This window comes from Pseudomonas sp. NFPP12, assembly GCF_900103205.1.
GTDB classification, from domain to species: domain Bacteria; phylum Pseudomonadota; class Gammaproteobacteria; order Pseudomonadales; family Pseudomonadaceae; genus Aquipseudomonas; species Aquipseudomonas protegens.
Genome location: NZ_FMWW01000006.1, coordinates 289,513 through 404,855 on the forward strand (window position 1 = coordinate 289,513; position 115,343 = coordinate 404,855).

At 64.3% G+C, this 115,343-nt stretch carries 98 protein-coding genes and 2 pseudogenes (1 of these 100 running past the window's edge); 55 read left to right on the top strand and 45 right to left on the bottom strand.

All coding sequences use genetic code 11. The features are described 5' to 3' along the window. The 8 genes and pseudogenes from BLS75_RS32655 to trxC form a co-directional block, all read left to right on the top strand. Nucleotides 1-297: pseudogene (locus BLS75_RS32655) on the top strand (methyl-accepting chemotaxis protein); the annotation flags it as partial. Nucleotides 298-473: 176 nt separating this feature from the next. Further along, complete coding sequence (locus BLS75_RS26140) at nucleotides 474-2,216, top strand: potassium/proton antiporter (RefSeq protein ID WP_011058861.1); 1,743 nt, start codon at nucleotides 474-476, stop codon at nucleotides 2,214-2,216. 62 nt (nucleotides 2,217-2,278) lie between these two features. Next, nucleotides 2,279-5,632 carry a mechanosensitive channel MscK gene (gene mscK, locus BLS75_RS26145; RefSeq protein WP_011058860.1) on the top strand — a complete coding sequence of 1,118 codons (3,354 nt, stop codon included), beginning with the start codon at nucleotides 2,279-2,281 and terminating at the stop codon, nucleotides 5,630-5,632. A 49-nt stretch (nucleotides 5,633-5,681) separates the two neighbouring features. Continuing rightward, nucleotides 5,682-7,145, top strand: coding sequence for a protein adenylyltransferase SelO (locus BLS75_RS26150; protein ID WP_072452066.1), 1,464 nt, complete (start codon nucleotides 5,682-5,684; stop codon nucleotides 7,143-7,145). A gap of 174 nt (nucleotides 7,146-7,319) precedes the next feature. Then, nucleotides 7,320-7,760, top strand: coding sequence for an IgaA/UmoB family intracellular growth attenuator (locus BLS75_RS26155; protein WP_072452067.1), 441 nt, complete (start codon nucleotides 7,320-7,322; stop codon nucleotides 7,758-7,760). A gap of 82 nt (nucleotides 7,761-7,842) precedes the next feature. Beyond that, nucleotides 7,843-8,787 carry a hypothetical protein gene (locus tag BLS75_RS26160; protein ID WP_072452068.1) on the top strand — a complete coding sequence of 315 codons (945 nt, stop codon included), beginning with the start codon at nucleotides 7,843-7,845 and terminating at the stop codon, nucleotides 8,785-8,787. Nucleotides 8,788-8,813: 26 nt separating this feature from the next. Continuing rightward, a complete protein-coding gene (locus tag BLS75_RS26165; RefSeq protein ID WP_239690691.1) occupies nucleotides 8,814-9,764 on the top strand; it encodes a hypothetical protein in 951 nt (316 codons plus the stop codon). A gap of 99 nt (nucleotides 9,765-9,863) precedes the next feature. Beyond that, complete coding sequence (gene trxC, locus BLS75_RS26170) at nucleotides 9,864-10,298, top strand: thioredoxin TrxC (protein WP_072452070.1); 435 nt, start codon at nucleotides 9,864-9,866, stop codon at nucleotides 10,296-10,298. A gap of 51 nt (nucleotides 10,299-10,349) precedes the next feature. On the opposite strand, the gene BLS75_RS26175 is transcribed toward trxC, so the two are convergent. Then, a complete protein-coding gene (locus BLS75_RS26175) occupies nucleotides 10,350-11,120 on the bottom strand; it encodes a ParA family protein (RefSeq protein ID WP_072452071.1) in 771 nt (256 codons plus the stop codon). Between the two features lie 345 nt (nucleotides 11,121-11,465). On the opposite strand from BLS75_RS26175, the gene BLS75_RS26180 reads away from it, so the two are divergent. The 23 genes from BLS75_RS26180 to BLS75_RS26290 all read left to right on the top strand — a co-directional run bounded on the left by BLS75_RS26180 (nucleotide 11,466) and on the right by BLS75_RS26290 (nucleotide 31,335). Continuing rightward, nucleotides 11,466-12,185 carry a beta-ketoacyl synthase chain length factor gene (locus BLS75_RS26180; protein WP_011058853.1) on the top strand — a complete coding sequence of 240 codons (720 nt, stop codon included), beginning with the start codon at nucleotides 11,466-11,468 and terminating at the stop codon, nucleotides 12,183-12,185. After that, a complete protein-coding gene (locus BLS75_RS26185) occupies nucleotides 12,161-12,982 on the top strand; it encodes a lysophospholipid acyltransferase family protein (RefSeq protein WP_011058852.1) in 822 nt (273 codons plus the stop codon). The genes BLS75_RS26180 and BLS75_RS26185 overlap by 25 nt, the downstream gene beginning before the upstream one ends. Continuing rightward, entirely contained in the window at nucleotides 12,951-13,223 is a 273-nt protein-coding gene (locus BLS75_RS26190; RefSeq protein ID WP_011058851.1) for a phosphopantetheine-binding protein, read from the top strand. The genes BLS75_RS26185 and BLS75_RS26190 overlap by 32 nt, the downstream gene beginning before the upstream one ends. A 9-nt stretch (nucleotides 13,224-13,232) precedes the next feature. Next, nucleotides 13,233-13,487, top strand: a complete 255-nt coding sequence (locus BLS75_RS26195; protein ID WP_011058850.1) for an acyl carrier protein — start codon at nucleotides 13,233-13,235, stop codon at nucleotides 13,485-13,487. Beyond that, on the top strand, nucleotides 13,484-14,029 hold the full coding sequence (locus tag BLS75_RS26200) for a COG4648 family protein (protein ID WP_011058849.1): 546 nt from the start codon (nucleotides 13,484-13,486) through the stop codon (nucleotides 14,027-14,029). The genes BLS75_RS26195 and BLS75_RS26200 overlap by 4 nt, the downstream gene beginning before the upstream one ends. Next, entirely contained in the window at nucleotides 14,026-15,699 is a 1,674-nt protein-coding gene (locus BLS75_RS26205; RefSeq protein WP_072452072.1) for an ApeI family dehydratase, read from the top strand. The genes BLS75_RS26200 and BLS75_RS26205 overlap by 4 nt, the downstream gene beginning before the upstream one ends. Nucleotides 15,700-15,764: 65 nt before the next feature. Continuing rightward, nucleotides 15,765-16,499, top strand: a complete 735-nt coding sequence (locus BLS75_RS26210) for a glycosyltransferase family 2 protein (RefSeq protein WP_015633886.1) — start codon at nucleotides 15,765-15,767, stop codon at nucleotides 16,497-16,499. Further along, entirely contained in the window at nucleotides 16,496-17,452 is a 957-nt protein-coding gene (locus BLS75_RS26215; RefSeq protein ID WP_072452073.1) for an LpxL/LpxP family acyltransferase, read from the top strand. Before BLS75_RS26210 ends, BLS75_RS26215 begins: the two co-directional genes overlap by 4 nt. Continuing rightward, on the top strand, nucleotides 17,433-18,977 hold the full coding sequence (locus BLS75_RS26220; RefSeq protein ID WP_072452074.1) for an HAL/PAL/TAL family ammonia-lyase: 1,545 nt from the start codon (nucleotides 17,433-17,435) through the stop codon (nucleotides 18,975-18,977). The genes BLS75_RS26215 and BLS75_RS26220 overlap by 20 nt, the downstream gene beginning before the upstream one ends. Then, nucleotides 18,970-19,395, top strand: a complete 426-nt coding sequence (locus BLS75_RS26225) for an acyl-CoA thioesterase (RefSeq protein ID WP_011058845.1) — start codon at nucleotides 18,970-18,972, stop codon at nucleotides 19,393-19,395. Before BLS75_RS26220 ends, BLS75_RS26225 begins: the two co-directional genes overlap by 8 nt. 50 nt (nucleotides 19,396-19,445) lie before the next feature. Continuing rightward, complete coding sequence (locus tag BLS75_RS26230; protein WP_239690692.1) at nucleotides 19,446-20,069, top strand: outer membrane lipoprotein carrier protein LolA; 624 nt, start codon at nucleotides 19,446-19,448, stop codon at nucleotides 20,067-20,069. Beyond that, a complete protein-coding gene (locus tag BLS75_RS26235) occupies nucleotides 20,053-22,395 on the top strand; it encodes an MMPL family transporter (protein WP_072452076.1) in 2,343 nt (780 codons plus the stop codon). The genes BLS75_RS26230 and BLS75_RS26235 overlap by 17 nt, the downstream gene beginning before the upstream one ends. Further along, on the top strand, nucleotides 22,389-23,579 hold the full coding sequence (locus BLS75_RS26240) for a cation:proton antiporter (RefSeq protein WP_072452077.1): 1,191 nt from the start codon (nucleotides 22,389-22,391) through the stop codon (nucleotides 23,577-23,579). The genes BLS75_RS26235 and BLS75_RS26240 overlap by 7 nt, the downstream gene beginning before the upstream one ends. Then, on the top strand, nucleotides 23,566-24,813 hold the full coding sequence (locus BLS75_RS26245) for an NAD(P)/FAD-dependent oxidoreductase (RefSeq protein WP_015633880.1): 1,248 nt from the start codon (nucleotides 23,566-23,568) through the stop codon (nucleotides 24,811-24,813). The genes BLS75_RS26240 and BLS75_RS26245 overlap by 14 nt, the downstream gene beginning before the upstream one ends. Then, the gene (locus BLS75_RS26250) at nucleotides 24,810-25,571 is read left to right on the top strand and encodes a class I SAM-dependent methyltransferase (RefSeq protein ID WP_019095190.1); all 762 of its coding nucleotides are present in this window, start codon (nucleotides 24,810-24,812) and stop codon (nucleotides 25,569-25,571) included. The genes BLS75_RS26245 and BLS75_RS26250 overlap by 4 nt, the downstream gene beginning before the upstream one ends. Beyond that, nucleotides 25,568-26,053: a hypothetical protein gene (locus BLS75_RS26255; protein WP_015633878.1), complete on the top strand. Its 486-nt coding sequence runs from the start codon at nucleotides 25,568-25,570 to the stop codon at nucleotides 26,051-26,053. Before BLS75_RS26250 ends, BLS75_RS26255 begins: the two co-directional genes overlap by 4 nt. Then, nucleotides 26,050-27,246, top strand: coding sequence for a beta-ketoacyl-[acyl-carrier-protein] synthase family protein (locus BLS75_RS26260; protein ID WP_072452078.1), 1,197 nt, complete (start codon nucleotides 26,050-26,052; stop codon nucleotides 27,244-27,246). The genes BLS75_RS26255 and BLS75_RS26260 overlap by 4 nt, the downstream gene beginning before the upstream one ends. Next, on the top strand, nucleotides 27,243-27,716 hold the full coding sequence (locus BLS75_RS26265) for a hotdog family protein (RefSeq protein WP_072452079.1): 474 nt from the start codon (nucleotides 27,243-27,245) through the stop codon (nucleotides 27,714-27,716). The genes BLS75_RS26260 and BLS75_RS26265 overlap by 4 nt, the downstream gene beginning before the upstream one ends. Next, nucleotides 27,713-28,441, top strand: coding sequence for a 3-oxoacyl-ACP reductase FabG (gene fabG, locus BLS75_RS26270; protein WP_011058836.1), 729 nt, complete (start codon nucleotides 27,713-27,715; stop codon nucleotides 28,439-28,441). The genes BLS75_RS26265 and fabG overlap by 4 nt, the downstream gene beginning before the upstream one ends. Next, on the top strand, nucleotides 28,441-29,667 hold the full coding sequence (locus BLS75_RS26275) for a beta-ketoacyl-ACP synthase (protein WP_011058835.1): 1,227 nt from the start codon (nucleotides 28,441-28,443) through the stop codon (nucleotides 29,665-29,667). Before fabG ends, BLS75_RS26275 begins: the two co-directional genes overlap by 1 nt. A gap of 25 nt (nucleotides 29,668-29,692) precedes the next feature. Then, entirely contained in the window at nucleotides 29,693-30,142 is a 450-nt protein-coding gene (locus BLS75_RS26280; protein WP_011058834.1) for a hypothetical protein, read from the top strand. 62 nt (nucleotides 30,143-30,204) lie between these two features. Continuing rightward, the gene (locus BLS75_RS26285) at nucleotides 30,205-30,651 is read left to right on the top strand and encodes a hypothetical protein (protein ID WP_015633874.1); all 447 of its coding nucleotides are present in this window, start codon (nucleotides 30,205-30,207) and stop codon (nucleotides 30,649-30,651) included. 192 nt (nucleotides 30,652-30,843) lie between these two features. After that, nucleotides 30,844-31,335, top strand: a complete 492-nt coding sequence (locus tag BLS75_RS26290) for a hypothetical protein (protein ID WP_053148683.1) — start codon at nucleotides 30,844-30,846, stop codon at nucleotides 31,333-31,335. On the opposite strand, the gene BLS75_RS26295 is transcribed toward BLS75_RS26290, so the two are convergent. After that, nucleotides 31,303-32,202, bottom strand: coding sequence for a LysR family transcriptional regulator (locus tag BLS75_RS26295; RefSeq protein ID WP_011058831.1), 900 nt, complete (start codon nucleotides 32,200-32,202; stop codon nucleotides 31,303-31,305). The two genes, BLS75_RS26290 and BLS75_RS26295, sit on opposite strands and share 33 nt — an antisense overlap. A 177-nt stretch (nucleotides 32,203-32,379) precedes the next feature. On the opposite strand from BLS75_RS26295, the gene BLS75_RS26300 reads away from it, so the two are divergent. Beyond that, the gene (locus BLS75_RS26300; RefSeq protein WP_125063333.1) at nucleotides 32,380-33,591 is read left to right on the top strand and encodes an MFS transporter; all 1,212 of its coding nucleotides are present in this window, start codon (nucleotides 32,380-32,382) and stop codon (nucleotides 33,589-33,591) included. Nucleotides 33,592-33,727: 136 nt separating this feature from the next. On the opposite strand, the gene hemE is transcribed toward BLS75_RS26300, so the two are convergent. From hemE to pilM, 11 genes and pseudogenes are all read right to left on the bottom strand, one after another. Further along, the gene (gene hemE / locus BLS75_RS26305) at nucleotides 33,728-34,795 is read right to left on the bottom strand and encodes a uroporphyrinogen decarboxylase (protein WP_041115348.1); all 1,068 of its coding nucleotides are present in this window, start codon (nucleotides 34,793-34,795) and stop codon (nucleotides 33,728-33,730) included. Nucleotides 34,796-35,046: 251 nt separating this feature from the next. Next, nucleotides 35,047-36,465 carry an FAD-dependent oxidoreductase gene (locus tag BLS75_RS26310; RefSeq protein ID WP_011058828.1) on the bottom strand — a complete coding sequence of 473 codons (1,419 nt, stop codon included), beginning with the start codon at nucleotides 36,463-36,465 and terminating at the stop codon, nucleotides 35,047-35,049. A 33-nt stretch (nucleotides 36,466-36,498) separates the two neighbouring features. Beyond that, nucleotides 36,499-40,947 carry a glutamate synthase large subunit gene (gltB, locus tag BLS75_RS26315; RefSeq protein WP_011058827.1) on the bottom strand — a complete coding sequence of 1,483 codons (4,449 nt, stop codon included), beginning with the start codon at nucleotides 40,945-40,947 and terminating at the stop codon, nucleotides 36,499-36,501. A 348-nt stretch (nucleotides 40,948-41,295) separates the two neighbouring features. After that, on the bottom strand, nucleotides 41,296-42,876 hold the full coding sequence (locus BLS75_RS26325) for an SPOR domain-containing protein (RefSeq protein ID WP_053148670.1): 1,581 nt from the start codon (nucleotides 42,874-42,876) through the stop codon (nucleotides 41,296-41,298). A 10-nt stretch (nucleotides 42,877-42,886) separates the two neighbouring features. After that, nucleotides 42,887-43,987: a 3-dehydroquinate synthase gene (gene aroB / locus BLS75_RS26330; protein ID WP_072452080.1), complete on the bottom strand. Its 1,101-nt coding sequence runs from the start codon at nucleotides 43,985-43,987 to the stop codon at nucleotides 42,887-42,889. A 145-nt stretch (nucleotides 43,988-44,132) separates the two neighbouring features. Continuing rightward, nucleotides 44,133-44,651, bottom strand: coding sequence for a shikimate kinase AroK (aroK, locus tag BLS75_RS26335; RefSeq protein WP_011058824.1), 519 nt, complete (start codon nucleotides 44,649-44,651; stop codon nucleotides 44,133-44,135). 4 nt (nucleotides 44,652-44,655) lie between these two features. Continuing rightward, nucleotides 44,656-46,332: pseudogene (locus BLS75_RS26340) on the bottom strand (type IV pilus secretin PilQ family protein); the annotation flags it as partial. A gap of 89 nt (nucleotides 46,333-46,421) precedes the next feature. Further along, nucleotides 46,422-46,952, bottom strand: a complete 531-nt coding sequence (locus BLS75_RS26345; protein WP_072452082.1) for a pilus assembly protein PilP — start codon at nucleotides 46,950-46,952, stop codon at nucleotides 46,422-46,424. Beyond that, the gene (gene pilO, locus BLS75_RS26350) at nucleotides 46,949-47,572 is read right to left on the bottom strand and encodes a type IV pilus inner membrane component PilO (protein ID WP_072452083.1); all 624 of its coding nucleotides are present in this window, start codon (nucleotides 47,570-47,572) and stop codon (nucleotides 46,949-46,951) included. The genes BLS75_RS26345 and pilO overlap by 4 nt, the downstream gene beginning before the upstream one ends. Continuing rightward, nucleotides 47,569-48,135 (bottom strand): PilN domain-containing protein, encoded by a 567-nt coding sequence (locus tag BLS75_RS26355; protein ID WP_072452084.1) that lies wholly within the window; start codon nucleotides 48,133-48,135, stop codon nucleotides 47,569-47,571. Before BLS75_RS26355 ends, pilO begins: the two co-directional genes overlap by 4 nt. Further along, nucleotides 48,135-49,196, bottom strand: coding sequence for a type IV pilus assembly protein PilM (pilM, locus tag BLS75_RS26360; RefSeq protein ID WP_072452085.1), 1,062 nt, complete (start codon nucleotides 49,194-49,196; stop codon nucleotides 48,135-48,137). The genes BLS75_RS26355 and pilM overlap by 1 nt, the downstream gene beginning before the upstream one ends. A gap of 217 nt (nucleotides 49,197-49,413) precedes the next feature. Here pilM and BLS75_RS26365 point away from each other — a divergent pair, with 217 nt between their 5' ends. Further along, complete coding sequence (locus BLS75_RS26365) at nucleotides 49,414-51,849, top strand: penicillin-binding protein 1A (RefSeq protein WP_072452086.1); 2,436 nt, start codon at nucleotides 49,414-49,416, stop codon at nucleotides 51,847-51,849. Nucleotides 51,850-51,970: 121 nt separating this feature from the next. On the opposite strand, the gene BLS75_RS26370 is transcribed toward BLS75_RS26365, so the two are convergent. From BLS75_RS26370 to rpmE, 3 genes are all read right to left on the bottom strand, one after another. Then, nucleotides 51,971-53,239, bottom strand: coding sequence for a malic enzyme-like NAD(P)-binding protein (locus BLS75_RS26370; protein WP_011058817.1), 1,269 nt, complete (start codon nucleotides 53,237-53,239; stop codon nucleotides 51,971-51,973). A gap of 187 nt (nucleotides 53,240-53,426) precedes the next feature. Next, nucleotides 53,427-54,206 carry a thermonuclease family protein gene (locus BLS75_RS26375; RefSeq protein WP_072452087.1) on the bottom strand — a complete coding sequence of 260 codons (780 nt, stop codon included), beginning with the start codon at nucleotides 54,204-54,206 and terminating at the stop codon, nucleotides 53,427-53,429. A gap of 41 nt (nucleotides 54,207-54,247) precedes the next feature. Then, nucleotides 54,248-54,469 (bottom strand): 50S ribosomal protein L31, encoded by a 222-nt coding sequence (gene rpmE, locus BLS75_RS26380; protein ID WP_011058815.1) that lies wholly within the window; start codon nucleotides 54,467-54,469, stop codon nucleotides 54,248-54,250. Between the two features lie 299 nt (nucleotides 54,470-54,768). On the opposite strand from rpmE, the gene BLS75_RS26385 reads away from it, so the two are divergent. From BLS75_RS26385 to BLS75_RS26430, 10 genes are all read left to right on the top strand, one after another. Then, nucleotides 54,769-56,988: a primosomal protein N' gene (locus tag BLS75_RS26385; RefSeq protein WP_011058814.1), complete on the top strand. Its 2,220-nt coding sequence runs from the start codon at nucleotides 54,769-54,771 to the stop codon at nucleotides 56,986-56,988. Nucleotides 56,989-57,198: 210 nt separating this feature from the next. Further along, nucleotides 57,199-58,935, top strand: a complete 1,737-nt coding sequence (argS, locus tag BLS75_RS26390) for an arginine--tRNA ligase (protein ID WP_072452088.1) — start codon at nucleotides 57,199-57,201, stop codon at nucleotides 58,933-58,935. Nucleotide 58,936: 1 nt separating this feature from the next. Then, a complete protein-coding gene (locus BLS75_RS26395; RefSeq protein WP_011058812.1) occupies nucleotides 58,937-59,644 on the top strand; it encodes an SPOR domain-containing protein in 708 nt (235 codons plus the stop codon). A 199-nt stretch (nucleotides 59,645-59,843) separates the two neighbouring features. Further along, the gene (hslV, locus tag BLS75_RS26400; protein ID WP_003186641.1) at nucleotides 59,844-60,374 is read left to right on the top strand and encodes an ATP-dependent protease subunit HslV; all 531 of its coding nucleotides are present in this window, start codon (nucleotides 59,844-59,846) and stop codon (nucleotides 60,372-60,374) included. A 57-nt stretch (nucleotides 60,375-60,431) separates the two neighbouring features. Beyond that, nucleotides 60,432-61,772 (top strand): ATP-dependent protease ATPase subunit HslU, encoded by a 1,341-nt coding sequence (hslU, locus tag BLS75_RS26405; protein ID WP_011058811.1) that lies wholly within the window; start codon nucleotides 60,432-60,434, stop codon nucleotides 61,770-61,772. A 91-nt stretch (nucleotides 61,773-61,863) separates the two neighbouring features. Then, the gene (locus BLS75_RS26410) at nucleotides 61,864-62,241 is read left to right on the top strand and encodes a gamma-butyrobetaine hydroxylase family protein (protein ID WP_011058810.1); all 378 of its coding nucleotides are present in this window, start codon (nucleotides 61,864-61,866) and stop codon (nucleotides 62,239-62,241) included. A 257-nt stretch (nucleotides 62,242-62,498) separates the two neighbouring features. Next, nucleotides 62,499-64,178 (top strand): class II poly(R)-hydroxyalkanoic acid synthase, encoded by a 1,680-nt coding sequence (gene phaC / locus BLS75_RS26415; RefSeq protein WP_011058809.1) that lies wholly within the window; start codon nucleotides 62,499-62,501, stop codon nucleotides 64,176-64,178. Nucleotides 64,179-64,308: 130 nt separating this feature from the next. Beyond that, a complete protein-coding gene (phaZ, locus tag BLS75_RS26420; RefSeq protein WP_011058808.1) occupies nucleotides 64,309-65,169 on the top strand; it encodes a poly(3-hydroxyalkanoate) depolymerase in 861 nt (286 codons plus the stop codon). 108 nt (nucleotides 65,170-65,277) lie between these two features. Next, nucleotides 65,278-66,960 carry a class II poly(R)-hydroxyalkanoic acid synthase gene (gene phaC, locus BLS75_RS26425; protein WP_011058807.1) on the top strand — a complete coding sequence of 561 codons (1,683 nt, stop codon included), beginning with the start codon at nucleotides 65,278-65,280 and terminating at the stop codon, nucleotides 66,958-66,960. Between the two features lie 65 nt (nucleotides 66,961-67,025). Next, nucleotides 67,026-67,646 (top strand): TetR/AcrR family transcriptional regulator, encoded by a 621-nt coding sequence (locus tag BLS75_RS26430; protein WP_011058806.1) that lies wholly within the window; start codon nucleotides 67,026-67,028, stop codon nucleotides 67,644-67,646. Between the two features lie 61 nt (nucleotides 67,647-67,707). On the opposite strand, the gene BLS75_RS26435 is transcribed toward BLS75_RS26430, so the two are convergent. From BLS75_RS26435 to BLS75_RS26445, 3 genes are all read right to left on the bottom strand, one after another. Next, nucleotides 67,708-68,568, bottom strand: a complete 861-nt coding sequence (locus BLS75_RS26435; RefSeq protein WP_072452089.1) for a phasin family protein — start codon at nucleotides 68,566-68,568, stop codon at nucleotides 67,708-67,710. 10 nt (nucleotides 68,569-68,578) lie between these two features. Continuing rightward, the gene (locus BLS75_RS26440) at nucleotides 68,579-69,001 is read right to left on the bottom strand and encodes a phasin family protein (RefSeq protein WP_011058804.1); all 423 of its coding nucleotides are present in this window, start codon (nucleotides 68,999-69,001) and stop codon (nucleotides 68,579-68,581) included. 123 nt (nucleotides 69,002-69,124) lie between these two features. Then, nucleotides 69,125-69,400 (bottom strand): polyhydroxyalkanoic acid system family protein, encoded by a 276-nt coding sequence (locus tag BLS75_RS26445; protein WP_011058803.1) that lies wholly within the window; start codon nucleotides 69,398-69,400, stop codon nucleotides 69,125-69,127. A 155-nt stretch (nucleotides 69,401-69,555) separates the two neighbouring features. Here BLS75_RS26445 and ubiE point away from each other — a divergent pair, with 155 nt between their 5' ends. The 10 genes from ubiE (at nucleotide 69,556) to BLS75_RS26495 (ending at nucleotide 77,682) form a co-directional block, all read left to right on the top strand. Beyond that, the gene (ubiE, locus tag BLS75_RS26450) at nucleotides 69,556-70,326 is read left to right on the top strand and encodes a bifunctional demethylmenaquinone methyltransferase/2-methoxy-6-polyprenyl-1,4-benzoquinol methylase UbiE (protein ID WP_053148653.1); all 771 of its coding nucleotides are present in this window, start codon (nucleotides 69,556-69,558) and stop codon (nucleotides 70,324-70,326) included. Further along, nucleotides 70,326-70,949 carry a ubiquinone biosynthesis accessory factor UbiJ gene (locus BLS75_RS26455; protein WP_015633857.1) on the top strand — a complete coding sequence of 208 codons (624 nt, stop codon included), beginning with the start codon at nucleotides 70,326-70,328 and terminating at the stop codon, nucleotides 70,947-70,949. The genes ubiE and BLS75_RS26455 overlap by 1 nt, the downstream gene beginning before the upstream one ends. Next, on the top strand, nucleotides 70,946-72,550 hold the full coding sequence (gene ubiB, locus BLS75_RS26460; protein ID WP_041115324.1) for a ubiquinone biosynthesis regulatory protein kinase UbiB: 1,605 nt from the start codon (nucleotides 70,946-70,948) through the stop codon (nucleotides 72,548-72,550). The genes BLS75_RS26455 and ubiB overlap by 4 nt, the downstream gene beginning before the upstream one ends. 80 nt (nucleotides 72,551-72,630) lie before the next feature. Then, nucleotides 72,631-73,023: a phosphoribosyl-AMP cyclohydrolase gene (gene hisI / locus BLS75_RS26465; RefSeq protein WP_011058799.1), complete on the top strand. Its 393-nt coding sequence runs from the start codon at nucleotides 72,631-72,633 to the stop codon at nucleotides 73,021-73,023. Nucleotide 73,024: 1 nt separating this feature from the next. Further along, nucleotides 73,025-73,357, top strand: a complete 333-nt coding sequence (locus BLS75_RS26470) for a phosphoribosyl-ATP diphosphatase (RefSeq protein WP_011058798.1) — start codon at nucleotides 73,025-73,027, stop codon at nucleotides 73,355-73,357. Nucleotides 73,358-73,382: 25 nt separating this feature from the next. After that, entirely contained in the window at nucleotides 73,383-73,664 is a 282-nt protein-coding gene (locus tag BLS75_RS26475) for a twin-arginine translocase TatA/TatE family subunit (RefSeq protein ID WP_011058797.1), read from the top strand. Nucleotides 73,665-73,674: 10 nt separating this feature from the next. Then, a complete protein-coding gene (gene tatB / locus BLS75_RS26480; RefSeq protein ID WP_011058796.1) occupies nucleotides 73,675-74,133 on the top strand; it encodes a Sec-independent protein translocase protein TatB in 459 nt (152 codons plus the stop codon). Further along, entirely contained in the window at nucleotides 74,130-74,924 is a 795-nt protein-coding gene (gene tatC / locus BLS75_RS26485; RefSeq protein WP_065364834.1) for a twin-arginine translocase subunit TatC, read from the top strand. The genes tatB and tatC overlap by 4 nt, the downstream gene beginning before the upstream one ends. After that, the gene (locus tag BLS75_RS26490) at nucleotides 74,921-75,628 is read left to right on the top strand and encodes a 16S rRNA (uracil(1498)-N(3))-methyltransferase (RefSeq protein WP_072452090.1); all 708 of its coding nucleotides are present in this window, start codon (nucleotides 74,921-74,923) and stop codon (nucleotides 75,626-75,628) included. The genes tatC and BLS75_RS26490 overlap by 4 nt, the downstream gene beginning before the upstream one ends. 137 nt (nucleotides 75,629-75,765) lie before the next feature. Continuing rightward, a complete protein-coding gene (locus tag BLS75_RS26495; protein ID WP_072452091.1) occupies nucleotides 75,766-77,682 on the top strand; it encodes a methyl-accepting chemotaxis protein in 1,917 nt (638 codons plus the stop codon). 49 nt (nucleotides 77,683-77,731) lie between these two features. On the opposite strand, the gene BLS75_RS26500 is transcribed toward BLS75_RS26495, so the two are convergent. The 19 genes from BLS75_RS26500 to hutC form a co-directional block, all read right to left on the bottom strand. Continuing rightward, nucleotides 77,732-78,466, bottom strand: a complete 735-nt coding sequence (locus BLS75_RS26500; RefSeq protein WP_011058792.1) for an amino acid ABC transporter ATP-binding protein — start codon at nucleotides 78,464-78,466, stop codon at nucleotides 77,732-77,734. Further along, on the bottom strand, nucleotides 78,459-79,421 hold the full coding sequence (locus BLS75_RS26505) for an amino acid ABC transporter permease (RefSeq protein ID WP_011058791.1): 963 nt from the start codon (nucleotides 79,419-79,421) through the stop codon (nucleotides 78,459-78,461). Before BLS75_RS26505 ends, BLS75_RS26500 begins: the two co-directional genes overlap by 8 nt. A gap of 145 nt (nucleotides 79,422-79,566) precedes the next feature. Continuing rightward, nucleotides 79,567-80,364 (bottom strand): transporter substrate-binding domain-containing protein, encoded by a 798-nt coding sequence (locus BLS75_RS26510; protein WP_019095754.1) that lies wholly within the window; start codon nucleotides 80,362-80,364, stop codon nucleotides 79,567-79,569. Nucleotides 80,365-80,623: 259 nt separating this feature from the next. Beyond that, nucleotides 80,624-83,194, bottom strand: a complete 2,571-nt coding sequence (gene mdoH, locus BLS75_RS26515) for a glucans biosynthesis glucosyltransferase MdoH (RefSeq protein WP_072452092.1) — start codon at nucleotides 83,192-83,194, stop codon at nucleotides 80,624-80,626. Beyond that, nucleotides 83,187-85,019 carry a glucan biosynthesis protein G gene (locus BLS75_RS26520; protein WP_011058788.1) on the bottom strand — a complete coding sequence of 611 codons (1,833 nt, stop codon included), beginning with the start codon at nucleotides 85,017-85,019 and terminating at the stop codon, nucleotides 83,187-83,189. Before BLS75_RS26520 ends, mdoH begins: the two co-directional genes overlap by 8 nt. 276 nt (nucleotides 85,020-85,295) lie before the next feature. Then, the gene (gene dtd / locus BLS75_RS26525; RefSeq protein WP_015633852.1) at nucleotides 85,296-85,733 is read right to left on the bottom strand and encodes a D-aminoacyl-tRNA deacylase; all 438 of its coding nucleotides are present in this window, start codon (nucleotides 85,731-85,733) and stop codon (nucleotides 85,296-85,298) included. Then, nucleotides 85,730-86,701, bottom strand: coding sequence for a prolyl aminopeptidase (gene pip, locus BLS75_RS26530; protein WP_011058786.1), 972 nt, complete (start codon nucleotides 86,699-86,701; stop codon nucleotides 85,730-85,732). The genes dtd and pip overlap by 4 nt, the downstream gene beginning before the upstream one ends. Before the next feature lie 202 nt (nucleotides 86,702-86,903). Further along, entirely contained in the window at nucleotides 86,904-87,704 is an 801-nt protein-coding gene (gene hutG / locus BLS75_RS26535) for an N-formylglutamate deformylase (RefSeq protein WP_072452093.1), read from the bottom strand. Between the two features lie 10 nt (nucleotides 87,705-87,714). Then, entirely contained in the window at nucleotides 87,715-88,920 is a 1,206-nt protein-coding gene (gene hutI, locus BLS75_RS26540; RefSeq protein ID WP_041115309.1) for an imidazolonepropionase, read from the bottom strand. Nucleotides 88,921-88,930: 10 nt separating this feature from the next. Next, nucleotides 88,931-90,343: an amino acid permease gene (locus BLS75_RS26545; protein WP_015633849.1), complete on the bottom strand. Its 1,413-nt coding sequence runs from the start codon at nucleotides 90,341-90,343 to the stop codon at nucleotides 88,931-88,933. 156 nt (nucleotides 90,344-90,499) lie between these two features. Continuing rightward, nucleotides 90,500-92,038 (bottom strand): histidine ammonia-lyase, encoded by a 1,539-nt coding sequence (gene hutH / locus BLS75_RS26550; RefSeq protein WP_019095429.1) that lies wholly within the window; start codon nucleotides 92,036-92,038, stop codon nucleotides 90,500-90,502. Between the two features lie 117 nt (nucleotides 92,039-92,155). Beyond that, the gene (gene hutH / locus BLS75_RS26555; protein ID WP_072452094.1) at nucleotides 92,156-93,679 is read right to left on the bottom strand and encodes an HAL/PAL/TAL family ammonia-lyase; all 1,524 of its coding nucleotides are present in this window, start codon (nucleotides 93,677-93,679) and stop codon (nucleotides 92,156-92,158) included. Nucleotides 93,680-93,759: 80 nt separating this feature from the next. Continuing rightward, a complete protein-coding gene (locus BLS75_RS26560) occupies nucleotides 93,760-94,590 on the bottom strand; it encodes a quaternary amine ABC transporter ATP-binding protein (RefSeq protein WP_011058780.1) in 831 nt (276 codons plus the stop codon). After that, nucleotides 94,587-95,438, bottom strand: a complete 852-nt coding sequence (locus BLS75_RS26565; protein ID WP_011058779.1) for an ABC transporter permease — start codon at nucleotides 95,436-95,438, stop codon at nucleotides 94,587-94,589. The genes BLS75_RS26560 and BLS75_RS26565 overlap by 4 nt, the downstream gene beginning before the upstream one ends. 71 nt (nucleotides 95,439-95,509) lie before the next feature. Beyond that, a complete protein-coding gene (locus BLS75_RS26570; RefSeq protein ID WP_011058778.1) occupies nucleotides 95,510-96,475 on the bottom strand; it encodes an ABC transporter substrate-binding protein in 966 nt (321 codons plus the stop codon). A gap of 75 nt (nucleotides 96,476-96,550) precedes the next feature. Continuing rightward, the gene (locus tag BLS75_RS26575) at nucleotides 96,551-98,020 is read right to left on the bottom strand and encodes a purine-cytosine permease family protein (protein WP_011058777.1); all 1,470 of its coding nucleotides are present in this window, start codon (nucleotides 98,018-98,020) and stop codon (nucleotides 96,551-96,553) included. A 129-nt stretch (nucleotides 98,021-98,149) separates the two neighbouring features. After that, entirely contained in the window at nucleotides 98,150-99,832 is a 1,683-nt protein-coding gene (gene hutU, locus BLS75_RS26580; protein ID WP_011058776.1) for a urocanate hydratase, read from the bottom strand. A gap of 403 nt (nucleotides 99,833-100,235) precedes the next feature. Further along, a complete protein-coding gene (locus BLS75_RS26585; protein WP_011058775.1) occupies nucleotides 100,236-100,808 on the bottom strand; it encodes a HutD/Ves family protein in 573 nt (190 codons plus the stop codon). Next, on the bottom strand, nucleotides 100,805-101,554 hold the full coding sequence (hutC, locus tag BLS75_RS26590) for a histidine utilization repressor (protein ID WP_011058774.1): 750 nt from the start codon (nucleotides 101,552-101,554) through the stop codon (nucleotides 100,805-100,807). Before hutC ends, BLS75_RS26585 begins: the two co-directional genes overlap by 4 nt. 107 nt (nucleotides 101,555-101,661) lie before the next feature. On the opposite strand from hutC, the gene BLS75_RS26595 reads away from it, so the two are divergent. Then, nucleotides 101,662-103,026, top strand: coding sequence for a formimidoylglutamate deiminase (locus BLS75_RS26595; RefSeq protein WP_019093926.1), 1,365 nt, complete (start codon nucleotides 101,662-101,664; stop codon nucleotides 103,024-103,026). 81 nt (nucleotides 103,027-103,107) lie between these two features. Here BLS75_RS26595 and BLS75_RS26600 read toward each other — a convergent pair whose 3' ends face one another. Both BLS75_RS26600 and BLS75_RS26605 read right to left on the bottom strand, forming a co-directional pair. Further along, nucleotides 103,108-103,677, bottom strand: coding sequence for a lipocalin family protein (locus BLS75_RS26600; RefSeq protein WP_072452095.1), 570 nt, complete (start codon nucleotides 103,675-103,677; stop codon nucleotides 103,108-103,110). A 36-nt stretch (nucleotides 103,678-103,713) separates the two neighbouring features. Further along, complete coding sequence (locus BLS75_RS26605; protein WP_011058771.1) at nucleotides 103,714-103,968, bottom strand: hypothetical protein; 255 nt, start codon at nucleotides 103,966-103,968, stop codon at nucleotides 103,714-103,716. A 282-nt stretch (nucleotides 103,969-104,250) separates the two neighbouring features. Between BLS75_RS26605 and BLS75_RS26610 the strand changes: the two genes are divergently transcribed. Then, a complete protein-coding gene (locus tag BLS75_RS26610; RefSeq protein WP_026022877.1) occupies nucleotides 104,251-106,143 on the top strand; it encodes a methyl-accepting chemotaxis protein in 1,893 nt (630 codons plus the stop codon). Nucleotides 106,144-106,178: 35 nt separating this feature from the next. Here the strand turns inward: BLS75_RS26610 and BLS75_RS26615 are convergent, their stop codons facing one another. The 5 genes from BLS75_RS26615 to BLS75_RS26635 form a co-directional block, all read right to left on the bottom strand. Next, nucleotides 106,179-106,781: a DUF924 family protein gene (locus tag BLS75_RS26615; protein ID WP_072452096.1), complete on the bottom strand. Its 603-nt coding sequence runs from the start codon at nucleotides 106,779-106,781 to the stop codon at nucleotides 106,179-106,181. Between the two features lie 3 nt (nucleotides 106,782-106,784). Continuing rightward, a complete protein-coding gene (locus tag BLS75_RS26620; protein ID WP_011058768.1) occupies nucleotides 106,785-107,795 on the bottom strand; it encodes a class 1 fructose-bisphosphatase in 1,011 nt (336 codons plus the stop codon). A 186-nt stretch (nucleotides 107,796-107,981) separates the two neighbouring features. Next, the gene (locus tag BLS75_RS26625; protein WP_072452097.1) at nucleotides 107,982-109,355 is read right to left on the bottom strand and encodes a DUF3999 domain-containing protein; all 1,374 of its coding nucleotides are present in this window, start codon (nucleotides 109,353-109,355) and stop codon (nucleotides 107,982-107,984) included. Next, nucleotides 109,352-112,984, bottom strand: a complete 3,633-nt coding sequence (locus tag BLS75_RS26630) for a DUF2339 domain-containing protein (RefSeq protein WP_072452098.1) — start codon at nucleotides 112,982-112,984, stop codon at nucleotides 109,352-109,354. Before BLS75_RS26630 ends, BLS75_RS26625 begins: the two co-directional genes overlap by 4 nt. A 205-nt stretch (nucleotides 112,985-113,189) precedes the next feature. Next, a protein-coding gene (locus BLS75_RS26635) for a glycogen/starch/alpha-glucan phosphorylase (protein WP_072452099.1) crosses the window boundary here: on the bottom strand, nucleotides 113,190-115,343 show its 3' portion. It continues 297 nt past the right edge of the window; 2,154 of the gene's 2,451 nt are visible here — the last part of the coding sequence; the start codon falls outside the window, past its right edge; it ends in the stop codon at nucleotides 113,190-113,192.

Below are 115,343 nucleotides of genomic sequence, written 5' to 3' on the forward strand. Positions count from 1 at the left end.
TCCATGCGCAACAGCACCGAACGCGCCGAATCGACCCTGAATATCGCCCGAGGTGCCGGCCTGTCCCTGGACACCATCAACAGCGCCATCATCGAGATCAACGAACGCAACCTGGTGATCGCCAGCGCCGCTGAAGAACAGGCCCAGGTGGCCCGGGAAGTGGACCGCAACCTGGTGAACATCCGCGACTTGTCGGTGCAGTCCTCCACCGGTGCCAACCAGACCAGTGCAGCCAGCAACGAGCTGTCGCGCCTGGCCGTGGACCTCAACGGCATGGTTGCCCGCTTCCGCCTCTGAAACACCCCGCCAGCCCTGGATGGCGCCGGTAAAACGGCGCCGGAATTCGCACCTGGGGAATCCGCCACTGTCGCCAAAAGCTTTTTGACAGTGGCGTATTTCAACAGGTTAGAATCGCTGGCACGCAGACTGCATGGTCAGCCTGCGCCCGCCTTTTTCGCCCTGGAGTACTGCCTTTGAATGCGACGACCATCAACAGCCTGTTCTTGATCGGCGCGTTGCTGGTAGGTGCGAGCATTCTGGTGAGTTCACTTTCATCGCGCCTGGGCATCCCGATCCTGGTGATCATCCTGGCCGTGGGCATGACCGCCGGGGTGGACGGCGGCGGCATCATCTTCGACAACTACCCGACCGCCTACCTGGTGGGCAACCTGGCCCTGGCCGTGATCCTGCTGGACGGCGGCCTGCGTACCCGGGTCGCGAGTTTCCGCGTGGCCCTGTGGCCGGCGCTGTCCCTGGCCACGGTGGGGGTGCTGATCACCACTGGCCTGACCGGCATGGCAGCCGCCTGGCTGTTCGACCTCAACCTGATCCAGGGCCTGCTGATCGGCGCCATCGTCGGCTCCACCGACGCCGCCGCGGTGTTCTCGCTGCTGGGGGGCAAGGGCCTCAACGAGCGGGTCACCGCCAGCCTGGAGATCGAATCCGGCAGCAACGACCCAATGGCGGTGTTCCTCACCGTGACCCTGATCGACATGCTCGCCAGCGGCCACACCGGCCTGCACTGGAGCCTGCTGACGGACCTGATCCGCGAGTTCGGCATCGGCGCGGTGATCGGCCTGGGCGGTGGTTGGCTGATGTTGCAACTGGTCAACCGCATCCACCTGGCCACCGGTCTGTACCCGATCCTGGTGGTGGCCGGCGGCCTGGTGGTGTTCGCCCTGACCAACGCCCTGCACGGCAGCGGCTTCCTCGCCGTGTACCTGTGCGGCCTGGTGATCGGCAACCGCCCGGTACGCAGCCGCCACGGCATCCTGCACATGCTCGACGGCATGGCCTGGCTGGCACAGATCGGCATGTTCCTGGTGCTGGGGCTGCTGGTCACCCCCCACGACCTGCTGCCCATCGCCCTGCCGGCCCTGGGCCTGGCACTGTGGATGATCCTGTTCGCCCGACCGCTGTCGGTGCTGGTGGGCCTGGCGCCGTTCAAGGCCTTCCATGGCCGGGAAAAGGCCTTCATTTCCTGGGTCGGGCTGCGCGGTGCGGTACCGATCATTCTCGCGGTGTTCCCGCTGATGGCCGGGCTGCCCAATGCCCAGCTGTACTTCAACCTGGCGTTCTTCATCGTCCTGATCTCGCTGCTGGTGCAGGGCACCAGCCTGCCGTGGGTGGCCAAGTGGCTGAAGGTGACGGTTCCACCGGAGCCGGCACCGATCTCCCGGGCGGCCCTGGAAGTCCACGTCACCAGCGAGTGGGAGCTGTTCGTCTACCGCCTGGGGGCGGAGAAATGGTGCATCGGCGCCGCCCTGCGGGAGCTGAAAATGCCCGAGGGCACGCGCATCGCCGCACTGTTTCGTGGCCAGCAACTGCTCCATCCGTCGGGTAGTACGGTGCTCGAAGCCGACGATCTGCTGTGCGTGATCGGCCATGAACACAACCTCCCGGCCCTGGGCAAACTCTTCAGCCAGGCTCCGGAACGCGGCCTGGACCTGCGCTTCTTCGGTGACTTCGTGCTCGAGGGCGATGCCCAGCTGGGCGCGGTCTCGGCGCTCTACGGGCTCAAGCTCGACGGCCAGGACGCAGACATGCCGCTGGGCGCCTTCATCGCCCAGAAGGTCGGTGGTGCACCGGTGGTCGGCGACCAGGTGGAATGGAACAACACCATCTGGACCGTGGCCGTGATGGACGGGAACAAGATCGGCAAGGTCGGCGTCAGATTCCCCGAAGGAAGTCGCCCCGGCCCCGGACTCTTCCTCTAAACTGCGGAACGCGTCAGCCCCCGGCATGGCGCCCCCTATTCCTACTTGCTTGACCGACCTCTATGCCTATCCTGCGTAAATTTTTCGCTGTTGCCCTGCTGGGCCTGAGCCTCTCTGTCGGCGCGGTACAGGGCGGTGACCCGCCCAGCGCCGAGGCGGTCCAGCAGAGCCTGGACAAGATCGCCGAGCGCAAACTGCCGGAGGCCGACCAGAAGGCCCTGCAGACCCTGCTGCAGAACACCCTGAACCAGCTGGCCAACAAGCAGAACTATGAGCAGCGCCTGAGCGATCTCAAGCAGCAATTGAGCAATGCCCCGCGCCAGACATCGGAAAACCAGCGCGAACTGGCCCGCCTGAAAGCCAGCAAAGTGGTCCCGGTGATCCAGCGCTACGGCTCATTGCCGGTATCGCAGCTCGAACAGCTGCTGACCGAGCGCACCAGCCTGCAGGGCGACCTGCAAAAGGCCCTGGCCGACGCCAATACCCTGGACATTACCGCCCAGACCCGCCCCGAGCGCGCCCAGGCGGAGATCAGCAGCAGCCAGACGCGCATCCTGCAGATCAACGCCGCACTCAAATCCGGCAAGGACGGCGGCAAGCTGCTCAGCGCCGACCAGCGCAACCTGCTCAACGCCGAGCTGGCAGCGATCAACGCGCTGATCCCCCTGCGCCGCCAGGAACTGGCCGGCAACAGCCAATTGCAGGATCTGGGCAGTAGCCAGCATGACCTGCTGATGGAAAAGACCGCGCGCCTGGAGCAGGAAATCCAGGACCTGCAGACCCTGATCAACCAGAAGCGCCTGGCCCAGTCCCAGGAAACCGTGACCCAGCAGTCCATCGAGGCGCAGAAGGCCGGGAGCAGCAGCCTGCTGGCCACCGAGAGCGCCAGCAACCTCAGGCTCTCCGACTACCTGCTCAAAAGCACCGACCGCCTCAACGAACTGACCCAGCAGAACCTGCTGACCAAGCAGCAGCTGGACAGCGTGACCCAGAGCGATGCGGCCCTGGACGAGCAGATCAACGTGCTCAAGGGCAGCCTGCTGCTGTCGAAGATCCTCTATAAACAGAAGCAGGCCCTGCCGCGCCTGAAACTGGACCGCGACCTGGCGGACGAAATCGCCGACATCCGCCTCTATCAGTTCGAAGTCAATCAACAGCGCGAGCTGCTGGGCAGCCCCAGCACCTACGTCGACAACCTGCTCAAGAACCAACCCCCGGAACAGGTCACGCCACAACTGCGCCGGACCCTGATCGATCTCGCCATCACCCGCGCCGACCTGCTGGAGCGCCTGAACCGCGAGCTGAGCGCGCTGCTCAATGAATCCATCACCCTGCAGTTGAACCAGAAGCAACTGCTCAGCACTTCCCAGAGCCTGCGAGCGACCCTCGACGAGCAGATGTTCTGGATCCCCAGCAACAAGCCGCTGGACGCCGAGTGGCTGCAAAGCGTCCCCGTGCGCCTGGAGCGCCAGGTCACTACCCTGCCCTGGGCCTCCAGCCTCAGCGAACTGACTGACGGCCTGGCCCAGCGGCCACTGCTGTTCCTGCCCCTGGCGCTGCTGTTCGGCGCCCTGCTGTGGCGGCGCAAGGCCCTGTATGCGCGCCTGAACAAGGTGCACAAGGACATCGGTCATTTCAAACGCGACAGCCAGTGGCACACACCGCTGGCGATCCTGGTGAACATCCTCCTGGCGATGCCGGTGACCCTGGTCCTGGCCCTGTGCGGCTACGCCCTGCAGATCGACGCCCGTGGGCAGAACGCCAACCTCGGCGCCGCGCTGCTGCAGATCGCCCAGGCCTGGCTGGTGTTCTATACCGCCTATCGGATCCTCGCCCCCGGCGGCGTGGCGGAACTGCATTTCCGCTGGGAAAAACCCCAGGTGGAATTCCTCCAGGGCTGGGTCCGCCGCCTGGGGCTGGTGGTCCTGGCACTTGTGGCCGTGGTGGCGGTGGCCGAGCACCAACCCGCGGCCCTGGCCGAGGACGTGCTGGGCATCGCCGTGGTGCTGACCTGCTATGCGCTGATGGCCTGGCTGCTGAGCCGCCTGCTGCTGAGCAGCCCGACCCACCAGAACACCTCGCTGTTCCGCAAGGCCGTGGGCGTGCTCTTCACCCTGCTGCCGATCGCCCTGTTCATCGCCGTGTGCTTCGGCTACTACTACACCGCCCTGAAACTCAGCGACCGGCTGATCAACACCCTGTACCTGCTGATGTTCTGGCTGGTGATCGAGGCCACCTTCGTCCGCGGCCTGAGCGTGGCGGCCCGGCGCCTGGCCTACCAGCGCGCGCTGAGCAAGCGCCAGGCCGCCAAGGAAGCCGGGGAAAGCGGCGAGGCGGTGGTGGAAGAGCCGACCCTGGATATCGAGAAGGTCAACGAGCAATCCCTGCGCCTGATCCGCCTGGCCCTGCTGGGCGGCTTCATGGCGGCGCTGTACTGGGTATGGGCGGACCTGATCACGGTGTTCTCCTACCTGGACAATGTCACCCTCTACGAATACACCAGCGGCACCGGCGCCAACATGAGCATGGTGCCCATCAGCATCGGCGACGTCATCGGCGCGCTGATCATCGTCGGCATCACCTTCGCCCTGGCGCGCAACCTGCCTGGCCTGCTGGAGGTACTGGTGCTGTCCAAGCTGGACCTGGCCCAGGGCAGCGCCTATGCCACCACCACCCTGCTGTCCTACGCCATCGCCGGGATAGGTTTCGTCGCCACCCTGTCGACCCTGGGGGTCAGCTGGGACAAGCTGCAATGGCTGGTGGCCGCCTTGTCCGTGGGCCTGGGCTTCGGCATGCAGGCGATCTTCGCCAACTTCATCTCCGGCATCATCATCCTGTTCGAGCGCCCGGTACGGATCGGCGACACCATCACCATCGGCAACCTGTCGGGCACCGTGAGCAAGATCCGCATCCGCGCCACCACCATCACCGACTTCGACCGCAAGGACATCATCGTCCCCAACCAGACCTTCATCACCGGGCAGTTGATCAACTGGTCGCTGACCGACACCATCACCCGGGTGACCCTCAAGCTCGGTGTCGACTACGGTTCGGACCTGGACCTGGTCAAGGAACTGCTGCTCAAGGCTGCCCGGGAGAACCCGCGGGTACTCAAGGAACCGGAACCCCATGTGTACTTCCTGAACTTCGGTGAAAGCACCCTGGACCATGAGCTGCGCATGCACGTGCGCGAGCTGGGGGACCGCAACCCGGTGGTCGACGAGGTCAACCGTTTCATCAACCGCGAGTTCAAGAAACAGCACATCAACATCTCGTTCCGGCAGATGGAGGTCTACCTGAAGAACCTCCACGGCCAGGAATACAAGATGGTGCCCATCGAACCCGAGGCCAAGACCATAGTCCCGGTGGCCGAGGGCAAGCCGCTGCAGGAACCGCCGGCCAGCAAACTCGACTAAGGCCTCTTTCCCCAGCAGAATACTCGGACATTCTGCTGGGAGATGGCCGTTGAAAGCCCTCGACGAACTGACCTTCGACAACCGCTTCGCCCGCCTGGGCGACGCCTTCTCGACCCACGTACTGCCCGAACCCCTCGACAACCCGCGGCTGGTGGCCGCCAGCCCTGGCGCCATGGCGCTGCTGGACCTGGACCCGGCCGTGGCCGAAACCCCGGTGTTCGCCGAACTGTTCGGCGGGCACAAGCTGTGGGCCGAGGCCGAGCCCCGGGCGATGGTCTATTCCGGGCATCAGTTCGGCTCCTACAACCCGCAATTGGGGGACGGCCGCGGGCTGCTGCTGGGCGAGGTCTACAACCAGGCGGGAGAACACTGGGACCTGCACCTGAAGGGCGCCGGCCAGACGCCCTATTCGCGCATGGGCGATGGCCGCGCGGTGCTGCGCTCGTCGATCCGCGAATTCCTTGCCTCCGAGGCCCTGCATGCCCTGGGCATTCCCAGCAGCCGCGCACTGTGCGTGATCGGCTCGGACACTCCGGTCTGGCGCGAGAAGCAGGAGCGCGGGGCCATGGTCCTGCGCCTGGCACCGAGCCATATCCGCTTCGGCCATTTCGAGTATTTCTACTACACCAAGAAACCCGAGCAGCAGAAGCAGTTGGGGGAGCATGTGCTGGCCCTGCATTTCCCCGAGTGCCAAGAGCTGCCTGAACCCTACCTGGCGATGTTCCGCGAGATCGTCGAGCGCAATGCCGAGCTGATTGCCAAATGGCAGGCCTACGGTTTCTGCCACGGGGTGATGAACACCGACAACATGTCGATCCTGGGCATCACCTTCGACTTCGGCCCCTTCGCCTTCCTCGACGATTTCGACGCCCACTTCATCTGCAACCACTCGGACGATCAGGGGCGCTACTCCTTCAGCAACCAGGTACCCATCGGCCAGTGGAACCTCAACGCCCTGGCCCAGGCCCTGACGCCGTTCATCAGTGTCGAGGCGCTGCGCGAAAGCCTGGGCCTGTTCCTGCCGCTGTACCAGGCCCACTACCTGGACCTGATGCGCCGGCGCCTGGGCTTCACCCAGGCCGAGGATGACGACCAGAAGCTGGTGGAACGCCTGCTGCAACTGATGCAGAACAGCGGCGTCGACTACAGCCTGTTCTTCCGCCGGCTGGGGGAGCACGCCCCGGAGCAGGCGCTGGCACGGCTGCGGGACGACTTCGTCGACCGCAACGGCTTCGACGCCTGGGCCGAGCTGTACCGGGAACGGGTCGCCCGCGATCCGATCCAGGGCCAGGACCTGCGCCGCGAGCGCATGCACGCGGTCAACCCGCTGTACATCCTGCGCAACTATTTGGCGCAGAAAGCCATCGACGCCGCAGAAGCCGGGGACTACAGCGAAGTGCGCCGCCTGCATCAGGTGCTGAGCCAGCCTTTCGAGGAACAGCCCGGCATGGACAGCTACGCCGAACGCCCGCCGGAGTGGGGCAAGCACCTGGAAATCAGCTGTTCGTCCTGAGTCGGGCGAAGCTGTCCATCGATACCTTCAAGCCCTAGGCCAACCTGCGGACCTGCCGCAGGTTGAACAGGCGCTTGCCGTCCAGCACTGGCTCAACCTGGGATTGCGCATGGACCCGCCACTGACGGGCAGGGATAATGCGCGCCCTGATTTCCAGTACCTGCAAGGATGCACATGAACCTGTTCTTCACCCTGGCCACCCTCGTCCTGGCCGTCTTCAGCCTGGTCTCGGTCGTCATCTACCTGAGCCGCCGCGCCAAGTACCGCATGAACCTGCAGGACCTGCACTTGCACGGTAAGGCGCACCGCAGCATTACCCAGGCCGAACTGGACGAGCTGGCCAAACAGACCGCCAGCCTGCAACGCATCCAGGGCAGCGGCGGCATGTCCTACAAGCCAATCAGCGACAGCGTCTATCTGATTAGCGGCGGCACCGCGAGCGACGGGCTGGAACTGCAGGTCCAGTCGGTGAAACATATGTCGATCGCCGGTATTCCCGTGGAATTTCCCTTCCCGATGGAAAGCTTCCTGGCCGACAACAACCAGGCCGAAGTGGTGATCGCCAAGAAGTTCGCCGTGGTCATCGGCCTCAACGGGCATCGCCTGGCCCCATGACGCACTGGCGGCCTGGCTGCCACCTTCACCGCTCGCCCATGCCCCGAGCCCTGCCACCATCGCTGCCCTGCAAGAGTCCGCCATGAAACGTCGCTACCTGCTGCTGTTGCCCCTGCTGCTGTCGCTGGCCGGGTGCAAGGAAGACTTCGCCACCCTGCACTTCCAGGAGTCGGTGCGCTCCGACCCCAAGGCCGGCCCGCAATACTCCGACCAGTTGGTGCACGAGGCGTACAAACACAGCATTTACACCGCGCTCGGCGCCCAGGGCCTGGACCCGGATGCCATCGCCCTGGAGCGGGACAAGGAGGACGACAAGGTCATTCACCTGCGCCTGGTGGACTACTCCCTGAGCCCGGAACAACGGGGCAGCCTCAAGGCCATCCTCGAACAGGTCGTCAGCGCGCGAAATGCCAGCTCGATGAACCTGCGCCTGGAGCTGGACAACGCCCATGCCAAGGTCACCCCTTCCGGCACCAGCGACCTGCCGGACAACATCGACGCCACCCTGGCGTTCGAGCCGGAGTTCGGCATGCTGCTGGACCGCAGCTACGAAGACAGCATGCAGGCCATCGTCAACGCGAGCGAAATCGAAGGCCCGGTCAGTTGCAAGATCACCGCGCGCCTGGCCATGCCCAGGCCCTTGAAACTGATCGCCTACGAAGCCCTTGAGCAGGACAACAGCGAGCGCGGCCTGATCTCCTTGCTGACCCGCGGCGGCAGCATTGCCAAGGTGCCACTCAAGGTGCATTTCGATGACCCGGACCTGAACCGGCTCCTGCAGCACAAAACCGTCCAGGCCTGGCCATCCAGCTCGAAGATCACCCGGCCCGCCCCGGTGCCCCTTGACGAATTCGCCATCGTCATCGGCTCCATCGGCGTCCAGACCCTGACCTCGGCCCTGGCCTTCGACACCCGCAAGGACGAGCTGCAAGCGCTGTGCGACCAGAAGATGCAGACCCTGGGCCGGCCGTTCACCTTTCACATGGGCCGGACCCTGGATCGCCTGACCAGCGTCGATTACCGCTAACAGCCACTATGCGACGAGGATTTCCATTGAACCGACGTCTCTCCACTGCCGCCCTGTTGCTGATGCTGCTGACCGGCTGCAAGCAGACCTACCTCACCCTGCATTTCCAGGAAGAAGTGGGCAACCCCCAGCAGGCCCGGATAGTGCCGTACTTCGCAGAGGCCATCACTCAGATGGCCGCCGGGATCGGCATCGAACCCGACGCCATCGGCCTGGAAATGGACCGCAAGGACGACAAGACCCTGCATATCAGCCTGGACAGCAGCGTGCCCGAACCCCAGCGCCAGCGCCTGCAAGCGCTGTTCAGCGAAATTGTCGAGGCACGCGCAGCCGGCACCTTCGAAGCCGTTCTGGAGATCGCCCCGCAAACCGGGAGATACACCACCCCCGAGTACCGCAAAAGGGCCATGGCCTTGCCGCGACGCTTCTCCCTGGCGCTGGAGCCGGTGAAATACGCCGACGTGCTGTTTCATTACTCGATGGAGGAGTTGATCAGCGGCAAGCTCGCGGCCACCGGAACGCCCAACGAGGCGTTCTGCCAATACCAGGCCACCCTCCAGGCGCCGGGCATGCCGTTCAGCCAGATGGGCAGCAAGGCCGGTAGCGGCACAGGGGATTACAACCTGTATCTGGAGTGGAAAGACGGCAAGCGCGAACCGGCGCAATACTTGTTCGGCAACATCACTTTCGCCAACCCCACGCTCAACCAGATGCTGTTCGACAACCGCATCCAGCTGTCCGCGATCAAGACCTCCTGGGGCACGCGAGCGGACCGCCGGGCCGACCGCCTCGGCTTCAGCGTCGGCTCCCTGGGCCTGCAGTACCACGAGGACGGGGAGATTTCCCCGTTGCAACACATCGGCTTCATGGGCAGGTGCGAGGGCATGGCCATGGCGCTGGGGCGGCCCTTTACCTTCTACATCGGCCGCTCCATGGACCGCCTGGTCAGCGTCGAACTGGCCCCGCCCAGCGCATGAGCCCTGGAGCCGCAACGGCTCCAAGCCAACCGCTGCGACTTGATATTGCCCCCGGGCGCCGCCATCTAAGGCGCTCTACCCTGTTTGCGGAGCCCGACCATGTCCGACCCACTGCTGATCCCCTGCCCGCACTGCAACGGCCTCAACCGCATTCCCGCCGAGCGCCTGGGGGACCACCCCAAGTGCGGGCGCTGCAAGGCCGAGGTCTTGCTGAGCAAACCCTTTGACTTGAAACAGGGCGACTACGCCAGCCAGATCAAGGGCGACCTGCCGTTGCTGGTGGATGTGTGGGCAGACTGGTGCGGGCCGTGCAAATCCTTTGCACCGACCTTCCAGCAAGCCGCCGCACAGCTCAGTGGCAAGTGCCGCCTGGCCAAGCTGGACAGCGAGGCCAACCCGCAGTTGTCGGCGCAATTGGGCATCCGTTCGATTCCCAGCCTGATCCTGTTCAAGAACGGCCGGGAAGTAGCCCGGCAAAGCGGTGCCTTGCCACTACCGCAATTGTTGAGCTGGCTGCGCAGCCAGGGGATTTGACGCAGCGCCAAGAGCCGCAGGCCAAACCCTGTGCTCATGGCCTCTTGAGGGTCAGGCGTTTTCCAGCAGGCTGTGCAGGTCGACGAATTGCTGGGTCAGCTTGTGTCGTGGGTCCAGGTGGATCAGCGGCATGCTGGCCTGGTGGGATTCACGCATGCGCACCGAGCTGCCCAGGTACACCGGCAGCACTGGCAGGCCCTCGCTGATCAGTTCGTCGAGCATCTGCTGCGGCAGGCTGGCCCGGGCCTGGAACTGGTTGACCACAATGCCTTCGACCTCCAGCCCCTCGTTGTGGTCCTCCTTCAGCTCTTCGATCTCCGCCAGCAGGCCGTACAGGGCCTGGCGAGAAAAACTGTCACAATCGAAGGGGATCAGCACACGATCAGCCGCGATCAGCGCCGATACCGCGTAGAAATTCAGGGCAGGCGGGGTATCGAGGTAGATCCGGTCGTAATCCTCGGCCAGCTCATCCAGCAATTTGCGCAGCTTGTTGATCTTGTGCTTGGCCTCAAGCTTGGGCTGCAGGTCCGCCAGCTCGGCGGTGGCCGTGATCACGTGCAGGTTGTCGAAGGGGGTCTCGTAGATATCCACCTGGTTTTTCTTGGCGAAGGGGCCGGACGACAGGGTCTGCTTGAAAAAATCGGCAATGCCCATGGGAATGTCCTCGCCGGTCAGGCCGGTGAGGTACTGGGTCGAGTTGGCCTGGGCATCCAGGTCCACCAGCAAGGTGCGATAGCCCTCGCTGGCGCTGACCGCCGCCAGATTGCAGGCAATACTGGATTTGCCCACGCCACCTTTCTGATTGAACACCACACGCCGCATGTCTAGACCTCCCTGTATCAAAGATCACCGAGTGTAGTAGGCCACGCGGCCCCTTAGCTACCTTGCTGCCACACAGATTTCCCTTGCCCGCAGCCCTGGCACAAACACTGGGCAATGTCGGCCCCGAGATCGACCTGGGACTGAAAGACTTCAGATAGTGGCAAAAAGACACCTCGCATCGCGTCGGATTTTTCGCTTTTGCGACCAACAGGCCAAGGAGCATTTGCTACAAGCCAGTCGCACCGGGATAATGCGCGCCACTGACGCATTCGCGTCACTCAGGCCAATCGCCGTTCGAAGCGATATGCCGCGTCAAGGAAGCCCGCAGGGGCGGGATGAAATCAAGTGATCAAGTTCAACATCGCTCAATGGCGTGCGTGGGCCCCTGGGCTCGAAAGCGTGGACGCCTGGCAGGCCTGGAGCCGTCAACCGGCCCTGCCTGAAAACAGCGATGCCGCCCCCGATGTATCCTTTCTCCCCGCCATGCAGCGGCGCCGTCTCAGCCGACTGGCGCGCATGGCATTCAGCGTCGGCTGGCCCCTGGCCGAGGGCCTGGAACAACTGCCGCTGGTGTTCATCTCCCGGCATGGCGAAACCCCGCGCACCTTCGAGATTCTCAGCGACCTGGCCGCCGAGCAGCCGTTGTCGCCCACCCAGTTCAGCCTCTCGGTACACAATGCAGTGATCGGCCTGTGGTCGATCATGCGCGGCGAAACCAGCGAAATGACGGCCCTGGCCGCTGCCGGCGATGGCCTTGAGCATGGCCTGCTGGAGGCGGCCACGCTGCTGGCCGACGGCGCCCCCCATGTACTGCTGGTGATCACCGAGGAACAACCGCCCGAGGCCTATGCCAGCTGGATCGACGACGTGCCGTTCCCCTATGCCCTGGGCCTGCTGCTGACCCCCGGCGACGACTGGCAGTTGTCCCTGGGCAGCCATGACGGTCAAACGCCCAGGGCCCAATGGCCCCACGCCCTGAATCTGCTGCGTACCCTGCTGGGCGCGCAGACCTTTTGCCAACATGCCTGGATGAATCGTGTATGGACCTGGCAACGCAACCACTGAGCGCCAAGGGCCGCAATGCCTACTACTGGCGCCTGACGGCCACGGCGCTGAGCTTTGCACTGTTCGGAATAGGTGGTTTGTGCCTGCGCCTGGTGATTTTCCCCCTGCTCGCCTGCCTGCCCGGCGACGCCCAGCGCCAGCGCCAGCGGGCGCGCAAGACCGTCAGCCGGCTGTTCTGGCTGTTTATCCGCTTCATGGCCAGGAGCGGCGTGCTCACCTATGAGGTCCAGGGCGCCGAGCGGCTCGGGCGACCGGGGCAGATGATCATCGCCAACCACCCCTCGCTGATCGACGTGGTGTTCCTCATCGGCCTGGTCCGCGACGCCAACTGCGTGGTGAAGCAGAGCCTGTGGAACAACCCCTTCACCCGCGGCCCGGTGCGCGCCACCCAGTACATCAGCAACGACGGCAGCATGGACATGCTCGACAGTGCCTGCGGGGCGCTGCAGGCAGGCCAGACCCTGATCGTCTTTCCCGAGGGCACCCGCACCCAGCCGGGTGCCGCTCCAGCCTTTCATCGGGGAGCGGCGGCCATTGCCCTGCGCGGTGCGAAGATCATCACCCCGGTGGTGATCCGGGTCAGCCCCAGCACACTGACCAAGGCCGAGCCCTGGTACCGCATCCCGCAACGCCGTGTGCACTTCAGTTTTCACGTCGGTGCCGATATAGACCCACAGACCTTTGCAGCCCAGGGCCCGGCGCCCCAGGCTTCGCGCAAGCTCAATGAGCACTTGCACCATTTTTTCATTAAGGAGCTCGCCAGAGATGAGCGATACACACCCGGACCTGATGCTTGAAATCAAACTGCTGATCATCGACGCACTGGGCCTCGAAGACATCAGTGCCCAGGACATCGGCAACGACCAGACGCTGTTCGGCGAAGGCCTCGGCCTGGACTCGGTGGATGCCCTGGAGCTGGGCCTGGCGATCCAGAAGAAGTACGGCATCAAGATCGACGCCGACGCCAAGGACACCCGCAACCACTTCAGCAACGTGGCGAGCCTTGCGGCGTTCGTCACTGCAAAACAGGCAGCTTGAGAACCGACCATGCAAACCCGTGACGATATCTTCAACACCCTGCGCGATGCCCTGGTCGAGCTCTTCGAACTGGAGCCCGAGCGCGTCAGCCTCGAGTCCAACCTGTACGAAGACCTGGAAATCGACAGCATCGATGCGGTCGACCTGATCGACCACATCAAGCGCCAGACCGGCAAGAAAATCGCCGCCGAGGAATTCAAGTCGGTGCGCACCGTCAACGACGTGGTCGAGGCGGTCTACCGTCTGGTCCAGCCGGCCGCATGAGCCGGCTGATCGGCCTGGGCTTGTTGCTGGCCGGCCTGCTCTACCCCTTCGCGGTGTACTTCGGCATGGAGCATTTCGCTCCGTGGCAGTTCGGCCTGCTGCTGGGCGGCCTGTGGCTGGCCCGGGCGCTGACCGGCGAACGCCGCCCCGGCAGCCTGTGGATGGCCATTGCGGCGATCGCGTTCTGCCTGCTGCTGGCCTGGTTCGACAACCCGGCGCTGCTGCGCTGGTACCCGGTGCTGATCAGCGCCTTCATGCTCGGCCTGTTCGGCCTGAGCCTGAAATACGGCCCCCCGGTGGCAGAGCGCCTGGCCCGCATCAGCGAGCCGCAATTGCCGGAAAAGGCCATACGTTATACGCGCCAGGTGACCGTCGCCTGGAGCGTGTTTTTCCTCTGTAACGGAATGCTCGCCGCGGCCCTGACCCTGTGGGCGCCGCTGAGCTGGTGGACGTTGTACAACGGCCTGATCGCCTACGGGCTGATGGGCCTGCTGTTTGCCATTGAATGGCTGTTACGACAACGGGTAAGAGGCCGTAGATGAACTGGATTCCCCTTGAGCAGCTGTTGCTCAAGCTACATACGCCGCGAGCGGTCAGCGCCGCGCCGGCCATCGACCTGGGGGCCGTGCAGGAACAGGCCCTGAGCCTGGCCGCTGCCCTGCAAGCCCGTGGCGTACGGCGCCTGGCGGTGCACCTGGAAGACGCCGTGGAACTGGCGGTGGCCCTGCTCGGCGCCTGGCGTGCCGGGGCCAGCGTGCTGTTGCCCGCCGACCTGCAAGCCCAGACCCGCCAGCGCTGGTCGAGCGAAGTCGACCTGTGGCTGACCGACCAGGACACGCCCCTGCACCAGTTGCAGGCCAGCCCCCTGGCCCCGGCCGAGCTGGACCTGGACACCTGCCAGTTGAGCCTGTGCACCTCCGGCTCCAGCGGCGAACCCAAGCGCATCGAGAAGAACCTGCGGCAACTGGCCAACGAGGTCGTCGCCCTGGAACACCTGTGGGGCGCCGACCTGGGCCAGGCCTGGATCATCGGCAGCGTCGCCACCCAGCACATCTACGGCCTGCTGTTCCGCGTGCTCTGGCCACTGTGCGTCGGGCGGCCTTTTGTACGCCGCCAGCTGCCATTTCCCGAAGACCTGCAACGGGCCAGCCGCGAGTGCCCGACGTTTGCCTGGGTGGCGAGCCCGGCCCTGCTCAAGCGCATGGGCGACAACCTCGACTGGCCGGCCCTGAGCCAGGTACGGCGGGTATTTTCCTCCGGCGGCGCCTTGCCCGCCGAAGCGGCCAGCGGCCTGCACCAGCGCCTGCAGCAATGGCCGACGGAAATCCTCGGCAGCTCGGAAACCGGCGGCATCGCCTGGCGCCAGGGGCCAGGCCTGTGGCAGCCCTTCGCCGATGTACGGCTGAGCCAGGATTCCGACGGCGCGCTGTTGATCGCCTCGCCCTACCTGCCGGCCGGGCATGTGGAACACACGGCCGACGCCGCGCGGATCGCCGCCGACGGGCGCTTCGAACTGCTGGGGCGCCTGGATCGCATCGTCAAGCTGGAAGAAAAACGCATTTCCCTGCCCATGCTTGAGCAGGCCCTGGCCAGCCACGAATGGGTGGCGGAAGCGCGACTCGGGGTGATCGAAGACAACCGCGCCTACCTCGGCGCCCTGCTGGTGCTCAGCGAGCCCGGCCTGCATGCCCTGCGCAACCAGGGCCGGCGCCACCTGACCCAGGCCCTGCGCCAGCACCTGGCCGGGCATTGCGAAGCCCTGGCCCTGCCCCGGCGCTGGCGCCTGGTGCGGCAACTGCCGCTGAACAGCCAGGGCAAGCTGCCCCAGGCGCAAGTCCAGGCCCTGCTGCTGGCTCCACGCCCGCAAGCCCCGGAAGTGCTGGAGCAACGGCAGCACGAGGAGGAGTGGCAGCTGCAACTGGCCATTCCGCCGGACCTGGCGTACTTCAGCGGGCACTTCCCCCAGACCCCGGTGCTGCCGGGGGTGGTGCAGGTGGACTGGGCCCTGGCCCTGGGCCAGCAACTGCTGGAGCTGCCGGGCCGCTTCGCCGGCATGGAAGTGCTGAAGTTCCAGCAACTGGTACGCCCCGGCGACCGCATCCAGCTGAACCTGCGTTTCGATGCCCAGCGCCAGAAACTGTATTTCGCCTACCTCAATGACGGGGCTCCCTGCTCCAGCGGGCGGATCGTCCTGGAGGCCAGCTGTGGATAAGTTGTACGGCGTCGCGCCCGGGATTCGCTGGCAAGCCAGCGTCTACGCTGAAGGGGCCCGCTGCCATGCATAAGCCTTGCGCGGTGATCCCGGTCTACAACCATGAAACCGCCGTGCCGGCGGTGGTCGAGGCGCTCCTGGCCCGCGGCCTGCCCTGTGTCCTGGTGGACGACGCCAGCAGCCCCCAATGCGCGGCGGTGCTGGAGCAACTGGCCGGCCTCGACCAGGTGTTCCTGATCCGCCTGGCGATCAACCAGGGCAAGGGCGGCGCGGTCATGGCCGGCCTGCGCGAAGCCGCGCAGCTGGGCTTCAGCCATGCCCTGCAAGTCGATGCCGATGGCCAGCACGACCTCACGGATGTGGATAACTTCATCCAGCACTCCCAGGCCCACCCCGAGGCGCTGGTCTGCGGTTATCCACAGTACGACGCCAGCGTGCCCAAGGGGCGCCTGTATGCCCGCTACCTGACCCACGTGTGGGTCTGGATCAACAGCCTGTCACTGCAGATTCCCGATTCCATGTGCGGCTTCCGGGTCTACCCCTTGCCACCGACCCTGGCCCTGCTGGACTCGGTGCAACTGGGCCGGCGCATGGACTTCGATCCGGAGATCCTGGTGCGCCTGGCCTGGCGCAACCAGCCCATGCGCTGGCTGCCGACCCGGGTCCACTATCCCCAGGACGGCCTCTCGCACTTTCGCCTGTTCCATGACAACGCGCTGATCTCGAAGATGCACGCCAAGCTGTTCTTCGGCATGTTGGCGCGCCTGCCGCTGATCCTCTGGCGCCGGTGGCGTCCATGAGCCAGGAGCAACCCAAGGAGCCCGGCAACGAACACTGGGCCGACCATCAGGAGCGCGGCAGCTTCTGGCTGATGAAGCTCACCGCCCTGGGCGTGCGGGTGCTGGGGCGCCGGCTGCTGAGCCCGGTGCTGTACGCCATCGTGTTCTACTTCTTCCTGTTCGGCCGCCGGGCCCGGCGCAGCATCTGGCAGTACCAGCAGCACCTGGCCCAATGGAGCGGGCGCGACGAGTTGCGCCCCAGCCACGGGCGGGTGTTCGGCCAGTTCATGGCTTTTGCCGACGCCCTGCTGGACAAGCTCGACGTGTGGAACGGCAAACTGCGCATCGAACAGATCGAGATCGTCGACCCGGCGCAACTGCGCCACCAACTGCGCGGCGAACGCGGGCAGATGCTGGTGGGCGCGCACCTGGGCAACCTGGAAGTGTGCCGGGCCCTGGCCGAGCTGGGCGAGCAGGTGACCATGAACGTGCTGGTGCACACCAAGCACGCCGAACGCTTCAACCGCCTGCTGGGCGAAGCCGGGGCCAGCAACCTGCGGCTGATCCAGGTCAGCGAGCTGGACCCGGCGATCATGCTGCAACTGAGCCAGCGCCTGGATCGTGGCGAATGGCTGGCGATTGCCGGGGACCGCGTGCCGCTGCACGGCGGGCGCAACGTGCGGGTGGATTTCCTCGGCCACCCGGCCGCCTTCCCCCAGGGCCCCTGGTTGCTGGCCGGGCTGCTCAAGTGCCCGGTCAACCTGCTGCTGTGCCTGAAACAGCAAGGCCGCTACCAGGTGATCCTCGAGCCCTTCGCCGACGCCGTGCAGTGGAAACGCAATGACCGCCAGCAGGTGATCGCCCAGTGGACCGCCCGCTACGCCGAGCGCCTGGGCCAGTACTGCCTGCAAGCCCCGCAACAATGGTTCAACTTTTACCCATTCTGGAAGACCGATGACGACCTCGACCCATGAGCCGGTAACCTTCGGCGAACACCCCCTGCGCATCGAAGACGTGCTGGCCCTGGCCAACCGCCAGGTGCCGACGCGCCTGCAAAGCGACGCCGCCTGGCGCCAGCGGATCGCCAAGGGCGCGCAGTTCCTCGATTCCCTGCTGGACAAGGAAGGGGTGATCTACGGCGTGACCACCGGCTACGGCGACTCTTGCGTGGTGGCGGTGCCGCTGCAGCACGTCGAGGCGCTGCCGCGCCATCTGTACACCTTCCACGGTTGCGGCCTGGGCAAGCTGCTGGACGCCCAGGCAACCCGCGCGGTGCTGGCGGCGCGCTTGCAGTCGCTGTGCCACGGGGTTTCCGGGGTGCGCGTGGAACTGCTGGAGCGCCTGCAGGCCTTCCTCGACCAGGACATCCTGCCGCTGATCCCGGAAGAGGGCTCGGTGGGCGCCAGCGGCGACCTGACGCCGTTGTCCTATGTGGCGGCCACCCTGTCCGGGGAACGCGAGGTGATGTTCCGCGGCGAGCGGCGTGAGTCCGCCGACGTGCATCGCGAGCTGGGCTGGGAACCCCTGGTGCTGCGGCCCAAGGAAGCCCTGGCGCTGATGAACGGCACCGCGGTAATGACCGGGCTGGCCTGCCTGGCCTTTGCCCGGGCCGACTACCTGCTGCGCCTGGCGACCCGTATCACCGCCCTCAACGTGGTGGCCCTGCAGGGCAATCCGGAACATTTCGACGAACGCCTGTTCGCCGCCAAGCCGCACCCGGGGCAGATGCAAGTGGCCGCCTGGCTACGCCAGGACCTGGCCATCGACGCGCCAACCGCGCCCCTGCATCGCCTGCAGGACCGCTACTCGCTGCGCTGCGCCCCCCATGTGCTGGGGGTGCTGGCCGACAGCCTGAACTGGCTGCGCGGTTTCATCGAGACCGAGCTCAACAGCGCCAACGACAACCCCATCATCGACGCCGAGGCCGAGCGCGTGCTGCACGGCGGGCACTTCTATGGCGGGCACATCGCCTTCGCCATGGACAGCCTGAAGAACCTGGTGGCCAACGTCGCCGACCTGCTGGACCGGCAACTGGCCCTGCTGGTGGACGTGCGCTACAACCACGGCCTGCCGAGCAACCTTTCCGGCGCCAGCGCCGAGCGCGCCATGCTCAACCACGGCTTCAAGGCGGTGCAGATCGGCGCCAGCGCCTGGACCGCCGAGGCCCTGAAAAACACCATGCCGGCCAGCGTGTTCTCGCGCTCCACCGAGTGCCACAACCAGGACAAGGTGAGCATGGGCACCATCGCCGCCCGGGACGCGATCCGCGTGCTGGAGCTCACCGAACAAGTGGCCGCCGCCACCTTGCTGGCGGCCAACCAGGGGGTCTGGCTGCGCGGCCAGGAAGCCGATGCCCGGCCTTTGCCACCAGCCCTGGATGCCATGCACCGGCAACTGGCCGAGGACTTCGCACCGGTGATCGAAGACCGCGCCCTGGAGCACGAACTGCGCCTGTGCCTGCAACGCATCGCCGAACAACACTGGAGGCTGCATGCGTAGCAAGGGAGTGATCCACGCCGACACCCAGATCCAGGTGCCCTTCTTCGACGTCGACACCATGCACGTCGTCTGGCACGGGCATTACGTCAAATACCTGGAGGTCGCCCGCTGCGCCCTGCTGGACAAGCTCGGCCACAACTACCAGCAGATGCTCGAATCCGGCTACGCCTGGCCGGTGATCGACCTGCAACTGCGCTACGTGCGCGGCGCGGTGTTCGGCCAGACCCTGAACGTGCGCGCCAGCCTGGTGGAGTGGGAAAGCCGGCTGAAGATCAACTACCTGATCACCGACCAGGCCACGGGCGAGCGCATGACCCGCGCCAGCTCGGTGCAGGTGGCCGTGGAGATCGCCAGCCGGGAAATGCAACTGGCCTCGCCCAAGGTCTTCACCGATGCCGTCGCGAGGGCCTTGCCATGAAGGTAGGAACGAGCTTGCTCGCCAAGAGGGTCGGTCTGCCTGCCAGCTGCATGAGGCTGCGTACCGTGGTGCGGCGGTTCGCGAGCAAGCTCGCGCCCACGCTCTTGGTGCTCTGGTGTGTGCCGGGGCTGGCCCAGGCCTTCGACCTGCAACAGTTGAGCGATCAACTGTCGCGGCCGGAGGTGATCCACGGTCGTTTCATCCAGGAAAAACACCTGCGGGCCCTGCCCCAGCCATTGACCAGCAAGGGCCACTTTGTCCTGGCGAAAAACCACGGCCTGCTGTGGCTGCTGCAGACCCCGTTGCAACAGGACTACCGCATCACTGCCCAGGGCATCGCCCGGCGCGATGGCGGCTGGCAGATGCTTCCCGGCAAGAGCGCCGGGGCCGAGCAGAACCGCCTGTTCCTCGCTGTGCTGCAAGGCGACAGCAGCGGCCTGCAGCGGGACTTCGAACTCAAGCTGCAAGGCAGCGCGCAGAACTGGCAGTTGCAACTGATCCCCCGTTCCCTGCTGCTGAAACAGATCTTCAACCAGATCAACATCGACGGCGGCGAGCTGGTGCAGCGCATCGAACTGCTGGAAGCCCAGGGCGACCGCACCCTGCTGATCATGCAGGACAGCAGCAGCGCCCAGCCGCTCAGTGAAACGGAGCAACATGACTTTGCCGAGTGAACGCTGGCTGCCGCGGTTTTTCCTGATTCTGCTGACCCTGGTCCTGGCCCTCGGTGCCTGGCAATGGCGCCATGGCGCGCCGCTGTCGGCCAACCTCATGGAACTGGTACCCGGCACCGCCCCGGATGCCCTGGAGCAACAGGCCGAGCAACGCATGCAGGAACCGCTGAACCGGGAAATCCTGGTGCTGGTGGGGCATGCCGAACGTCAGCAGGCAGTGGCCATGGCCCGGCAACTGGCCGAGCAATGGCAGGCCAGCGGGTTGTTCGAGAAGGTCCAGTGGAACCTCCAGGCCGACCTGCCGGCGCTGCGCCAGCAACTGTTGCAGGGCCGCCTGGCGATGCTCGGGGCCAAGGATCGCGAGCAACTGGCCCAGCAGCCCCAGACGTTTATCCAGCAACGGGTGCAGAGCCTGTTCGACCCGTTCGGCGGCTTTACCCTGGTGCCCAGCCAGGATGACTGGCTGGGCCTGACCGGGCGTATCCAGAACAGCCAGCCGCAACACGGCGCGGTGCAGCTGGACATCGGCAGCGGCGCCCTGGTGGCCGAGGCCGACGGCCAGCACTGGGCATTGCTGCGGGCCCGCACCGGCGGCAACGCCTTCGACATGCAACTGCCTCTGCAAGTGGCTGACCTGCTGCGCCACAGCCGTGAGCAGGCCAGCCAGCAACAGGTACAACTGTTGGCCGCCAGCGGTTTGCTGTACGCCGCCAACGGCCAGCAACAGGCCACCCGGGAAATCACCTGGGTCGGCGGCGGCGCCACCCTGGGCATCCTTTTGCTGTTGCTGCTGGCCTTCCGCCGCTGGCGTGCCCTGCTGGCCTTCGTCCCGGTGCTGGTGGGCATGCTGTTCGGCGCCGTGGCCTGCGTGGCGCTGTTCGGCCGCATGCACGTCATGACCCTGGTGCTGGGTTCGAGCCTGATCGGCGTGGCCGTCGACTACCCCCTGCACTACCTGTCCAAGAGCTGGAGCCTGAAACCCTGGCGCAGCTGGCCGGCCCTGCGCCTGACCCTGCCGGGGCTGAGCCTGAGCCTGGCCACCAGTTGCATCGGCTACCTGGCCCTGGCCTGGACCCCGTTCCCGGCCCTGACCCAGATTGCCGTGTTCTCCGCCGCCGGCCTGGTGGGCGCCTACCTGGCGGCGGTGTGCCTGCTGCCGGCACTGCTCAAGGGGGTGCAACTGCGCCCGGCGCAATGGCCGCTGCAAGTGGCCCAAGCCCTGCTGCAGGCCCGCGCGGCCTTGCTCAAGCATGTGCCCAGCCCGGTGCTGCTGGTACTGCTGGCGCTGTTCTGCGCCGCCGGCCTGTGGCAGCTCGAGAGCAAGAACGACATCCGCCAATGGGTCGGTGCACCGCCGCAACTGCTGCAGGAAGCCCAGGCCATTGCGCGGATCACCGGCTATCAGCCCACCAGCCAGTTCTTCCTGGTGCGCGCCACCGATCAGCAGCAGTTGCTGGAGCGCCTGGAGGCCCTGGACCTGCGCCTGCAACAGCTGGTGAACCTGGGCAAGCTCAAGGGCTACCTGTCGCTGAACCAGTTGCTCAGCCAACCGACCGAACAACAGCAGGTGCGCGAAGCCCTCAAGCAGCTGCCGCGTTTCTGGCAGCCGCTGCTGGACCTGGGGGTGCCCCTGGCCGCCCTGCAAGCGGAGCTGGAACAGCTGCAGCAATTGCCGGTGGAAGACCTCGACGCCGCGCTTTCCGGGCCGCTGGCCGAGCCCTATCGCCCGCTGTGGCTGGGAGCCAACTCCAACGGCGTGGCCGCCATGGTCAGCCTGCAGGGGCTGAACGATGCCGCCCTGCTGCGAATCCAGGCCGATGATCTGCCAGGGGTGCAACTGGTGGACCGCCTGGGTGAGCTGAACCGGGTATTCGCCGCCACCCAGGTCAGCGCCGCCGAACTCAAGCTGGCCTCCTGCGTGCTGATCGTGCTGCTGTTGATCCTGCCCTTCGGCCTCGGCGGCGCCTTGCGCCTGGTGGCCCTGCCCCTGCTGGCAGCCCTGTGCAGCCTGGCCAGCCTCGGCTGGCTGGGCCAGCCCCTGACCCTGTTCAGCCTGTTCGGCCTGCTGCTGGTGACGGCCATCAGCGTCGACTACGCGATCCTCATGCGCGAGCAGATCGGCGGCGCCGCGGTGAGCCTGCTGGGCACGCTGCTGGCGGCGCTGACCACCTGGCTGTCGTTCGGCCTGCTGGCCATTTCCAGCACCCCGGCGGTGAGCAACTTCGGCCTGGCGGTCAGCCTGGGGCTGGCCTTCAGCTTCATCCTCGCGCCCTGGGCCGGCCACAGGCCGCATCCGGCGCCCGACGCAGAGCGTGCAGCATGCTGACCCTGCTGTTCTGGCTACTGGCCCTGGCGCTGTTTGCCCTGGCCACCCACATCGGCCGGCGCCTGGGCCTGATCCCGATTGTCAGCCAGCTGCTGCTGGCGACCTTCGGCCTGCCGCTGCTGATGCTGCTGTGGATCGAACCGCACTGGCAGCTAAGTGGTGCGCAGCTGGTTTCGCCGCAGTGGCTCAAGCATCTGTACAGCCTGAGCTTTGCCTTGCTGCTGGGGCATATCCTCAGTGACGTGATCGACCTGCGCCTGGACCGCCAGAGCCTGAAGATCGCCGTGCCGAGCTTTGGCATTCCCTTCGCCTGCGGCCTGGCCACCGCCTTCTGGCTACTGCCGGCGCAACCCTGGATCAGCTCCCTGGCGGTCGGCCTGCTGTTCGCCATCACCGCGATCCCGGTGCTCTACCTGTACCTGCGGCACATCCAGTACCCGCCCGCCGCCACCCGGCGCCTGGTGCAGACCGCGATCCTCATCGACCTGACCTGCTGGAGCCTGTTCGCCCTGGCCCAGGGCAGCCTGCACCTGAGCAGCCTGCTGCTGCCCCTGGCCGGTGCCTGCCTGCCCCTGGTGCTGCGCGGCCTGGGCCTGCGCCAGCCGCTGCTCTACAGCCTGGGCTTTTTCGGCCTGCTGGTGGTGGCCGAGCACTACCGGCTCAATGCGCTGATCTTCGGCATCGGCTACCTGCTGTGCATGGCCGCCCTCAAGCTGGCGCTGGTGCTGCCGTTACAGGCTGCCTGGATGAACCGCTTGCAGACCTACATCGCCATCCCGCTGATCCTGACCTTCGGCATCGTGCAGATCGATGTGCACAGCGCCATGGGCAGCCTCGGCTGGGTGCAACTGGCGGCCCTGCTGCTGTTGCCGATTGCCAGCAAGCTGCTGGGCAACTGGCTGGGCCTGGGCTGGGCCGGCGCTTCCTTTACCGGCGCCAGCCGCTGGCGGGAAAGCCTGCTGCTGAACATTCGCGGCTTGAGCGAGATCGTCTTTCTCAACCTGCTGCTGCAACAACAGTTGATCAGCCCGGCGCTGTACTTCGCGCTGATGCTCATGGGCCTGATCGCCACCCTGCTGCCGGCCCTGGCCGGAATGCACCGAACTCCCCAGGCGGCGCCCCACGCTGCCCCCTTGAACCTGAACATCGCCAAACCGGCAAGGAGCCCCAGTGCCAACAGTTGAAATGGAACGTCGCCAAGTCGTGGTGATCGGTGCCGGCCCCTCGGGGGCCATCGCGGCCGCGCTACTCAAGCGCCAGGGCCACGACGTGCTGATCGTCGAGCGGCAACATTTCCCGCGTTTCTCCATCGGTGAAAGCCTGCTGTCCCACTGCCTGGATTTCGTCGAGGAAGCCGGGATGCTGGAGGCGGTGCAAGCCGCCGGCTTCCAGCTCAAGAACGGCGCGGCCTTCGCCTGGGGCGAGCACTACAGCACCTTCGATTTCGGCGACACCTTCAGCAATGGCAAGCCCACCACCTTCCAGGTGCAGCGCGCCGACTTCGACAAGCTGCTGGCCGACCAGGCCGCCCTGCAAGGGGTGGAGATCCGCTACGGCGAAGAGATTGTCGCGGTGGAGGTGGAGCGGCCCTTGCCGCAGCTCGACTGCCGCCGTGAAGACGGCAGCCAGTACCGCATCGAAGCCGACTTCATCCTCGACGCCAGCGGCTACGGCCGGGTCCTGCCGCGCCTGCTGGAACTGGAAGCGCCGTCGAACTTTCCGGTACGCCGAGCGGTGTTCACTCATGTCGAAGACCGCATCGACTGCGAGCACTTCGACCGCAACAAGATCCTCATCACCACCCACCCCGAGCACCGCGACATCTGGTTCTGGAGCATCCCCTTCAGCAACGGCCGCTGCTCGGTAGGGGTGGTGGCCGCCCAAGAGCATTTCGCCGGGCGCGATGGCGACCTGGACGCCTGCCTGCGGGGCTTCATCAGCGAAACCCCGAGCCTGGCCAAGGTGCTGCAATACGCCGAGTGGGACACCCCGGCACGGACCATCGGCGGCTACTCGGCCAACGTCAGCACCCTGCATGGCCCGGGCTTCGCCCTGCTGGGCAACGCCGCGGAATTCCTCGACCCGGTGTTCTCTTCCGGGGTGACCATCGCCATGCGTTCCGCGAGCATGGCCGCCGCCGTGTTGCACCGGCAGTTGCAGGGCCAGGGCGTCGACTGGGCGACGGAGTTCGCCGAACCGCTGAAACGCGGCGTGGACACCTTCCGCTGCTACGTCGAGGGCTGGTACGCCGGTACTTTCCAGGACGTGATCTACCATCCGGGCAGTTCCCCGGAAATCCGCCGCATGATCAGCTCGATCCTCGCCGGTTATGCCTGGGATGAACGCAACCCTTTCGTCAGCGAGCCCAAGCGCCGGCTCAAGGCCCTCTCGGAAGTCTGTGCGAGGGACCGCGCATGAGTGAGCAAACCAGCCAGTACCTGAGTGACAGCTACGTCGAGGAAACCCGCTTCGGCTTCTGGTTCCTGCGCAGCCACACGTGGCAGCACCATGTGCTGCGGGTGGCGATCAATGACCTGCGCTCGCTGTTCGATGGCGAACTGCCCCGGCATCCGGTGTTGCTGGACGCCGGTTGCGGCCAGGGCAAGTCGTTCCAGTACCTGCGCCAGGTGTTCGCCCCGCAGCGCCTGATCGGCCTGGACGCCGACCCCCACAGCCTCAAGCTCAGCGCCGAGGAAGCCCGGCGCCAGCAGATGCAGGTGGAGTTGATCGGCAGCGACTGCGCGACCCTGGAACTGGCCGACGCCAGCGTCGACCTGCTGTTCTGCCACCAGACCTTCCACCACCTGGTGGAACAGGAAAAAGCCCTGGCCGAGTTCTACCGGGTGCTCAAGCCCGGGGGTTACCTGCTGTTTGCCGAATCCACCGAGGCCTATATCGACACCTGGGTGATCCGCTGGCTGTTCCGCCATCCGATGCATGTGCAGAAAAGCGCCGCCCAGTACCTGCAGATGATTCGTCAGCAGGGCTTTGAATTCGGCCCGCAGAACGTGTCTTATCCCTACCTGTGGTGGAGTCGCGCCAAGGACTTCGGCCTGCTGGAGCGCTTCGGCCTGCGCCAGCCGCCGCCGGTGGGCCAGCGCGAGGAAACCCTGGTCAATGTGGTGGCCCGCAAGCCGCTCGCTCCCCCTGTTGCCGAGGAAGGTCCGTCCGAATGATCCGTGCCCTGCTGCTCGGTTGTGTCCTGTTGCTGAGCGCTTGCGTCAGTCAGGCTCCGCTGCCCGAGCGCACGCCCTCACTGGTGCTGCCGTTGCAGCTCCACGTACAGCGCCAGCTTCAGGACCAGCGCCAGGACTGGCTGCTGGTGATCCAGGCCGAAGGCCCGGACCTGCGCTGGTCGCTGATGGACCCGCTGGGCATTCCCCAGGCCCGTCAGCGCCTGGTGGGCGGACACTGGCAGGCCGACGGCCTGCTGCCACCCAACCCGGAGGCCCGGGAGCTGTTCGCGGCCCTGCTGTTCGCCCTGACGCCTGTGGCCGAACTGCAGGCCAATTATCCGCACGCCCGGCAACAGGGCGCCCAACGTACCCTCGGCCCGCGCTGGCGAGTCGACTATCAACACGCTCTGGATTTCACCTTGAACCTGCCCCAAGGCCCGCACTACCACATCACGGCTCTGAGCACCGAGGCCACGCCATGACGGCTTACCTCAACGCCCTCGGGGTGATCTGCGCCCTGGGCCGCAATCGCCAGGAAGTCGCCCGCAGCCTGTTTGCCGGCGACTGTTCGGGCATGCGCGACGAAAGCCACTGGGTGCCCGAGCGCACCTTGCCGGTGGCGGCAGTGCGCAGCCCGCTGGCGGGCATGCCGGCGGGCCTCGAAGCCCAGAACAGCCGCAACAACCAGCTGTTGCTGGAGGCCACCCGGCAGATCGAAGGCGACATCCAGCAGGCCATCCAGCGCTACGGCCATGGCCGCATCGGCATCGTCCTGGGCACCAGCACGTCGGGCATCGACGAAGCCAGCCGGGGCATCGCCCGTTACCTGCAGGACCGGCAATTCCCGGCGGGCTACGACTACCGTCAGCAGGAGCTCAGCGCGCCGGCGAACTTCCTCGCCCAATGGCTGCAACTCTGCGGCCCGGCCTATGTGATTTCCACCGCCTGTACCTCCAGCGCCCGGGCCCTGATCAGTGCCCGGCGCCTGCTCGATCTGGGCCTGTGCGACGCCGTGCTGTGCGGCGGGGTCGACAGCCTGTGCAAGCTGACCCTCAATGGTTTCACAGCCCTGGAGGCGGTCTCCGGGCAACGCTGCAACCCGTTTTCCCGCAACCGCGACGGGATCAACATCGGTGAAGCGGCGGTGCTGTTCCTCATGAGCCGGGAGCCTGCCGGCGACGCCCCTATTGCCCTGCTGGGCGGTGGCGCCAGCTCCGACGCCTACCATATTTCCGCCCCGGCCCCCGATGGCCGCGGCGCCCTGCAGGCCATGAGCCTGGCCTTGCGCAGCGCCGGCCTGCAGCCACAACAGATCGACTACCTGAACCTGCACGGCACCGCCACCCAGCACAACGACGCGATGGAAAGCCTGGCCGTGGCCCAGCTGTTCCCCGAAGGCGTGCCCTGCTCTTCGACCAAACCCATGAGCGGCCATACCCTGGGGGCCGCCGGGGCCCTGGAGGCGGCGTTCTGCTGGCTGGCCCTGAGTACCGACAACCCCGGCCTGGCGCTGCCGCCCCATGTCTGGGATGCCCAGGCCGACCCGGCCTTGCCGCCACTGCGCTGGGTCACCCCGGACGATCGCCTGGCCCCCCACGCACCGCGCCGCCTGATGAGCAATTCCTTCGCCTTCGGCGGCAACAACGTCAGCCTGATTATCGGAGACGCCCCATGATTGACTGGCCGCTCGCCGAGTTGCTGCCCCACGCCGGGGACATGATCCTCATCGATCAGGTCCTGGCCTTTGATGAAGAACAGATCCGCACCCGCCTCGAAGTTCGCCCCGGTGGCCTGTTCAACCGCCCCGACGGCAGCCTGCCGGCCTGGGTCGGCGTCGAGCTGATGGCCCAGAGCGTGGCCGCCTACGCCGGTTGCCGCGCCCGCCAGCAAGGCTTGCCGGTGGAGCTGGGCTTTCTTCTGGGCACCCGCAAATTCGAATGCAATGTCGAGCACTTCCCCGTTGGCAGCCTCCTGGAAATCCATGCCCTGCGCTCTCTGGAAGACGACAACGGCATGGGCGTGTTCGAGTGCCACCTCAGTGGCCCCGGCATCACCGCCAGCGCGCGCCTGAACGTGTTCCGTCCGCCACAGGCCGCCGACTACTTGCATGAAACACCTGCCTCTTCTACAGGAACACCGTCATGACTGACTCCGTACTGGTCACCGGCTCCAGCCGTGGCATCGGCCGTGCCATCGCCCTGCGTCTGGCCCGGGCCGGGTATGACCTGGTGCTGCACTGCCGCAGCGGCCGCACCGAAGCCGAAGCCGTCAGGGGCGAAGTCCAGGCCCTGGGCCGCAGCGCCCGCGTCCTGCAATTCGATGTATCGGACCGGGAGGCCTGCCGGGCTGCCCTGGAGGCCGATGTCGAAGCCCATGGCGCCTATTACGGCGTGGTGCTCAACGCCGGCCTGACCCGCGACGGCGCCTTCCCGGCCCTCAGCGAAGAGGACTGGGACCAGGTGCTGCGCACCAACCTCGACGGTTTCTACAATGTCCTGCACCCGGTGATGATGCCCATGATCCGCCGCCGCGCAGCCGGGCGCATCGTCTGCATCACCTCGGTCTCGGGGCTGATCGGCAACCGTGGCCAGGTCAACTACAGCGCCTCCAAGGCCGGCGTGATCGGCGCCGCCAAGGCCCTGGCCATCGAGCTGGGCAAGCGCAAGATCACCGTCAACTGCGTGGCCCCGGGGCTGATCGACACCGCCATGCTGGATGAAAACGTGCCGGTGGAAGAACTGCTGAAAATGATTCCCGCGCAGCGCATGGGCACCCCGGAAGAGGTGGCCGGCGCGGTGAATTTCCTGATGTCCGCCGAAGCGTCCTACATCACTCGCCAGGTGCTGTCGGTGAACGGGGGCCTGTGCTGATGAAACGTGTGGTCGTCACCGGCATGGCCGGCATCACCTCCCTGGGCAGCGACTGGGCCAGCATCGCCGAGCGCTTTGCCGCCAACCGCAGCGGCATCCGGCGCATGGACGAGTGGGACAGGTTCAGCGAACTCAACACCCGCCTGGCCGGCCCCATCGATGACTTCCAGGTGCCCGGGCACTGGACCCGCAAGCAGCTGCGCAGCATGGGCCGGGTTTCGCGCCTGGCCGTGGGCGCCGCCGAGCAGGCCCTGGCCGACGCCGGGCTGCTGGGCGACCCGTCGATCAAGGACGGACGCATGGGCGTGGCCTGTGGTTCTTCCACCGGCAGCACCGACGAGATCAAGGCCTTCGGCAACATGCTGCTCAACTCGGTGGCCGAGGGGCTCAACGCCAACTCCTACGTGCGCATGATGCCCCACACCACCGCCGCCAATATCAGCATCTTCTTCGGCCTGACCGGGCGCCTGATCCCTACCTCCAGCGCCTGCACCAGCGGTAGCCAGGGCATCGGCTACGCCTATGAGGCGATCAAGTTCGGCCGCCTGCCGCTGATGCTCGCCGGCGGCGCCGAGGAACTGTGCCCCACCGAAGCCATGGTGTTCGACGCGCTGTATGCCACCAGCCTGAAGAACGATGCGCCGCACACCAGCCCGCGCCCCTACGACAGCGGCCGTGACGGCCTGGTGATCGGCGAAGGTGGCGGCATGCTGGTGCTCGAGGAGCTGGAGCACGCCCTGGCCCGTGGCGCGCGCATCCACGCGGAAATCGTCGGCTTCGGCAGCAACGCCGACGGCCAGCACACCACCCGCCCCGAACAGAGCACCATGCGCCGGGCCATGGAGCTGGCGCTGGAGGATGGGGCCCTGGCCCCGGAGGCCATCGGCTACGTCAACGGCCATGGCACCGCCACCGAGCAGGGCGACATCGCCGAGACCCTGGCCACCAGCAGCCTGTTCGGCAGCCGCATGCCCATCAGTTCGCAGAAGAGTTTCCTCGGCCACACCCTGGGCGCCTGCGGCGCGCTGGAATCCTGGTTCAGCATCGAGATGCTCAACCGCGACCTCTATGTGCACACCTGCAACCTGGATCAGGTCGACCCCCGCTGCGGCGAGCTGGACTACCTGCAGGGAGGCTTTCGCGCCATGAGCCACGAATACGTGATGAACAACAACTTTGCCTTTGGCGGCGTCAACACCTCGTTGATCTTCCGCCGCTGGTCCTGATGCCTCACCTCACTGGAGAAATGGAATGTCTTCCCTGTTTCGCGCCACCCTCATCGTCCTTGCCCTGCTGAGCGTCACCGCCTGTACCAGCAAGCGCATGTACACCCCCAACCGGGTGCTCCCGGCCACCATCCAGGCCGACCAGGAGCAGGTCAAGCAGGCGATCCTGAAGAACCTCGTAGCCCGCAAGTGGACCGTACAGCGCATCAGCCCGGAGCTGATCCAGGCCGAGATCACCGTGCGTCAACAGTTCCACGCGGAGATCGATATCCAGTACTCCGCCAGCTACTACAAGATCGTCTACCGCGACAGCCGCGACATGGACTACAAGGACGGCAAGATCCACAAGAACTACATCCGCTGGGTGCGCCTGCTGGACAAGGGAATCCTGCGCGAACTGCGGGACAACCAGAACGAGCGGGCCGCGCAACAGCTGTCGGATGCCGCGGCCAAGAGCTTCCCGGCCGCACAATGAGCCCTTCCCTGTGACCCTGGTCACAGGGCTGCTTCACCCCCTTTGATGTCATGGAGAATGCGATGCGTTTGAAGACACTGGCGGCCACCGCCACCCTGCTGCTGTGCACCCTGCCCGGCGTCAGCCAGGCCCGCGATACCACCCTGTATCTGCCCTTCGACAAGGTCGTGGCCGAGGCCATCAGCACCGGCAAGATCGACGGCAGCGTGAAGTTCTACCTGGCGGGCAACAAGCCGGCCGGCAAGGTCAGCGTGCTGAGCCCCGGCGCCGTGACCAACAAGAAGACCAATGCCTTCGGCAAGGCCGACCAGGTGGCCTGCGAGTGGGCCTTGCAGTCGGCACTGATCACCCTGCATGAAGCGGCGAAGAAAGTCGGCGCCAACGCCGTGACCGACATTGCCAGCTTCTACAAGAGCCACGAGCGCAAGGACGCCACCACCTATGAGTGCCATGCCGGCGCCATCATGGCTGGCGTCGCGCTGCGCGGGGATCTGTCCAAGGTCCAGTGACCTGCGACTGACAACGAAAAGGGCGCCTGGGGCGCCCTTTTCGTTTCCGGGATTTTTCCGGAAGCGCGCCAATCGCCGTCTACACTCGCAACAGCAGGCCGGGTCACCGCCGCCTGCGGGAGCCAAGTGGCGCGATCGGGCATCGGCCGGCGTGACAGTGGCGCCCCTTTCACGTCCGTCAAGGAGCCGACCATGCAAGTGAAAGCACTGATTGCCCTGGCCCTGCTAACGGCCCTGAGCCCCGCCAGCCAGGCCACCAACCTGATGTACATGCCCTTCGAGAAAGTCGTGGCCGACGCCGAGCGCGCCGGGCGCCTGGATGGCAGCGTGAGCTTCCATCTGGCCGGCAACCCACTTCCGCCGGTGCTCCAGGTGCGGCTCACCGAAGTCACCACCAACAAGAAGACCAACGCTTTCAACAAGAGCGATATCGCCGCCTGCGAATGGGCCCTGCAGTCGGCCCTGATCACCCTGCAAGCCGCGGCCAAGCGGGTCGGCGCCAACGCGGTGACCAATATCGTCAGCTACTACAAGCACCACGTGCGCAAGGACCTCAACACCTACGAATGCCATGCCGGGGTACTGATGGCCGGAGTGGCCCTGCGCGGCGACCTGGTGAACCTGCAAGCCCCGGTGCGGCCCAACAGCCCCTCAGGGCGTAGCCCCGGTCTTGCGCGTCAGTAGCTCGACAAAGGCCTTGGCCATGGGCGACGCCTGATCCTTGCGCTGCACCAGCCACACCGCCGACATCGCCGCCGGGTCCAGCAGGCGGCGATAGACCACGCCGTCGATGCGCATGCGCTGGTAGGACGCCGGCAGCACCGACACCCCCAACCCCGCCGCCACCAGGCCGATGATGGTCATGGCTTCCGCCGCCTCCTGAGCGAAATGCGGGGTAAAGCCGGCATCCCGGGACAGGCTCAGCAACTGCGCATACAGGCCGCTGCCATAGCTGCGGGGGAAAAACACAAAGGGCTCATGGGCCAGCTCCGCCAGGTGCAGCCCCTCTTCACTGCCACTGGCCAGCGGGTGCTTGGAACTGAGCACCGCCACCAGCGGCTCGCGCAGCAGCTCCACCACCGACAGCGAATCCGGCAGGGGCAAGGGCCGCATGATGCCGACCTGGATCGCCTGGTCCACCAGGGCCTCGGCCACCTGGGTGCTGCTCATCTCCTTGAGCTTGAGGTGTACCGCGGGAAAGCGCTGGCGAAAGGCGAAGATCGCCTGGGGAATGGTCGAATTGAAGGGCGCCGACGAGGTGAAGCCGATCTTCAGTTCCCCCAGCTCGCCCAGCTGCGCACGCCGCGCCACGTCCGCCGCCTTATCCACCTGGGCCAGTACCAGCCGCGCCTCTTCCAGGAACAGGCGCCCAGCCTCGCTGAGCTCGACCCGACGATTGGTGCGTTCGAACAGGCGCGCCCCCACCTCCTGCTCCAGCGCCTGGATCTGCTGGCTCAGGGGCGGTTGGGAGATGCCCAGCACCTGGGCTGCACGGCCAAAATGCAGTTCTTCGGCGACAGCGATGAAGTAGCGCAGGTGACGCAGTTCCATGAGGGCCTCATTAAGTCTTAAAACCTATCAAACAGGTCGAACAATATATTGGAAAGAATCATTAGCCAGCTATATGCTTTTTCCATTGCCTGACCGGCTGCGTTCCCCCCGAGGTCCCCCGTGAAATCCGCTGTTGCCGCTGTTGCCCCCTCCGCCCACGAACCCCCTGCCACGCCCCTGGACGAGGTGGTCGCCCAGCTCAACGAGGCCTATATCGAAAAAGGCACGCCGATGTTCATGCGCACCGTGCTGGCGCTGTTCTCCGGCGGTTTTGCCACCTTCGCCCTGCTGTATTGCGTACAGCCGATGATGCCGCTGCTGTCCCGGGACTTTTCCATCAATGCCGCCCAGAGCAGCCTGATTCTCTCGGTCGCCACCGGCATGCTGGCCATCGGGTTGTTGATCACCGGGCCGGTTTCCGACCGCATCGGTCGCAAGCCGGTGATGGTCGCCGCCTTGCTGGCCGCCGCCCTGTGCACCATCGCCAGTGCGCTGATGCCGAGCTGGCACGGGGTGCTGCTGATGCGCGCGCTGGTGGGCCTGTCCCTGAGCGGGCTGGCAGCGGTGGCCATGACTTACCTGAGCGAGGAGATCCACCCCCAGCACATCGGCCTGGCCATGGGCCTGTACATCGGTGGCAACGCCATCGGCGGCATGAGCGGGCGACTGATCACCGGGGTGCTGATCGACTTCGTCAGCTGGCACACGGCGATGCTGGTGATCGGCGGCCTGGCACTGATCGCTGCCGCGGTGTTCTGGCGCATCCTTCCCGAATCACGCAATTTCCGCCCCCGTTCGCTGCACCCGCGCAGCCTGCTGGACGGCTTTGCCATGCACTTTCGCGATGCCGGCCTGCCCTGGCTGTTCCTCGAAGGTTTCCTGCTGATGGGGGCCTTCGTCACCCTGTTCAACTACATCGGCTACCGCCTGCTGGCCGAGCCCTACCAACTGAGCCAGGCCTGGGTCGGGATGCTGTCGGTGGTGTACCTCTCGGGCATCTACAGCTCGGCGAAGATCGGCGCCCTGGCCGACCAGCTGGGCCGGCGCCGGGTGCTCTGGGGCACCATCGTGCTGATGCTGGCGGGGATCGCCCTGACCCTGCTGACCCCGCTGTCCCTGGTGCTGATCGGCATGCTGCTGTTCACCTTCGGCTTCTTCGGTGCCCACTCGGTGGCCAGCAGCTGGATCGGCCGTCGCGCCACCAAGGCCAAGGGCCAGGCATCGTCGCTGTACCTGTTCAGCTACTACGCCGGCTCGAGCATCGCCGGCACCGCCGGCGGGGTGTTCTGGCACCTGGCGGGTTGGAACGGCATCGGCCTGTTTATCGGCGCCTTGCTGATCGGAGCCCTGTTGATCGCCATGAAACTCGCCAAACTCCCCCCTTTGTAGGAGCAGGCTTGCCGGCGAAGTGCTCCGCCAGGCAGGCGCAGGTCTTGAGGGCCCTTTCGCCAGCAAGCTGGCTCCTGCAAAAAGTGTCCGCCAATGAAAACGCCCGGCAGGTGCCGGGCGTTTTTTATGGGGGCGCTTATTCGTGGTATTGCGCCGACAACTCGTGCACCGCTTCCAGGAAGGCTCCGGCGTGCTCCGGTTTCACTTCCGGAGTGATGCCGTGGCCCAGGTTGAACACGTGGCCGCTGCCCTTGCCGTAGCTGGCGAGGATGCGCGCAACTTCGCTGCGGATCGCCTGCGGGTTGGCGTAGAGCACGGTAGGGTCCATGTTGCCTTGCAGCGATACCTTGCTGCCGACCCGGCGGCGGGCTTCGCCGATGTCACAGGTCCAGTCCAGGCCCAGGCTGTCCGCGCCGGCATCGGCAATGCTTTCCAGCCACAGGCCGCCGCCCTTGGTGAAGAGGATCACCGGAACCTTGCGCCCGTCGTGTTCGCGGATCAGGCCACTGACGATCTTGCGCATGTAGGCCAGGGAGAACTCCTGGTAGGCCGCCGCCGAGAGGCTGCCGCCCCAGCTGTCGAAGATCTGCACCGCCTGCGCGCCGGCACGGATCTGCCCGTTCAGGTACGCGGTGACCGACTGGGCCAGCTTGTCCAGCAGCAGGTGCATGGCTTGCGGGTTGTCGTAGAGCATGGCCTTGGACTTGCGGAAGTCCTTGGAGGAGCCGCCTTCGACCATGTAGGTGGCCAGGGTCCAGGGGCTGCCGGAGAAACCGATCAACGGCACACGGCCGTTGAGTTCGCGACGAATGGTGCTGACCGCATCCATTACATAGCCCAGGTCCTTGTGCGGATCGGGGATCGGCAGGGCTTCGATGTCGGCCAGGGTGCTGACCACTTTCTTGAAGCGCGGGCCTTCGCCGGTTTCAAAGTACAGGCCTTGGCCCATGGCATCGGGGATGGTCAGGATGTCGGAGAAGAGGATCGCCGCATCCAGCTGTGGATAGCGGTCCAGAGGCTGCAGCGTGACTTCGCAAGCGAACGCCGGGTTCATGCACAGGCTCATGAAGTCACCGGCGTTGGCACGGCTGGCGCGGTATTCAGGCAAGTAGCGCCCAGCCTGACGCATCATCCACACCGGGGTGACGTCTACGGGTTGCTTGAGCAGGGCACGAAGGAAACGGTCGTTCTTCAGGGCAGTCATGTCGGCATCCGGAAAAAAAGTGGGGGCATTTTCTCAGAGCGCGACACAAAAGGCACGGCAAGAGCCGTGCCTTTTATGTATCAGGTCAATTTGTCGCGGACTACAAGCAGTTGTTTAAGCGTCGCGAGCGAAGGCAAGGCAAGGCGAAAACAGACGAGGAAGCGGAGTTGACTGCTGTCAATGAGCATTCCGAGTCTGTTTCTGCGTAGCGCCGCAGGCGTGCAGCGCGCAGCATTGCCGAGCGCAGCAGCTTAAACGCCAAGGTAGTCGAGGATGCCTTCGGCGGCGTTGCGCCCTTCGAAGATCGCCGTCACCACAAGATCAGAACCGCGCACCATGTCACCACCGGCAAAGATCTTCGGGTTGCTGGTCTGGTGCTTGAACTGGCCCTGTTCCGGGGCCACGACACGGCCCTGGCTGTCGGTCTGGATGCTGAACTGCTCGAACCATGGCGCCGGGCTTGGACGGAAACCGAAGGCGATGACCACGGCGTCGGCCGGGATGATCTCTTCAGAACCCGGGATCGGCTCGGGGCTGCGGCGGCCACGGGCGTCCGGCTCGCCGAGACGGGTCTCGACCACCTTCACGCCTTCGACGCGGTCTTCACCGACAATGGCAATCGGCTGGCGGTTGTAGAGGAACTTCACGCCTTCTTCCTTGGCGTTCTTCACCTCTTTGCGCGAGCCGGGCATGTTGGCTTCGTCACGACGATAGGCGCAGGTCACCGACTTGGCGCCCTGGCGGATCGAGGTGCGGTTGCAGTCCATCGCGGTGTCGCCACCACCCAGCACCACCACCTTCTTGCCTTTCATGTCGACGAAGTCTTCCGGCGACTTTTCAAAGCCCAGGTTGCGGTTGACGTTGGCGATCAGGAAATCCAGCGCGTCATAGACGCCCGGCAGGTCCTCACCGGCAAAGCCGCCCTTCATGTAGGTGTAGGTGCCCATGCCCATGAACACCGCATCGTATTCGGCGAGCAGCTGCTCCATGGTCACGTCCTTGCCCACCTCGGTGTTCAGGCGGAACTCGATGCCCATGCCGCTGAAGACTTCGCGACGATTGCTCAGCACAGTCTTTTCCAGCTTGAACTCGGGGATACCGAAGGTCAGCAGACCGCCGATTTCCGGGTTCTTGTCGAACACTACCGGGGTCACGCCGCCACGCACCAGCACGTCGGCACAGCCCAGGCCTGCCGGACCCGCGCCAATGATCGCCACGCGTTTGCCGGTGGGCTTGACCTTGGACATGTCCGGGCGCCAGCCCATGGCGAAGGCGGTGTCGGTGATGTACTTCTCCACCGAACCGATGGTCACCGCGCCAAACCCGTCGTTGAGGGTGCAGGCACCCTCGCACAGGCGATCCTGCGGGCACACCCGGCCGCAGACTTCCGGCAGGGTGTTGGTCTGGTGCGACAGCTCGGCGGCGGCGAGGATGTTGCCCTCGGCCACCAGCTTGAGCCAGTTGGGAATGAAGTTGTGCACCGGGCACTTCCATTCACAGTACGGGTTACCGCAACCCAGGCAGCGGTGGGCCTGGTCGGCCGACTGCTGGGGTTTGAAGGGTTCGTAGATTTCCACGAACTCTTTCTTGCGTTGACGCAACAGTTTCTTCTTCGGATCCTTGCGCCCGACATCGATGAACTGGAAGTCGTTATTCAGACGTTCAGCCATTATCAAAACCTCATCACACTCTTCAGGCGCATATCACTGCGGGTTGGCACGGGTGCTGGAAAGCAACGACTTCAAGCTGGCAGCCTTGGGCTTGACCAACCAGAAACGGCGCAGGTAGTCGTCGAGGTTCTCGGCGAGGTTACGGCCCCATTCGCTGTCGGTTTCCTCGACGTACTCGTTCAGCACGCGCTGCAGGTGGCTGCGATAGGCTTCCATCGCTTCGCCGCTGATCCGTTGGATTTCCACCAGTTCGTGGTTGACCCGGTCAACGAAGGTGTTGTCCTGGTCCAGAACATAGGCGAAACCGCCGGTCATGCCTGAGCCGAAGTTGTAACCGGTCTTGCCCAGGACGCAGACGAAACCACCGGTCATGTACTCGCAGCAGTGATCACCAGTGCCTTCCACCACGGTGTGGGCACCGGAGTTGCGCACGGCGAAACGCTCACCCGCGGTGCCAGCGGCGAACAGCTTGCCGCCGGTGGCGCCGTACAGGCAGGTGTTGCCGATAATGGCGCTGTCCTGGGTCTTGTAGACGCTGCCCTTGGGCGGAACGATCACCAGCTTGCCGCCGGTCATGCCCTTGCCCACGTAGTCGTTGGCGTCGCCTTCCAGGTAGAGGTTCAGGCCGCCGGCGTTCCACACGCCGAAGCTCTGCCCCGCAGTGCCCTTGAAGCGGAACGTGATAGGCGCCTGGGCCATGCCCTGGTTGCCGTGGAGCCTGGCGATCTCGCCGGAGATCCGTGCGCCGATGGAGCGGTCGCAGTTGCAGATATCCAGGGCGAAATCGGCGCCGCTCTTGTCATTGATCGCCGAGCGGGCCATCTCGACCATTTTCTCGGCCAGCAGGCCCTTGTCGAACGGCGGGTTGCGATCCACCTGGCAGAACTGCGGCTTGTCCGCCGGAATGTGGTCACTGCCCAGCAACGGGGTCAGGTCCAGGTGATGCTGCTTGGCGGTCTGGCCTTCCAGCACCTCCAGCAGGTCGGTCCGGCCGATCAGTTGCTCCAGGGAACGCACGCCAAGCTTGGCCAGCCACTCACGGGTTTCCTCGGCGACGTAAGTGAAGAAGTTCACCACCATGTCGACGGTGCCGATGTAGTGATCCTTGCGCAGCTTCTCGTTCTGGGTCGCCACGCCGGTGGCGCAGTTGTTCAGGTGGCAGATGCGCAGGTACTTGCAGCCCAGGGCGATCATCGGCGCGGTGCCGAAGCCGAAGCTCTCGGCGCCGAGGATGGCTGCCTTGATCACGTCGAGGCCGGTTTTCAGGCCGCCGTCGGTCTGCACCCGGACCTTGCCGCGCAGGTCGTTGCCGCGCAGGGTCTGGTGGGTTTCCGCCAGGCCCAGTTCCCACGGCGCACCGGCGTACTTGATCGAGGTCAGCGGCGAAGCGCCGGTGCCGCCGTCGTAGCCGGAGATGGTGATCAGGTCGGCATAGGCTTTGGCCACACCGGCAGCGATGGTGCCAACGCCGGCTTCGGCCACCAGCTTCACCGACACCAGCGCCTGAGGGTTGACCTGCTTGAGGTCGAAGATCAGCTGCGACAAGTCTTCGATCGAATAGATGTCGTGGTGCGGCGGAGGCGAAATCAGGGTCACGCCGGGGACTGCGTAGCGCAGCTTGGCGATCAGGCCGTTGACCTTGCCACCAGGCAGCTGGCCGCCCTCGCCGGGCTTGGCGCCCTGGGCCACCTTGATCTGCAGCACTTCGGCGTTGACCAGGTATTCCGGGGTCACGCCGAAACGGCCAGTGGCCACTTGCTTGATCTTCGAGCTCTTGATGGTGCCGTAGCGCGCCGGGTCTTCGCCGCCCTCACCGGAGTTGGAACGCGCGCCGAGGCGGTTCATGGCTTCGGCCAGGGCTTCGTGAGCCTCCGGCGACAGGGCGCCCAGGGAGATGCCGGCGGAGTCGAAGCGCTTGAGGATCGACTCCAGGGGCTCGACTTCGCTGATGTCCATCGGCGTGTCCAGGGTCTTCACCTGGAACAGGTCGCGGATCATCGACACCGGGCGGTTGTCCACCAGCGCGGTGTATTCCTTGAACTTGGCGTAGTCGCCCTGCTGCACGGCGGCTTGCAGGGTGTTGACCACGTCCGGGTTGTAGGCGTGGTACTCGCCACCGTGGACGAACTTCAGCAGGCCGCCTTGCTGGATCGGCTTGCGCGGGCTCCAGGCTTCGGTCGCCAGGGCTTTCTGCTCGGCTTCGATGTCGACGAAACGTGCGCCCTTGATCCGGCTCGGCACGCCACGGAAGCTCAGGTTGCAGACCTCCTCGGACAGGCCGATGGCTTCGAACAGCTGCGCGCCACGGTAAGAGGCGATGGTGGAGATGCCCATCTTCGACAGGATCTTCAGCAGGCCCTTGGTGATGCCCTTGCGGTAGTTCTTGAACACCTCGTAGAGGTCGCCCAGCACTTCACCGGTACGGATCAGGTCGCCTAGCACTTCGTAGGCCAGGAACGGATAGACCGCCGAGGCGCCGAACCCGATCAGCACCGCGAAGTGGTGCGGATCGCGGGCGGTGGCGGTTTCCACGAGGATGTTGGAGTCGCAGCGCAGGCCCTTTTCAGTCAGGCGGTGGTGCACCGCGCCGGTGGCCAGGGAGGCGTGGATCGGCAACTTGCCCGGCGCAATATGACGGTCGCTGAGGACGATCTGGGTGCGGCCGGCGCGAGCGGCTTCTTCAGCCTGGTCGGCGACATTGCGGATCGCGGCTTCCAGACCGACGCTCTCGTCGTAGTTGAGGTCGATGACCTGGCGCTCGAAACCCGGGCGGTCGAGGTTCATCAGCGAACGCCACTTGGCCGGGGAGATCACTGGCGAGCTGAGGATCACTCGCGAAGCGTGCTCGGGCGACTCCTGGAAGATGTTGCGCTCGGCACCGAGGCAGATCTCCAGGGACATGACGATGGCTTCGCGCAGCGGGTCGATCGGCGGGTTGGTGACCTGGGCGAACTGCTGGCGGAAATAGTCGTAGGGGGTACGCACGCGCTGGGACAGCACCGCCATCGGCGTGTCGTCGCCCATCGAACCCACCGCTTCGTAGCCCTGCTCGCCCAGCGGGCGCAGCACCTGGTCACGCTCTTCGAAGGTGACCTGGTACATCTTCATGTACTGCTTGAGCTGGTCGACGTCGTAGAAGGCCGAACCGTGGTCGTTGTCTTCCATGGTGGCCTGGATGCGCAGGGCATTCTTGCGCAGCCATTGCTTGTACGGATGACGGGACTTCAGACGGTTGTCGATGGCGTCGGTGTCGAGGATCTGCCCGGTCTCGGTGTCCACGGCAAAGATCTGGCCCGGGCCGACCCGGCCCTTGGCGATCACGTCCTCGGGCTGGTAGTTCCACACGCCGATTTCCGAAGCCAGGGTGATGAAGCCGTTCTGGGTGGTGACCCAGCGCGCCGGGCGCAGGCCGTTGCGGTCCAGCAGGCAGACGGCGTAGCGGCCGTCGGTCATGACCACGCCGGCCGGGCCGTCCCACGGTTCCATGTGCATCGAGTTGTATTCGTAGAACGCGCGCAGGTCGGCGTCCATGGTCTCGACGTTCTGCCACGCTGGCGGAATGATCATGCGCACGCCGCGGAACAGGTCGATGCCGCCGGTGACCATCAGCTCCAGCATGTTGTCCATGCTCGAGGAGTCGGAACCCACGCGGTTGACCAGCGGGCCGAGCTCTTCCAGGTCCGGGATCAGGTCGTTGGCGAACTTGGTGCGCCGGGCCACGGCCCAGTTGCGGTTGCCGGTGATGGTGTTGATCTCGCCGTTGTGGGCGAGGAAGCGGAATGGCTGGGCCAGCGGCCATTTCGGCAGGGTGTTGGTGGAGAAGCGCTGGTGGAACACGCAGATCGCGGTTTGCAGGCGTTCGTCACCCAGGTCCGGATAGAAGGCGGCGAGGTCCGCCGGCATCATCAGGCCCTTATAGATGATGGTCTTGTGGGAAAAGCTGCAGATGTAGTGGTCGGTGTCGGCGGCGTTGGCCACCGAGGAACGACGACGGGAGCTGAACAGCTTGATGGCGAAATCCTGGTCGCTCAGGCCCTGGCCACCGATGAACACTTGCTCGATCTGCGGCAGGCGCTCCAGGGCCAGACGCCCGAGCACACTGGTATCGATCGGCACTTTGCGCCAGCCCACCAGTTGCAGGCCGGCGGCGAGGATCTCGCGGTTCATGTTTTCGCGAGCGGCTTCGGCTTTCACCGGGTCCTGGTTGAAGAACACCATGCCCACCGCATATTGCTTGGGCAGCTCGATGCCGAAGTGCTCCGTGGCGACTGCGCGCAGGAACAGGTCGGGCTTTTGCATCAGCAGACCGCAACCGTCACCGGTCTTGCCGTCCGCGTTGATCCCACCGCGGTGGGTCATGCAGGTCAGGGCCTCAATGGCCGTTTTCAACAGGGTATGACTGGGTTCGCCCTGCATATGGGCTATCAGGCCGAAACCACAGTTATCCTTAAATTCATCTGGTTGGTACAGACCTGCTTTCATAGACACTTTCTCACCAGGCTGCCTCTTTTAGAGGCAAATTTCTTTTCAATTCAACCACTTGCATTCCGCGCCGAACGTACGCCAGCTTTGCGGGGGCAAAAGGGAGGTCATTGTACACACCGACACAAAGCCCCACAAATTTAGCGACGATCTGTCGTAAATTCATGTCGCATTTATGAACGTTTTAAAGCGATATGCTGTGCTAGTCAAAAAGTTTTGCTTTTGACTGCCGCGACTCAAAAACTACTGTGACGCAGACACCACAAGGCACGCGGCCTGTAAGGCAGCATGCCGATGCGGAAATTTGAGGTTGCCGGGAGAGGCGGCCTGGGTAAGGCCGCCGAATCTTCAGCGAGTTGTTGCCAGTTCTTGTTGAACGCTAGCGACAGTGCGAGGCCAAGGTTTACCAGCCTGAACCTTCGCTGGCAAGGATTTGATGGCGCTGACCGCTGCATCGCGGCTTGCGAAGTTGCCGTAGGTGATCACATACAGCGGCTTGCCGTTGAGGACTTTCTTGAAGTAGCGGTATTCGCCGCCCTGTTCCTTGACGAAGTTCTGCGCGGTGGCTTCCGAGCTGGTGCCGAGGATTTGCACCACGTAGTTGCCTGGCGCCTGGCCAGCGTACCAGCTGCCACCGGCGGCCTTGGCCACGGTGACCGGCTTCTCGGCCGGCTTGGCCGGAGCAGGCTTGGCTGCCACTGGTTTTTCTGCCGGCTTGGCGGCAGGTGCAGGCTTGGCCGTGGCCACCTGGGTCGGTGCCGGGGTTGGACGCGCTGCCGGAGTCGGCGTCGGGCCAGCCGTAGCCCCAGCAGGCGGCGCGGTGGTGGTCACGGTCGGTGGAACGGCGCTGGAGCCTTCAACCGGTACCCCGTCGTCACCCTCGCTGATACCCCCTGCGGCTTCGGCCAGAGGACCGCGCATCACGGGCTGCGACTGGCCGACCAACGGCAGCGGCATTGGCTGTGACGAACCGGCGAACTCTACTGACGGGCTGCCATTGGCATTGGGTGTCGGTGTTTGCCCCAAAGGCAGTTGCGCTTGCTCATTGGCCGGAGCGCCGGTGGTTGGAGCCTTGCTGCGGCCCGGCATCAACCAGGCCGCGGCCACGGCCACCACCACGACAGCGGAGATGGCCAATACGTGTTTCTTCGGCATGTTGAACCCCATACTTGGACGCTTGACCGCAGAGCGGCTGGCGATCATTGCTTCGATCATTGCATCCCTGGCGACCTGGTTGATGTTGCCCGGCCAGCCATCGGAGCCTTCGTGAATATCACTGATCTGATCTGCGGAGAAAAGTTCGATGCCCTGCCCCGCACCTTCAAGCCGCTGGGCCAGATATTCGCGGGTTTCCTCTTCGGTATAAGGCTGCAACTCGATGACGTGGAAGCGCTCTTCCTCGGTATTGAGCTGGTCCAGTGCGGCGATCAGCGACGACTCGCCGAACAGGAACACATGGGGACGACCTTCCGGAGCGCCGGCCGCCAGGGCCAGCAGGGCCTCGAGGGCGGACTCGTCGAGCTGCTCGGCGTCATCCACCAGCAGATAGACTTCCTGACCGGTCAGGGCCAGCTGCACTATCTGGGCGAGGATCGCGCCGATTTCGGCCTCGGCCACATTCAGTGCCTGGGCCACCTGGCGCAGCACGCCGGCAGCGTCGCCGGCACCGCGGGCCGACACCACCACGCTCTGCACCGATTGTTTGTTGGTACTGGCTACCAGCGCCTGGCGCAGCAGGGTCTTGCCGCTGCCCTGAGGCCCGGTGACCACCAGCAGCAACTGACTGTATCGGGCCAGGTGATGCAGTTGCCCCAGCACGGGCTTGCGCTGGGCAGGAAAGAACTTGAAGCCAGGGACCCGGGGAGCGAAAGGATCGTGGCTCAACTGGTAATGGCCGAGGAAAGCCTCGTCGGCGTGCAAACTAGTCATCGGGATCTTATTAACCTTTAAGCTGAGCCAGGGCGCGGTAGTCCGCTCCCAGCGTGGCCTGTAAAACCTCTTTCGGATAATCGTCGGTCACTACGGCTTCGCCCATGCGGCGCAACAGCACCAGACGCAAACGACCGTCGATCACTTTCTTGTCAATTGCCATGTGTTCGAGAAAATCCGCTTCGCTCATTTCCTCTGGCGGGATGACCGGCAAGCCCGCGCGCTGGAACAGGCGAATACCGCGGTCACGCTCCTGGCTGGTGATCCAGCCCAGGCGCGCGGACATTTCCAGGGCCATTACGGTGCCAGCAGCCACCGCCTCACCGTGCAGCCACACACCGTACCCCATGTGGGTTTCGATGGCGTGGCCGAAGGTATGCCCCAGGTTGAGGGTGGCCCGCACTCCCGATTCACGTTCGTCGGCACCCACTACCGCGGCCTTGGCCGCACAGGAGCGCTCGATGGCGTAAGTCAGGGCCTGCTGGTCCAGGCCCCGCAGGCGGTCGACGTTCTCTTCCAGCCAGGTAAGGAAGGGCTCGTCGCAGATCAGGCCGTACTTGATCACTTCCGCCAGACCTGCCGACAGCTCGCGGCTGGGCAGGGTGTTAAGGCTGGTGGTATCGATCAGCACCACGTTCGGCTGGTAGAAGGCGCCGACCATGTTCTTGCCCAGCGGGTGGTTGATACCGGTCTTGCCACCCACCGAAGAGTCCACCTGGGACAGGAGGGTGGTAGGAATCTGGATGAAATCCACGCCCCGCTGGTAGCAGGCCGCGGCAAAGCCGGCCATATCACCGATCACGCCGCCACCGAGGGCGATGATGGTAGTGCGTCGATCGTGGCGCGCAGTGAGCAGGCCATCGAAGATCAACTGCAGGGTTTCCCAGTTCTTGTAGGCCTCGCCATCGGGCAGGACCACCGAGATCACCGAGAACTGCCCCAGGCTGCGGGTCAGACGCTCAAGGTAAAGCGGCGCGACGGTCTCATTGGAAATGATCGCCACTTGCCGCCCGGCGATATGCGGCACCAGCAGCTCGGGCTGGTCCAACAGACCTTCACCAATGTGAATCGGGTAGCTGCGCTCGCCTAGATCGACCTTAAGTGTCTGCATGTGTCCCCACAGTGAAGATGGAAGCAGGCATTGTGCCCTGCATTGACGATGGGCCTCGTCTGGTCTTCTGACGCAGCCCGATAGCTCTGCGCCACACCTTGGCGGTCTGGCGCGACGCCGAGAATAGCGCATTTCGCTCGACGCATTAACGGGGTGGCAGCTGCTGCAGGCGCTCCAGTATGTCCAGCACCACCATTCGTGGCGGCCGCTCATCGGTTTCCACCACCAGATCGGCGATTTCCCGATAAAGCGGGTCGCGGATTTCCAGCAGGTCGCGCAGGGTCTTGGCCGGATCGGCGGTGCGCAGCAGGGGACGATTGCGGTCCCGGGCGGTGCGCCCCACCTGTTGCTCGACCGAGGCGTGCAGATAGACCACTCGTCCGCCAGCGTGCAGCGCCCGACGATTGGCCTCGCGCATCACTGCACCACCGCCAGTGGCCAGGACCACGCCGTCAGTGCCACAGAGCTCGGCGATCATCGCCTGTTCGCGATCACGAAAGCCCGGTTCGCCTTCCTTATCGAAGATCCACGGGATATTCGCGCCTGTACGCAGTTCAATTTCCTTATCGGAATCTTTGAATGGCAGGCGCAGCTCTTTGGCCAGTAAGCGACCGATGGTGCTTTTTCCAGCCCCCATCGGCCCAACAAGAATCAAATTTCGCACAGAATCAACGACTCACAGCAATCGCCTGGTTGTTCATGATACGCGGAGTGAGAAATACCAGCAGCTCGGATTTTTTCTCCGACACCACGTCACGCCGGAAAAGGCGGCCAAGATACGGCACATCGCCAAGAAATGGCACTTTATCTACAACCTTGCTCTGGGTATTCGAGAAAACCCCGCCGATGACGATGGTCGCCCCGTCGTTGACCAGTACCTTGGCATTGACCTCGTTCTTCTTGATCGGCGGTACATCCTGGACCTTGTTCAGGTAGTCCGGCTCATCCTTGGTGACCTTGACCTCCATGATGATGCGGTTGTCCGGGGTGATCTGCGGCGTCACTTCAAGCGACAGCGACGCCTCCTTGAAGGACACCGAGGTAGCGCCGCTGGAGCTGGCTTCCTGGTAGGGGATCTCGGTGCCCTTGAGGATCTTTGCGGTTTCCTTGTCGGAGGTGACCACCTTGGGCTGGGAAACGATCTCGCCGTTGCCGGTCTTCTCCATGGCTGTCAACTCCAGGTCCAGCAGCACGTTGTCGGTGATGTAGGCGATACCGATGCCCGAGGTATGGGCGCTAGCCCCCAGATCGACAAAGGGCGAGTTGCTGCCGCCGCTGCCCGGAGCGCCGATGCTGCTGGAACCGCTGGCAGCGTTCTGCACCCCGCTGGCACTCCAGTTGCCCTGGTTCTGCACCGAGCCGCCCCAGCGCACGCCCAGGCTCTTGTCGTAGTCAACGTTGGCCTCGACGATGCGCGCTTCGATCATCACCTGGCGCACCGGAACATCCAGCTGGGCGACGATGCGCCGAAGTTCGTCGAGGCGCTCCTGGCTCTGGTAGGCAATGATGCTGTTGGTGCGTTCGTCCACGGTGATCGAGCCACGCTCATCGGCTTTTTCCTCGGCGCGGGTCACCGACTGGAACAGCTTGGCGATGTCCGCTGCCTTGGCGTAGTTGACCTGCAGCAGCTCCCGACGCAACGGCGCCAGGTCCTCCAGCTGCTTCTGTGACTCCAGCTCCTGACGCTCCCGGGCGGCAATCTCATCCGCCGGAGCCACCAGCAGCACATTGCCGATCTTGCGCGAATCAAGGCCCTTGGTCCGTAGCACCAGATCCAGGGCCTGATCCCAGGGCACGTTCTGCAGGCGCAGGGTGATGCCGCCCTGCACCGTGTCGCTGGCCACCAGGTTGAGGCCCGTGAAATCGGCGATCAGTTGCAACACCGAGCGCACCTCGATGTCCTGAAAGTTCAGCGAGAGCTTTTCCCCCTTGTAAGCAGGTCGGGCCGCAGCCGCCCTGCTGCTGGTCTCGGCCAGGGGGCGGACACTGACCGTCAGGCGGTTGTCGGTCTGGAAGGTGGAATAGTCGAAGGCGCCCTTGGGCTCCAGGGTGACGGTGGTACGCCCGGCAGCCGTATCCGCAGTGATGTACTGCACCGGGGTGGCGAAATCCTTGACGTCCAGGCGAACCCGCAGCGCCTCGGGCAATTGGGTACGGGCAAAATCGAGGACGATCCGGCCCTCGCGCCGCTGGACATCGACAGCGATGCGCGGGTCGGACAGGTCGATCAGCACATTGCCTTCGCCCTCCTCGCCGCGCTGAAAATCCACGCCGCGTATCGACCCGGCCACTGCCTGCGGCTTTGCAGGCGCCCGAGCTGCCGTCCCCGGAGCAGCGGGCTTGGGCTCGGCGGCGCCGACCAGCGGTGCCAGCAGCGCTATCCATAGCGCTACACCGAGGGCTGAAACAGTCCTGTTCATTTTCCAGATTCCACTTAAGAGTGTTTTTTCAGCGCCAGTGTTCGCGGCCGCTCCAGCCAGGCTCCCGCTCCATCGGGAACAATTTCCACCACCTCGATCTGCGATTCGCTGATGGTCACAACCCGGCCTTCGTTGCGCCCCAGGTAGTCGCCCACCTGCAAGCGGTGGACGCCACCCGCGCCGCGCAACAGGGCAAAGCTCCCGGAGGCGTTGGACAGGGTCCCGACCATTTGCAACTGCTCGATATCGAACCCCTCCAGGTATTGCCGGGCTCGCTGCGGGTCGGGCCGGACCGCACTGGCCCCTTGCCGACGGGCCGCCAGGTCAAGCCTTTGCGGCGGCTGGAACGGACTACGCAATGCGCTGGCGTCATAGGTGAACGAGGGGTAAGACCGGATTACCGGCATTGGTTCAATCGGCCCGGGCGCTTGCAGGCGCATCTGGTTCATGTAGGCGTCCAGGTCGGCAAAGTCGTCGTCGGCGCCACCACACCCCCACAGCCCGGCACAAAGGCAGCCAAGCACCGCCCAGCGCAGGCGCCTCATGAGTGCGGCTCCGGAGCGTCGTACCTGTAGGTGCGCGCCTCGATGCTCATGCGCAACAGCGCCGGATTGCCCACCGCCACAGGCTGAATGCGAAAATCATGCAAGGTGACGATGCGCGGCAGGCCGGCGACGCCACTGACGAAGCTCGCCAGGTCGTGATAGGCCCCCGTGACAGTAATCTGGATCGGCAACTCGACGTAGAACTGCCTGGCCACCTCCGGTTGCAGCCTGATTTCCTCGAAGGCCAGGCCACTGCCCAGCCCCACGCGACTGATGTCCTCCAGCAGGCCGGGGACCTCGGTGTCGCTGGGCAACTGACGCAACAGCAGGTCGAAGCTGTTGCGTATGACGGCCAACTGCTCCTGGTAGCGCGGCAAATTGGCTCCCTGGCGCGCCTTGCCGGCAAACTCCTGCCGGAGACGAGTTTCCTCCTGGCGCTGGCGCTCCAGTTGCTCCAGGTGCGGGCTCAGGTAAAAGCCGTAGCCCACTAGCAGAACCAGCAGCAGAAGCAGGGCCGCCACCAGACTCCTGGCCGGCCCGGGCCAGGAGCCCAGGTTGGCCAGCTCCAGCTCCCGCAGATCGATACGCCGCAACTCTGCCAGCCATTGTCGGCGGGTCATTGCCGAAGCTCCCCGGTTGGCCCGGGCGTCTGCCCGACATTCAGCCGGAACAGGTTGTCCAGCCCTTGCTGGGCGTCCACCGCGTTCTTCACCTCGGTCAGGCTGGGGGCAGCAAAACCCTCGGCAGCCTGCAGATTGCGCATCAGGTCGGACACCCTGTTGTTTGACTCGGCGGCACCGCTGATTCCAAGGTTCTGCCCCTGCAGATCCACCTCGGTGAAGTACACGCCATCAGGCAGGCTGCGGGCCAACTGCTGAAAAATCCGCACACTGTTGGAGCGGTTGCCCTGCAGCTCTTCGATGATGCCCATGCGTTCGAGCAACTGCTGTCGTTGCGCCTTGAGCCCCTGGATGCTGGCGATCTGCTCATCCAGGCGTGCCGTCGCCTGGCCCAGATACTGGTTGCGCAAATGCTGGCGCTCGATCACCCGGCTTATATAGGCGTCGGCCAACAGAATGACCCCGGCCCCGAGCACGACCATCATCGCCAGCATCTGCAGGAAACGCCGACGCCTCAGTTCGCGCGAGGCCTCGCGCCAGGGCAACAGGTTGATCCGCGCCATCAGTCGAACCCTCGCAGGGCCAGGCCACAGGCCAGGAGCAGGTTCGGCGCCTGTTCATTCAATACCTGGGGGTCGACTCGAGGCCCCATCGGCATGGCCCGGAAAGGATTGGCCAGCGACGTATCGATGCCTGTCTCGCCCTCCACCCGCCGCTCCAGGCCGGCCAGGCCGCTACCGTCTCCGGCCAGCAGCAGTTGCACCAGGGGCTGTTGCTGAGGCGAGGTGGCGAACTGCTGCAGGGAACGGCTGACCTGTTGCAGCACCTCCTGCTCGAAGGGTTGCAGCAACTCTTCGGCGCAGCCCTGTGGCAAACGGCCCTGGCTCTGCGCCAGCAATGCCTGCTCCAGTGTCAGCCCGTATCGACGCTGGAGCGCTTCAATCAGAGGCCCGCTACCGAAAAGCTGCTCACGGCTATAGATCACTCGCTGGCCGTGCAGGACGCTGAAACGGCTGAGGGCCGGGCCTATATCCAGCAACGCCACGGCGCCAGGAGTCGCCAGCGGCAGGTGCGCCGCCAGCAGCAACAGGCAGCGCTCCAGAGCCAGGGGCTGGGTATCCACCACCCGGGCTGTCAGGCCGGCCAGGCCCAATACCGTTTCCAGGGCTTCTACCCGCTCGTTGCGACAGGCCACCAGCAGCACCTGAACCCGCTGCGGATTACCGGGCACCGGCCCCTGCACTTCAAAATCCAGGGCCACGTCTTCCAGGGGATAGGGAATGTACTGGCCGGCTTCCAGCCGGACCTGCTGCTCCAGTTCGTCGGTGTGCAGGCCCGCCGGCATATCGATCAGTTTGCTGATCACCGCCTCGCCGGCCACCGCTACCGCCGCCCCCTTGAGCCGGCTGCCCGTCTTGAGCCAGGCGCGGGACAGGGCCGCGGCCAGGGCCTCGGGGTCGGCAATGTGCTGGTCAAGCACAGTATTGGGCGCCAGGGGCTCCCTGGCGTAGGCCTCGACCCGGTACCCCTGCCCCTGGCGCCCCAGGGCCAGAAGCGTGACCGATGTCGCATTGATATCGATCCCCATAAGGGAACTCGGCTTTTTGCTGAAGAGTCCAAGCACGACCAATTCCCTATGACTATCCGTGACTTACGGACTGCTTAAGCTGCATTGCGTTCAATGGTCACGTCTTGACAGACGGGCAAATGACGCTCTCGGCGGAAAATGCTTATAATGCCCAGCGTTTTTTTTCCGCTTTTACCTGCTGCGTGGGCCGGCCCCTGATGTCCGTGAATGCCCTGACGCCTAATTCATTCCTTTCTCTGGAAATCCAAAAGCCTTGATTCGTCTGCTGAAGTTTTTCGGGTGGTCCATCGTCGCGGTGTTCTGCGGGCTCCTCCTCGCCCTCTCCGGTGCGTTTCTCTATCTTAGTCCCGGCTTGCCGTCGGTTGAGGCCCTGAGAAGCATCCAGTTGCAGATTCCCCTGCGGGTGTACAGCAGCGACGGCAAACTGATCGCTGAATTCGGTGAAATGCGCCGTACTCCCATACGTTTCGCCGACATTCCGCCCAACTTCATCAATGCGTTACTAAGTGCTGAAGACGACAACTTCGCTAACCATTACGGGGTTGACCCCAGCAGCCTGATGCGTGCCGCAACCCAGCTGGTCAAGAGCGGACACATCCAGTCCGGCGGCAGTACCATCACCATGCAAGTGGCGAAGAACTTCTTCCTGACCAGCGAGCGCAGCTTCTCGCGCAAGACCACCGAGATCCTCCTGGCTCTGCAGATCGAACGGCAGCTGACCAAGGACGAGATCCTCGAGCTGTACGTCAACAAGATCTACCTGGGCAACCGTGCCTACGGAATCGAGGCAGCGGCCCAGGTGTATTACGGCAAGTCCATCCGTGACGTGAGCCTGGCGCAGATGGCGATGATCGCCGGCCTGCCCAAGGCGCCTTCGCGCTTCAACCCCCTGGCCAACCCGGCACGCAGCAAGGAACGTCGCGACTGGATCCTGGGGCGCATGTACAAGCTCGGCAAGATCACCGAAGCGGCCTACACCGAGGCAATCAACGAACCGTTGAACGCCAGCTATCACGTACCGACTCCGGAAGTGAACGCCCCGTACATCGCCGAGATGGCCCGGGCCGAAATGGTCGGCCGCTATGGCAGCGATGCCTACACCGAAGGTTTCCGGGTCACCACCACGGTGCCCAGCGATCTGCAGGAAATGGCCAACACCGCGGTCCATGAAGGCCTGATGACCTACGACCAGCGCCACGGCTATCGCGGCCCGGAATCGCGCCTGCCAGGCAAGACCCAGGCGGCCTGGGCCAGCGAACTGACCAAGCAGCGGACCATCAGCGGCCTGGAACCGGCGATCGTCACCCTGGTAGAGAAGAATGGCCTCCAGGTGCTGACCCGCAACGGCGAAGAACATGTGGCCTGGGACAGCATGAAATGGGCCCGGCCGTTCCTCAATACCAACAGCATGGGCCCGGTCCCGCGCCAACCGGCGGACGTGGCCCAGGTCGGCGACCTGATCCGCGTGCAGCGCCAGGCGGACAACTCGTTGAAGTTCAGCCAGATCCCGGTCGCCCAGGGCGCCCTGGTGACGCTGGACCCGCAGAACGGTGCGATCCGCGCCCTGGTGGGCGGCTTCGCCTTCGAGCAGAGCAACTACAACCGTGCGATGCAGGCCAAGCGCCAGCCCGGCTCCAGCTTCAAGCCGTTCATCTATAGCGCCGCCCTGGATAACGGCTACACCCCGGCCAGCCTGGTGAACGACGCACCTATCGTGTTCGTCGACGAATACCTGGACAAGGTCTGGCGCCCGAAGAACGACACCAACACCTTCCTCGGCCCGATCCGCATGCGCGAGGCGCTGTACAAGTCGCGCAACCTGGTGTCGATCCGCCTGCTGCAGAGCATGGGCGTGGACCGCACCATCGACTACATCAGCAAGTTCGGCTTCAACAAGCAGGACCTGCCGCGCAACCTGTCCCTGGCCCTGGGTACCGCAACCCTGACGCCGATGGAAATCGCCACCGGCTGGAGCACCTTTGCCAACGGCGGCTACAAGATCACCCCGTACATCATCGACAAGATCGAAAGCCGCAACGGCGAACTGCTGTTCAGCGCCAACCCGCCAAGCGCCCCCACCGGCAATACGGCCACCAGCGGCATCGCCGCCCCTGAGCACAACTTCACGATCAACAACGTGGCTGGTGAAACCTCGGCTCCGGCAGCGACGCAAGTCCCGGCGGTTGCCGAGCGGATCATCGATGGCCGTACCACCTACATCCTCAACAGCATGCTCCAGGACGTGATCAAGCTGGGTACCGGACGCCGCGCACTGGCCTTGGGCCGTACCGACCTGGCGGGCAAGACCGGTACCACCAACGAGTCCAAGGATGCCTGGTTCTCCGGCTACAACGCCGACTACGTGACTACCGTATGGACCGGTTTCGACCAGCCGGAAAGCCTCGGGCGCCGCGAATACGGCGGCACCGTGGCACTGCCGATCTGGATGAGCTTCATGGGCGCCGCCCTCAAGGACAAGCCGCCACACACCCAGCCAGAGCCGGAAGGCATTCTCAGCCTGCGGGTAGACCCGGTCAGCGGCCGCGCCGCCACACCCGGCACGCCCAATGCCTACTTCGAACTGTTCAAGAGCGAAGACACTCCGCCCTCGGTCAACGAACTGGGCAATGGCGCCGTACCAGGCAGCCCGCTGCCCGCGGACGAAGCGGCGCCGATCGATCTGTTCTAGCGCCAGGGGAGCCGCGAACGCGGCAACCTTCGCCGGCGTGCCCGCTCCTACAGCGGGCAAGCGCCCACAAAAAAGCCCCGGCTCTCGCGAGCCGGGGCTTTTTGCATGACGCTACGAACGCTTAACCGTTGAACACATCATCCACGCTCTTGAGCGGGTAGTTCTTCGGATACGGCAGGGTAGCCACGCCGGTCTCGATGGCGGCCTTGGCCACGGCATCGGAGATCACGGTGATCAGGCGGGCATCCATTGGCTTGGGAATGATGTACTCACGGCCGAATTCCAGCTTGATGCCACCGTAGGCGTCGCACACTTCCTGAGGAACCGGCAGCTTGGCCAGGTCACGCAGGGCGTTGGCCGCGGCGATCTTCATTTCTTCGTTGATGCGCTTGGCGCGTACGTCCAGGGCACCACGGAAGATGAACGGGAAGCCCAGGACGTTGTTCACCTGGTTCGGGTAGTCCGAACGGCCGGTAGCCATGATCACGTCGTCGCGGGTGGCGTGCGCCAGTTCCGGGGCGATTTCCGGATCAGGGTTGGAGCAGGCGAACACGATCGGGTTCGGCGCCATGGATTTCAGGCCTTCAGCACTCAGCAGGTTCGGGCCGGACAGACCGACGAACACGTCGGCGCCTTGCAGGGCGTCGGCCAGGGTGCGCTTGTCGGTGGCGTGGGCGAACACCGCCTTGTACTGGTTCAGGTCATCGCGGCCGGAGTGGATCACGCCGGTACGGTCGACCATGAAGATGTTTTCGATCTGCGCACCCATGCTCACCAGCAACTTCATGCAGGAGATGGCGGCAGCACCGGCACCCAGGCAGACGATCTTGGCGTCGGCCAGGGTTTTGCCAGCGATTTCCAGGGCGTTGATCATGCCGGCGGCGGTAACGATCGCGGTGCCGTGCTGGTCATCGTGGAACACCGGAATGTCGCACTGCTCGATCAGAGCGCGCTCGATCTCAAAGCACTCGGGTGCCTTGATGTCTTCCAGGTTGATGCCACCGAAGGTGATGGAAATGCGCTTGACGGTGTCGATGAAAGCCTGCGGGCTTTCGGAGTCGACTTCGATGTCGAATACATCGATGCCGGCGAAACGCTTGAACAGCACGCCCTTGCCTTCCATCACTGGCTTGGAGGCCAGTGGGCCGAGGTTACCCAGGCCGAGAATCGCGGTGCCATCGGAAATGACGGCAACCAGGTTGCCTTTGCCGGTGTACTTGTAGGCCAGTTCCGGATCGCGAGCGATTTCGCGTACCGGCTCGGCTACGCCGGGGCTGTAGGCCAACGCCAGATCACGAGCGGTAGCAGTGGCCTTGGTGAGCTCGACACTCAGCTTTCCTGGACGAGGATTGGCATGGTATTCGAGAGCGGCAGTTTTCAAATCAGACATGTGGGCATTCCGCTTTTTGCTGTTGGACAGACGGACCGCCGAGGATACTCGTGTCGCATAGTCCCCACAAGACTGCCCAGTCACCCCTGTCAAGGCCCCTAGCGTACGACTTTGGGCCAAGAGCCGCGGGGTACAAGGCTTTCAACTGTTCACAATCCATTAAAAAAATGTCTACAATTTTTCTTTATCAGATAAGTCTGAGCATGGAAGGGTCAGTCACGGACAACATCCAGCGCGGATGTGCAGATTGCCGGCCAGGCTGACGCGAGCGATCGACAACCCAGCCGCGAGCCTCGATCCGGCGCCCCGAAAGGCCACTGAGCAGCCGGCGATCGAAGCGCCGCAGGACATTGGGTGCAATGCGCAATACAACCTGCCCCTGCAATGTGATCCAAAGACCACCGCGATTGCGCTGCAGCCTGCTCACTCGCCCTTCGAACAGGGCAAAGCCCGCGCGATGGATCTGCTGCGCCTTGAGTACAGGTGAACGTCGCCAAAGCCCCAGCCCGGCTCGGCGCGCATGGTTCTCGGCAGCCTTCTGGCAGCTCGCCAGGGCGACGTTTGGCAGCACGGCAATCCGATAGGCCAAGCCTTCCGCGATCAACCGGGCTTCGAAGTTGATACCAGTGACGCCATAGACATGGGCCAGGACACGACCGTAGCGATCCTGCCTTTCACGCCCCGGCAGCAGGCCGACCCGCCCACCACTCTGTGCCACCAGTTGTCGCAGGCGCTGCCGCGCCGCCTCGGCGAAGGGCTCGGCAGGGCGCCCCTTGCCCGCCAGCTCCGGGGCATTGAGGCCGATCATGCGCAACCTGCGGCCATCCTTGAGGTGCAGGGTGTCGCCGTCCACCACCCGGAGCACCGTTGCCGGCAACAGCCCCTTGGGCGCCGGGCAAAACGCCTCGGCCGCTGTCAGCCAAATCGCGCCCACAAAAAAGGCGCCCACTAGGGACGCCTTTTTCATCAGCGAGGAAAGTCGGTATCGGCTTTCCAGAACGATCAGCCTCAGGCCTTCTTCGTTGCGCCGAAAGCACCGAAGCGCGACTTGAACTTGTCGACACGACCGCCAACGTCCAGAGTCTTTTGCTTGCCGGTGTAGAACGGGTGGCACTCGTTGCACACGTCCAGGCTCAGAGGCTTGGCCAGGGTGGAGCGAGTTTCGATGACGTTACCGCAGCTGCAGGTAGCGGTAATGGCTTCGTATACTGGATGGATATCGGCTTTCATGGTGTATTCCTCAGGCTAGCGTGCCGCCACCCAACACTATTGTTGAATACCGCACGAATTAGGGCGCGAATTCTACCAGACCGCGTCAAACGCGCAAGCGATCCTGAGTGCAGCCCATCAGAAAAAGCCGGTGCAACCTTGACAGCCCAGGCTTTGCCACCCCCTGAACTGAAAAACCGGCTCCATGCCCGGGCAGACCCCGCAGGTACAGGGGCCACGCACGCTTATACAGGACACTCCACCGCTGCTCTGTTAGGCTCCGGGGCCTATTTACCCTCTGCTCAACGAGATTGTCCCGCGTGCCCGACGCCATCCTGCGCCTCGCCCTGCCCTCGCCCCTGCGCCGCCTGTTCGACTACCGTGCTCCGGCCGGGGTGCTGCGTGCCCAGTTGCACCCCGGCATGCGCCTGCGGGTGCCATTCGGCCGCCGGGAAATGATCGGCATCCTGGTGGAGGTGGCGGATCACAGCGAGGTCCCGGCGGAAAAACTCAAGCCGGCCCTGGCCCTGCTGGATCCCACGCCTCCGCTACCGCCGGCCCTGTTCAAGCTGTGCCTGTGGACCGCCCAGTACTACCAGCACAGCCTGGGAGACACCCTGAGCTGGGCATTGCCAGTGCTGTTGCGCCAGGGCGAGCTGGCCGAGGCCCGCCAGGAACGCTTCTGGTCGATCGCCCCCGGGGCCCGGCTCGACGACCCGCGCATCGCTCGCGCCCCACGCCAGCGCGAAGCCCTGGCAACCCTGGCCCAGCACCCACACGGCGTGCCCCATACCCTGCTGAGCAAACTGATGCTGAGCAAGGACAGCCTCGACCTGCTGCTGGCCAAGGACCTGGTGCAGGTGGAGGTGCGCAAGCACGCGCCGGGCGTGCGCCACGAACACTGGCTGGCCCAGCCCGAACTGCCGCTCAACAGCGAGCAGCGCGCCGCCTATGAAGCCATCCGCGCCGGGTTCGACAGCTATCACGCGTTTCTCCTGGCCGGGGTCACCGGCAGCGGCAAGACCGAGGTCTACCTGCAACTGATCCGCGAAACCCTGGAAGCCGGCAAGCAGGCCCTGGTGCTGATTCCGGAGATCAACCTCGGCCCGCAGACCCTGGCGCGCTTCGAGCAACGCTTCAACGCCCGCATCGCCCTGCTGCACTCGGCGGTCAATGACCGCGAACGCCTGGACGCCTGGCTGGCTGCCCGGGACGGCGAGGCCGACATCATCATCGGCACCCGCTCGGCCCTGTTCACGCCGATGAAGAACCCTGGCCTGATCATCATCGACGAGGAGCACGACGGGTCCTATAAACAGCAGGAAGGCCTGCGTTACCACGCCCGCGACCTGGCTCTGGTACGTGCGCGCCAGGAAAACATTCCCATCGTCCTGGGCTCGGCCACGCCGTCCCTGGAAAGCCTGCACAACGCCTACACCGGCCGCTACGGCCTGCTGCGCCTGAACGAGCGGGCCGGCGGCGCCAAGCAGCCGCGTTTCCTGCGCCTGGACGTGAAGAGCCGCCCGCTGGACAGCGGCATTTCCGGCCCCATGCAGCAAGCCATCGGCCAGACCCTGGCCGCCGGCCAGCAGGTCCTGGTGTTCCTCAACCGCCGCGGCTTCGCCCCGACCCTGCTCTGCCACGACTGCGGCTGGATGTCCGAATGCCAGCGCTGCGATGCACGCATGACCGTGCACCAGCGTTCCGGCGAGCTGCGCTGCCACCACTGCGGCCATGTGGAGCGGGTTCCGCGCCATTGCCCGCAATGCGGCAAGGTCGACCTGCGCCCCGTGGGCGCCGGCACCGAGCGGGCGGAAGAGCGCCTGGGCATCCTGTTCCCCGATTACCCGGTGCTGCGGGTGGACCGCGACAGCACCTCGCGCAAGGATGCGATGAACCAGCTGTTCGCCACTATCCAGAAAGGCCAGCCGTGCATCCTCGTGGGCACCCAGATGCTGGCCAAGGGTCATCACTTTCCCCGGGTGACCCTGGTGTCGATCCTCGATGCCGATGGCGGCCTGTTCTCCGGCGACTTCCGCGCCAGCGAGCGCATGGCGCAACTGATTGTCCAGGTCGCCGGGCGGGCCGGCCGGGCCGAAGAGCCGGGCAAGGTGATCATCCAGACCCACCTCGCCGACCACCCGTTGCTGGTGCAGTTGACCGAGCAGGGCTACTTCGCCTTCGCCGAACAGGCCCTGAGCGAGCGCCGCGCCGCCGGCCTGCCACCTTTCGCCCACCTGGCGCTGCTGCGGGCCGAAGCCCACAAACCGGGCCAGGCCGAGGGGTTCCTCGATGAAGCCTGCAGCGAGGCCGAGCGCCTGCTGGCGGAACAGAACCTGGGGGGCATCGAACTATTGGGCCCGGTGCCGGCTCCGATGGAGCGGCGCGCCGGACGTTATCGCGCGCAATTGCTGCTACAGGCCAATGCCCGAGCGCCCTTGCATCGTTTGCTCAGCAGTTGGCTGCTGGTGCTGGAACAGATGCCCAGCGGGCGGCAGGTCCGCTGGTCGCTGGATGTGGATCCCGTGGATCTGTATTGATCGAGGTCGTGCTTTCGCGGGCAAGCCCGCTCCTACAATGGGCAGCATCAAACCTGCAAGAGCCGGCTTGCCGGCGAAGGCAATCGAATGCCGCCATCGATCCCCAAGCAGTCCTCTATAGTTGGCAAGCCCGTTCCAGCAACGGATAATGCCCAGTTTTTCCACCTGCGCACCGAAGCGCCGCCGCACCAGCGGTCGAAAGAGAAGACCATGAAAGACACCATTCGCCAGCTCATCCAGCAAGCCATCACCCAACTCGTCACCGAAGGTGTGTTGCCAGAAGGCCTGACGCCGGCGATCCAGGTCGAAAACACCCGCGACAAGACCCACGGCGACTTCGCCAGCAACATCGCCATGATGCTGGCCAAGCCGGCCGGCATGAAGCCGCGCGACCTGGCGGAGAAAATCATCGCCGCCCTGCCGGCCCATGAAGACCTGAGCAAGGCGGAAATCGCCGGCCCCGGCTTCATCAACTTCTTCCAGAACACCCAGGCCCTGGCCGCGCGCCTGGACGCCGCTCTTGGCGACGCCCACCTGGGCGTACGCAAGGCCGGCCCGGCGCAGCGCACCGTGATCGACATGTCGGCGCCCAACCTGGCCAAGGAAATGCACGTTGGCCACCTGCGCTCCACCATCATTGGCGACGGCGTGGCCCGGGTCCTGGAGTTCCTCGGCGACACCGTGATCCGCCAGAACCACGTGGGCGACTGGGGCACCCAGTTCGGCATGCTGATGGCCTACCTGGAAGAAAACCCCATCACCAGTGACGAGCTGTCGGACCTGGAGAACTTCTACCGCGCCGCCAAGCAGCGCTTCGACGAGTCCGAAGCCTTCGCCGACCGCGCCCGCGGCCTGGTGGTCAAGCTGCAGGCCGGCGACCCGGACTGCCTGGAGCTGTGGACCAAGTTCAAGGACATCTCCCTGTCCCACTGCCAGAAGATCTACGAGCTGCTCAACGTCAAGCTGACCATGGCCGACGTGATGGGCGAGAGCGCCTACAACGACGACCTGATCAACGTGGTCAACGACCTCAAGGCCCAGGGCCTGCTGGTGGAGAGCAACGGCGCCCAGTGCGTGTTCCTCGACGAGTTCAAGAACGCCGAAGGCGAGCCGCTGCCGGTGATCATCGTCAAGGCTGACGGCGGCTACCTGTACGCCACCACCGACCTGGCGGCCGTGCGCTACCGCAGCGGCAAGCTCAAGGCCGATCGCGCCCTGTACTTCGTCGACCAGCGCCAGGCCCTGCACTTCCAGCAAGTGTTCGCCGTGGCCCGCAAGGCCGGTTTCGTGACCCATCCGATGGAAATGGAGCACATGGGCTTCGGCACCATGAATGGCGCCGACGGCCGTCCGTTCAAGACCCGCGACGGCGGCACCGTGAAGCTCATCGACCTGCTGACCGAAGCCGAAGAGCGTGCCTACGCCCTGGTGAAGGAAAAGAACCCGCAACTGCCGGAAGCCGACCTGCGCAGCATCGCCAAGGTGGTGGGCATCGACTCGGTGAAGTACGCCGACCTGTCCAAGCACCGCACCAGCGACTACAGCTTCAACTTCGACCTGATGCTCAACTTCGAAGGCAACACCGCGCCGTACCTGCTGTACGCCTACACCCGCGCCGCCGGTGTGTTCCGCAAGCTGGGCAAGGACTTCAGCGAAGTCGGCGGGCAGATCGAACTGCACGCGGCCCAGGAACTGGAGCTGGCGGCCAAGCTGGCGCAGTTCGGCGAGATTCTCAACAACGTCGCCGAGAAGGGCACGCCACACATCCTCTGCACCTACCTGTACGACGTGGCCGGGCTGTTCTCCAGCTTCTATGAAAACTGCCCGATCCTGGCAGCCGAGACGCCGACCCAGATGCACAGCCGCCTGCGCCTCACCGAGCTGACCCGGCGCACCCTCAAGCAAGGTCTGGAACTGCTGGGCCTCAAAGTCCTGGAGCAAATGTAAGTTGGCTGCCAAGAAAAAACCTGCACCCAAGCGTGGCGCCAGCCGTTACCAGGCCCCGGCCAAGAAGCCGATTCCGGGCTGGTTGTGGCTGGCCATCGGCCTGACCATCGGTGCCTTCATCGTGTTCCTGATGAAGCTCGAGCCCGGCAAGGGCGGCGACAGCGTCAAGCGCGAGAAGATCGAACAGCAGAAAGCCACCAAGATCGCCGAGGCCAACAAGACCCCGCCGAGCCCCCAGCAACCGGTGAAGCCGAAATACGACTTCTACACCCTGTTGCCGGAATCGGAGGTCATCGTGCCGCCGGAAGCGGTGCCGGAAAAAACCCTGCCGACGCCACAGGTGCCACCTGTGCCCACCACCCCGGTAACCCCGGCGGAAGCGGCCAAGATCGACACCGCCCGTGCCCAGGCAGCCCTGGCCGGGATCACCCCGCCACCAGCGCCACCCGTGGCCAAGGCGGCGCCGGTGACCAAGTTCTTCCTCCAGGCCGGTTCGTTCCGCAAGGAAGCCGATGCCGACAAGGTCCGGGCGCAGATCATCCTGCTGGGCCAGTCGGTCTCGGTGGAATCCGGCACGGTGAAGGATGAAACCTGGTACCGGGTATTGGTAGGCCCGTTCAGCAACCGCGAACAGCTGACCGTGGCGCAGAAGCAACTGGCCGGCGCCGGCTTCAGCAACCTGCTGTTACAACAGCGCCAGAGCCGCTAAGCCGACCGCTACGCGATTGATCGCGGGCAAGCCCACTCCTACATGACCCCCCGTAGGAGCGGGCCTGCCCGCGAAGCGCTTGCAGCATGCAACAATGACCGCCGGTCCCTCGCTGCAGCCTCCGGTTGAAAAACGCCCGACCACCCCCATATGAGTTTCCATCAGGGCACTTTCGCCCCGCTGTGTGGAGACTCCCCCCTTGACCACCATCGTTTCAGTCCGCCGCCACGGCAAAGTCGTCATGGGCGGCGACGGCCAGGTTTCTCTCGGCAACACCGTGATGAAAGGCAACGCGAAAAAAGTCCGCCGCCTCTATCACGGCCAGGTCATCGCCGGCTTTGCCGGGGCCACCGCCGACGCCTTCACCCTGTTCGAGCGCTTTGAAGGCCAACTGGAGAAACACCAGGGCCATCTGGTCCGTGCCGCCGTAGAGCTGGCCAAGGAATGGCGCACCGATCGCTCCCTGAGCCGCCTGGAAGCCATGCTGGCCGTGGCCAACAAGGATGCGTCCTTGATCATCACCGGCAATGGCGACGTGGTTGAACCCGAGGACGGGCTGATCGCCATGGGTTCCGGTGGCGCCTATGCCCAGGCCGCTGCCAGCGCCCTGCTGAAAAAGACCGACCTGTCGGCCCGTGAAATCGTCGAGACCGCACTCGGCATCGCCGGCGACATCTGTGTATTCACCAACCACACTCAAACCATCGAGGAGCAGGATCTCGCGGAATAAGCCTGTTGCGGCGCTTGCGCCACGGCATTCATTCTTGCTTGAGGACCGCCAACTACTATGTCCATGACACCCCGCGAAATCGTCCACGAACTCAACCGCCATATCATCGGCCAGGACGATGCCAAGCGCGCCGTCGCTATCGCCCTGCGCAACCGCTGGCGCCGCATGCAACTGCCGGCCGAGCTGCGCGTTGAAGTGACCCCCAAGAACATCCTGATGATCGGCCCGACCGGCGTCGGCAAGACCGAGATCGCCCGCCGCCTGGCCAAGCTGGCCAATGCGCCCTTCATCAAGGTCGAGGCCACCAAGTTCACAGAAGTCGGCTATGTGGGCCGCGACGTTGAATCCATCATCCGCGACCTGGCCGACGCGGCGATCAAGATGTTCCGCGAACAGGAAATGATCCGGGTTCGCCATCGCGCCGAAGACGCCGCCGAAGAACGCATCCTCGATGCCCTGCTGCCCCAGGCACGCACCGGTTTCAACAGCGACGACGCGGCTCCGGCCCAAGACTCCAACACCCGCCAGCTGTTCCGCAAGCGCCTGCGCGAAGGCCAGCTGGATGACAAGGAAATCGAGATCGAAGTGGCGGAAGCTGCAGGCGTCGACATTTCCGCGCCACCGGGCATGGAAGAAATGACCAACCAGCTGCAGAGCCTGTTCGCCAACATGGGCAAGGGCAAGCGCAAGAACCGCAAGCTCAAGGTCAAGGAAGCGCTGAAGCTGGTACGCGACGAAGAAGCCAGCCGCCTGGTCAACGACGAAGAACTCAAGGCCAAGGCCCTGGAAGCCGTCGAGCAGCACGGCATCGTGTTCATCGACGAGATCGACAAGGTGGCCAAGCGCGGCAACGCCGGCGGTGTGGACGTCTCCCGCGAGGGCGTGCAGCGTGACCTGCTGCCGCTGATCGAAGGCTGCACCGTCAACACCAAGCTGGGCATGGTCAAGACCGACCACATCCTGTTCATTGCCTCCGGTGCCTTCCACCTGAGCAAGCCCAGCGACCTGGTACCGGAGCTGCAAGGCCGTCTGCCGATCCGCGTGGAACTCAAGGCGTTGTCGCCGCAAGACTTCGAGCGCATCCTCAGCGAGCCGCACGCTTCGCTGACCGAGCAATATCGCGAGCTGCTGAAGACCGAAGGCCTGAACATCGAGTTCCTGCCCGAAGGCATCAAGCGCCTGGCGGAAATCGCCTGGCAGGTCAACGAGAAGACCGAGAACATCGGTGCCCGTCGCCTGCACACCCTGCTCGAGCGCCTGCTGGAAGAGGTGTCGTTCAGTGCCGGTGACCTGGCCAGCGCCCACAGCGAAGAGCCGATCCGCATCGACGCCGCCTACGTCAACAGCCACCTGGGCGAATTGGCGCAGAACGAAGACCTTTCCCGTTATATCCTGTAAACCTTCGCCACCCATGCAGGGACTGGCTTGCCAGCGATAGGGCCTCCCCCGATCGCCGGCAAGCCGGCTCCTGCCGGAAGGACTACAGGTCATGAGCAAACTTCCCACCGGTATCAACCTGCACAAAGCCTCGAAAACCCTGACCCTGACTTACGGGCCGGACGAGGTCTATCACCTGCCTGCAGAACTCCTGCGGGTGCATTCCCCCTCCGCCGAGGTCCAGGGCCACGGCAAACCCATCCTGCAATTCGGCAAGCTCGGCGTCGGCCTGACCAAGGTTGAACCGGCGGGCCAGTACGCACTGAAATTGACCTTCGACGACGGTCATGACAGCGGATTGTTCACCTGGGACTACCTCTACCAACTGGCGCTGCGCCAGGACGAGCTGTGGAACGACTATCTGGCGGAGCTCAAGGCTGCCGGAAAATCCCGCGATCCGAACGAGTCCATCGTCAAGCTGATGCTCTAGCTCAAGGCTCCGATGGTTTAGAGGGCATTTTCTAATTTCATCTGTTTGAATGCTTGGCTGTATGGCCAATGAATGGCCTGCTTGCGGAAAAAATTAAACTCGGGTAACCAATGGAGCTGGCAAGTTCCCTGCAGAGCTTTAGGAACAAAAAAGCAGCGGTGCGCAATCAACGGTCACCCGAGCAGTAGTACCTGGCATCGTGCTGTGTGACTGCACAGCAGGTCCGGTACTCGTCTCAGGACAATGGAGCGTCGTAGATGAGTAACAAGAATAACGATGACCTGAAACGCCAAGCCTCGGAAAACACCCTGGGGCTCAATCCGGTCATTGGCTTGCGTAGAAAGGACCTGCTTACTTCCGCTCGAATGGTGCTTGCCCAGGCCATCAAACAACCCATCCACAGCGTCAAGCACGTCGCCCATTTCGGCATCGAACTTAAGAACGTGATGTTCGGCAAATCCACCCTGCAGCCGGAGAGCGACGACCGTCGCTTCAACGACCCCGCGTGGAGCCAGAACCCGTTGTACAAACGCTACCTGCAAACCTACCTGGCGTGGCGCAAGGAACTCCACGACTGGATCGACGACAGCAGCCTGTCCGAGCAGGACATCAGCCGCGGCCACTTCGTGATCAACCTGATGACCGAAGCCATGGCCCCGACCAACAGCGCGGCCAACCCCGCAGCGGTAAAGCGCTTCTTCGAAACCGGCGGCAAGAGCCTGCTGGACGGTCTGTCCCATCTGGCCAAGGACCTGGTGCACAACGGCGGCATGCCCAGCCAGGTCAACATGGACGCCTTCGAAGTGGGCAAGAACCTGGGCACCAGTGAAGGCGCGGTGGTGTTTCGCAATGACGTGCTGGAGCTGATCCAGTACCGGCCGATCACCGAGCAGGTGCATGAGCGCCCGCTGCTGGTGGTGCCACCGCAGATCAACAAGTTCTATGTCTTCGACCTCAGCCCGGACAAGAGCCTGGCGCGCTTCTGCCTGCGCAACAACGTGCAGACCTTTATCGTCAGCTGGCGCAACCCCACCAAGGCCCAGCGCGAATGGGGCCTGTCCACCTACATCGAAGCCCTGAAAGAAGCGGTCGACGTAGTGACCGCGATCACCGGCAGCAAGGACGTGAACATGCTCGGTGCCTGCTCCGGCGGCATCACCTGCACCGCGCTGCTGGGCCACTACGCGGCGCTGGGGCAGAAGAAGGTCAACGCCCTGACCCTGCTGGTCAGCGTACTGGACACCACCCTGGACACCCAGGTAGCGCTGTTCGTCGACGAGCAGACCCTGGAAGCGGCCAAGCGCCACTCCTATCAGGCCGGAGTCCTGGAAGGGCGCGACATGGCCAAGGTGTTCGCCTGGATGCGCCCCAACGACCTGATCTGGAACTACTGGGTCAACAACTACCTGCTGGGCAACGAGCCGCCGGTGTTCGACATCCTGTTCTGGAACAACGACACCACCCGCCTGCCTGCCGCCTTCCACGGCGACCTGATCGAAATGTTCAAGAACAACCCGCTGGTGCGCGCCAATGCACTGGAAGTGTGCGGCACGCCGATCGACCTCAAGCAGGTGACCGCCGATATCTTCTCCCTGGCCGGCACCAACGACCACATCACCCCGTGGAAGTCCTGCTACAAGTCGGCGCAGCTGTTTGGCGGCAACGTCGAGTTCGTGCTCTCCAGCAGCGGCCATATCCAGAGCATCCTCAACCCGCCTGGCAACCCCAAGGCGCGCTACATGACCAGCACCGACATTCCGGCCTGCCCCGACCAGTGGCAGGAAAACTCGATCAAGCACACCGATTCCTGGTGGCTGCATTGGCAGGCCTGGCAGGCGGAACGCTCAGGTGACCTGAAGCCGGCGCCCACCAGCCTGGGTAACAAGAAGTACGCAGCCGCCGAGGCGGCGCCCGGGACCTACGTCCACGAGCGCTGAGCCCCGGCCATCGACACGGCGGCGCCAGGAGGCTCCGCCAAGCCCTATTCTTGACAAGAGGCTCGGCCTCAGGAAATCCGCAGGACGCCCGGGATGGCGGCTGCGACGGTTTAATTCACAGGGCTACGGCATGCCACACTCATTCATATTCCGCACCGTCGACCTGGATGGCCAGACCATCCGCACCGCGGTACGCCCAGGCAAGCCGCACTTGACGCCGCTGCTGATCTTCAACGGCATCGGCGCCAACCTGGAGTTGGTGTTTCCCTTTGTCCAGGCCCTGGATCCGGACCTCGAGGTGATCGCCTTCGATGTCCCCGGTGTCGGCGGCTCCTCCACGCCGAGCCGGCCCTACCGCTTTCCCGGGCTGGCCAAGCTGACCGCGCGGATGCTCGACTACCTGGACTACGGCCAGGTCAATGCAGTGGGTGTGTCCTGGGGCGGCGCGCTGGCCCAGCAGTTCGCCTACGACTACCCCGAGCGCTGCAAGAAGCTGGTGCTGGCCGCCACCGCGGCCGGGGCGTTCATGGTCCCGGGCAAACCCAAGGTGCTGTGGATGATGGCCAGCCCACGGCGCTACGTGCAGCCCTCCCATGTGATGCGCATTGCGCCGCTGATCTATGGCGGCTCCTTCCGCCGCGACCCGAGCCTGGCAGCGGAACACGCAGCCAAGGTGCGCTCGGCCGGCAAGCTCGGCTATTACTGGCAGCTGTTCGCGGGCCTGGGCTGGACCAGCATTCACTGGCTGCACAAGATCCATCAGCCGACCCTGGTGCTGGCCGGCGATGACGACCCGCTGATTCCCCTGATCAACATGCGCATGCTGGCCTGGCGCATACCCAATGCCCAGTTGCACATCATCGATGATGGCCACCTGTTCCTGATCACCCGGGCCGAGGCCGTCGCCCCGATCATCATGAAGTTCCTCCAGGAAGAACGCCAAAGGGCGGTGATGCACCCGCATCCCGAACCTGTGCGCCCTACCAAGTAAAAGATACCTGTCGACAGGATCGTCGCGCGCAAGAAGGGCCAGGACCGACTATGTTGTCTGTCTTGGATTGGTCTGCTTGTTAGTGGTTTGACGAAGGAGTGTTGACTCATGCAAGACAAACCTGCGACGGGCTCATTGCCGTCACCCGCCGCGTATATCAATGCGCAGAGCGCGATCACCGGCCTGCGCGGCCGGGACCTGTTCTCCACCTTGCGCAGCCTGGCGGCCCACAGCCTGCGCAATCCGTTGCACAGTGCCCGGCATACCCTGGCCCTGGGCGGCCAGCTGGGGCGTGTGCTGCTGGGGGAAACCCTGCACAAGACCAACCCCAAGGACAACCGCTTCGCCGACCCGGCCTGGAGCCTCAACCCCTTCTACCGGCGCGGCCTGCAGGCCTACCTGAGCTGGCAGAAGCAGGTGCGCCACTGGATCGACGACAGCGGCATGAGCGAGGACGACCGGGCGCGGGCACACTTTGCCTTTTCCCTGCTCAATGATGCCGTTGCGCCTTCCAATACCCTGCTCAACCCCCTGGCCCTCAAGGAGATCTTCAACACCGGGGGCAACAGCGTGGTGCGGGGCATCGGCAACCTGCTGGATGACCTGCTGCACAACAACGGGTTACCCAGCCAGGTGACCAAGCACGCCTTCGAGGTGGGCAAGAACCTGGCGGTCACCCCGGGCTCAGTGGTGTTTCGCAATGAATTGCTGGAGCTGATCCAGTACAGCCCCATGAGCGAAAAACAGTACGCCAAGCCGCTGCTGATCGTGCCGCCGCAAATCAACAAGTACTACATTTTCGACCTGAGCCCGACCAACAGCTTCGTCCAGTACGCGCTGAAAAACGGCCTGCAGGTGTTCATGGTCAGCTGGCGCAACCCGGATGTGCGGCACCGCGAGTGGGGCCTGTCGACCTACGTCGAGGCGGCCGAAGAAGCGCTGAACGTCACCCGGGCGATTACCGGCAGTCGCGAAGTCAACCTGGTGGGAGCCTGTGCCGGAGGGCTGACCATCGCTGCCCTGCAAGGCCATCTGCAGGCCAAGCGCCAGCTGCGCCGGGTATCCAGCGCGACCTACATGGTGAGCCTGCTGGACAGCCAGATGGACAGCCCGGCAACGCTGTTCGCCGACGAGAAGACCCTCGAAGCGGCCAAGCGTCGCTCCTATCAGCAAGGGGTACTGGACGGTCGCGACATGGCCAAGGTGTTCGCCTGGATGCGCCCCAACGACCTGATCTGGAACTACTGGGTCAACAACTACCTGCTGGGCAAGGAGCCGCCGGTCTTCGACATTCTCTACTGGAACAACGACAGCACCCGGCTGCCGGCCGCACTGCACGGCGATCTGCTGGACTTCTTCAAGCACAACCCCCTGAGCCATGTCGGCGGGCTGGAAGTCTGCGGCACGCCGATCGATTTGCAGAAGGTCACGGTGGACAGCTTCAGCGTGGCCGGGATCAACGACCACATCACGCCCTGGGACGCGGTCTACCGTTCGACCCTGCTGCTGGGCGGCGAACGGCGCTTCGTGCTGTCCAACAGCGGCCACGTGCAGAGCATCCTCAACCCGCCGAGCAATCCCAAGGCCAACTACGTGGAGAACCGCAAGCTCAGCAGCGACCCGCGGGCCTGGTACTACGACGCCGAGCATGTGGACGGCAGCTGGTGGAGCCAGTGGCTGACCTGGGTCCAGGAGCGCTCGGGGGCGCAGCGGGAAACCCTCACCACCCTGGGCAACCAGAACTATCCGCCGATGGAGGCTGCGCCCGGCACCTACGTGCGCGTGCGCTGAAGACACTTTGCACCACGGTTCCACGCCGGAGCCGTGCCCCTTCAATGGACCGACAAGAAGTCAGGATGAAGACCCGCGACCGGATACTCGAATGTGCCCTGCAACTGTTCAATCAAAAGGGCGAGCCCAATGTCTCCACCATGGAGGTGGCCAATGAAATGGGGATCAGCCCCGGCAACCTCTACTACCACTTCCATGGCAAGGAGCCGCTGGTGCTCGGCCTGTTCGAGCGCTTTCAGAACGAACTGACGCCGTTGCTGGACCCACCGTCCGACGTCCAGCTGGCGGCGGAAGACTACTGGCTGTTCCTGCATCTGATCGTCGAGCGCCTGGCCCACTACCGCTTTCTGTTTCAGGACCTGTCCAACCTGGCCGGGCGCCTGCCAAAACTGGCCAAGGGCATTCGCAACCTGCTCAATGCCTTGAAACGCACCCTGGCCTCGTTGCTGGCCCGGCTCAAGGCTCAGGGGCAACTGGTCAGCGGCACCCAGGCCCTGGGGCAGCTGGTGGAACAGATCACCATGACCCTGCTGTTCTCTCTGGATTACCAGCGGATTCTCGATCGCGAAGGCGAAGTCCGGCTGGTGGTCTACCAGATCATGATGCTGGTGGCGCCACACCTGCTGCCGCCGGCAAAGATGGCCACCGAACAGATGGCGCTGCGCTACCTGGATGAGCAGGGCTAGAACGCCTCAATAAAAAACGCCCGGCCTTCCCAGGCCGGGCGTTTTTTTGTTCCTGATGGGATCAGGACTGGCTGCTTGGCGTCGCTGGAGCTGGCGCGGCAGTCGGGGTTGCAGCCGGGCTCGGGGCTGCGGCGGAGTTCGCCGAGCTGGCCGGGGCCGGGGCTGCAGGCTTGGCCGCAACAGCGGGCTTGGCTGCTGGTTTGGCCGCTGGCTTGGCAGCCACAGGCTTCTTGGCCACAGGCTTTTTCGCCACTGCAGGCTTGGCGGCCGGTTTGGCCGCTGGCTTGGCCGCTGCGGTTTTCGCCGCGGGCTTGGCTGCTGGCTTGGCCGCTACAGGCTTGGCAGCCGGTTTGGCCGCTGGTTTGGCGGCTGCGGTTTTCGCGGCCGGCTTGGCTGCGGGTTTAGCGGCGGCCTTGGCGACAGGCTTAGCGGCAGGCTTGGCCAGAGGCTTGGCTGCGGGTTTTGCAGCAGGTTTGGCAGCCGCAGTTTTGGCTGCAACCGGCGCAACCTTGGCACCTGTGAGTTTTTCAATCTGCTTGGTCAGGGTATCGACCTTGTCGTGCAGGGCCTTGACTTCGTTGCGGCTAGGCACGCCCAGACGCGAGATGGCGCTGTTCAAGCGCTTGTCGAAAGCGCCTTCCAGTTCATCCCACTTACCCAGGGCGCGATCCTTGACGTCGCTGATACGCGACTTGGCCGAAGTTGCGGAATCTTTGGCCGCATCAACTTTCTTGCCGACTACGCTCTTAGTCAGTTTCTCGGCTTTCTCACCATCTTTGACCAATGTCTCGAAAAGCTTGCTGCCGTCAGAGTCGATTTTCGAGTACACGCCTAAACCAGCAAGCCAAATTTTACGGGAGTACTCTTCGACTTTCCCGATCCACGAGCTGCCTTCTTTTTCAGTATTCTTTTTACCAGCCATCCCGTTCTCCTTAATGTTTACGCGCGACACGTTCGAGCAACGCCGTCAGCTCATCGAGCTTAGCAGAGAGTGTCTCAACGTCATGTTTAGACGGAATGCCGATACGATTCAAGGCACTGGCGACGCGCGTGTCAAAAGCCTTCTCGACCTTGTCCAGTTGCACTTCGACTTTGCCTTTAAGAGTGCTGACATCCCCTTTAACGCCATCTATCTGACTGTTGGCTGCTTCAAGTTGTTCAGTGACAACTTTTTTGCCTTTCTTTTCAACGGATTGACCAGCCTTGATCAACTCCTGGAAGTACTCGCTGCCTTCCTGACCGACTTTGGCGTAGGCCCCCAGGCCTGCCAGCCAGATCTTGCGGGCATAGGATTTGACTTCACTCAGAGCAGTCGATTGGGCATCAACTTTTTTCTTCAGAATTACTTTGGCCATGGTGCACCTCACGCGCAGAAGGTTTGAGGAACTGCCCTCGGAAAGAGGACCTGAGGCACAACCTAGAGAGAAAAATTAGAATCGGCACCCTAACGACTGTCATGAATTCATGTAGGAGCCGGTTCAGACCAGAGCCTTGTCCAGAGCCTTTTCGATTTCCGACTTGATGGTGCCGCTCATGGCCGACATCAACATCCCCAGTTCCACGTCGATGCGGATCGACTCTTCACCCACATGCACCGCGCCTTTGACGCCCGAGCGCTTGAGGTTCAGGGTATCGCCTGCCCACTGCGGCTCCAGGCCATATTGATCGGCGAGTTTCTGCGCCAGTTTGTCGGCCTTTTCACGGGCTGCCTGCTTGCCCAGGCCATGGGCACGTTCAACACTAATACGGGCCATTGAAGGTCTCCTGCTGTTTCGGGACTTGCCTGAAGCATCTTGACCCTGCGTGCGTCAAAACGTCCCGGCGGATCGCTATCTTACATTCAGCCTTGCCAAGACAAAGACCGCCACCGGCATTAGAATGTCCCGCATTCTCTTTTGGTGACAGCGATATGACTGATCAGCGCAAAGGCAGCGATGCCGAACCCACCACTCACTTCGGCTTCAAGAATGTTCCTGAAAGCCAGAAAGCGGAAAAAGTCGCTGAGGTGTTCCACTCGGTAGCGGCCAAGTACGACTTGATGAACGACGTGCTGTCCGGTGGCATGCACCGCCTGTGGAAACGCTTCACGATCGAGCTGTCCGGCGTGCGCGCCGGCAATCGCGTACTGGACATCGCCGGCGGCACGGGTGACTTGACCAGGCGTTTCTCCCACCTGGTGGGCCCGACCGGCCAAGTGGTACTGGCCGACATCAACGAATCCATGCTCAAGGTCGGTCGTGACCGCCTGCTGGACCTGGGTGTGGCCGGCAACGTCGAGTTCGTCCAGGCCGATGCGGAAAAACTGCCGTTCCCGGACAACCATTTCGACTGCGTGACCATTGCCTTCGGCCTGCGCAACGTGACCCACAAGGAAGACGCCCTGCGCTCCATGCTGCGGGTGCTCAAGCCCGGCGGTCGCCTGCTGGTGCTGGAGTTCTCCAAGCCCACCAACGCGCTGATGTCCAAGGTCTACGACGCCTACTCGTTCGCCTTCATGCCCCTGGCCGGCAAGCTGATCACCAACGACTCGGAAAGCTACCGCTACCTGGCCGAATCGATCCGCATGCACCCCAACCAGGAAACCCTGAAGTCGATGATGGTCGAGGCCGGTTTCGACCGCGTGACCTATCACAACATGACCGCAGGCATCGTCGCCCTGCACCGCGGCATCAAGCCCTGATGTTGCTCAGCGGCCTGCTCGCCAGCGTCGAGACCGGCATCAATCGGGTGCTGCGTCTGGACAGCACGGCGCTGCCGCGCCTGCAGCACCTCAATGGCAAGGTGATCGCCGTGGAATGCCGCAACCCGGCGCTGCAGCTGTTCATCCTGCCCAGCGATGAAGGCCTGATGCTCGCCAGCCAGTGGGCCGCGGACCCGGACTGCACCCTGCGCGCACCGGCCTCGAGCCTGCTGCGCCTGGCCCTGAGCAAGGACAAGACCGCGGTCCTGCACGGCCCCGAAGTGGAGCTGGAAGGCGATAGCGGCGTGCTGCTGGACCTGGCAGCAACCCTTCAGGACCTGGAGCTGGACTGGGAATACGAACTCTCGCGCTGGCTGGGCCCCGTGGCCACCCAGCTGTTCAGTGGCCATGTGCGCAGCCGCGCCCGCTGGTATCAGCAAGGATTTGCCAGCCTCAACCAGAACCTCGCCGAATTCCTCGCCGAAGAATCGCGGACCCTGGTGGGTCAACGCGAAGCCGAAGCGCGCTTTCGTGAGCTGGATCAGGCCAAACTCGACCTGGAACGTCTCGAGGCGCGCTTGGAGCGCCTTTCCCGATCCCTTGACCCAAGCGATAACGCATGAAGCTGCTTGCCGTCCGCCGTCTGTTGCGCATCCAGCGCGTCGTGATCCGCTACCGCCTCGATGACCTGCTGTTCGACCTGCCCCTGCCCTGGTTCCTCCTGGCCCTGCGCTTCGCCCTGCCCTGGCGCTGGTTCCCGCGCAAGCCGCTGGACCTGAGCCGCGGTGCACGCCTGCGCCTGGCGTTGCAGGACCTGGGGCCGATCTTCATCAAGTTCGGGCAGATCCTCTCGACCCGCCGCGACCTGCTGCCGGAAGACATCGCCGACGAGCTGATGCTGCTGCAGGACCGGGTGCCGCCGTTCGACTCGCAAAAGTCCGTGGCCCTGATCGAAGCGCAGCTGGGCAAGAAGATCAGCGACGTGTTCAGCCGCTTCGACATCGAGCCCCTGGCGTCGGCGTCGGTGGCCCAGGTGCACGCCGCCAAGCTCAAGACCGGCGAAGAAGTGGTGGTCAAGGTGATCCGCCCCGGGCTCAAGCCGATCATCGCCCAGGACCTGGCGTGGCTGTTCATCCTCGCCCGGGCCGCGGAAAAGCTCTCCGCCGACGCGCGCCTGCTGCACCCGGTGGACGTGGTCAGCGACTACGAAAAAACCATCTACGACGAGCTCGACCTGCTGCGCGAGGCGGCCAACGCCAGCCAGCTCAAGCGCAACTTCGAAGGCTCGCCGCTGCTCTATGTACCCCAGGTCTACTGGGACTGGTGCCGGCCCAAAGTGCTGGTGATGGAGCGCATCTACGGCATTCAGGTCACCGACCTGGCCACCCTGGCCGACCAGCGTACCGACATGAAGATGCTCGCCGAGCGTGGCGTGGAGATCTTCTTCACCCAGGTGTTCCGCGACAGCTTCTTCCACGCCGACATGCACCCGGGCAACATCTTCGTCAGCACCGTGCAGCCCTGGAGCCCGCAGTACATCGCCATCGACTGCGGCATCGTCGGCAGCCTGACCCCGGAAGACCAGGACTACCTGGCCCGCAACCTGTTTGCCTTCTTCAAGCGCGACTACCGCCGCGTGGCCCAGTTGCACATTGATTCCGGCTGGGTCCCGGCGGAAACCAAGCTCAACGAATTCGAGGCGGCGATCCGCACCGTGTGCGAGCCGATCTTCGAAAAACCGCTGAAGGACATTTCCTTCGGCCAGGTGCTGATGCGCCTGTTCCAGACCGCCCGGCGCTTCAACATGGAAGTGCAGCCGCAGCTGGTGCTGTTGCAAAAGACCCTGCTCAACATCGAGGGCCTGGGCCGCCAGCTGTACCCGGACCTGGACCTGTGGAACACCGCGCAACCCTTCCTCGAACGCTGGATGCGCGAGCGGGTCAGCCCCAAGACCGTGCTCGGCAATATCCACAGCCAGATCGAACAGTTGCCGCACCTGGCCAACATGACCCGCGACCTGCTGGAGCGCATGTCGCAGCCCCATGCCGCCGATCCGCCGGCGCCCTGGCACAAGCGCAAGGACGACTGGTTCCTGCGCCTGCTGGGCACTGCCCACCTGGGCGGTGGCGCGGTCCTGGCCGCCGGCGGTCCATTGCATGAGCTGGGGCACTGGCCTGCTGGCATCATGATTGCGGTCGGTTTGTATCTGATCGTTCGCCGATAGCCAGTGGCGCGACCTGCTGGCAAACTGTCGAAATCGCCGAGGCGTCACCAGCGGGTTGAGCCCGGTTGTCGGAGTCGAAAATGAAAGATTGGCTGGACCAGATCAAATGGGATGCGGACGGCCTGGTGCCGGCCATCGCCCAGGATCACAAGACCGGGCGCGTACTGATGATGGCCTGGATGAACCGCGAGGCCCTGAGCCTGACCGCTGCCGAGAATCGCGCCATCTACTGGTCACGTTCCCGTGGCAAGCTGTGGCGCAAGGGCGAAGAATCCGGGCACGTGCAAAAGCTTCATGAAATGCGCCTGGACTGCGACGCCGATGTGATCATCCTGATGGTTGAGCAGATCGGCGACATCGCCTGCCATACCGGCCGCCACAGCTGTTTCTACCGCGTCTATGAAGATGGCGAGTGGAAAACCGTCGAACCGGTCCTCAAGGACCCGCACGCGATCTATTCTGCAGGACACTGACATGAGCGATACCCTCACCCGTCTGGCCCAGGTGCTGGAAGAGCGTAAAGACGCCGCAGCCGACAGCTCCTACGTCGCCAGCCTGTACCACAAGGGCCTGAACAAGATTCTGGAAAAAGTCGGCGAAGAATCGGTGGAAACCATCATCGCCGCCAAGGACGCTGCCATCAGCGGCGACTGCAGCGATGTGATCTACGAAACCGCGGACCTGTGGTTCCACACCCTGGTCATGCTGGCGCAGCTGGGGCAGCATCCCCAGGCCGTGCTCGATGAGCTGGACCGCCGCTTCGGTTTGTCCGGACACGCCGAGAAAGCCTCGCGTCCGTCCGCCTGAACAACTTTCTAAGAGGAAACGCAGCATGGGCATTTTTGACTGGAAACACTGGATCGTCATCCTGGTGGTCGTGGTACTGGTATTCGGCACCAAGAAGCTCAAGAACCTGGGCACCGACGTCGGCGAATCGATCAAGGGCTTTCGCAAGGCCATGAATGACGACGAAAAGCCTGCCGAACCCGTGGTCCCGCCAGCGGCGCAGCCTGTGCCACCGGTTCAGCCGCAGCAGAGCGCGCCGTTGAACCAGCCGCACACCATCGATGTGCAGGCGCAGAAAGTCGAAGAGCCGACCCGCAAAGACTCGTGAGCACTGACTAATGTTTGGTATCAGCTTCTCTGAACTGCTGCTGGTGGGCCTGGTGGCCCTGCTGGTGCTCGGCCCCGAGCGCCTGCCCGGCGCTGCGCGCACCGCCGGCCTGTGGGTCGGGCGCCTCAAGCGCAGCTTCAACGCGATAAAACAGGAAGTTGAACGTGAAATCGGTGCCGACGAGATCCGCCGGCAACTGCACAACGAGCACATTCTGTCCCTGGAGCAGGAAGCGCGGAAAATCCTCGCCCCGACCCAGCAGCAACCGACTCCGGTAGAGCCTGTGGCCGAGCAGACGATTCACGCGCCAGGCGCCGCTACGGTCGCCGAAGCGCCGCCAGCCAGCGAAGTGCCCGCGCCTCTGCCATCGACACCAGCACCGGCACCGACCGCAGAGCCCGCAGCCCCAGTGGCAACACCCGCCACCACGGCCCCCCACGACTCCACCTTGCCGCCGCGAGCACCATGAGCGATATCCCAGAGAACGACCAACACATGCCGCTGGTGTCGCACCTCACCGAGCTGCGCACCCGCCTGCTGCGCTGCGTAGCGGCGATCTTCATCATCTTCGCCGGGCTGTTCGCCTTCACCCAGCAGATCTACACCATCGTCTCCACACCGCTGCGCCAGTACCTGCCGGTCGGCGCGACGATGATCGCCACCGACGTCGCCTCGCCGTTCCTGACGCCGCTGAAGCTGACCATGATGGTCTCGCTGTTCCTGGCAATCCCGGTGATCCTGCACCAGATCTGGGGCTTTATCGCCCCCGGCCTGTACAAGCATGAAAAGCGCATTGCCGTGCCCTTGCTGGTGTCGAGCATCCTGCTGTTCTACATCGGCATGGCGTTCGCCTACTTCCTGGTGTTCCCGCTGATCTTCAAGTTCTTCGCCGCCGCCACCCCGGCCGGCGTGGAGATGATGACCGATATCACCAGCTACCTCGATTTCGTCATGACCCTGTTCTTCGCCTTCGGCGTGGCCTTCGAGATCCCGGTGGCCGTGGTCCTGCTGGTGTGGATAGGCGTGGTCAACGTGGCGTACCTGCGCAAGATCCGCCCTTACGTGATCATCGGCTGCTTCGTGGTGGGCATGATCCTCACCCCGCCGGACATTTTCTCCCAGACCCTGCTGGCCGTGCCCATGTGGCTGCTGTTCGAGATCGGCGTGCTGTTCGGCGGGCTGATCAGCAAGCGTGGCGAGCACCCGGACGATGCACCGGCCGACGACCACAACGACCAGCCGCCAGCGACTCAAGCGTGAACCTGCTGCTTCTGGAAGAGGCCGACTTCATTGCGGCCGACCGCGTAGTGCTGCGCGACCGACGCCTGACCCACATGCAGGATGTGCATCGGGTGGCGGTCGGCGACAGCCTGCGGGTCGGGCGCATTGGCGGCTTGATGGGCAGTGCCCAGGTACTGCGCCTGGAGCCTGCTGAAGCCGAACTGCAAGTGACCCTCGATCAGCCGCCACCGGCCAAGCTGCCGTTGACCCTGGTGCTGGCCCTGCCGCGCCCGAAAATGCTTCGCCGGGTGTTCCAGACCATAGCGACCATGGGCGTGCCGCGGCTGGTGCTGGTGAACAGCTACCGGGTAGAAAAGAGCTTCTGGCAGACCCCGTTCCTGGAACCCGAAACGATTCGCGAACACCTGGTGCTCGGCCTGGAACAGGCCCGTGACACCGTGCTGCCCGACGTCCTGATCGAAAAACGCTTCAAGCCCTTCGTCGAAGACCGCCTGCCGGCCCTCAGCGCTGGCACCCTGGGGCTGGTGGGCCACCCTGGCCCATATCCGCCCTGCCCTCGCGAGCTGGACCAGGCCGTCACCCTGGCCATTGGCCCGGAAGGCGGCTGGATACCCTACGAGATCGATCTTCTGGGCAAGGCCGGCCTGCAACCGGTGCAACTGGGCGAACGCATCCTGCGGGTCGAAACCGCGGTCACCGCACTGCTTTCGCGCCTGTTCTGAGCCCCCATGTGCGTGCTGGCCAAGTGGCCAGCCGGACCTCACGGTCGTAATGGCAACTAGCCAGTCAAGCTACAGAATCCCCCACTCCCGCCGATAGCCTATGGTTAAGCGCACATTGCTAAAAGGGAGTTCGCAGAATGTACCGTTGGCTAGCCAGAAACCTGGGAAACGTAAGCGTCAGCCTCAAGCTGGGTATCGGCTTCGGCCTGGTACTGCTCCTGACCCTGCTGATCACCGCCACCGGCTGGACCGGCCTGGGCCGGGTGATCGACCGGGGCGACAAACTGGGCAATATTTCCGTTATCTACGCCCTGACCAAGGACCTGCGCATCGCCCGCCTCAACTACGAGATGAGCCGCGGTGAACACGGCCCGGCCGCGGTCAACGACTTCCTCAAGCAACTCAACGACGGCCTGCAGGACGCTCGCGCGCAACTGCAGCAACCGGAAAGCATCACCATGGTCGACCAGCAACTGGACGCCGTGGCCGAATACCAGAAGGCCTTTGCCGACATGACTCGCGCCACCGCCAACCGCGAGGCCGCGAGGTCCCAGCTTGGCGCCACCGCGGACAATGCCGTGGCCCGGGTCGCGGAGGTTGAGAACTCACTGCTGCAAGGCGACAGCGTGGCGCAGTTCAATAGCGTGATCGACCTGTCCAAGCTGATCCAGCAGGCACGCTTCCAGGTACGCGGCTACACCTACAGCGCCAAGCCCGAGGCCAAGCAGCCGGCGCTGGACGCCATCGACAACGCCCTGAACAACCTCTCCAGCCTGCCTTCGCGCCTGCCCGAGCAGCACGTTGCCAACCTGCAACAGGCCAGCGACTCGCTGAAGGCCTACCGGATGGCCGTCAGCGCCTACAGCGACGCCGAAGAAGCCAGCGCGGCTGCGCTCAAGCGCATGGCCGCCCAGGGCGACCGGCTGATGGACCTGAGCAAGCAGCTGACCGTGGCCCAGACCACCAAGCGTGACAGCGACGCCGCGCAGGCCAAGAGCACCCTGCTGATCGCCACCTTGCTGGCCATGCTGTTCGGCCTGATCGCCGCCTGGGCCATCACCCGGCAGATCACCCAGCCGCTGCAGCAGACCCTCAAGGCCGCCGAGCGCGTGGCTTCCGGGGACCTGAGCCAGAACCTCGCCGTGGAGCGCCGCGACGAACTGGGCCAACTGCAGAAAGCCATGCAGCGCATGACGGTGAGCCTGCGGGAACTGATCGGCGGCATCAGCGACGGGGTGACCCAGATCGCCAGCGCCGCCGAGCAACTGTCCGCGGTGACCGAGCAGACCAGCGCCGGGGTCAACAGCCAGAAAGTCGAGACCGACCAGGTGGCCACGGCCATGAACGAAATGGCCGCCACCGTGCAGGAAGTGGCGCGCAACGCCGAGGAGGCCTCCGAGGCCGCTGTGGCGGCCGACCAGCAGGCCCGCGAGGGTGACCGGGTGGTGAACGAAGCCATCGCCCAGATCGAGCGCCTGGCCAGCGAGGTGGGCCATTCCACCGAGGCCATGGGCCATCTCAAGCAGGAAAGCGACAAGATCGGCAGCGTCCTGGATGTGATCAAGTCGGTGGCCCAGCAGACCAACCTGCTGGCCCTGAACGCCGCCATCGAGGCCGCCCGGGCCGGTGAAGCCGGGCGGGGTTTTGCCGTGGTGGCGGATGAAGTACGCAGCCTGGCGCAACGTACCCAGCAATCCACCGAAGAAATCGCTGAACTCATCGTTGGCCTGCAAAGCGGCACCCAGCAGGTGGCCAGCACCCTGGATACCAGCCGCAGCCTGACCGACAGCAGTGTCGAGCTGACACGCCGGGCTGGTGGTTCCCTGGAAAACATCACCCGTACCGTGTCGGCGATCCAGGCGATGAACCAGCAGATCGCCGCGGCAGCAGAGCAGCAGAGCGCGGTGGCGGAAGAGATCAACCGCAGCGTGTTGAATGTGCGGGATGTGTCTGAACAGACGTCATCGGCCAGCGAGGAAACCGCCGCGTCCAGCGCCGAGCTGGCGCGGCTGGGGATTCACCTGCAAAGCCTGGTGGGGCGTTTCCGGGTCTGAGCCGCTTCGCCGGCAAGCCGGCTCCTACCGGGAAATGCAGGAGCCGGCCTTACAGCACCTGGCGCAGGAAAGCCTGGGCCCGCGGGTCTTGCGGCGCGTCGAAGAACACCTGCGGCGCCGCGTCTTCCAGCAGTTTGCCGTGATCGAAGAACAGCACCCGATCCGCCACTTCCCGGGCAAAGCCCATTTCGTGGGTCACGCAGACCATGGTCATGCCTTCCAGGGCCAGGGTCTTCATCACATCCAGCACCTCGCCGACCATTTCCGGGTCCAGGGCCGAGGTCGGCTCGTCGAACAGCATCACCTTGGGTTCCATGGCCAGGGCCCGGGCGATGGCCACACGCTGCTGCTGGCCACCGGAAAGCCGCGAAGGAAACTCGTGGGCCTTCTGGGCGATCCCGACCTTTTCCAGCAACGCCAGGGCCTTGGCCTCGCGCTCCTGCTTGCCGCGCTTGCGTACCACCTTCTGCGCCAGGCAGAGGTTTTCCAGCACGGTCATGTGCGGGAACAGGTTGAAGTGCTGGAACACCATGCCGACTTCCCGGCGGTAGGCGTTCACATCGGTCCTCGGGTCGGCCAGTTGCAGGCCGTCGATGCTCACCGAGCCGGAATCGAACTCTTCAAGGCCATTGAGGCAACGCAGGAAGGTCGACTTGCCGGAGCCGGACGGGCCGATCACCACCAGCACCTCGCCCTTGGCCACCTGGGTGGTGACGTTATCCACCGCGCGCACCACCTGGCCGCGGGTGTCGAAGACTTTTACCAGATCGCGGACTTCAATCACTTTGCGCGAGCCTCCGCTCAAGCCGGCTGGCCATCTTCGACAGCGGCAGGTTGATCAACAAATACAGGCCTGCCACGCAGAACAGGATCTCGAATGGCGAGAACGACGTGGTGATGACCTCCCGGCCGCTCTTGAGCAGTTCGGTAATGGCGATCACCGACACCAGGGAGGTGTCCTTGACCAGGCTGATGAACTGCCCGGCCAGCGGCGGCAGCACCCGCTTGAAGGCCTGGGGCAGCACCACATGGCGCATCGACTGGCCGGCGCTGAGCCCCAGGGAGCGAGCGGCTTCGTTCTGCCCGCGGGCGATGGACTGCACCCCGGCGCGAACGATTTCCGCCACATAGGCCCCGGTAAACAGCGACAGCGCGGCGATCCCGGCGAACTCCCGGGACAGATTGAGCACCGTGCCGATAAAGAAATAGAAGATGAAGATCTGCACCAGCAGCGGCGTGCCTCGCACCAGTTCGACATAGATCGTCGACAGGTCGCGCAGGGTCGGGTTGCTGGACAACCGGCACAGGCCGGTACCCAGGCCGATCAGCAGCCCCAGCACGCCGGACACCACCGACAGCCACAAGGTGGTCCACAGGCCCCACAACAGCGGGCCCGCGGCCCAGTGCCGGGTCACGCCGATGACATCGCCTTCGGCCACGTCATCGCCGCTAGCCACCTGCAAGCTGCTTTCATCGACGCTCAGATGCTGCTCGGCACCCGAGTCACCGCGCAGCGTGACTTGTGCCTTGCCGCCCTGGCGCACCACCTCGGCGACGGTGGAGATTTCCGCCGCCCGCTGGGACTCTTCGGCCTGATAGGCGAAGTACTGGGGGACACGGTTCCAGCGCCACTCGTAGGACATCAACGAGGTGGCGTAGTACAGCGCGCCAGCCAGACCGATCAGCACCAGCACGGTCAGCACGTGCCAGGGCCATTGGGCTTTCTTGTGTTTGTTCACTTTGCAGGTTCCAGCGGTTTGCAGCGGGGAGGTTCGGCAGAGCCCGGGTGGGCATTGTCGCGAGCAGGCTCGCTCCTACAAAAACGCTATGCGCCCTGTAGGAGCGAGCTTGCTCGCGATCAACCAGAAGTCAGTTGCCTGACACCTATTCCATGTCCTTGAGCCACTCGGTGCTCTTGAACCACTTGTCATGGATGCGATCGTAGGTGCCGTCTTCGTGGATCTGGTGCAGGAAGTTGTTGATGAAGTTGATGCTGTCGTAATCGCCCTTCTTCAAACCGAAGGCCAGGGGCTCGTAGGTGAACGGCTTGTCGAGGAATACCAGCTTGCCATTGCCCACTTTGTTGACGGCCACCACGTTGTACGGGGCGTCGTAGATGAAGGCGTCGGCCTTGCCGTTGACCACGTCCAGCACCGCTTCCTGCTCGTTATCGTAGCCGTGGTACTTGGCCTTGGCGATCAGCTTCTTGGCGACCATCTCACCGGTGGTGCCCAGCTTGGAGGTGATGCGGTAGTCGGCGCTGTTCAGGTCCTTGTAGGACTTGATGGTGCCTTCCAGGTCCTTGCGGATCAGCAGGGTCTGGCCGACCACGATGAAGGGTTCGCTGAAGTTCAGGCGCAGGTTGCGTTCCTGGGTCAGGGTCATGCCGCTGCCGATCATGTCGAACTTGTCGGTCAGCAGGGCCGGGATGATGCCGTCGTAGCCAGTGGAAACCATCTCCAGCTTGACCCCCATGGACTTGGCCATGGCCTTGAGCAGGTCGACTTCGAAACCGATGATTTCGCCACGCTTGTTGGTCATCTCGAACGGCATGTAGGTCGGGTCCATGCCGACTTTCAGCGTGCCGCGCTTGACCGCGTCGTCGATAGCGCCGGCCTGGGCCGTGTTGACCGCCAGCAGGGCCGCGGCACCCGCCAGCAGCAGCGAAAGATACTTCTTCATCTCAAGTCCCCTGAAGCCATTTTATTGTGGTGTCTGCGCACGGCGGTCATCTGCTTGAGTGCTTCGAATGGCAGGCCGTTGTCGATTGCGCGCAGAAATTTGCGGGTGCGATGCTAACGCACTCGGCCATTTGCACAAGGATTTTTGTTGTTTCAGGGGGAGCGACCGGTGGCCGCTGCCACAGCCTCCGGCAAGGCGTAGGCGGCCATTGGCGCCATAAAGCAAAACGCCCTTGAGCAAGAGCTCAAGGGCGTTGGCTTCAGGCCGGTTGCGGCACCGCGTTCAACGGCTGCAACGGCAGCAGCGGTGCATGGGGATCGGCATCCACCGACTGGCGCCAGGCGCTCAGCCATTCGCTGTGCCCCTCGCTCCAGACCTGCTCGTGCAGGCGCCCCAGGGCTACCGGGTCGCTCAACAGCGCCAGCCGCTCGCTGTTGTTCAGGGCCGCCGGGCCGACTTTCAGGGCATGCCGTACACGCTCCTGGCGCAGCCACTCGATGGGCTCGGCCTGGGTGTGGCGCGAGGTCGCCAGGGCACAGGCCAGGGCGTTCTGCTGCGGATCCACCACGGCCCGGACAAAGCCGTCGTTGAGCGCATGCCAGCGGTTTTCATGGGTGTACTGGTCGGTTGCCAGCAGCGCCTGTGGCGGAGCGTATTCCTCGGGGATCAGGAACAGGCTTTCGTCACGGGACTTCAGGCCCAGGCCCACGCGGCTGGAGATCACCGACACCGGGATCGACAGCATCAACGAACCGACGATCGGTACCAGCCACCAGAGGAAGCTCGGGTTCAACCAGATCACCAGCAGCGCCCAGCAGAAGCCCAGCAGGGTCTGCGGACCGTGGCGCTTGACCGCTTCACTCCACGGCGTGGAGTCGTCGTCACGCTGTGGCGAGTTCCAGGTCGCGGCCCAGCCCAGGAACGCGGCCAGTACGAAACGGGTGTGGAAAATCATCCGCACCGGCGCCAGCAGCATGGAGAACAGCATCTCCAGGAGCATCGACAGGGTCACCTTGAACTTGCCACCGAACTCTTTCGCACCCTTGGCCCAGATCAGGATGATGCTCAAGAGCTTGGGCAGGAACAGCAGCACGATGGTGGTGGAGAACAGCGCGATGGCCTTGTCCGGGTGCCACTGCGGCCACAGCGGATACAGCTGCCGCGGCTCGAGGAAGTACTGCGGCTCCATCAGGGTGTTGACCGCCAGCAGGGCCGTGGACAGCACCAGGAAGAAGAACCACAGCGGCGCCGACAGGTAGGACATCACCCCGGTGAGGAACACCGCGCGGTGCACCGGGTGCATGCCCTTGACCAGGAACAGGCGGAAGTTCATCAGGTTGCCGTGGCACCAGCGCCGGTCACGCTTGAGTTCGTCCAGCAGGTTCGGCGGCAGCTCTTCGTAGCTGCCCGGCAGGTCGTAGGCAATCCACACGCCCCAGCCGGCACGGCGCATCAGCGCTGCTTCGACGAAGTCGTGGGAGAGGATCGCACCGGCGAAGGCACCCTTGCCCGGCAACGGCGCCAGGGCACAGTGCTCGATGAACGGCTGCATGCGGATGATCGCGTTGTGCCCCCAGTAGTGGGATTCCCCCAACTGCCAGAAGTGCAGGCCGGCGGTGAACAGCGGGCCGTAGACCCGGGTGGCGAACTGCTGCATGCGCGCATACAGGGTGTCCATGCCCGAGGCCCGTGGCGCGGTCTGGATGATCCCCGCGTCCGGCGTGGCTTCCATCAGGCGTACCAGGCTGGTCAGGCATTCGCCGCTCATCACGCTGTCAGCGTCGAGCACGACCATGTACTTGTAGTCACCGCCCCAGCGACGGCAGAAGTCGTCGAGGTTGCCGCTCTTGCGCTTCACTCGGCGGCGACGGCGGCGATAGAAGATCTTGCCGAAGCCCTTGGCTTCGCGGCAGACATCCAGCCAGGCCTGCTGCTCGGCCACGCAGATATCGCTGTCGTTGCTGTCGCTGAGGACGAAGAAGTCGAAGCGGTCCAGGTCACCGGTGGCCGCCACCGACTCGAAGGTCGCGCGCAGGCCGGCAAACACCCGGGGCACGTCTTCGTTGCAGATCGGCATCACCAGTGCGGTGCGCGCATCCTTGGGAATCGGCTCGTTGCCGGCGCTGGCCCCGGAGATGCGGTACTTGTCGTGGCCGGTCAGCAGTTCCAGGAAGCCCATCAGCGCGGTCCAGAAACCTGCCGAGACCCAGCAGAACAGGATCCCGAACAGAATCAGGATGCTGGTCTGCAGGGCATAGGGCAGCACTTGCTGGGCGGTCTGCATCAGCGGCTGGTGCATGACCTCTTCCAGGTCGACGAAGGACCAGCCCTGGTACGGCATGATGCCTTTCATGTACCAGCCGGCGACGATGGTCTGGCCGAGCATCAGCACCAGCAGGATGTAGCGGCGGATCGAACCGACGGTACGCCAGCGAGCGGCCGGCAGTACCCGTTCGTCCTTCTTCGGCGCTGGCGGGTTGGTACGCCCGGTCAGGCGCCGCCAGCCGCGCACCAGGATATTGGTGCGCCACGGCTCCGGGACCACCTTGGTGCGGCGGATCGGCGGCGTGGCCTTGAGGCAGACCCGGCCCTCGGCGTCCACCGCGAGCATTTCCGCTTCTTCCAGCTCAGCGGCGGTGCTCAGTGTCAGGCGCTGGCCCACCGAGGCCTGGGCGGCATCGGTGGGGCCATCGAAGGTGCCGGACGACAGGCGTTGGTGCAATTCGCTGAAGGACTGGCAGCCCGCGAGTTCCGCGCGCTGCTGGTCCGACATCGGCAAATGCGCCAGGTACTCGGCAAGAGACTCTGGCTGTAGTTGAGAGTTACTCATCGGCAGGCAACTGATAGCTCCAGGTCTCGGTCAGGACTTGCTCCGTTTTAACCGGTTCCGGTGTGGCTGGGGCCGCGTCCGCAGCAGCAGGCTGCTTGGCGTCTTTGTGGTCCTTGTCCTTGGCGTTCTTGGCGTCTTTAGCCTCTTTGCCCGGCTGGGCTTGCGCCTGCTTGGCGGCTGCCGCTGCGGCTTCCTTCTCTTTCTTCTCCTGCTGCTTGGCGGCGATCTTGTCGGCCTTGGCGATGGAGGAGTTGGAGTTCGGCGTCGAGGCCTTGGCCGGCTCGGGCTGCGCAATGTCGCGGACCAGAGCGGCACGCATCTCGGTGGACTTGCTCGCGTCCTTGATCTTCATCCGCAGGGTCAGGCGCCAGCCCTTGGTTTCCGGGTTGTAGCGAACGCTGTTTTCCACCAGCTCGGCGTTGTCACCCACGCTGACCTGGCTGCGAACGTCGGCGTTTTCCGGCAATGCCGCCAGGGACGGGCCTTCGAAGTCCACCAGGTAGGCCACGCTGCCGTCGGGCTGACGGATCAGGTTGGACTGCTTGACGTCACCGGTGGAGCGCAGGGTCTGCTGTACCCAGGCGCTGTCAGGGGAATGCAGGGCGGCTTCGTCGATGGTCCAGTGCAGGCGATAGGCGAAATCCAGCGGCTGGCCTGGCTCAGGCTGCTTTTCCGGGTTCCAGAACGCCACGATGTTGTCGTTGGTTTCGTCCGCGGTCGGGATCTCTACCAGGTCGACGGTGCCCTTGCCCCAGTCGCCCTTGGGCTCGATCCAGGCGCTTGGGCGCTTGTCGTAGCGGTCGTCGAGGTCTTCATAGTGGCTGAAGTCGCGGCCACGCTGGAGCAGGCCGAAACCACGCGGGTTCTCCACCGAGAAGTTGCTCACGGCCAGATGTTTCGGGTTGTTCAGCGGGCGCCAGATCCATTCGCCATTGCCGGCGTGGATCGACAGGCCGCTGGAGTCGTGCAGTTCGCGACGGTAGTTGAGGACCTTCGACGGCTGGTTGGCGCCGAACAGGTACATGCTGGTCAGCGGGGCCAGGCCCAGCTTGCCGACCTTGTCACGCAGGAACACCCGGGCCTTGACGTCGACAATGGTGTCGGCGCCCGGCCGCAGGGTCAGGCGATAGGCGCCGGTGGCCCGTGGCGAATCCAGCAGGGCGTAGATCACCAGGTGCTTGTCGGTAGCCTTGGGCTGCTGGATCCAGAACTCGCTGAAACGCGGGAATTCCTCGCCGGATGGCAGGGCGGTGTCGATTGCCAGGCCCCGGGCGGACAGGCCATAGGTATGGCCCTTGCCAACGACGCGGAAATAGCTCGCGCCGAGCATGGTCATGATCTCGTCTTGCTTGTCAGCCTTGTTGATCGGGTACAGCACGCGGAAACCGGCGTAGCCGAGCTTCTCGGTGGCCTTGGGGTCGAACTTCACGTCGCCGAAATCGAAACGGTTCGGGTCGTACTTGATCTCGGTAACGGTGTTGGCGCTGATCTCGTTGATCTTCACCGGCGTGTCGAAGTGCATGCCCTGGTGGTAGAACGACAGCTTGAACGGGGTCTTCTGGTCGGCCCATTCGGCTTTTTCGGTGAGGAAGCGGATTTTCTGGTAATCCGCGAACTTCATCTCACGGAACTCGTTCGGCAGGTTACTGCGCGGGGCCTCGTACTTCTGCCCGGCCAGGTCCTTGGCCTTGACCGATACATCATCCAGATTGAATGCCATGAGTTGACCGGCGCCGAGCAGGCAGACCAGCGCAGAGCCCGTCACCAGTGCGTTTCGTAACCGTTTGGCAAACAAGTTTGGTGCATTACAGGGACTAACAATCACGAGCAACCCTCGCCGAAAACAGATCAAAAAACCAACGGCCAGCTATCTATATGCCAGGTTGGCGAGCATTGTTCCGACTCCGATGGGGCTAAATGATTCCCCAAACGGCCGTGGACAAGTCTCTACTTAAGTCAAAATGGACCAACGAACGCTGATCCCCGTAGCGCGCGATTATCTAGTAGCCCGCGTTACAACGCATCAGGGGTAACAAAGTATTTATCGCGAAAAACAGCAGTTTCCGGCCCAAATCGGTGGAAAAAGCTGTTTCAGGCGTTTTCAGGTCTGTAACAGGAAGGTTACCGGGCCATCATTGACCAGGTGCACCTGCATGTCCGCGCCAAAACGCCCTGATGCCACTTTGCCATGCAACTGTTGCGCCTTCACTACCAGGTAGTCAAAAAGCTCTTCGCCAAGGGCCGGCGGCGCGGCTGTGGAAAAGCTCGGGCGCAGCCCGCTCTTGGTGTCCGCCGCCAGGGTGAATTGCGACACCAGCAGCAAGCCGCCCTGCACATCCGCCAGGGACAGGTTCATCTTGCCCTCGGCATCACTGAACACCCGATAGTTAAGCAGCTTATGCAGGAGTTTGTCGGCACTGGCCCGGGTGTCCTCGGGCTCCACCGCCACCAGTACCAGCAATCCCTGGTCCACCGCGCCGACTATTTCCCCGGCGACTTCCACCCGCGCGCCACGCACGCGCTGCAACAGGCCCTTCATGCTTCTTCGGGCGGCAGGTCGAGCAGACGGCGCGCCATCTGGTCGGTGGCGCGTACCAGAGCATCGGTGATGCCCGGCTCGGAGGCGGCGTGGCCAGCGTCGCGGATCACCTGCAGCTCGCTGTTGGGCCAGGCCTGATGCAGCTCCCAGGCGTTGTCCAGCGGGCAGATCACATCGTAGCGGCCATGGACGATGACCCCGGGCAGATGGGCGATCTTGCCCATGTCGCGGATCAGCTGGTCAGGTTCGAGGAAGGCGTTGTTGGTGAAGTAATGGCATTCGATCCGGGCAATCGACAGCGCCCGCTGCGGCTCGGAGAAACGGTCCACCACCAACGGGTTGGGGCGCAGGGTCGCGGTGCGCCCTTCCCAGCCCGACCAGGCCTTGGCCGCATGCATCTGGGCTATCTGGTCGGTGCCGGTCAGGCGCTTGTGGAAGGCGCTGACCAGGTCATGCCGCTCTTCCAGGGGAATCGGCGCCACATAGTCCTGCCAGTAGTCGGGGAACAGGCGGCTGGCGCCACACTGGTAGTACCACTGGATCTCCTGGGGCCGGGCAAGGAAGATGCCCCGCACGATCAGGCCGAGCACGCGCTCCGGGTGGGTCTGGGCATAGGCCAGGGCCAGGGTCGAACCCCAGGAGCCGCCAAACAGCACCCACTTGTCGATGCCCAGGTGCTGGCGAATGCGCTCAAGGTCCGCCACCAGGTCCCAGGTGGTGTTGTTTTCCAGGCTGGCGTGAGGGGTGGAACGCCCGCAACCGCGCTGGTCGAACGTGACGATGCGATACAGATTCGGGTCGAAGTAGCAGCGGCTGGCCCCATCGCAGCCCGCCCCCGGACCGCCATGAATGAACACCACCGGCAAACCTTCCGGTGAACCACTTTCGTCGACATACAGCACGTGCGGCTCGTCGACGGCCAGATCGTGCCGGGCATAGGGTTTGATCTGCGGGTACAAAGTCTGCATTACGCGCTCCGTGGAGGTCGGGTTCATCCCTGGCGGGGACTACATTTATTCTGCCGTCCGGCATCATAAACCCGAATTACGCAATGAGCATGTCCTTGGAGAAAACAGGGTTGTTTGCAGGTTTTGCGCGGGGGTCGAAGGCGCTTCGCGAGCAAGCGCGCTCCTACACAAAGGCGTGTACCCGCTGTAGGAGCGCTTGCTGTCAGGCGTAACGTTCCTGCCCCCAGGCCAGCAGCCCCTGGAGCAATTCCTTGAGCACCACCTGGGTCGGTGCTGCCAGGTCCTCGCGATAGCGGAACGGTTCGAACTCTTCCATGTAGGCGCTCTGTGCCAGCTCCAGTTGCACGGCATGGATATGCTCGTCCGGGTTGCCGTAGTGGCGGGTGATATGCCCGCCCTTGAAGCGCCCGTTGAGCACATGGGTGTAGTCCCCGTGGCCGGCGCAGATCGCCTCCAGCCGGCTGGCCAGTTGCGGATCGCAGCTGGCGCCATTGAAAGTGCCGAGGTTGAAGTCCGGCAGCTTGCCTTCGAACAGGTGCGGGATCAGCGAGCGGATGGAGTGGGCATCGAACAGCAGGACATAGCCGAATTCGGCCTTGAGCCGCGCCAGCTCTTCCTGGAGGGTGCGGTGGTAAGGCCCCCACACCTCGTGCAGGTACTGCTCGCGCTCCTCACTGGACGGCGCCTGACCTTCGACGAACAAGGGCTCGCCGTCGAACAGGGTGGCCGGGTACAGGCCCGTTGTGGCCCCCACGTACAGGGGCTTGTCATCGGACGGGCGGTTCAGGTCGATGACAAAACGCGAATATTCGGCCGCCAGGGTACTGGCCCCCAGCTCCTGGGCGAACTGGTACAGCCGTGGAATGTGCCAGTCGGTGTCCGGCAGGCTCTGCGCCTGGGGCACCAGCCCGGCCGCCACCGCCGGGGTCAGGCGCGTACCGGCGTGGGGCATGCTGATCAGCAGCGGCACCCGGCCTTGTTTGAAATTCAGAACCTTATCCACAACCCTTCTCCTACACAGTCACTTCAACGCCGTGTCGCACGACGCGCTTTTCCAGATCGCCGCCCAGCCAGTAGGCCAGGTCGGCAGGACGATCGATCTGCCAGGCGACGAAGTCCGCCACCTTGCCCACCTCCAGCGAACCATGGGTCTTTTCCATGCCCAGGGCCTGGGCCGCATGCAGGGTAACCCCGGCCAGGGCCTCCTCGGGGGTCATACGGAAACAGGTACAGGCCATGTTCAGCATCAGCCGCAGCGACAACGCCGGTGACGTACCGGGATTGAGGTCGCTGGCCACGGCGATCTTCACCCCGTGCTTGCGCAAGGCTTCCATTGGCGGCAGCTGGGTTTCCCGGAGGAAATAGAAGGCCCCCGGCAGCAACACCGCCACGGTCCCGGACGCCGCCATGGCTATTGCATCCTCCTCGGTCATGAACTCCAGGTGATCGGCGGACAGCGCATGGTAGCGGGCCGCCAGGCTCGAACCATGCAGCGACGACAGTTGCTCGGCGTGCAGCTTGACCGGCAGGCCGAGCTGTTGCGCGGCAATGAACACCCGCTCCACCTGCTCCGGGGAGAACGCCAGGTATTCACAGAAGGCATCCACCGCGTCCACCAGCCCCTCGGCCGCCAGGGCCGGGAGCATCTCGCTGCAGATATGCTCGATGTAGGCATCGCTGCGCTCGGCGTATTCCGGCGGCAGGGCGTGGGCCGCCAGGCAGGTGCTGCGCACGCTGACCGGCAACTCTTCGCCCAGGCGACGGATCACCCGCAGGATCTTGCGCTCGCTGGCCAGGTCCAGGCCGTAGCCGGACTTGATCTCGACGCTGGTCACGCCATCGCGCAACAGGCTCAGCAGACGCTTGCGGGCGCTGCCGAACAGCTCCTCCTCGGTGGCGGCCCGAGTAGCCCGTACGGTACTGGCGATACCACCGCCGGCAGCGGCGATCTCGGCATAGCTCACCCCTTGCAGGCGCTGCTCGAACTCACCACTGCGGTTGCCGCCAAATACCGTGTGGGTGTGGCAATCGATAAAGCCCGGGGTTACCCAGGCTCCAGCCAGGTCATTGACCTGGGCGTAGTCGCCGGCCGGCGCCTCCGAGCGCCGGCCGATCCACTCGATGTGCGCCCCTGACGTCACCATGGCCGCATCCTCGATGATCGAGTAAACACCCGAGGCCATGCTGGCGACGTTGCAGTGTTGCCAAAGAGTTTTCATCCAACCTCCATTAATGGTCAGTAGGTAAAGGAGCGTCGCTCATGATCGCCTGGGCCTGCCCCGCCATGGGCTTGACCCACAGCATATAGGCCACGATCAGTAGAGCGATCCACACTACGCCGACGATCAGCGCTCCCTGGGTTTTCGGGAAATAGCCCAGCACGCCAAAGATGAACAGCATGAAGGCAATAGCCGCCGCCGGGGCCCAAGGCCAGAATGGCACCTTGAACTGCAACTGGGCCACCTGCTCGGCGGTCATCGAACGGCGCATGGCCACGTGAGTCAGGAGAATCATCAGCCACACCCAGACCGTGGCGAACGTGGCCAGGGACGCGATCAGCAGGAAGATGTTTTCCGGGATCAGGTAGTTCAGCACCACCCCGATCAACAGAGTCACGGCCATCACCACCACGGTCATCCACGGCACCCCGTGCTTGGACACCTGGGCAAAGCCCTTGGGCGCCTGCCCTTGCCGGGCCAGGCCATACATCATCCGGCCGGCGCCGAAGATGTCGCTGTTGATGGCCGATACCGCCGCCGAAATCACCACGATATTGAGGATAGTGGCGGCCGAGCTGATGCCCAGGCTGTCAAAGATCTGCACGAACGGGCTGCCCTGGGTACCGATCTGCGGCCAGGGGAAAATCGACATCAGCACGAACAGGGTCAGCACGTAGAACAGCAGGATACGCAGCGGCACGGCATTGATCGCCTTGGGAATGACCCGCTTCGGATCCTGGGCCTCGCCCGCAGTGACCCCGATGATCTCGATGCCGCCAAAGGCAAACATCACCACGGCAAACGAGGCGATCACCCCACTGATGCCATTGGGCATGAAGCCGCCGTGGGCCCAGAGGTTGGCGGCGCCAGTGGCCTGGTCCTGCGCGGCGCTGCTGATACCGAAGAGCATGATGCCCAGGCCCCCCAGGATCATCGCGACGATCGCCCCGACCTTGAGCAGCGACAGCCAGAACTCCATCTCGCCGAACACCTTGACGTTGCACAGGTTCAGGCCGCCGATGAACAGCACGATGCCCAGCACCCAGATCCAGCGCGCCACTTCGGGAAACCAGAAGCCCATGTAGATGCCAAAGGCAGTCACGTCCGCCAGGCACACGATCAACATCTCGAAGGCGTAGGTCCACCCCAGGATGAAGCCCGGCAACGGCCCCAGGTACTGGCTGGCGTAATGCCCGAACGAACCGGACACCGGGTTGTGCACGGCCATCTCCCCGAGGGCGCGCATCACCATGAAAACCGCCGCGCCACCGATCAGGTAGGCCAGCAACACGGCGGGCCCGGCCATCTGGATGGCCGAGGCCGAACCGTAGAACAATCCTGTACCGATGGCCGACCCCAAGGCCATGAAGCGTATATGGCGGGCTGTCAGCCCTCGGCGTAGTCCACTGTCTTGCGATTGCATGTCATCGTCCCTTTTATTGTTATCGGACAAGTCCGCCCCGCGCAGGGGTGCGGGGCGGAGGAAGCAGACGCTCCGCGCCTGTCTTGCAGGTAAAGCCAACCAGCACGGGCCGCAGCTCCACGCCGAGCGCGAAGCTGCCTGGCGGCCCGGCGTGCATTACAGGCTCGGCAACAACCGGGCTGGCAGCAGCCCGTTCAGGCAACGCGAAGCCAGCAACTCACTGGCGGCGTTGATGTCCGGTGCAAAGAAGCGGTCCTTCTCGTAGTACGCCACTTTCTCGCGCAAGGTGGCACGGGCCTTTTCCAGGGTCGGCGAGGTTTTCAGGCCTTCGCGCAGGTCCAGCCCCTGGCAGGCCGCCAGCCATTCCACAGCCAGGACACCACGGGTGTTCTCGGCCATTTCCCACAAGCGCTTGCCGGCGGCAGGGGCCATGGAGACGTGGTCTTCCTGGTTGGCAGAGGTAGGGATGCTGTCCACCGAGTGCGGGTGGGCCAGGGCCTTGTTCTCGCTGGCCAGGGCCGCGGCGGTGACCTGGGCGATCATGAAGCCGGAGTTGACCCCGCCATTGGCCACCAGGAACGGCGGCAGCTGGGACATGTGCTTGTCCATCATCAGCGAGATCCGCCGTTCGCTCAGGGAGGCGATCTCGGCGATGGCCAGGGCCATGTTGTCGGCGGCCATGGCCACCGGCTCGGCGTGGAAGTTGCCACCGGAAATCACGTCACCTTCGGCGGCGAACACCAGCGGGTTGTCCGACACGGCGTTGGCTTCCACCACCAGCACTTCGGCAGCCTGGCGCAACTGGGTCAGGCAGGCGCCCATCACTTGTGGCTGGCAACGCAGGGAATACGGGTCCTGGACCTTGTCGCAATTCTTGTGCGACGCGGATACCTCGGTGCTGTCCCCCAGCAACGCGCGATAGGCCGCGGCGGTATCGATCTGCCCGCGCTGACCACGAGCGGCGTGAATCCGCGGGTCGAATGGCGAGCGCGAACCCAGCACCGCTTCCACGGTCAGGCCGCCGCACACCAGGGCGCCGGCGAACAGGTCTTCGCCCTCGAACAGACCGCGCAAGGCGTATGCGGTGGAAACCTGGGTGCCGTTGAGCAGCGCCAGGCCTTCCTTGGCGGCCAGGGTCAACGGCTTGAGGCCGGCCACTTCCAGGGCCGCTGTCGCTTCCAGCCACTGCCCCTTGTAGCGCGCCTTGCCCTCGCCCAGCAGCACCAGGGACATGTGGGCCAAAGGCGCCAGGTCGCCGGAAGCACCCACCGAACCCTTGAGCGGGATGTGCGGGTAGACCTCGGCGTTGATCAGGGCGATCAAGGCGTCGATCACCTGGCGGCGGATCCCGGAGAAGCCACGGCTCAGGCTGTTGACCTTGAGCACCATGATCAGGCGTACCAGGTCATCGCTGATAGGCTCGCCAACACCGGCGGCGTGGGACAGCACCAGCGAGCGCTGGAGGTTTTCCAGGTCGGCGCTGGCAATGCGGGTCGAGGCCAGCAGGCCAAAACCGGTGTTGATGCCATAGGCAGTACGATTCTCGGCGAGGATCTGCTCGACACAGGCGACGCTGGCGTCGATCTGCGCCGAGGCGCTGCCATCCAGGGTCAGGGTCAGCGGCTGCTGATAGATGGCCCGCAGTTGGGCCAGGGTCAGTTGGCCGGGAATCAGGTTTAGCGCAGTCACATTCATGCTCCTTTTGAGAGTTTTGTAATAACTAGCCAGTCGCTCCGGAAGCTTCCGTTGTCCGTCGCCACCCGCAGCTTGAGCAGGTGGCGCCTTGGCACGCTGGCGATGGGGAAATCCGTTTTATTGCACCTTGGAAAAGCGTTTGTTGAGCAATCGCGGGTCCTTGAGCAAGGCCGCCACGCTGGCGATATCCGGGGCCAGCCAGCGGTCCTGGTCGTAGGCCGGAACCCGCTCGCGCAGCAGGCACCAGGCAATGCCGGTGCCGGTGCCGAAGCGCTGCTCCTTGAGAAATTCGAATGCCTGGGCCGCCAGCAGGTACTCGATGGCGAGGATCTGGGTGCAGTTTTCCAGCACCTGCAGCAGCTTCAGGGCGGCGTTGGTGCCCAGGCTCAGGTGGTCTTCCTGCAGGCCCGAGGTGACGAAGTTGTCGAGCACCGCCGGCTGTGCCAGCTGGCGGTTCTGCGCGCACAGCGAGGCCGCCACGTACTGCACGATCATCATCCCGGAGTTGACCCCGGGCTCGGCCACCAGGAACGCCGGCAGGCCACTGACATGGGGGTTGATCAGGCGGTCCAGGCGGCGCTCGGCGATGGAGCCGATCTCGGCCATGGCAATCGCCAGCACGTCCGCCGCCAGGGCCACCGATTCGCCGTGGGGGTTGGCCTGGGACACCACCCGATAGTTGTCCGGGGTGCCCAGCAGCAACGGATTGTCGGTGGCGGCATTGAGCTCGGTTTCCACCTGCCTGACCGCGTGGGCCAGTTGATCCCGGGCAGCACCGTGCACCTGGGGAATCGAGCGGATGCTCAGGGCGTCCTGGGTACGGATGCCCTTGCTGGAAGCGATCACCTCGCTGCGGTCGAGCAAGGCCCGCAGGTTGCTGCCCACCACCTGCATGCCGGGGTGTGCCTTGAGGGCGATGATCTCGGCATCAAAGGCGGCGATCTGGCCGCGCAGGGCCTCGAAGCTCATGGCGCCGATCACGTCGGCCCACTGCAACAGGCGGCTGGCATCGGCCAGGGCCAGGCAACCGAGGCCGGTCATGCACGGCGTGCCGTTGACCAGGCACAGACCATCCTTGGCCCCCAGTTGCACCGCTTGCAGCCCTTCCTCGGCCAGGGCCTGCTCGGCGCTGACGATGTGCCCGCGATAGCTGACCTGACCGACGCCGAGCAGCGCCACGCCGATATGGGCCATGTGGGTCAGGTAGCCCACCGAACCCTGCGACGGCACCTGCGGGGTGATCCCGCGATTGAGCAGCGCCAGCAGCGCCTGGACCACCTGCCGGTGGATCCCGGACTTGCCGTGGCTGTAGTTGATGATGGCCGCACAGATGATCGCCCGGGTCTGTTCGTCGGCCAGCACCGGGCCAACTCCGCAGGCATGGCTGAGCAGGGTATTGCGCGACAGCTGGCTGAGCTGCTCGCCGGCCAGCAACACATTGCACAAGGCCCCAAGGCCGGTGCTGATGCCATAGGCGCGCTCGCCGCTGTCCACCACTTTGCGCACGATGGCCTGGGCATTGTCGATCCGCGCCCAGGCCTGCTCCGAGAGTTCGAGCTCAGCACCGTGGCGGGCGACGGCGACAACATCCTGCCAACCCAGGGGGGCGTCGGCGATTACGATCTTTTCAGCCTGGAACATCGTTAACCTCGTGGTGAAATCCGGGGGCCTCTTCGCTGGCAAGCCAGCTCCTACGGGCCCGGGGCTTGTGGGCTGTTGAACTACACCGTCGCGGCACGACGCTGGACAAAACGGTCGACGTACTCATCCGCCGGTGAATGCAGGATCTCCCTGGGCGTGCCCACCTGGATCAGGCGGCCGTCCTTGAGGATCGCGATGCGGTTGCCGATGCGCACGGCCTCGTCCAGGTCATGGGTGATGAAGACGATGGTCTTGTGCAGCGTCTTCTGCAGCTCCAGCAACTGGTCCTGCATTTCTGCGCGGATCAGCGGGTCGAGGGCGCTGAAGGCCTCGTCCATGAGAATGATGTCGGTGTCCGCCGCCAGGGCCCGGGCCAGGCCGACCCGCTGGCGCATGCCGCCGGACAGCTGGTGCGGGTACTTGTTCTCGTAGCCCTTGAGGCCCACGGTGTTGATCCAGTGCAAGGCACGCTCGGCACACAGTGCCTTGCTCTCGCCGCGCACCTTGAGGCCGTAGGCAACATTGTCCTGCACGTTGCGGTGGGGCAGCAGGCCGAAGCTCTGGAACACCATGCTGATCTTGTGCCGGCGAAACTGGCGCAGGGCCTCCATGTCGTATTGCAGGATGTCCTCGCCGTCCACCAGGATCGCGCCGCTGGTGGGGTCGATCAGGCGGTTGAAGTGGCGCACCAGGGTCGACTTGCCAGAGCCGGACAGGCCCATGATGACGAAGATCTCGCCGGTGCCGATGCTCAGGGACAGGTCGTTGACCCCGACCACACAGCCGGTCTCGGCCAGCACCTGGTCCTTGCCCTTGCCTTGGCGGATCATCGCCAGGGCATCGGCAGGGCGACTGCCGAAAATCTTGAAGACGTTCCTCACTTCGATCTTGCTGATGGCAGCGCTGCTCATTTGCTCACCTCATGGCGCGGACGACCGTAGGCCTGGGTAATGCGGTCGATCACCACCGCCAGAATCACGATCGCCAGCCCCGCTTCCAGGCCGCGCCCGACGTTGAGGGTCTGGATCCCCACCAGCACATCCTCGCCCAGGCCACGGGCACCGATCATCGAGGCGATCACCACCATCGACAGGGCCATCATCGTGGTCTGGTTGATCCCGGCCATGATGCTCGGCAGGGCCAGGGGCAGTTGCACACCGAACAGTTGCTGCCAGCGATTGGCGCCGAAGGCGTTGATCGCCTCCATCACCTCGCCGTCCACCTGGCGGATCCCCAGGTCGGTGAGGCGGATCAAGGGCGGCGCGGCGTAGATCACCGTAGCGAAGATCGCCGGCACCTTGCCCAGGCCGAACAGCATCAGCACCGGGATCAGGTACACGAAGCTGGGCATGGTCTGCATGATGTCCAAGAGCGGCATCAGCACTGAGCGCAGGCGGTTGCTGCGGGCCGAGAGGATCCCCAGGGGGATGCCGATCAGCACCGAGATCAGGGTCGCCACCAGCATCAGCGCCAGGGTCTGCATCAGCTTGTCCCACAGCCCCACCGCGCCCACCAGGAACAGCAGGCCGACGATCACCGCGGTGGTCAGCAGCTTGCGGGTGGCGTGCCAGGCGATACCGCCGACAATCGCCAGCATCAGCCACCAGGGCGCCATGCGCAGCAGGCCTTCGAGGTTGACGATGGCCCACAGCAGGGTGTCGGAAATGTGCCGGAACACATCGCCATAATGGGTCACCAGGGCGTCGACCCAGCCGTTGACCCAATCGGCGATGGAAAACGTGAAGCTTTCTGGAAACATAGGAAACTCTCGCTCAAAGGAGGTTGCTGTCCGGTTGCCGACGGCCCTTGGAGCCGCCGGAAAAGCCCGGGCTACAGGGCCGCGTCGATTTTCCCGGCGGCCTCTTCACTGACCCATGGGTGCCAGACTTCAGGATGTTCCTTGAGAAAGAGTTTCGCCAGTTTCGGCGACTCGATGCGCTCGCGGCTCATGCGCGCCAGATTCTGGTTGAGCAGGTCGATCGGCAGGTTGACCTTTTCCAGTACCGCCACCAGCTCCGGGGCCTCGTCGTGGAAGACTCTGGACAAGCCGACCTTGATGCTCACGCTCTTGTCGACGCCAGGTTTCTCATCGAGCTTGACCAGGTCCACCTGGCCCATCAGCGGGGTCGGCGACCAGTAGTAGAAGAGGATCGGCTCGCCGCGCTTGTAGCTCGACAGTACCGCCGCATCCAGGGCCGGGCCGGTGCCCGGGCGGAAGTTGGTGTAGCTGCTTTCCAGGCCGTAGCTCTTGAGCATCTCGCTGTTGTCCAGCTCGCAGGTCCAGCCCGCCGGGCAGTTGTAGAAACGCCCCTTGCTCGGTTCTTCCGGGTCCTTGAACACGCTGGCGTACTTGCCCAGATCGGCAATGTTCTTCAGGTCCGGGGCCTTGGCTTCGAGCTTGCGCTTGGCGTCGCCTTCGATCACGTAGCGCGGGACGTACCAGCCTTCGACAGCACCCACCACCGGCGCGCCGACGCCCACCACCTTGCCGGCCTTCTCGGCCTTGTTCCACACCTCGCTGCGGCCCACCCACTCTTCGGCGAAGATCTGGATGTCATTGCTGCCCAGGGCGTTTTCCATGGTGATGGAGTTGCCCGGCAGGCTGTCGGTCTTGCAGCCGTAGCCCTTCTCCAGGACCAGCTGCAGCACGTCGGTCAGCAACATGCCGCTTTCCCAGTTCAGGCCGGCGAACTTCACCGCCTTGCCCGACTCGCACCAGCCCGCGGCCTGGGCGCCGGAAGCGGCCAGCAGGCCCATGGACAGCAACGTGGTCAGCAGGGTCTTATGCATTTTCATTGTGTGACGCTCCTAATCATGAGTTGGCTTACGGCAGTTAAGAGGCATCCAGCCCTGTCCACGTCCAATCAAGACTCATACCGCTGCAGCGCGGGTGGTCCCACTTGTTTTTTGTTCGGTGGGCGCGCCCTGCTCTACTGGCAGGATCAGGTGCTCGGGCACCGCGCCATGCCACTTCTTCGCACAGGCGTAGTACAACGCCGCGGGCACCACCAGGCCGATGATCCAGGAGATGTCGGTATCTCCGAGGCTCGCCACCAGGGGGCCGGTGTAGAAGTGGGTGGAAATGAACGGCATCTGAATCAGCACGCCGAACACATAGATACTGATGCCCATGACATTCCAGCGGCCGTAGCGACCGTCCGGATTGGACAGCGCGGGGATGTCATAGCGCTCCTTGGTAATGCAGTAGAAATCCACCAGGTTGATCGCACTCCAGGGTGTGAAGAACGCCAGCAGAAACAGGATGAAGGCGGAGAAATCCTTGAGGAACGAATCCTTGCCCAACAGTGCCAGGGTGGCGGCAAGCGAGACCATGATGAAGATGTAGAACAGGCGCACACCGCTGCCGATATGCCGGCTGCCGCGAAAGCCGCTGATGATGGTGGCGATCGACATGAAGCTGCCGTAGGCATTCAGCGTGGTCACCGTGACCTTGCCGAAGGCCACGGCGAAATACAGCAGGCCGGCGACGATACCGGTACCGCCGAGGCTGACGATGAACGACACCTCGTGGTGGGCGAACTGGGACCCGGCCAGGGCCGCCGCGAAGACCCCGAAGACCATCGCGGCCTGGGCCCCGATCACCGAACCCAGGCCTACGGCCCAGAAGGTTTTCGCCGCCGAGGTGCTGCGCGGCAGGTAGCGCGAGTAGTCCGCCACATAAGGGCCGAAGGCGATCTGCCAGGAAGCCGACAGCGATACCGCCAGCAGGAAGCTGGCCAGGGAAAAATGCTTGTTGCCGAGCAGGGCCGCGATGTCGTTGCCTGCCAGCAGCTTGTAGAACAGGTAGATGAAGGCCACCACGCCAAGCACGCTGGCGATCCGCCCGATGCCGTGGATGACCCGGTAGCCGAAAATGGTGAAGACCATGATCGAGCCGGCGAACAGCAGGATGCCGGCCCAGTCTTCGACGTGCAGCAGTTGCGCCACCGCCTGCCCCGCCAGCAGCGAACCGCTGGCGGAAAAGCCGACGTACATCAGGCACACCAGCACCAGGGGAATCACCGCACCGTACACGCCGAACTGCACGCGGCTGGAGATCATCTGCGGCAGCCCCAGTTGCGGGCCCTGGGCGGCATGCAGGGCCATGACCCCGCCCCCCAGCAACTGACCGACCAGCAAGCCGATCAGCGACCAGAACACATCACCGCCCAGGACCACTGCCAGGGCGCCGGTGACAATGGCGGTGATCTGCAGGTTGGCGCCCAACCACAGGGTGAATTGACTCAAGAGACGACCGTGTCTTTCCGCTTCCGGGATGTAGTCGATCGAACGCCTTTCGATCAACGGTTTGTTGCTTGCACGATCATTCGCTAAAGCCATGGACGTCGAACCTCTAGTGGGCACTGCAGACGATTTCCCCTGTAGGAGCGAGCGGGCTCGCGAGGCGGTGTGCCTGATGCACCGCGGTGCATGCTTGGCCAGCAAGCTGGCTCCTACAGAGAACGGTGGTTACTTGCCGGTGATCATCGGCAGATTCAGGCCCTGTTCCTTGGCGCAATCGATGGCGATCTGGTAACCGGCATCGGCGTGACGCATCACCCCGGTGGCCGGGTCGTTGTGCAGCACCCGGGCAATACGCTCGGCCGCTTCATCGGTGCCGTCGCAGACGATCACCATCCCCGAATGCTGGGAGAAGCCCATGCCGACGCCGCCGCCGTGGTGCAGGGAAACCCAGGTCGCGCCACTGGCGGTGTTCAACAGGGCATTGAGCAGCGGCCAGTCGGATACGGCATCGGAACCGTCCTGCATGGATTCGGTTTCACGGTTCGGGCTGGCCACGGAACCGGAGTCCAGGTGGTCGCGACCGATGACGATCGGTGCCGACAGCTCGCCGCTGCGGACCATTTCGTTGAAGGCCAGGCCGAGCTTGGCGCGCAGGCCCAGGCCAACCCAGCAGATCCGTGCCGGCAAGCCCTGGAAGCTGATGCGCTCGCGCGCCATGTCCAGCCAGTTGTGCAGGTGGGCGTCGTCGGGGATCAGTTCCTTGACCTTGGCGTCGGTCTTGTAGATGTCCTGCGGATCGCCGGACAGCGCCGCCCAGCGGAACGGGCCGATGCCACGGCAGAACAGCGGACGGATATAGGCCGGGACGAAGCCGGGGAAGTCGAAAGCGTTTTCCACGCCCTCTTCCTGGGCCATCTGGCGGATGTTGTTGCCGTAGTCGAAGGTCGGAACCCCCATTTTCTGGAAGTCCAGCATGGCTTGTACGTGCACGGCCATGGACTGCTTGGCCGCCTTGATCACCGCCGCCGGCTCGGTCTGGGCGCGGTCACGGTACTGCTCCCAGGTCCAGCCCTTGGGCAGGTAGCCGTTCAGCGGGTCGTGGGCGCTGGTCTGGTCGGTGACCATGTCCGGGCGCACGCCGCGGCGTACCAGTTCCGGCAGGATCTCGGCAGCGTTGCCGCACAGGGCAATGGAGATGGCACGGCCTTCGGCGGTGTATTTCTTGATCCGCGCCAGGGCGTCGTCCAGGTCGGTGGCCTGCTCGTCGACGTAGCGGGTCTTGAGGCGGAAGTCGATGCTGGTCTGCTGGCACTCGATGTTCAGCGAGCAGGCTCCGGCCAGGGTCGCGGCCAGTGGCTGGGCACCGCCCATGCCGCCCAGACCGGCAGTCAGCACCCAACGGCCCTTGAGGTTGGAATCGTAATGCTGGCGGCCGGCTTCGACGAAGGTTTCATAGGTGCCCTGGACGATGCCCTGGCTGCCGATGTAGATCCAGCTGCCGGCGGTCATCTGGCCGTACATGGCCAGGCCCTTGGCATCCAGTTCGTTGAAGTGTTCCCAGCTGGCCCAGTGCGGCACCAGGTTGGAGTTGGCGATCAGTACCCGCGGGGCGTTGCTGTGGGTCTTGAACACGCCCACCGGCTTGCCGGACTGCACCAGCAGGGTTTCGTCGTCATTCAGATGGGTCAGGGCCTCGACGATCTTGTCGTAGCACTCCCAGTTGCGCGCCGCGCGGCCGATGCCGCCGTACACCACCAGCTCCTTGGGGTTCTCGGCAACTTCCGGGTCGAGGTTGTTCATCAACATGCGCAGCGGCGCTTCGGTCAGCCAGCTCTTGGCGGTCAGCTTGTTGCCGCGTGCAGCACGGATTTCGACGTTACGGTATTTAGTTGGCTTGCTGTCGGTCACGGAAAAACTCCTCGGCGATGAGTCCAAGGTGCGAAGAGGATTCCATCGACTCTTACGCACACATATTTACTTGTACATACAAGCATATGCAATCAAGCGGCCAACTCCCTCAAGATCATTCTCATAAACCTGACGAACACATCGCAGGCCTTGTAGAACGGGGCTTTCAACCAAAGATAAATTTTCAGCGAAGGTTTTTGGCCACGCGCGCAGCTGTTACCAGGATGGGCTTTTGCGCCGGGCTGGGGCGTTCGGTAACAAATGAGTGCGCGCAAGAAACAGCAGGCGCGCCGGCGCAGGCACGCAGGACCCCGCATGAAGCCGAGGGCAACCAAGCACGAATAAAGAAAGGAGGTTTGCAGCATCCGCAGGCCGTATCCGGCCTGCGGCAAGACGCGATGAATCAGCGGGCGGTGAGTTCGATCACGCAGCACAGCCCGTCCAGGGCGACTTCCAGCAGCCCGCGATTGCCTTCCAGGCGCAGGCAGTCATAACGCCCCAGTGCTTGCACCGGTGCGCTACCGGTATCCACCCAGGCTTGCTCGGCAGCACTGAACAGCAACAAGGTGTGCGCCTGGGTGAAAAACCGCTGCTGGCCATCGAGCCACTGCAAACGGGCGACGTAGCGCTGTGGGCAATAGATCAGGTTGAAGTCGCGGATCGCCCCCTCCAGCAGTGTGCAATCGACCTGGCTGGCGCCGCTGAAGGCAAAGGCGTCCAGAGGCAACAGCGGCCGCACATCCTCGCCATCGATGGTCAGTTGCATGCCCGCGCCCTGGAGCACGGTGATGACCCGCTGGTAACCGGCAAAACTGGAAAACCCGCCGGACTCGGCGATATCGGCAATCGACAGGCGCCAGCCGAAACCGTCCAGGCCGTCACCGGTATCCCGGGCAATCTCTTCGGTGCTGCCTCCACCGTTTTTCCAGGGCATGCGTGGGTAGTCGGCGGCACGCAGATGGGTGAGCTGGATCATTTGTGAAAGCGCCCTTCCAGACGATGACGGGAACCGGGGTGGATCAGCCGCGCGGCGGTCACCGGCTGGCGCCCGGACCAGGTGCGACGGCGAATCAGCAGGCAAGGCTCGCCCCGCTCGATCTGCAGCAGCCGGCATTCTTCGGCTTCGGCGAGAATCGCCTCCACCACATGCTCGCCCTCGGTCAGGGGCGCGACCTGGGACAGATAGGCGTAGGGAGTCTGCAGGGTGAAGTCCTGCTTGAGGTACTCCGGCGCCACCAGGGCGTTGACGAAACGGTCCTCGATCTGCACCGGGATGTCGTTCTCGAAATGCACGATCAGCGAGTGGAAGACCTTCTGCCCTTCACGCATGTCCAGGGCCAGGGCACGCTCGGAACCGGCGGCTTCCTCGCCCAGGGTGATCACCTGGCAGGTGTGGCGATGACCGCGGGACGCGATCTCGTCGGCAATGTTGTGCACTTCGAACAGGGCGGACTGGCTCTTGGGTTCGGCGACGAACGTGCCCACGCCCTGCATCCGCACCAGCATGCCTTCGGCCGTCATCTCGCGCAGCGCGCGGTTGATGGTCATGCGGCTGAAACCCAGCTGATTGACCAGCTCGCTTTCCGAGGGAACACGGTAGTGCGGCGGCCAGTTTCCGCTCTCGATCTGCTGGGTGATCATCTGTTTGACGCGGGCGTACAAGGGCGCCGGACTATCGCCCAAGTGGGCAGCCAGCGGCGATTTGGCAGGCGGAGTCGGCACAGGAAATCCTTGTTGATCGATAAAGGTGGCTAGCTTGCCGGAGTTTACCGGGCAGGCAAACGTCTGTATATGTATATACAAATAACAAACGATAGGGTGCTTGAACCATGTCCGCCTTTTTCGCCGAACGTGCACTGCTGCCTGATGGCTGGGCCAACCATGTACGCCTTGAAGTCAGCGCTAACGGCCAACTGACACAGATCCAGGCCAACGCCAGCGCAGACGGCGCGGAACGGCTCAAGGGCCCGCTGCTGCCGGGCATGCCCAACCTGCACTCCCATGCATTCCAGCGGGCCATGGCCGGGCTGGCGGAAGTGGCCGGCAACCCCAATGACAGCTTCTGGACCTGGCGCGACCTGATGTACCGCCTGGTGGGCAAGATCAATCCCGAGCAGTTGGAAGTCATCGCCCGCCAGCTGTATATCGAAATGCTCAAGGCCGGCTACACCTCGGTAGCTGAATTCCACTACGTGCATCACGACAGCGACGGCAAGCCCTACGCCGACCCCGCCGAACTGTCCCGACGCATCAGCCAGGCCGCCGCCGGCAGCGGTATCGGCCTGACCCTGCTGCCAGTGCTCTACAGCCACGCAGGCTTTGGTGGCCAGGCACCGAATGACGGCCAGCGCCGCTTCATCAACAGCACGGAAAACTACCTCAAGCTGCAACAGCACTTGCAGCCGCTGCTGGCGCAGCAGGCCAACCAGCAACTGGGCCTGTGCTTTCACTCGTTGCGAGCGGTCACGCCACAGCAGATCAGCGAAGTGCTGGCTGCCAGTGATCGCCATTGCCCGGTGCATATCCACATCGCCGAGCAGCAGAAGGAAGTCGACGACTGCCTGAGCTGGAGCGGCCGGCGTCCATTGCAGTGGCTGTATGAAAACGTCGCGGTGGATCAGCGCTGGTGCCTGGTCCACGCCACCCACGCCAACCCCGAGGAAGTCAGCCTCATGGCCAGCAGCCGGGCCATCGCCGGCCTGTGCCTGACCACCGAGGCCAATCTGGGCGACGGTATTTTCCCGGCGGTGGACTTCTTGGCCCAGGGCGGGCGCCTGGGCATCGGCTCCGACAGCCATGTGTCCTTGAGCGTGGTGGAAGAACTGCGCTGGCTGGAGTACGGCCAGCGCCTGCGGGACCAGCGCCGCAACCGCCTGTACCGCGCCGACCAGCCCATGGTCGGCCGGACCCTGTACGACGCCGCGCTGGATGGCGGTGCCCAGGCCCTGGGACAAGGCATTGGCGCCCTGGCCGTGGGTACCCGCGCCGACTGGCTGGTGCTGGATGGCAACGACCCCTACCTGGCCACCGCCGACGGCGACGGGATTCTCAACCGCTGGCTGTTCGCCGGCGGCGACCGTCAGGTGCGCGATGTGATGGTGGGTGGGCAGTGGGTCGTGCGCGACGGGCGTCACGCCGCCGAAGAAGACAGCAGCCGGGCCTTTACCCAGGTCCTGCGTGACCTGCTCAACTAATCCCGACCTGTAGGAGCCGGCTGGCCGGCGAAAGCATTCTCACGAGCGCCTTCGCCGGCCAGCCGGCTCCTGCGGATGAGCTTATTTCGAGGTCTTGGCCATGGCCGAGTCCGACACCCGCCAGATCAGCCGCGTGGTGTCATACCCCTGCTGGCGAGCCTTGCTCAGCAGTTCCTCGCGCACCGTTTCGTTGACCTCCTTGGTCCGCGACAGCAGCCACAGGTAACGGCGGTTCGGGTTGCCGACAATCGCGGTCTTGTAGTCATCGCTGACGTACAACACCCAGTAGTCGCCCTTGGTAGCGCCCGGCAGCAGCCGCGAGAACCAGTTATCGAACTCCACCCACAGCTTGTCGGTCTTGCCCGGCACTTGAGGCGTGGCCGTACCACGGGCCTCTTCCCATTTCCATTCCGGGGTCAGGCAGCGATTGAGCACCGCCACGTTGCCCTCCGGCAGCAGGGTATAACGAGCCTCGGATTGCGCACAGTTGCGCTGGAAGTACATGGGCAACCGCGCCAGCTCGTACCAGGTGCCCTGATAACGCTTGAGATCGACGTGGTTGACGGTCTTGGGCGCCAGCGAATCGTCCCGGGACGTGGCGCAGCCGGCCAAGAGCAGGCCGACCAGAAGAGTGACAACAAAACGCATCATTATTTTTCTCCCGTGGGCCCGAAGCCCCGGTTTTTTTTACTTCAGGCCTTGCCCGGAAAACATCAGAACCTTGTCACCGGCGTACTGCACGCTGATAAAGCTGTTCTTGTCACCCCAGGTGCAGCTGGACATGCCCAGCGCGCCCGAACAGTCAGTCGGCTTGCCCAGGAGTTGTTCGACCTCGGCCTTGGGCATACCCGCCGACAGCTTGGAATAGTTTTCCTGATTGACCTTGCTGCACGCGGCCAGCAGCACGCAGAACGACAACAGAGCGAGAGAACGCAGGGACATGGTGAACTCCTGAACAAAAGGGGGAAGGCCTGTCAGCCAACCAGAAGCTTAGAAGAGAAAACCCCCTTCTGGTTCCCCGGGGAGACGGGTATTTCTTGCCTGGCAAACCGGGCAATTGCCTCGTAAATCAAGGACCTTTTTGCCGCACCTGACAGTTCGTCGGCTTTGTGCATCTGCCCCTCATTTTCAGTGGTGGCCAGTCGACATAAGATGCAGCGCAAAGCCCTCCACTGTGGCAAATTGACGCCCCTCGTTGACCAGCCCCTCGCGGTAGTTCATTTAATGACCAGAAATATGAAGTTCAGCCACAAGATCCTGCTCGCAGCCGCCCTTGTGGTTGCCGTTGCGTTCGCCTGTTTTATTCTGTTCAACGACTATCGACAGCGAGAGGCCCTGCGCAGCAGCACCGAAGCCTCGATGCAGGAACTGGGCAGCCTGACCACCAGCAACATCCAGACCTGGCTGGAAAGCCGCATCCAGCTCCTGCAATCCCTGGCCCAGCAGATCGCCGTGGACGGCAGCGGCGCCGATAGCCTGAAACGCAGCGTCGGCCTGCCCGCCTACACCGGCAACTTCCAGCTCAGCTACTTCGGGGGCCAGGACGGCGTGATGTTCTCGGTACCGGCCGGCAACCGCGCCGCCGATTACGACCCCCGCGCCCGCGGCTGGTACAAGGCAGCCACCGGCGCCCAGCGGACCATCGTCACCGAACCCTACATCGCCGCCTCGTCGGGCAAGCTGGTGATCACTGTCGCCACCCCGGTACAGCACCAGAACCAGATGATCGGCGTGGCCGGTGCCGACATCGACCTGTCGAGCGTCAGCGCCATCATCAACTCACTGAACTTCGGCGGCCACGGCCATGCCTTCATCGTCAGTGCCGAGGGCAAGATCCTCATCCACCCTGACAGCAAGCTGGTGCTCAAGAACCTGAGCGAGGCCTACCCCAACGCAGCGCCGAACGTCAGCCCAGGGCTGAAAGAAGTGCAGCAGGGCGGCAAGACCCAGTTCATTTCCTTCACCCACGTCAATGGCGTGCCCTCGGCCGACTGGTACGTGGCCCTGGTCCTGGACCAGGACACCGCCTTCGCCATGCTCAGCGAGTTCCGCACCTCGGCCATCATCGCCATGGCCATTGCCGTGGTGATCATCATCAGCCTGCTGGGCATGCTGATCCGCATGCTGATGCAGCCCCTGCACCTGATGGGCCGGGCCATGCACGATATCGCCGAAGGTGAAGGCGACCTGACCAAACGCCTGGTGATCCACGGCCACGACGAATTCGGCACCCTGGGAGTGTCGTTCAACCGTTTCGTCGAACGCATCCACAGCTCGATCCGCGAAGTGTCCTCGGCAACCGGCCAGGTCAACGAAGTGGCCCTGCGGGTCGTGGCTGCCTCCAACTCGTCGATGTTCAACTCCGACCAGCAGGCCTCGCGCACCAGCAGCGTGGCCGCAGCCATCAACCAGCTGGGCGCCGCCGCCCAGGAAATCGCCCAGAACGCAGCCCTGGCCTCGCAGCATTCCAGCGACGCCCGCAGCCTGGCGGAAGACGGCCAGCAGGTAGTGGACAAGACCATCGCCGCGATGCACCAGCTGTCGGCCAAGATCAGCAGCTCCTGCGACAACATCGAAACCCTCAACAGCAGCACGGTGAACATCGGGCAGATTCTGGAAGTGATCACCAGCATCTCCCAGCAGACCAACCTGCTGGCCCTCAACGCCGCCATCGAAGCCGCCCGCGCCGGTGAAGCCGGGCGCGGCTTCGCAGTGGTAGCGGACGAGGTGCGCAACCTCGCCCACCGCACCCAGGATTCGGCGCAGCAAGTGCAGAAGATGATCGAGGAACTGCAGGTAGGCGCCCGTGAAGCGGTGGGCACCATGACCGAAAGCCAGCGCGAGAGCGAGAACAGCGTGGGCATTGCCAACCAGGCCGGCGAGCGCCTGGGCAGCGTGACCCAGCGCATCGGCGAGATCGACGGCATGAACCAGTCGGTGGCCACCGCCACCGAGGAGCAGACCGCCGTGGTGGAGTCGATCAACGTCGACATCACCGAGATCAACACCCTCAACCAGGAAGGCGTGGAAAACCTCCAGGCCACCTTGCGCGCCTGCGCCGACCTGGAGCAGCAGGCCAAGCGCCTGCAGCATCTGGTGGGCAGTTTCCGTATCTGAGTAACAGCTTCGCCGGCTTGCCGGCGAAAGTGCCCTTAAAAACGCGAACCGGGCTCGCGCAGGAAAGCCAGTTCCTCGGCCGTGGATTCGCGGCCCAGGATGGCATTGCGATGGGGGAAGCGCCCAAAGCGGGCAATGACTTTCTGGTGCCGTTCGGCGTAGTCCAGGTTGTCGGCAAACACTGCACGCTCGTCCGCTGGCTGTTCATCGTGCAGGGCGGTAAAGCGTGAAACGCTCTCGTTCTGCACCGCCAGGTTTTCGCAGTGCTCGAACACCAGGTAGATGAAGCAGCGCTGCATGGCCGGCAGGCGCCGGTCAAAATCCGCGGCGATACCCTGGGCCACCAGTGCCTGGGCACACAGGTCGCCGGCAAATGCCTTGGGAGTGTCGCGATAGATCATCCGTGGCAGTTGGTCGAGCAACAGCACCATGGCCAGCCAACCTTGGGGGCTTTGCGCCCATTCGGTCAAACCGCCAGCCAGGGCCTGCTCCACCAGGCCGGCGAAACGCTGACGCGCTTCGAGGTCCTGGCTGTCGCGCTTGCCAAACCACAACCGGCCCTTGGCAGCGACAATCTCCGCCGGCTTTTCGGCTGAACCGAACCACCAATCAAGCAGAGGCTGCCAGGGCGCGCTCATGGCTTATTCCTTGTGGTAGCCGGTCACGCGGGCCACTTCTTCCTTCGAGCCGAGGAACACCGCCACACGCTGGTGCAGGCCTTCAGGCTGAATGTCGAGAATGCGCTTGTGACCATCGGTGGACGCGCCGCCGGCCTGTTCCACCAGGAACGACATCGGGTTGGCTTCGTACATCAGGCGCAACTTGCCCGGTTTTTCCGGCTCGCGGCTGTCACGTGGGTACATGAACAGACCGCCCCGGGTCAGGATACGGTGCACGTCAGCCACCATCGCCGCGACCCAGCGCATGTTGTAGTTCTTTTTCAGCGGGCCGGTGTCGCCCGCCAGCAGTTCTTCCACGTAGCGCTTGACCGGGGCTTCCCAGTGACGCTCGTTGGACATGTTGATGGCGAATTCCTGGGTGGACTCCGGAATCTTGATGTCTTCGTGGGTCAGCACGAAGCTGCCCATTTCGCGGTCCAGGGTGAAGCCTTTGACGCCGTCGCCCAGGGTCAGCACCAGCATGGTCTGCGGGCCGTAGATGGCGTAACCGGCGGCGACCTGCTGGGTGCCCGGCTGCAGGAAGGCCTTTTCATTCAGGGCTTCGTTCTGGCTCAGGTACTCGTTGGGGCAGCGCAGTACCGAGAAAATGGTGCCGACCGGTGCGTTGATATCGATGTTCGAGGAGCCGTCCAGCGGGTCGAATACCAGCAGGTAGGCGCCTTTGGGGTACTTGCCCGGGATCTGGTAGGCATTGTCCATTTCCTCGGACGCCATGCCGGCCAGGTGGCCGCCCCATTCGTTGGCTTCGAGCAGGATCTCGTTGGAGATCACGTCGAGCTTCTTCTGCACTTCGCCCTGCACGTTTTCCGTGCCCATGCTGCCCAGGACACCGCCCAGGGCGCCCTTGGAAACGGCGTGGCTGATCTCCTTGCAAGCACGCGCCACCACTTCGATCAGGAAGCGCAGATCGGCAGGAGTGTTGTTGCTGCGGGTCTGCTCAATCAAATAGCGACTCAGGGTAACGCGGGACATGGAAGGCTCCGGAGGAATGGGGGGCTAAAAACCCGCGCAGTTTAACGCGAGTCGGGGCGCATTTCCTCCTCTCAGACAGGGAACCGCCAGTTAGAGTTCAGGCGCCGGTTCCAGCGTAGTCAAAAACCCCGGGCACGATGGACCTTGGTGGCGAGGGAACAAGCTCCCTCGCCACACCTGCCCGCCTCAGGCCGCGGGCTTGCGCAACATGCTGAAGGCCATGCCGGCCAGGGCCAGCACCCCGAGAAGCAATACGGCCCACAGGCCGATCTTCTTCCAGTCCGGCCCGCCTGCCGCCACGGCAGCGGCAGGAGCGACAGTGGCCGAGGCCAGTTGCGCCGCGCCCTCGACCTTGGCCTGGCCCAACTGCTTGAGGCGTTGCGCACTGTAGTCGGGGATCAGGGTCGCCAGCGGCAGGTTGGCCGCGCTCGCGGTGGGGTTGCCCAGGGCCAGGGTGTAAGGGCCGGCTCCCCGAGCCAGGAACACCAGTTGGGTGCCACGCACGGCGAACTCCAGGCTCGGGGCCTCGGCGCCCAGGCCGCCACCACGCTCATCCACCACCAGCCTGAGTTGCTGCACGGTCTGCCCCGGCAGTTGCAGTTCGTTCTGCTGCACGTCCTGGCCATTCTGGGTCAGGCGGTACAGCAGGCCATTGCCCAGGGGCTGCCACGGCAGGCTGCTTTCTCGGCGCCCATAAAGCGTGGCCGGAGCCAGGCTGTTGGCCTGGGTCAGGGCAATGCGCACCCGTTCCAGGTTCAAACCCATGGGCAGCTGCCAGGTGTACTCGCCGGCCTTGGCACTGCTGCCCTTCAGGGGCTGCGACCACACCAGCGGCGAGGGCAGGCTGCTGGTGGTACTGCTTTGCAATTGCGCCGAAGTCAGCACCGGCGCCGTTTGCGGGGTGTTCCACAAGAGGCGCAGGTAGCGCGCCGTCTGCCCGGGCAACGCCACTTCATGCTGTTCGACCCGCTCGTCGGCGAACGACAGGCGCGCCACCTGGCCTTCGCCCCAGGGCTGCCAGTGTTGCAGGTCGTCGCTGGCTTCGATGCTGAACCGCTGGAAGCCGTCGCGTTCGCTGGTCCAGTCCAGCACCAGTTGCTGCAACGGTGCCTTGATTGCGCTGGCATCCAGCAACCAGCCACGCAGGACCTCCTCGCCGGCCTCCAGTTGAGTCGAGGGCTGAACCTCCACCAGCGTGCCATTGGTGGTGGATTGCACCCGCACGCTGGGGGTGCTGTCGGCGGCATCTGCCGAGCTGTACAACGGGAACCACTTCACATCGCTGAGCGTGTGCTGCTCGGTGGTCTGCGCCTGCTGGCGCGCCAGGGCATAGGCCTGGGGCTCACCGGCAGCGTTGAACACACGGATATCCCGCAGGTCGGTCTGGCTGGCGTGCAGTTGCACCGCCAACGGCAGTTCCAGGCGATACCAGGGCCCCTCGCCGCTCAGGCTCAGGGGTGCCAGGGACTTGAAGTCCCCCGGTTTGTCCTGGGCCACGGCGGACAACGCCACACACAGGCCCACAGCCCCCAACCAGCCCAGGCTCAGCTTCGCACTCACGATGACACTCCTTCATTCAACGGTTTGCCGGGCTCGGCTTGCGCCTCGGCGCGCTTGGGCGGCAATGGGGCGAAATAGCCCACCACCAGCAGCAATACTCCCACCCCGATGAACGAGACGATCCGCGCCAGCCCGCCACGGTTGCTCAACTCCACCAGGAACAGCTTGGCCACCACCACGGCAATCAGCACTGCGCCGATCAGCCAGACTTCACGGCGATGACGCAGGTGGCCGCCGATCATCAGGCTCAGGGCAATCAGGGTCCAGACGATGGACAGCCCGGCCTGGACCATCATCGATTCCAGCAACGCATCCGCCTGGAACGGCACGCCGCTCCAATGGTGGGCCGCCCGCATCACCAGCACGGTGAAGAAGGCGAACAGCGACAGCCCCGCCACCAGTTGCGTGGCACGCTCGGCGTAGTCGGCACGGATCGCCAGTTCCCGCACCGCGCTGCGCGACCAGACATAGACGCCGAACAGCGCGAACAGCAGCCCCAGTTCCAGCGGGTTGAGCAGCGGCAGGTAAGGCAGTGGTTCGGCCCGGCCATCGCTGAAGATATTCGCCAGCCAGAACCAGCCGAGCATCAGCACCGCCAGGGGCAGCGCGGCATACAGGCGGTACTCGCGGGAGTGGGCAGAAACCGGCCACGGCCAGGCGCGCGGCGCGGCCATCGCCACCAGGTACAGGCTCGGCAGGATCGCCCAGCCCAGCCAGCGCCAGGCGTTGTACTGCTCGGACAACAGCAGCAGGCCATAACGCAGCTCCAGCGCCAGCACGCCGATCAGCAACCAGCAGCCCAGCACATGGGCGATGCTCGCCACCCGTGCCGGCAGCTGCGACACCAGGCGCCGCTGGCTGAAGAAGTGCACGGCGAACAACAGGGACCAGGCCAGCCAGCCGAAATCCGCAGCCGGGTGATAGCGCGGAGCCCAGGAAGCCAGCAGTACCAGACCCGCGGCCGGTATCAACAGGCTGCACAACAGGCCCAGGGACGACCATTTCAAACGTACCGCCAGCAGCGCCCAGAGCAACACGCTAGCCGCGCTGATCAGCAACAGCAGGCTGGCCTGCCAATGGGCCGGGGCGAAGCGCAGCACTTCCTTGAGCCAGGTAAAGGCCCACCAGCAGGCGCCCCAGGCCAGCAACAGATCGGACAGATGGCCCAGGCTCAAGGTATCGAAGGCCGAACCATGGTTGCCCCGCTGCAGGCGCCAGGCGCCCACCAGGGCCGCCAGGGCCAGGACCATCGGCGTCCAGAAATCGCCATTGGCCAGAGGCCGCGCAGCGTCCGCCGTCACGAAATACCAACCCGAACCGGCCAGCAGGAAAGTGCTGCCGCCAATCACCTGGAGCACCAGGCCGAAGACAAAGCTGGCCCGCTGCTGCAGATACAGGCTGAGCCAGATGATCAGCAGGCCACTGGCGGCCCAGACGCCGCTGGCCGTGCTCCAGGGCAGGACGAACAGCACCGCCAGGTTGATCATCATCAGGCCGGCCAGCAGTACCAGGGACAAGCCCCGCAGCAGCCGCGGATCACTGCGCACCATGTCATTGCGGGCTGCCATGAGCATGCCGCCGATCAGCGCCAGGCCAATCAGCGAAGCGCTCATCAGCCCGCTCCAGCCGGCGTTGAACACCGCACCGGCATCGCCGTCCGCACCTTGCAGGCGCATCAGGAACAGCGCACCGCCCAACAGCTGCACGGCGAAGGCGGTGAACAGGAACGTCCGCGATTGCAGGCGCAGGCCGACAAACAGCGTCGCCAACCCGGCCACCGCCCAGCTGATGGCGGTGCCCTGGGTGAACAGGAACAACGGCGCCAGCAGGTACAGGAAAGCCAGCCCGGCCACCGCCAGGATCGGCGCAATGCCCTGCTCCCAGCTCGCTACCTGGGTCTTCTGCGCCCGCCGCAACTGATCGAAGCTGAACAGCAGCGCGACGCCCAGCAGCAACGCCCCCAGCGGCGCGCCGTCCAGCAGGCTGGTAGCGCCGGGCTGCAGCTTACTGAGGAAGGCCAGGGCCGACCCCAGTTGCAGCAGCAGGGCGAACACCCGGGCCAGCGGCCGTTGCTGGCGCAGGCCGAGCCAGAAGATTCCCGCCCCTTCCACGGCCCAGGCGGCGCAGGTCCAGCGCGCATCCAGGCCTAGAGGGATCGCCAGGCTGGCGAAGATCACGCCCAGGGCCAGGCAGGTTTCACCCAGCAACAGGGCGCGGCCGCCCATCAGTAGCCGGGCCAGGACCATGTAGGTCAGGCCCAGGGCCAGGGCACTGAAGGAAGCGGCGAACTCCAGGTGCTGGACCAGCGCCAGTTGCAGGCCGAAGCCCACCAGGGGCGGGCCGAAGAGCATGCTGCCGTCGACGTAGTCACCCTTGCGCGCAGACCAGTGCAGCAGCGCCTGGCGGCTGTCATCCGCCGGTGCGTCGGGCATTTCCAGCAGCTTGCGCCGGGTGAACAGCAGGCCGATGGCCAGGTACATGACAAAGAACAGGATCAGGAAGGGCTCGGTGCTCCACAGCAGCTCCGGCGTGTAGGAGCGCAGGCCCCAGGCAAAGCCGATACCGAAGGTGCCGACAAAGCCGATCAGGTTCAGCAGGCGCCAGGCCTTGAACCAGGCAATGGCCAGGATGCCGGCATTGAGCAGGGCGAAGTAACTGAACAGTGCCACATGGCTGCCGGCGCCGGTGGACGTCAGGATCGGTGCGGCAAAGCCGCCCAGGGCTGCAGCGGCCGCCAGACTGAGGGCGTCCTGGGTAATGGCCAGGATCGCCGAAAACACCGTGACCGCCACCAACAGGCCAAGGGCCGCGGAAGGGTCGAGCAACGGATGCAGGCGCATCGCCGCGAACACCGTCAGGTACAGCACGGCGATACCGGTGCCCTGGAGCATCAGGGCGTAGTTGCTGTTGCGCCGCCGCAACCACCAGCCCAGGCCCAGCAGGCCCAGGGAGCAGGCCGCAACCCCGGCGTAGCGCAGCTCCAGCGGCACCACCATGCCTTCGGTGGCGTAGCGCAGAAGGAAAGCCAGGCCTAGGAACAACAGCACCACGCCGACCCGCAGCACAGTGTTGCCGCCAAACAGCCAGTTGCGCGCGCCGCTCAGGGCGCGCTCGATCAGGTTGGGTTCCCGAGGCGCAGCTACGGACTCACGGGCCGGCGCCTGGGGCTGGGGTTGCCACACCGACTCCGGCACCGGCTGGCTGGCCTCCACGGAGGCGGCAGGGCTCGCTGCCGCGGGCAATTCCCAGACCAGCTCGGGGGCAGCCGGCGCCGGCTCCACGGGCTGGACTTCCTCAAGAATGAATTCGGGAAGGTCTGCAAGTTCCGGCGCGGCGCTCATGCCGCTGCCTGCCTCGGCCAGCGGGGCGCTGGCCTGGGGTTCTGAGGCGGGTTCGGCAGCGGGGCCGCCGATGCTTTCCAGCAGGGCAAGGCGCTGGCCCAGGGTAGCGAGGGCCTTCTTTGCCTTCTCCAGCTCACGATGCTGGTCGACAACTTGTCGATGCAAGGCGTCGGAACGAATCGCCAGGCCGATGGCCAAGCCCGAAACCGCGCCAATCAGGGCGTCGCTGAAGGACTCGTCAAGGAGCCAGCCCAGTCCCCCTCCCAGCAGCATGAATATCCATTGCATGTGTCGATATCCCTAAGCAGTCCATTGACGGACGGGTGCAACCGTATGGGTGCCCGCGCCGGTAAACCGGTAAAGGCCCCTCCCCGCTTGGAAGCCGGACACCAGCCAAAAGACACCGCCGGGGAAGCAAAACGCTGCCCAGTATATCGGCAAGGCCCAACAAACGCTGGGCCTTGTGCACACTTCTAGAATTTTCTCAGGGGCCTCATTCCAGGGCCTTCCAGATCTCCGTGGCGTATTCACGGATGGTCCGGTCCGAAGAGAACCAGCCCATGCGCGCAGTGTTGAGCACCGCCGAACGCCACCATTCCTTGGAGTCGTGCCAGCGCTCCTCGACCCGAGCCTGGGCGTTCCAGTAAGCGTCGAAATCGGCGCAGACCAGGAACCGGTCGTAATCGATCAGCGAATCGATCAGCGCGGTATAGCGCGACGGATCGTCCGGGGAGAACACCCCGCCGCGAATCGCCTGCAGCACGTCGTTCAGCCGATGGGAGGCGGCGATATCCGGCACCGCGCTGAACTCGCCATTGCGTTTGCGCGCCTCCACCTGCTGGGCACTGAGGCCGAAGATGAACATGTGCTCCGCGCCGACCTGCTCGCACATCTCCACGTTGGCGCCGTCCAGGGTGCCGATGGTCAACGCGCCATTGAGGCCGAACTTCATGTTGCTGGTGCCCGAGGCCTCGAACCCGGCGGTGGAGATCTGCTCCGACAGGTCGGCGGCAGGAATGATGCTTTCCGCCAGGCTGACGTTGTAGTTGGGCAAGAACACCACTTTGAGCAAGCCGCGCACCGTGGGGTCATTGTTCACCGTACGGGCGATGTCGTTGGTCAGCTTGATGATCAGCTTGGCCTGGTGATAGCTGGCGGCAGCCTTGCCGGCGAAGATCTTCACCCGCGGCACCCAGTCGGTTTCCGGCTCGGCGCGGATCGCCTGGTACAACGCCACGGTGTGCAACAGGTTGAGCAACTGGCGCTTGTATTCGTGGATGCGCTTGACCTGCACATCGAACATTGCCGCCGGGTTGATCGCGATTCCCAGGCGCTCATGGATGATCGCCGCGAGGGCCCGCTTGCTGTGCAGGCGCTGCTCGGCGAACTGTTTGCGAAAGGCCGGTTTCTCGGCAAAGGGTTCGAGCCCCCTGAGCAGTTCCTCGGGGCTGTCCAGCAGTTCGAGGCCCAGGGCCTCCACCAGCATTTCAGTGAGTTGCGGGTTGGCCTGGTACAGCCAGCGGCGGAAGGTGATGCCGTTGGTCTTGTTGTTGATGCGCTCGGGGTACAGCTTGTGCAGCTCGGAGAACACCGTGCTGCGCATCAGCTGGGTGTGCAGCCCGGACACGCCGTTGACGCTGTGGGAGCCGAGAAACGCCAGGTTGCCCATGCGCACCCGGCGGCCGTTGTCTTCCTCGATCAGCGACACCGCCCGCAGCACGTCAAAATCGTGCAGGCCCTTGGCCCGCAGCGAGTCGATGTGCTGGGCGTTGATCAGGTAGATGATCTGCATGTGCCGCGGCAGCATGCGCTCCATCAGGCCCACCGGCCAGGTTTCCAGGGCCTCGGGCAGCAAGGTGTGGTTGGTGTAGGAGAGGGTTTCCACGGTGATCTGCCACGCCGCGTCCCAGGCGATGCCGTGCAGGTCGACCAATTGGCGCATCAGCTCGGCCACGGCGATCGACGGGTGGGTGTCATTGAGCTGGATCGCCGCGTGCTCGCCGAGGCTGAGCACCGAGTCGTGCATGTTCTTGTGGCGGCGCAGCAGGTCCTGCAGCGACGCCGAGACGAAGAAATATTCCTGGCGCAGGCGCAGCTCCTGGCCGGCCTCGGTGCTGTCGGCCGGGTACAGCACCCGGGAAATGCTCTCGGCCCGGGCCACTTCGGCTACCGCGCCCAGGTGATCACCGGCATTGAAGCGCTCCAGGTGCAGGTCTTCCATGGCTCGTGCCCGCCACAGGCGCAAGGTGTTGACGCTGGCCCCGCGCCAGCCCACCACCGGGGTGTCGTAGGCCACAGCGCGCACCGTTTCCGCCGGCCACCAGACCTGCCGGGTGTTGCCCGCCTCGTCGGTCACGGTGTCGACACTGCCGCCAAAGCCGATGGAGTAGATCACCTCGGGGCGCTCGAACTCCCAGGGGTTGCCGAAATCCAGCCAGTGCTCGGTCTGCTCCTGCTGCCAGCCATCGACGATGGCCTGGCGGAACAGGCCGTGTTCGTAGCGGATGCCGTAGCCGTGGCCGGCGATGCCCAGGGTCGACATGCTTTCCATGAAGCACGCCGCCAGGCGCCCCAGGCCACCGTTGCCCAAAGCCGCATCGGGCTCCAGCAGGCGGATGCGCTCCAGGTCCACCCCCAGGTCGGTGAG

Excerpts from the sequence above, each read along its gene's own strand:
- mscK (WP_011058860.1), top strand. The coding sequence starts at position 2,279 with ATGCCTATCCTGCGTAAATTTTTCGCTGTTGCCCTGCTGGGCCTGAGC.
- BLS75_RS26155 (WP_072452067.1), top strand. The coding sequence starts at position 7,320 with ATGAACCTGTTCTTCACCCTGGCCACCCTCGTCCTGGCCGTCTTCAGC.
- BLS75_RS26160 (WP_072452068.1), top strand. The coding sequence starts at position 7,843 with ATGAAACGTCGCTACCTGCTGCTGTTGCCCCTGCTGCTGTCGCTGGCC.
- trxC (WP_072452070.1), top strand. The coding sequence starts at position 9,864 with ATGTCCGACCCACTGCTGATCCCCTGCCCGCACTGCAACGGCCTCAAC.
- BLS75_RS26175 (WP_072452071.1), bottom strand. The coding sequence starts at position 11,120 with ATGCGGCGTGTGGTGTTCAATCAGAAAGGTGGCGTGGGCAAATCCAGT.
- BLS75_RS26185 (WP_011058852.1), top strand. The coding sequence starts at position 12,161 with ATGGACCTGGCAACGCAACCACTGAGCGCCAAGGGCCGCAATGCCTAC.
- BLS75_RS26190 (WP_011058851.1), top strand. The coding sequence starts at position 12,951 with ATGAGCGATACACACCCGGACCTGATGCTTGAAATCAAACTGCTGATC.
- BLS75_RS26195 (WP_011058850.1), top strand. The coding sequence starts at position 13,233 with ATGCAAACCCGTGACGATATCTTCAACACCCTGCGCGATGCCCTGGTC.
- BLS75_RS26200 (WP_011058849.1), top strand. The coding sequence starts at position 13,484 with ATGAGCCGGCTGATCGGCCTGGGCTTGTTGCTGGCCGGCCTGCTCTAC.
- BLS75_RS26205 (WP_072452072.1), top strand. The coding sequence starts at position 14,026 with ATGAACTGGATTCCCCTTGAGCAGCTGTTGCTCAAGCTACATACGCCG.
- BLS75_RS26210 (WP_015633886.1), top strand. The coding sequence starts at position 15,765 with ATGCATAAGCCTTGCGCGGTGATCCCGGTCTACAACCATGAAACCGCC.
- BLS75_RS26215 (WP_072452073.1), top strand. The coding sequence starts at position 16,496 with ATGAGCCAGGAGCAACCCAAGGAGCCCGGCAACGAACACTGGGCCGAC.
- BLS75_RS26220 (WP_072452074.1), top strand. The coding sequence starts at position 17,433 with ATGACGACCTCGACCCATGAGCCGGTAACCTTCGGCGAACACCCCCTG.
- BLS75_RS26225 (WP_011058845.1), top strand. The coding sequence starts at position 18,970 with ATGCGTAGCAAGGGAGTGATCCACGCCGACACCCAGATCCAGGTGCCC.
- BLS75_RS26230 (WP_239690692.1), top strand. The coding sequence starts at position 19,446 with ATGAGGCTGCGTACCGTGGTGCGGCGGTTCGCGAGCAAGCTCGCGCCC.
- BLS75_RS26235 (WP_072452076.1), top strand. The coding sequence starts at position 20,053 with ATGACTTTGCCGAGTGAACGCTGGCTGCCGCGGTTTTTCCTGATTCTG.
- BLS75_RS26240 (WP_072452077.1), top strand. The coding sequence starts at position 22,389 with ATGCTGACCCTGCTGTTCTGGCTACTGGCCCTGGCGCTGTTTGCCCTG.
- BLS75_RS26250 (WP_019095190.1), top strand. The coding sequence starts at position 24,810 with ATGAGTGAGCAAACCAGCCAGTACCTGAGTGACAGCTACGTCGAGGAA.
- BLS75_RS26255 (WP_015633878.1), top strand. The coding sequence starts at position 25,568 with ATGATCCGTGCCCTGCTGCTCGGTTGTGTCCTGTTGCTGAGCGCTTGC.
- BLS75_RS26260 (WP_072452078.1), top strand. The coding sequence starts at position 26,050 with ATGACGGCTTACCTCAACGCCCTCGGGGTGATCTGCGCCCTGGGCCGC.
- BLS75_RS26265 (WP_072452079.1), top strand. The coding sequence starts at position 27,243 with ATGATTGACTGGCCGCTCGCCGAGTTGCTGCCCCACGCCGGGGACATG.
- fabG (WP_011058836.1), top strand. The coding sequence starts at position 27,713 with ATGACTGACTCCGTACTGGTCACCGGCTCCAGCCGTGGCATCGGCCGT.
- BLS75_RS26275 (WP_011058835.1), top strand. The coding sequence starts at position 28,441 with ATGAAACGTGTGGTCGTCACCGGCATGGCCGGCATCACCTCCCTGGGC.
- BLS75_RS26280 (WP_011058834.1), top strand. The coding sequence starts at position 29,693 with ATGTCTTCCCTGTTTCGCGCCACCCTCATCGTCCTTGCCCTGCTGAGC.
- BLS75_RS26285 (WP_015633874.1), top strand. The coding sequence starts at position 30,205 with ATGCGTTTGAAGACACTGGCGGCCACCGCCACCCTGCTGCTGTGCACC.
- BLS75_RS26290 (WP_053148683.1), top strand. The coding sequence starts at position 30,844 with ATGCAAGTGAAAGCACTGATTGCCCTGGCCCTGCTAACGGCCCTGAGC.
- BLS75_RS26295 (WP_011058831.1), bottom strand. The coding sequence starts at position 32,202 with ATGGAACTGCGTCACCTGCGCTACTTCATCGCTGTCGCCGAAGAACTG.
- hemE (WP_041115348.1), bottom strand. The coding sequence starts at position 34,795 with ATGACTGCCCTGAAGAACGACCGTTTCCTTCGTGCCCTGCTCAAGCAA.
- BLS75_RS26310 (WP_011058828.1), bottom strand. The coding sequence starts at position 36,465 with ATGGCTGAACGTCTGAATAACGACTTCCAGTTCATCGATGTCGGGCGC.
- gltB (WP_011058827.1), bottom strand. The coding sequence starts at position 40,947 with ATGAAAGCAGGTCTGTACCAACCAGATGAATTTAAGGATAACTGTGGT.
- BLS75_RS26325 (WP_053148670.1), bottom strand. The coding sequence starts at position 42,876 with ATGACTAGTTTGCACGCCGACGAGGCTTTCCTCGGCCATTACCAGTTG.
- aroB (WP_072452080.1), bottom strand. The coding sequence starts at position 43,987 with ATGCAGACACTTAAGGTCGATCTAGGCGAGCGCAGCTACCCGATTCAC.
- BLS75_RS26345 (WP_072452082.1), bottom strand. The coding sequence starts at position 46,952 with ATGAGGCGCCTGCGCTGGGCGGTGCTTGGCTGCCTTTGTGCCGGGCTG.
- pilO (WP_072452083.1), bottom strand. The coding sequence starts at position 47,572 with ATGACCCGCCGACAATGGCTGGCAGAGTTGCGGCGTATCGATCTGCGG.
- BLS75_RS26355 (WP_072452084.1), bottom strand. The coding sequence starts at position 48,135 with ATGGCGCGGATCAACCTGTTGCCCTGGCGCGAGGCCTCGCGCGAACTG.
- BLS75_RS26370 (WP_011058817.1), bottom strand. The coding sequence starts at position 53,239 with ATGTCTGATTTGAAAACTGCCGCTCTCGAATACCATGCCAATCCTCGT.
- BLS75_RS26375 (WP_072452087.1), bottom strand. The coding sequence starts at position 54,206 with ATGAAAAAGGCGTCCCTAGTGGGCGCCTTTTTTGTGGGCGCGATTTGG.
- rpmE (WP_011058815.1), bottom strand. The coding sequence starts at position 54,469 with ATGAAAGCCGATATCCATCCAGTATACGAAGCCATTACCGCTACCTGC.
- argS (WP_072452088.1), top strand. The coding sequence starts at position 57,199 with ATGAAAGACACCATTCGCCAGCTCATCCAGCAAGCCATCACCCAACTC.
- hslU (WP_011058811.1), top strand. The coding sequence starts at position 60,432 with ATGTCCATGACACCCCGCGAAATCGTCCACGAACTCAACCGCCATATC.
- BLS75_RS26410 (WP_011058810.1), top strand. The coding sequence starts at position 61,864 with ATGAGCAAACTTCCCACCGGTATCAACCTGCACAAAGCCTCGAAAACC.
- phaC (WP_011058809.1), top strand. The coding sequence starts at position 62,499 with ATGAGTAACAAGAATAACGATGACCTGAAACGCCAAGCCTCGGAAAAC.
- phaZ (WP_011058808.1), top strand. The coding sequence starts at position 64,309 with ATGCCACACTCATTCATATTCCGCACCGTCGACCTGGATGGCCAGACC.
- phaC (WP_011058807.1), top strand. The coding sequence starts at position 65,278 with ATGCAAGACAAACCTGCGACGGGCTCATTGCCGTCACCCGCCGCGTAT.
- BLS75_RS26430 (WP_011058806.1), top strand. The coding sequence starts at position 67,026 with ATGAAGACCCGCGACCGGATACTCGAATGTGCCCTGCAACTGTTCAAT.
- BLS75_RS26435 (WP_072452089.1), bottom strand. The coding sequence starts at position 68,568 with ATGGCTGGTAAAAAGAATACTGAAAAAGAAGGCAGCTCGTGGATCGGG.
- BLS75_RS26440 (WP_011058804.1), bottom strand. The coding sequence starts at position 69,001 with ATGGCCAAAGTAATTCTGAAGAAAAAAGTTGATGCCCAATCGACTGCT.
- BLS75_RS26445 (WP_011058803.1), bottom strand. The coding sequence starts at position 69,400 with ATGGCCCGTATTAGTGTTGAACGTGCCCATGGCCTGGGCAAGCAGGCA.
- ubiE (WP_053148653.1), top strand. The coding sequence starts at position 69,556 with ATGACTGATCAGCGCAAAGGCAGCGATGCCGAACCCACCACTCACTTC.
- BLS75_RS26455 (WP_015633857.1), top strand. The coding sequence starts at position 70,326 with ATGTTGCTCAGCGGCCTGCTCGCCAGCGTCGAGACCGGCATCAATCGG.
- ubiB (WP_041115324.1), top strand. The coding sequence starts at position 70,946 with ATGAAGCTGCTTGCCGTCCGCCGTCTGTTGCGCATCCAGCGCGTCGTG.
- hisI (WP_011058799.1), top strand. The coding sequence starts at position 72,631 with ATGAAAGATTGGCTGGACCAGATCAAATGGGATGCGGACGGCCTGGTG.
- BLS75_RS26470 (WP_011058798.1), top strand. The coding sequence starts at position 73,025 with ATGAGCGATACCCTCACCCGTCTGGCCCAGGTGCTGGAAGAGCGTAAA.
- BLS75_RS26475 (WP_011058797.1), top strand. The coding sequence starts at position 73,383 with ATGGGCATTTTTGACTGGAAACACTGGATCGTCATCCTGGTGGTCGTG.
- tatB (WP_011058796.1), top strand. The coding sequence starts at position 73,675 with ATGTTTGGTATCAGCTTCTCTGAACTGCTGCTGGTGGGCCTGGTGGCC.
- tatC (WP_065364834.1), top strand. The coding sequence starts at position 74,130 with ATGAGCGATATCCCAGAGAACGACCAACACATGCCGCTGGTGTCGCAC.
- BLS75_RS26495 (WP_072452091.1), top strand. The coding sequence starts at position 75,766 with ATGTACCGTTGGCTAGCCAGAAACCTGGGAAACGTAAGCGTCAGCCTC.
- BLS75_RS26510 (WP_019095754.1), bottom strand. The coding sequence starts at position 80,364 with ATGAAGAAGTATCTTTCGCTGCTGCTGGCGGGTGCCGCGGCCCTGCTG.
- mdoH (WP_072452092.1), bottom strand. The coding sequence starts at position 83,194 with ATGAGTAACTCTCAACTACAGCCAGAGTCTCTTGCCGAGTACCTGGCG.
- dtd (WP_015633852.1), bottom strand. The coding sequence starts at position 85,733 with ATGAAGGGCCTGTTGCAGCGCGTGCGTGGCGCGCGGGTGGAAGTCGCC.
- pip (WP_011058786.1), bottom strand. The coding sequence starts at position 86,701 with ATGCAGACTTTGTACCCGCAGATCAAACCCTATGCCCGGCACGATCTG.
- hutI (WP_041115309.1), bottom strand. The coding sequence starts at position 88,920 with ATGAAAACTCTTTGGCAACACTGCAACGTCGCCAGCATGGCCTCGGGT.
- BLS75_RS26545 (WP_015633849.1), bottom strand. The coding sequence starts at position 90,343 with ATGCAATCGCAAGACAGTGGACTACGCCGAGGGCTGACAGCCCGCCAT.
- hutH (WP_019095429.1), bottom strand. The coding sequence starts at position 92,038 with ATGAATGTGACTGCGCTAAACCTGATTCCCGGCCAACTGACCCTGGCC.
- hutH (WP_072452094.1), bottom strand. The coding sequence starts at position 93,679 with ATGTTCCAGGCTGAAAAGATCGTAATCGCCGACGCCCCCCTGGGTTGG.
- BLS75_RS26560 (WP_011058780.1), bottom strand. The coding sequence starts at position 94,590 with ATGAGCAGCGCTGCCATCAGCAAGATCGAAGTGAGGAACGTCTTCAAG.
- BLS75_RS26565 (WP_011058779.1), bottom strand. The coding sequence starts at position 95,438 with ATGTTTCCAGAAAGCTTCACGTTTTCCATCGCCGATTGGGTCAACGGC.
- BLS75_RS26570 (WP_011058778.1), bottom strand. The coding sequence starts at position 96,475 with ATGAAAATGCATAAGACCCTGCTGACCACGTTGCTGTCCATGGGCCTG.
- BLS75_RS26575 (WP_011058777.1), bottom strand. The coding sequence starts at position 98,020 with ATGGCTTTAGCGAATGATCGTGCAAGCAACAAACCGTTGATCGAAAGG.
- BLS75_RS26585 (WP_011058775.1), bottom strand. The coding sequence starts at position 100,808 with ATGATCCAGCTCACCCATCTGCGTGCCGCCGACTACCCACGCATGCCC.
- BLS75_RS26595 (WP_019093926.1), top strand. The coding sequence starts at position 101,662 with ATGTCCGCCTTTTTCGCCGAACGTGCACTGCTGCCTGATGGCTGGGCC.
- BLS75_RS26600 (WP_072452095.1), bottom strand. The coding sequence starts at position 103,677 with ATGATGCGTTTTGTTGTCACTCTTCTGGTCGGCCTGCTCTTGGCCGGC.
- BLS75_RS26605 (WP_011058771.1), bottom strand. The coding sequence starts at position 103,968 with ATGTCCCTGCGTTCTCTCGCTCTGTTGTCGTTCTGCGTGCTGCTGGCC.
- BLS75_RS26610 (WP_026022877.1), top strand. The coding sequence starts at position 104,251 with ATGACCAGAAATATGAAGTTCAGCCACAAGATCCTGCTCGCAGCCGCC.
- BLS75_RS26615 (WP_072452096.1), bottom strand. The coding sequence starts at position 106,781 with ATGAGCGCGCCCTGGCAGCCTCTGCTTGATTGGTGGTTCGGTTCAGCC.
- BLS75_RS26620 (WP_011058768.1), bottom strand. The coding sequence starts at position 107,795 with ATGTCCCGCGTTACCCTGAGTCGCTATTTGATTGAGCAGACCCGCAGC.
- BLS75_RS26630 (WP_072452098.1), bottom strand. The coding sequence starts at position 112,984 with ATGCAATGGATATTCATGCTGCTGGGAGGGGGACTGGGCTGGCTCCTT.